Genomic DNA, 110,605 nt, shown 5'->3' on the forward strand with positions numbered 1-110,605 from the left:
CCCCCCACCGGTCTGTTCGTCAGTGCTGCGCGCTGCTCGACTGCCACTCCCGGGGCGACACCCCGTAGGCCGCGCGGAAGACCCGGCTGAAGTGGGACGGGTTCACGAAACCCCAGCGCTGGGCGACCGCCGACACCGCTGGTGCCGACCGCGACGGCCGCGCCAGGTCGCGCCGGCACCGCTCCAGCCGCTCGCGGTGGATCCAGCGTCCCACGGTGGTCCCCTCCGACTCGAAGAGTCTGTGCAGGTACCGGACCGACATGTGGTGCGCCGACGCGATCCGCTCGGGGGAGAGGTCCGGGTCGGCGAGGTTCCGCAGGATGTACTCCTTGACGCGCGCGAGCATGCCGCGGGCCGCCTCCGACGCGTGGGGGTCCAGCCGCCCCTGGTGTTCGCGTACCAGGACCGCCAGCAGATCCACCGCGGTCATGGCGAGTTGCCGGCCGATGTACGGGTCGAAGCCCGATGCCCGTTCGGCAAGGCGTTCCAGGTATCCGGCGACCAGCCCCGACGCGCCGGAACGGCCGCTGAACACGGTTCCGGTGACCGCCCGCAGATCGGCCTCCGCCACGCCGAGTTCGGACTTCGGCACGCGGAAGGCGGTGAAGCGGAAGTCGTCCGGCTGTTCCCTGCGGTACGGCCGCGCGGCGTCGGAACACGTGAAGGTCCCGGGCTCGGACAGCGCGTCGCGTCCGTCCTGCGTCAGCCTCGCGGTACCGCGGTGCTGCAGGGTGACAGTCATGAACTCCTCCCCGCCCCGGGAGATCTGCGGGGCGCGGCGCGTGACCGTCTGGGGGCCCGCCTCGACGAGGGAGATCTGCAGGGGACCGAGCCGGTCACTGGTGATCGTCCCGACGGACGGCTCGCGTTCGTGCAGTGTGACGTCCAGCGGTATGAAGGTCTCGGAGACCAGGCTGTGCCAGTAGTCGGCCCGTTCGACCGGCGAGATGGGCGATGTGGAGAGTACGACGGACATTAATCCAGCGTGCCCGGGGTGCGGTCGCGGACGCATCGGTCGGCTGACTGGTCCCGCGGCCGGTTCAGCGCAGATGGTCGCGCAGGAAGCCGGCGCCCAGCCGCACTGCCGCCAGGGTCGGCGGACTGCTGTGCAGCGCGGTCAGCGACACGAAGTCGTGGACCGTGCCCTGGAATCGGACGGCGGACGCGTCGACGCCGGCACGGCGCAGCCGGTCCGCGTACTCCTCCGCCTCGTCCCTGGTCACATCCGCCTCGGCGGTGACGACCAGCGCCGTTGGCAGCCCAGCCAGTTGGTCCGGGCTCGCGCGCAGCGGGGACGCGGTCGGCTCGTCCCGCTGCCGGGGGTCGGCGACGTAGTGACCCCAGTACGACCGCAAGGCTTCCCGGGTGAGCAGGTATCCCGTGGCGAACTCCCGTTGGGACGGGCTGTCACAGCGGGCGTCGGTGATCGGGTAGTACAGCAGCTGGGCCCGAATCGCCGGCCCGCCGCGCTCCTTCGCCAGCATCGTGACGGCGGTCGCCAGGGTGGCGCCGGCGCAGTCGCCGGCGACCGCGACGCGGTCCGGGTCGATGCCGAGCCCCGCGGACTCCCGGGCCATCCACTCCAGCAGGGCGTAGCACTCCTCGAGTGCACGGGGGTACCGGGCCTCCGGGGCGCGGCTGTATTCGGGGACGACGGCCGCCACGCCCGCCGCGCGCACCAGCTCGCTGACGAGCCGCGCGTGGGTCTGCGCGTCGCCCAGCATCCAGCGCCCCCCGTGGACGTAGAGCACGGTGGGCAGTGGTCCCGTCACGCCGGTCGGCCGGAACAGCCAGAAGCCCACAAGTCCGGCGGGTTCCACCGACGCCACATGGAAGCCGGCGTCCACGTCGAAGTCGTCGATCCGGTCGGCCTGGGACTCGCGCAGGGCCTGCCGGGCGGTGTCGGGGCCGAGCTCGTGCAGGTAGGGCGGAGCCGCCGACGCGTCAACGAGCCGGCGGACCAGCGGATCGAGGACCACCGGGCGCGCCGGCATGGCGTGCCCCTGGTCCTCGTGGTCCGCGTGCATGCGGCTCGCCTCTCCGTCAGGCCCTCTGCGTACCGGTTCGCCGCGCGTCAGGTGTCGCGCAGAAGGTCCCGAAGTTGGTGGCGGCTGCTGATGCCGAGCTTCGGATAGACGTTGTAGAGGTGCGAGCCCACAGTACGCGGTGACAAAAACAGCCGCTCACCGATCTCCCGGTTCGACAGACCGTACGCGGCGAGCCGGGCGATCTGCTGCTGCTGGGCGGTCAGCTCCGCCAGCCGGTCGGGGGCGGGGGAGGCGTCGACCACTCCCGTCGCGCGCAGCTCGCCGCGGGCCGCCTCCTCGAGGGTCCGGGCCCCGAGCCGGGCGGCGGTTTCCAGCACGGCCGTCAGCTGGGTGCGGGCTTCCAGGGAACGCCGGCGGCGGCGCAGCCAGATCGCGTAGTGGAGTCGGACTCCGGCGCGTTCGAGTGGCCAGGCCTCGGCCCCGGGGTTGACCAGGGCCAGGCGGAAGTGGTCCTCGGGGTCGGCCTCCTCGTCGACGAGGGCGGCGGCGTGATGCAGCAGGAGGGTCATCCGGCTCGTCGGCCGATCGCCCTGGGCCGCCCGCACCTGGGCGAGGATGCCGGCCGCTTCCTCCTGACGGCCGCTGCGCTGCGCGGCGACGGCCAGTTCGCTGATGGAGCGCGGCGACAGGAAGGGGGCGAGCGGAGAACCGTCCTCGGCGAAGAGCGCCCGCAGATGGCGGAAGGCGCTGTCCGCGTCCCCGCGCACCAGCGCGGTCAGACCGCAGGCGCGCAGCATTCCGGCCTGGGTGGCGCGGTTCTCCGCCAGGTTGACGGAACGCCAGTACGGGCCGGTGAAGGGGACCTCCGGAATGCCGTCGCCGCGCAGCGCGCGCAGCGTCACCTCCAGCGCTTCGAGGTCCATGTCGATGCGGGGCAGCCGGTGCACGGCCGCCTCGGAGCGGCCTTCCTCGATCAGCGCGTCGGCCTCCGCCCACCGGCCCAACGCGATGAGGGCGTCCACGTGGGCGGGGAGCGCCCATACCCGCGGCCCCCATGCTTCACGCGCCCCGCGCAGGGTGCTCGCCTGCCGGTACAGCTCGGCGCACAGCTCCGACTCGTCGGTGTAGTACGCCACCGAGGCACCGGCCAGCAGCCGGGTGAGCGGCCCCGCACCGGCGACGGGCTCGGAAAGGAGAACGGCGGTGTGTCGGGGCGCGCCGCCGGCACGGGAACCCGGATCGAGGGCCGCTGCCACGAAGGTTTCCAGGGCCGCGAGGACATCCGACTCGGCGAGCCCCGGGATGCCCTCCGGGACGGCCGCACCCCGCTCCTGCTCGTTCCCCGTCGTCGGCGACGGTTCCGCCGCGCGCTTCGCGTGGTCGAGCAGACGCGGCAGCTCCCGGCGATGCTCGGGCAGACCGGACTGGTGGGCGATCCCCGCCGCGAGCGCCGTGAGCGCGAAGGACGTGGTGGCCGTGCGCGGGGGCGACTGCCGCCACACGTCGAGGAGCAGGCCGAAGGCTTCCCGCTGGAACGAGAGCAGCGTCAGCGCGCTTGCCATCGCGCAGGCCGCGACGCACCGCAGTTCGGGGTCGCGGTTGACCTGGGTGAAGTCCGCGTACAGATCGCGGACCCACTCCGGATCCCCCACGTCGCAGGCCGCCGCCATGGCCGCGGCGAGACGGCGGGCCCGGTCCGCCGTGTGCACGCTCAGCCGCGCCGACTGTTCCAACGCCGTCGCCACGTCGAAGCGATGGCCCGCCTGCCGGCTGTGGACGGCGGCCTGCTCCAGCGCCGTGGCCACCGCCTCGTTCGGGCCGATCGCGGCCGCGGCCAGGTGCCAGGCGCGATGGAACGGGAGTCGGCCCTGAGCGTCGGCCAGGTCCCGCCGGGCCCGCTGCCGTGCCTTCGCCGGCTGCCGGTGGAACGCCGCCGTGCGGATCAGCGGGTTGCCGAACGCGAGCCGGCCGTCGGCGATGCCGATCAGTCCGGCCTCCTCCGCCGGGGACCAGACGGCGAGGTCCGCGGTACCCAAAGCGGCCATCACGACGGAGAGTTCCTCGTCGGGCAGGGCGGCCGCGGCGTACAGCAGCGCGCGCTGGGTCTCGTCGGGGAACCTGCTCAGCGGTGCCTCGAACAGGGCCTGGATCCGGGAGGTCCGGCCCGGCGCCCCAGGGACCGGCGTCCAGCCGGCACCCGCGCGTGAGGCCTTGCCCAGCTCGACGACCGCGAGCGGACTGCCCTCCGCCTGCCGGAGCACGTCCAAGCGGGCCCGTCCGGTCGGGGCGTCGGGCTGGGCGTCCAGAAGCCGCGCCGCCGCCGGGGGAGACAACGGGCCGAGCGACAGCACGGGGAGCTCGGCGGCCACCCCGGCGGGGGTACCTCGCCGGCCGCCGTGAAGAGCATGGTCACGGCTTCGTCGGTGAGCTGTCGCTGTACGGAGGAGAGCAGGTCCAGGGAGGCGCGGTCGCAGTCGTGGACGTCGTCGACGGCCAGCAGAACCGGGGCTGCCTGGGCCAGTCGGCCGACCAGCGCCAGGACCTCGGCCGACAGTGCGCGCCGCTCCCGGGAATCGATCTCCGTTCCGCCGTGCAGGGTGGCAAGCAGCAGCTGTCGCTGCGGTGCGGGCAGTACCCCTGGATCGTCGAGCACGGGTCTGAGCAGCCGGTGCAGCGTGCTGAACGACCCCGGCTCCTCGATGCCGCGGCCGTGCACCGACAGGACGCGGGTCCCGCGTGCCGCGGCCGTCTCCTCGGTGAACCGCAGCAGCGTCGACTTGCCGGCGCCGGTCCCGCCGAGCACGAGCAAGGCCTGGGGCCGACCGGAACCTACGTCGAGGGACCGCAGGATCCGGCCGACCTCGGCCTCCCGGCCGATGGGTGCACGTGCGCCCCTCGATGCGAACACCCGCGTGGTCCTCCGATTCCGGTACGAGGCCGTCGTCTCCCGGGCCCCGGGCGATCCTGCCAGGCAACCGACGGGGCCCGCTTCTGTCAGGTGACCAGTCGTACCGGAAAACCGACCTGGCAGAATGGCGCAAACGCGGTGAAGAATCATCAAACGGCCACCTCAGTCCGCACTGTGGACAGCGGTGGCCGTCGTTCTGGCAAGGGAGAGCATGGGCGGCGGCGCCATAGTGGGCCACAAACGGAACATTCAGGGCAGGATCGGTGAAATCGATGCGATCCGCCGGCTGATCGACTCCGTGGACGGCGCCGGCCCGAAGGTGCTCGTACTCTCCGGAGAACCGGGGGCGGGCAAGAGCACGCTGCTGGACCACGCCGTGGCCGAAGCGGCGGCCCGCGGTGGACGGACGCTCCGGGTCCGGGGCTACGAGGGCGAGCAAGGCCTCGGTCTCGCCGGCGTGCACCAACTGCTGCACCCGATCCTCCACGAGGCCGAGCGGCTGCCCGCGCGCCACTGCGGCGCCCTCGACGAAGCCTTCGGCGCGGTCGAGAACGACGCGCGGCGGACCGCGGACCCGCTGGCGATCCGCGCCGGCGTGCTGTCCCTGCTCTCGGAGTCCGCGGCCGAACGACCGCTGCTCATCGTCGTCGACGACGCCCAGTGGCTGGACATCGGATCGCTGGACGTCCTCGCCTTCGTCGCGAGGCGCCTCGAAGGCGAGCGCATCGCCATGCTCGTCGCCGCGCGCGACGAGGCCGTGCCCGCGCGATTCGACCGGGACTTCCCGCACCTGACGACCGGCCCCCTGGACCGGGCGGCGGCAGGCCTCGTCCTGGACGCACAGCCACAGCCGCCGCGCGGCAAGGCCCGCGCCCAGATCCTCGACCAGGCCGCCGGGAACCCGCTGGCCCTGATCGAGCTCGCCCGGGCGCACGCGAAAGACCCCGGCGGCCACCGGACCGGCCCGGTCGAGGCGCTTCCGCTCACCGCCCGCCTGGAACGGCTGTTCGCCGCCGACCTGCCCGGACTGCCGCACGAGACCCGGCGCGCCCTGCTCCTGGCCGCGGCCGCGGGCTCGGACCGGTTGTCCGACGTGCTGCACGCGGCCCCGTGCCTGGCCGACCCCGAGGTCTGGCGGCCCGCCGAACAGGCCGGTCTGGTAAGGGTCGAGAGCGGCGACGTCCACCTGCGGCATCCGCTCGTCCGCGCCGCGATCTACCAGGACGCCTCCTTCGCCGACCGGCGCGAGGCCCACCTCGCGCTCGCGACCGCGCTCGCGCACGAACCCGACCGACGCGCCTGGCACCTCGCCGCGGCCGCACTCGGCCCGGACGAAGAGATCGCCCACGCCCTGGCGGAAAGCGCCGAACGCTCCCGACGCCGCGGCGGATACGCGGCGGCGGCCACCGCGTTGGAACGGGCCGCGGAACTCACCCCGGACACGGAACGCCGCGCCGGCCGCCTGCTGGCCGCCGCCACCTACGCCATGTACGCCGGACACCCCCAGTGGGTCGGCGAGATCGCGGCCCGCGTCGCGACCTTGACCGACGACCCGCGACTGCTCGCCGAGGCGTCCCTCCGCAGCGGCTGGTCGCTGGCCGTGACCCTGCGACACGACGACGCCCTCGGGTTCCTGCTGCCCGCCGCCGAGTCCATGGCCGCCGCCGCCCCCGGCCTCGCCCTGACCGCCCTCGGCACCGCGGCCACTTCGGCGACCAAATCCGGCGACCCCTTCTACCGCGCCGAACTCCGGCGCATCGCCGACGTGATCGCGCCACAGCCGGACCGGACCGAAGAGCTGTGGATCCAGGCGGTGGCCGACCCCTTCACCGGCCGGGACGAGGCGGTGCGGCGCCTGAACGACGCCGTGGGGACGCGGAACAGCTCGTTCTCCTTCTCCGACCTCCTCATGCTCGGCGGCACCGCCTGGATCCTGGACGAGACCGAGCTGGCCGTACGCATACTCGGCCAGGCCGTGGACCACCACCGCTCCACCGCCACGGCCGGCGCGAACTGCACGGTCGCCCAAGCCCTCGGCACCGCGCTGTTCGAGAGCGGGGCGTGGGCGGAGGCGCAGTCGACCACCGAGGCCGCCTTCTGCATGGCCACCGAGGCGGGCGCCGACAACATCTCAACGGCGTCGCTGGTCCTCCAGGCCACACTGCGCGCCGCCCGCGGCGACCACGCGGGCGCGCGGGCCCAGGCCGCGGACGCCCTGGACGGTGTCGACCTGCACAAGTCCCGCAGCCTGTACGTCCGCCGCCGCTACGCGCTCGGCCTGGCAGCACTCGCGGAAGGCGACCACAGGACGGCGTACGGGCACCTGCGCCGCACCTTCACCCAGGGTTCCGAGCCCGCCCCGGTGCACCACCACGCGTCGCTCTACTGCGTCGCCGACATCGCGGCGGCCGCCACCCCCGCCGACCGGGCCGACGACGCACGCGCCGTACTCCGGGCCGCCGAAGCGACGCTGGCCGAACCCCGCTCACCCCGCCTGAACGCGATCATGCACCGCGCCTCGGCACTGCTGAGCGAACCCGACGACGCAGAGCCGCACTTCCGCGCCGCCCTCGCCGACCCGGCCGGAACCCAATGGCCCTTCGAACACGCCCTCACCCAACTGGACTTCGGCGAATGGCTGCGCCGCCACCGCCGCTCGGCGGAGGCGCGCGACGCGCTGCACACCGCTTTGGACATCTTCGAACGACTCCAGGCACGCCCGTGGATCGAGCGCGCCTCCGCCGAACTCCGCGCGGCGGGCGTGGCAGTGGCGGACTCGAAGACCCCGGATGCCGTGGCCGACCTGACTCCGCAGGAGCTGCGGATCGCCCAACTCGCCGCGGAAGGACTGACGAACCGCGAGATCGGCGCCCGCCTGTACCTGTCGCCCCGCACCGCGGGCTACCACCTCCACAAGATCTTCCCCAAACTCGGCATCACCGCCCGAGCCCAACTCCGCGACGTCCTCGGGCCCTGACTCAGGCCTTCCCGCGGTAGTTGGATCGGGATCATGGCCGAAGCACGAGTGATTCCCATCCTGCCCTGCGCCTCGATCGACGAGATCACCGACTTCCACACCGCCCTCGGGTTCGAGGTCACCTACCGGCAGACCCGGCCGAACCCCTACGTCGCCTTGCGGCGCGGCAGTGTCGAACTCCACTACAACGGCATCACCGGCTTCCGCGCCGAGGACTCCTACGGCTCGTGCCTGCTCGCCGTCCCGGACACCGAGCCGCTGTTCGAGGCGTTCGCCGCGGGCCTGCGCACGAAGTACGGCCGGATCCCGCTCACCGGATTCCCCCGGATCACGCGCCCCAGGCGCCGGAAGAACTACGGCGGACTGAGCGGGTTCAGCCTGATCGACCCGTCCGGGAACTGGATCCGCGTGGTCCGCTCCGAGCCCGACGTGGCCCAGGACGCGGAGTCCCACGCGAGCGCCGAAGTGAAGTCCGCACCGGCCACCACCAGCAGGCTCGCCGCCGCCCACGCCAACGCCGTCGTCACCGCAGACTCCCGCGGCGACGTCGCACAGGCGGCGAGGTCGCTCTCCGGCGCGGTCGACCGCCCGGACCCGACCGCGACACCGACAGACCGTGTCGAAGCCCTGGCCTTCCTCGCCGAACTCCACCTACGCCTGGACGATCCCGCACAAGCCCACGCCCGGCTCGACGAACTCGACCGCCTGACGCTCTCCCCCGCCGACCGCAGAAGCGCCGCAACAGCCCTGGCCCAGGCCGCGGAACTCCGCGACATGACCCGCGCCGCCACGGACCACGAGGCCCCAACCGCAACCTGACAGGCACCGTCGCATCACCTGGGACGTACCAGGCGGCTCATGCGTTCTGTCCTTCCGTCAGGTCGTGGAACACGTCTTCGAGGGAGGCCGCTTGTGACGCGATCTCCTCGAGCAGGATGCGTTCGTGGAAGTCGGAAAGCCCCGTTACGACAGGTGGCGGGCGAAGAAGGTTCCCACCCGGCGCCGTACCTCGGCGAGTGTCAGCGCAGGGTCGCCGGTGCCCACGAGCGCGGTTCGCGCCGGCGCTGTCACGAGACCGGACGCCTGGAGTCGAGGTGCGAGCGAGCCGTAGTCGGTGAACGCCCAGTGGTTCGCGTCGGGGAGCAGCTCGCGGCGACCGGGAACGCCCGCCCAGGACGACTCGATCCGGGCGGCGTTGTCGAATCCGTCGGTGCGGAACAGCAGCAGCGGCCGGTCGGGGCCGGCCGGCGTCGGGTACAGGTCGAGATAGCCCTCCAGGTTCGCCACCGCACCGACCCGGCGGTCGTCGAGGGCCGCGTACACCACGGCCGTGCCGCCTGCGGAGTGCCCGTACAACCCGATCCGGCGGGAGTCCATGACCCCGGCGAGCGGCAGGGTGCCGAGCCGGTCCAGGACCAGCCGGAGGTCGGCGATCCGGGTGTCCACCATCGTGCGGAAGGTTGCCGGGTCCGGCGGCCCGAACAGGACGGTCGTCCGCAGCCCGGTCGGCAGTTCCACCTGGGAGGCGTCACCGGGGTGGTCGACGAGCACGACCACACGACCGCGGCTCGCCAGGTCCTCGGCGAGGGTCGTGCCGAGCGTGCGGGAGTCACCGCCGCCGGGGGAGTACACCAACACCGGTCGCCGCCCGGGAAGCGGCGGCGCGCCCACGTGCCCGTGGGTGAGGACCGCGCCCCAGTCCACCGTTCCCGGCTGCGGCAGTCCGGGGTGGATGTGGGGCGCGAGGCCGGCGAACTCCCGTGCCTCGGCGGGAGTCAGCTGCGGGGCCCGGGAGAAGCCGTGCGCCGATCGGGCCGGATACAGGACCGTCAGCATCAACTCCCGCACACCGCCCACCCACGGATCGGTCCGGGACGGGTCCGTCAGATGAACCGTCTGCATGCCTACGGGGTAAGGGCCGGAGGGCGCGGGCAGCCGGAGGACCGGGCCGCCACCGGATGCGGACGCGGCCGTGGGCAGCAGGGCGGCGGCACCCCCGAATAGGGTGCCTTTCAGAAGAGTGCGTCGCGAAGTCATACGAAGATCTTTGGTGCGGGGCCGTCACGACGCGAAGGTTCAGGCCCTGGCCGAAAGGCCGGCCCGGGACGGGGGGTTGTGCCAGTGCTGCGAGTCCACTTCACCGCGGAGGACTTCGCGCGCACCCGGTTCGCGGGCCGCCCGGCACCGCTCCAGGAGCTGCACGCCGCCATGACCACCGCCACGACCCGAAGCGGCGGGCCGCTGTTCGCGCCGTGGCGTGGTCGCGTCCTGCGCTCCCTCCCGGCCGCAAGCAGCCCGCTCGCCGACCTGGTTCCGGCGGGCCGCCCGCCTTCCTTCCTCGACGTCCTCGGCGACACCGTCGACGACGGCTTCGAACACATTCGCGCCACCAGCCCCGTTCTTGTCCGGTCCGAGCTGGAGCGGGTCTACGGGGCGGCGCCCGCCCCGCGCTGGATCCGCGGCCTGCACGCGGGCGACGAGACGGCCTGGCACACCGTGCGCCGCGCCCAGCAGGCCACGTACGAGACGGTCCTCGCGCCGGTCTGGTCCGTCGTGCAGGATCTGCATCGTGAGGAGTTCACCCGCTACGCCCTGACGGTCGCCGAGCACGGCGTGGCCGCCGCCCTGACCGGCCTGGCCCCGGGCAGCCGCGTCCACGAGGGCGTGTGGGAATGGCCCGGCGCAGCGCCGGCCCGCGACGTCCGCCTCGACGGGCGCGGCCTGGTTGTGCTGCCCACCTTCCACCACCCGGCGGGACCACTTGTCCAGGACGTCCCGGGGCATCCTGCGGTCCTGACGTACCCGGCCGGCCCCGGGCTCCCGCCCACCGCGCAGGACCCGGTCGTCGCCGCCGAGGCCCTGGCCGCCGTCCTGGGCCGCACACGGCTGGACGCCCTGCGCCTGCTCGCCGAACCCCACACCACGACATCCCTGGCCCTCGCCCTCCACGTCAGCAACGCGACGGCTTCGTCGCACGCGGCCGCGCTGAGATCGGCAGGCATGGCGACGACGACCCGCGCGGGCCGCTCGGTCACCCACCGGCGCACGGCCCTCGGCACGCTGGTTGCGGGCGCTTGGGCGCGGTAGTTCGCCACAGGGCGGAGCCGACCACGCCACCCAGGTGAAGTAGCTGACCGCGTTTGCCGAGAAGGCTTCACGGGCTTGGCACCGAGAACCTCCACCATCCCGGGCACCTGCGCCGTGGCCGTGGCCTCCGCGCCGGACTGCCGTGGCTGCGGCAGCGGCGGTCAGGCGAGGGCGCCGGGGTCGGCGAAGATGCGGGCGATGGCGGTTCCGGCCGCGCCTCGTACAGCGCTTTCGGTGCCCAGGGACGCGGCGCGGACGGCTGGGGTGCGGCCGCGCAGTCGGCTGCCGCTGCGGGCGACGGCCGCTTCGACGGTGGGGACGAGCCACGGGGCGAGGCGGGCGTGGATACCGCCGAGGACGACGGTGTCGGGGTCGAGGAGGTTCACCGCCCCCGTGAGCGCGATGGCCAGGCCCGCGCCCGCGGCGGCGGCCGCCTGGAGGGCGGCCGGGTCGCCTTCGGCGAGTCGGCGCTCCAGTTCGGCCAGTCCGGCGGCGGCCGTTCCCGAGGCGTCGGGGATGCCCGCGGTGCGCAGGAGCGCGTCGAGCCCGGCGACCTGCTCCAGGCAGCCCGCGCCTCCGCAGCGGCACGGGCGTCCGTCCGGGTCGACGACGACGTGGCCGAGTTCGCCGGCCGCGCCGTGCGCGCCGCGGAAGAGTTTTCCGCCGACGACGATGCCCGCGCCGACGCCGGTCTCGCCGGACAGGTAGAGGTAGCTGCCGGCGCCCTGCCCGGCGCCGTACCAGAGTTCGCCGAGCGCGCCGAAGTTGGCTTCGTTGTCGACGGTCACGCCGAACGGCTGGACCGGGAGCGCGGCGGTGAGCAGGTCCGCGGCGGGCACCGCGTCCCAGCCGAGGTTGGGGGCGTTGACCCGGTCTTCGACGAGGACGCCGGGCAGGGCCACCGCCGTTCCGACGATGTCGAGGCCCGACGCGGCGGCTTCGGCGGCGATGCGGCCGGCCAGGTCGGCCAGGGCCGCGACGGTCGCGTCCGGCCGCCGCCCCCGGTTGTCGCCCGCGACGGTCGCGCGCGCCCGTACCGCGCCGGTCATGTCGAGCACACAGGCGGCCAGGTACTGCCCGTTGACCTCGAGGCCGAGCCCGGCGACGGGGCCGGGAGCGAGCGACACCGGGGCCCCGGGGCGCCCGCGGCCGCCGACCCGGACCGGGTCGGCGCCGACGACCAGCCGGAGCCGCTCCAGCACGGCCACCTGGCCGGTCACCGTCGTCTTCGTCAGTCCCGTCAGCTCGGCGAGCCTGGCGCGCGTGACCGGCTGGTGGTGGGCGACCGCACCGAGGACCGATGCGAGGTTGCGCTCCCGTACCGCATCGAGGTGGGTGGCGCGGGCGTTCTCGGGCATGCGCGTCATCCTCGCATTCGGTGCCGCCGGGCCCCCGCGGTGAGGTCGTCGGCCGGAAGGCGTTGACAGTTCGGGCGTGCGACGGTTTCCTGGACCATATTAGTCCAGTATCTAGACTTATTCATGAGGAGGCACCGTGCCGGACCTGACCCCGCGGCGGGAGGACAAGTTCAGCTTCGGTCTGTGGACGGTGGGCTGGCAGGCGCGCGACCCGTTCGGCGACGCCACGCGGGCACCGCTGGACCCGGCCGAGGCGGTGCACCGGCTCGCGGAACTGGGCGCCTACGGCGTCACCTTCCACGACGACGACCTGATCCCGTTCGGCTCGGACGACACCGAGCGGGCGAAGCGGATCGCGGCGTTCCGGGCGGCGCTGGACGCGACCGGGCTCGTCGTCCCGATGGTCACGACGAACCTCTTCGCCCACCCGGTCTTCAAGGACGGCGCGTTCACCGCGAACGACCGCGGGGTCCGCCGTTTCGCGCTGCGCAAGGTCATGCGGAATCTGGACCTGGCCGCGGAACTCGGCGCGGGCACCTACGTGTTCTGGGGCGGCCGGGAGGGCTCGGAATCCGACGCGGCCACCGACGTGCCCACCGCGCTCGACCGCTACAAGGAAGCGATCGACGTCCTGTGCGGCTACGTCCGCGACCGCGGCTACGACATGCGCTTCGCCCTGGAGCCCAAGCCGAACGAGCCGCGCGGCGACATCTTCCTGCCGACCGTCGGCCACGGCCTGGCGTTCATCGAGCGGCTCGAACACCCCGAGATGGTCGGGCTCAACCCGGAGGTCGGGCACGAGCAGATGGCCGGCCTCAACATGGTCCACGCCGTCGGCCAGGCGCTCTGGGCGGGCAAGCTCTTCCACATCGACCTCAACGGCCAGCACGGCCCCAAGTACGACCAGGACCTGGTCTTCGGCCACGGCGACCTGAAGAGCGCGTTCTTCCTCGTCGACCTCCTCGAACACGCCGGCTACGACGGCCCCCGGCACTTCGACTACAAGCCGCTGCGCACCGAGACCGCCGACGGCGTGTGGGCGTCGGCCGCCGCCAACATGCGCACGTACCTGCTGCTGCGCGAACGCGCCGCGGCCTTCCGCGCGGACCCCGAGGTCCGCGAGGCCGCGGCCGCGGCCGGCCTCGACCAGCTCGCGGTGCCGACGCTGGCGCCGGACGAGACGTACGCCGACCTCGCCGACGACGACTTCGACCCGGGCGAGGCAGCCGAACGAGGCCTCGGCTACGAGCGGTTGGACCAACTCGCCGTCGAGCACATCCTCGGGGCCCGCTGACATGGCGGCCCGCCTGGTCGCGGGGGTCGACTCCTCCACCCAGTCCTGCAAGGTCGTCGTCTGCGACGCCGAGACCGGCGCGGTGGTGCGCCACGGCCGCGCCGCGCATCCGGACGGCACCGAAGTCCACCCCGAGCACTGGTGGCAGGCGCTGCAAGAAGCCGTCGACGACGCGGGCGGGCTCGCCGACGTCGCAGCCCTCGGCGTCGCCGCGCAGCAGCACGGGCTGGTGTGCCTCGACGAGGACGGCCGGGTGGTCCGGGACGCGCTGCTGTGGAACGACACCCGCTCGGCGCGTGCCGCGGCCGACCTGGTCGCCGAGTTCGGCGGACCCGCGGCGTGGGCGGACGAGGTGGGCAGCGTCCCCGTCGCGTCGTTCACCGTCGGCAAGTTGCGCTGGCTGGCCGAACACGAACCGGATGCGGCGGCACGGGTCGCCGCGGTGTGCCTGCCGCACGACTACCTCACCTGGCGGTTGCGAGGCTCCGGCGACATCGCCGACCTCGTCACCGACCGGGGAGACGCCTCCGGGACCGGCTACTGGTCGCCCGCCGACGGGTGCTACCGCGACGACCTGCTGCGCCTCGCCTTCGGCCGCGTGCCGACGGTGCCGCACGTCGCCGAGCCGAACGCGACGGCAGGCACCTGCTTCGACGGTGTCGTGCTCTCCGCGGGCACCGGCGACAACATGGCCGCCGCGCTCGGGCTCGCCCTCACCCGCGAGGACGTCGCCGTCTCGCTGGGCACGTCCGGAACCGCGTACGCCGTCGCGGCGGCCCCGACTGCCGACCCGACCGGCGCCATCGCCGGATTCGCGGACGCCACCGGCGAATACCTGCCCCTGGTGTGCACGCTCAACGCGGCGCGCGTCCTGGACGCCGCAGCCCGCATGCTCGGCGTCGACCACGCCCGGCTCGCCGAACTCGCGCTGTCGGCGCCGCCGGGCGCGGACGGGCTCGCGTTCGTCCCCTACCTGGACGGCGAACGCACACCCAACCTGCCCGACGCCACCGGTTCCGTCCTCGGCCTGACCTCCGACAACGCGACCCCCGCGCACTTCGCCCGGGCAGCCGTCGAAGGCATGCTGTGCGGACTGGCCGACGCCCTGGACGCCTTGGACGCGGCGGGCGTCCACGGCGACCGCGTCGTGCTGACCGGCGGCGCAGCCCGGTCGCCCGCGGTCACCGGCATCGCCCCGGCGCTCTTCGACCGCCCCGTGTTCCTCCCCGTCCCCGCCGAGTACGCCGCCACCGGTGCGGCCCGCCAAGCCGCCTGGGCCGTGTCCGGACAGCACCGGCTTCCGGACTGGCGGACTGAAGGAACCCTGTTCACCCCGAGCCGATCCGACAACGCGGTCCGAACCCGCTACGCCGAAGCCCGCGGCCGCCACCTGGAACGCCCCGGACGCCTCGAAGCCGGACCCGTCGCGCGTCGATAGCGGCGCATCCGCCGGATCCTCGGGCCGCCTGGAACACCAGTGCGAGCGACACGCTCGGGAGTGCGATCACGCCCTCCCGAGGCCGGAAGATTCGCGGCGCACGCCTCCCGCCGTACGATGACAAACATGGCATCCCATCCGAGAACGGGGTAAATCTTCGGTAGCTAGCGGCACGCTCGCCCGTGGCACCGGACGGGAGGCGCGCAGTGGACGATCGGGAGACGCTCTGCACGGAACTCGAGGCCGTGCAGACCGCCGCCATGTACGAGGCGCTCGACATCGCCGACGCGGTGATCGTCCTGCTTTACCTCATCGACGATCGCTCGAACGCCCTGGCCGCGACGATCGTCGCGGGCTGGCCCCCGGCCGCTTTCATCCTTCCGGAGAAGATTTCCCTGGACGGCCCGCACGCCTCGGCTCAGGCGTACTCCACAGGCCGCGTCGTGATCATGGGAGAGGACGCGCCGGACCCCGCGCTCGACCGACTGGTGCCCTTCCCCTGGCCGTACTCGGTGTGCGCGCTGCCCCTGAACTACAGCGGCAAGTCGGACGGCGAGAGCCGCGACGACGGGTGCTGGGGGACCCTGACGGTGATCCGGATCCCGTCGCGCGACGGGCGGATCCGCCAGGACCAGGTGACGCGCCTGGGCGAGGTGAGCCGCCGGCTGGCGGCGGATCTGGCGGACCTCGCCGCCCGCGACGTGCCCATCGGCCCCAGCCCGAGGCCCGCGTTCGTGCCCGTTTCCGGCAAGCCGTCGACGGCCTCGACATGGGGCATCGGCACGATCACCGGCTCTCCGGGCCTCACCATGACCTACCACCTGACCTCGCTGGCGGCGGTCCTGGGCCAGGCGCTCACCACGGCCGATGTGGTGCAGGTGGCCCGGACCCACGTCATGGAGCCCTTCGGCGCGTCCGGCATCCTGCTGCTGAGCGCCGCGGACGAGCGGACGTGGGTGCTCGGCCACTACGGGGTCTCGACGGTCGCCCGGTGGCTGCACGGCGCGTCCGCCCACGACGGCACACCGGCCGCCGACGTCCTGCGGTCGCGGGCCCCGCTGCTGCTCCCGGACCCCGCGGCCCTGCCCCGGCAATATCCCACCGCACCGATCAACGGCGGCGGGTCATGGGCGTGGATGCCGCTGAGCGCCTCCGACCGCCCTGTAGGTGTGTGCGGCCTGATGTTCGAGCGGCGGCACGAGGCCAAGGCCGAGGAACAAGCCTTGATGATGATGATGGCGGGCCTGCTCGCGGAGGCGCTCGACCGGGTCCGGCTGCACGAGCACGAGCACGAGCTGGCCGAGCTGCTGCAGCGCCGTCTGCTGCCGACCGACCTGCGCGACCTGCCATCCGTCACCACGACCTGCCGCTACCTGCCCGCGCCCGCCGGATCAGGCGGGTCCGCCGGGTCCGGCGCCGGCGGCGACTGGTACGACGCCATCGTGCTGCCGGGGGAGGGCCGCATCGCCCTGGTGTGCGGCGACGTCGAGGGCCACGACGTGCGCTCCTCCGTCGTCATGGGCCAGCTCCGCAGCGCGGTGCGCGCCTACGCGGCCGAGGGGCACGACCCCGCCGCCGTGCTCACCTCGGCGTCCGACCTGCTCACGCAGCTGGAGTCCGACCTGCTGGCCACGTGCTGCCTGATCCATCTCCACACCACCTCCGGCACCGCCCGGATCGCGCTCGCCGGTCACCCCGCGCCCCTGCTCCGCTATCCGGACGGCCGCATCGAGACCCTGGACGCGACGATCGGCGTGCCCCTCGGCCTGGCCGTCCCGCAGCCGTACGAGCAGTTCGAGGTCCACGTGCCCCCGGGCGCGCTCCTTGCCCTCTACACCGACGGCCTGGCCGGCGCGCGCGACGACGAGGACGTGGTCGCGAAGGCGCGCCGACTGGTCGAATCCGGCACGCAGGACGGCGTGGACGTCGAGAACCTCGCGGACCACATCGTCGCGCGCGTGCCCGCCCCGCCCGACCGCCGAGACGACGTCGCGCTCCTGCTGGCCCTGTACGAAGGCCAGGGCCGCCGGCGACGCCTCGGACGGCTCACGATCCACCGTCACGACCTGCGCGGCGTGCGCGACACCCGCCGATGGCTCCGCGCCGTGCTCACCGACTGGGGCTGGGCCGACGCCGTCGAGAACGCGGAGCTGATGGTGTCGGAGATCGTCACCAACGCCTTGATCCACGCGGACAGCGCCGTGGCCGTCAGCGTGCGCGAGCGCGAGGACCACATCCACTTCGAGGTCGAGGACTGGGACGTCTCGCCCCCGATCCCGTCCGCCCTGTCGGCCGAGGAAGGCGAAAGCGAAACCCGCGAGACCGGCCGGGGCCTGCTGATCGTGGCGGCCCTCGGCGACTGGGGCGTGTACCGCAGACCGCACGGCAAGGCGGTGTGGATCAACATCTACCCGGAGAGCGCCGACATTGCCGACGCCGAACCGGGGACGCCTGACGCGTGACGCGGTCGGCGGTCGGCGATTCGCTTCAGGTCGCGTCAGACCGCGGTGGGGCGTTGCCGCTGTCTCCGCAGGCGCAGGTGCCGACGGGGACGGTGTCGCCGCGCAGCAGCTCGAACTTCTCGCGCGTCGCGTCGTCGCCCGGCGACAGGACCATCAGGTGCGCGCCTGGCGCCGCGGCGACGTCCAGCGTGGTCGACGCGCACGTCAGCTCACCCAGGCCGCAGTGCCGGAACACCCGCTTCCACGCGATGTGGTCGATCACGGCCTGCTCGGCCCAAAGCTCGCCGAACTCCGGGCTGGCCGCCGCCAGTCGCGACACGAACTCGTCCCACGCCGGCTCGCCGACGTGTCGGCCGTAGCGGGAGCGGAAGCCCGCCACCATCCGGCCCAGTTCCTCACGACGGTTCACGAACGGGCCGCAGCAGCGCGGCAGCATGAACGACTGCCACAGCAGATTCCGCTGGTCGGCGGGGGCGTCGACGACGAACGGGAACAGCAGCGCGAAGGCGCGGTTCCAGGCGAGCACGTCGCTGAGGTCGTTGAGCGCCGCGGCCGGTAACGGGACAAGGGCGTCCAGGATGTCGTGCACCTCCGGCGCCAGCTGCGCACCCCCGGCCAGCGCCTGGACCATTGACACATCGGCGAGCCGATACAGGTGCTCGGTCTCGGTCGCGTCCAGCCGCAGCGTACGCGCGACCGAGGCCAGGACCTGGACGCTGACGTTGATCGGCCTCGCCTGCTCCAGCCACGTGTACCAGGCGACCCCGATCCCGGCGAGCTGGGCGACCTCTTCGCGGCGCAGACCCGGAGTGCGGCGGCGGATGCCCGGCGGCAGGCCCACGTCCCGCGGATCGATGCGCTCACGGCGGCTGCGCAGGAACGAGGCCAGCTCGGACCGGCGTGCCGCGGCGGCGTTCTCGCCGACCCTCCCGACCGGAGCGGACGCGGCGCGTGTGTCGGCGTTCATGGCCACGATCATGCCCACCGCCGCATCCGGGTGCCAGATAGTGGCGGTACCAGGACCAGCAGACTCCTGGCGCCCCTTCACGAGCCGCCCATCATGATGTTCCGTGACCGAGAACCTGATGAGGCGTCAGACACCGCTCCACACCGACGCCACCGAGCCGTGTCCCAGCGGGTGGAACGGTCGAACACCGTTTGCCACGGCGGGCATTCCGCAGGCTGGTCCCGCCACCTAGAACGAACTTTCCACCTGTCTGGTCGTGCTCCATGCCGATTCCGCGTTCGACGGGGATACGGCCTGTCGGTGCGCGCTGTCCGGACCGTGGACATGCACGCCCCGGCGGGTGTCGGGGCGGACGGGGATCTCACCAAGGGGGAAGCCGACCATGTCGGTTCTGGCATCGACGCGCCGCGTCGGCCACAAGCAACGTGTCCGCAGACGGCGAGGCCGCCACACCGCGGTCGCCACGGCACTGTGTCTGGCGTTGCTGACGCTGGGCGTCGCCCCGCCGGGGCTCGCCGGTGCGGGCGGGTCGACCACCGGCACGGGTGCCGCCCCATCGGTGAACACCCCCGAGCATCCCGAAGGAACGTCGTTCAATCCCAACCAGATCAAGGACATCAAGGCCGCCGATCCCGGCAGCGGTGTGAACGTGATCGAGGCGCCGTCGGCGACGAACGCCGGTGACGCGCGGCTGTCGTATCCGCTGGAGCTGCCCAAGGGGCGGGCCGGTGTGCAGCCGACGCTGGCGCTGGCCTACAACTCCCAAGGTTCGGACGGCCTGCTGGGCCTCGGATGGGACCTCAGCCTCCCCTCGATCACCGTGGACACCCGGTGGGGGGTGCCGCGGTACGACCCCGCGTCGGAGACCGAGACCTACCTGCTGAACGGCGAGGAGCTGACTCCGGTCGCGAACCGCGGGGCGCTCCAGCCGCGCACCGCGGAGAAGATCTTCCACACCCGGGTGGAGGGCCGGTTCGACCGGATCGTGCGGCACGGCGACAAGCCCGCGAACTACTGGTGGGAGGTCACCGACAAGCAGGGCATGCGCATGGTGTTCGGCGGTGCACCGGACACCACGCTGGCCGGCGCCGCGGGCAACACGGCCATGTGGGCGGTGCGCGAGGTGCGCGACACGCACGACAACCTCATGCGCTACACCTACGCCCGGGTCAACGACGGCGGCACCGCGAACTCGACGGTGCCGGGCACCAATCTCTACCCGCAGCGCATCACGTACACCGGGCAGGGGAACACCGACGGCCACTACTCGGTGACCTTCATCCGGGACCGGGACCGCCGCGAGGCGCGCCGCGCCGACGTGCAGATCGACGCCCGGTTCGGCTTCAAGCGGGTGACCGCCGACCTGCTGCGCCGGATCGAGGTCAAACTCGACGACCAGCTGATCCGCGCCTACGAACTCAACTACCGCACCGGCGCGTTCACGAAGACGCTCCTTGCGGGGGTGGCGCAGTTCGGCTCGGACAACCGCGTGTTCGACACCCACACGTTCGACTATTACGACGACGTCCGCGACGCGCAGGGCAACTACACCGCGTTCGCCCAGGCGGCAGGCTGGACGGTCCCGGACGACGGCCTCGGCGTGAACGTCCGCGACGGCCAAGCCGGCGCGGTGTCGGCCAACACGTCGGCGAGCGTCGGCGGGCACCTGTACGTCGGCTACAACCCCGTGGCTCCGACCAAGAGCGGGTCGGTCGGCGTCAAGGTCGGCGTCAACGCCGGGCAGACGGACGGGCTTCTGGCGTTGCAGGACGTGAACGGCGACAACCTGCCGGACAAGGTCTTCCGCAAGGACGGCGAGGTGTTCTACCGCGCGAACCTGTCGGGGCCGAACGGGCAGCCGAAGTTCTCCGACACCGCGGTCAAGCTGACCGGCCTGCCGGGCATGTCGCGGGAGCGGACGCTGTCCGGCACCGTCGGCGTCGAGGCCTACCTCGGCGTCAACGGGCAGCTCGACTACGTGTCCACCACGACCACGTCGGACCGATACTTCGCCGACGTCAACGCCGACGGCATCGCCGACCTGGTCAACAACGGCGGCGTCCTGTTCGGCCACTTGGACGCGAACGGCAACCCCGTCTACACCGCGAACAGCGCCGACACCCCCGTACCGGTCGGGTCCGGCCGCACGAACGGCACCATCGTCGGCGACCAGACCGCCGCGTTCGAACGCGCCGTCGACAACTCGCCGCTGATGGACAGCGTGCGCCGCTGGGTCGCGCCCTACGACGGCACCGTGCGGATCGAGGGCCGGGCGCGCCTGGTGCAGGACACCAGCCCGCAGCGGGCCGAGTACGCGAAGGCCGACGGCGTCCGCGTCGCCATCCAGCACGGCGACAGCGAACTGTGGGCGCAGCGCATCGGCCCCGACGACTACATCGAGTTCGCGCCGACCGGGGTGGACTCGGTGCAGGTGCACAAGGGCGAGGCGCTCTACTTCCGCGTGCAGTCCATCCTCGACGGCAAGTACGACACCGTCGCGTGGGACCCGAAGATCACCTACCTCGGGCTGCCCGCGGGCACCGACGTCAACGGGCTGAGCACCACGGTGTTCGACGCGCAGAGCGACTTCACCCTCGCCGGGCGGCCCTCGCTGGTCAACACGCCGCTGGCCGGGACCCTGAAGATCACCGGCGACGTGGCCAAGAGCGCCCCGACGTCGGACGACGTGACGCTGCTGATCACCCAGGAGAAGACCGACTCCGCGGGCAAGCCCGTCACCACCGAGCTGATGCGCAAGGTCCTGCCGGCCGGGTCGACCGGGACGACGCCGGTCGACCTCACCGTCCAGGTCGGCGCCCGTGAACGGTTGTCCTGGAAGCTGCTGGTGGACTCGCCGATCGACGCGAACGCGCTGAAGTGGACGCCGAAGGCGTACTACACGCAGGCGTCCGGCGTGGACGCGGTGGTGGACGCGCAGGGCAACCCGACGATCGTGATCAACCCGCCGTACGAGCTGAGCATGTACCCGGTGGACACGCTGACCGCGCCGCAGGCGTCGTACACCGCGACGGCCACCGGCACGCTCCTCGTCGAGCCGGACTTCCGGATGAAGCCGAACTCCGAGACCGCGCGGGTCTTCCTCACCGCCAAGAAGCGCGACGGCACGCTGGTCGGCAAGCGGGCGATCGACATCGTGTCGGGCGTGGGGCCGTTGAACACGGCGGTCCGGCTCTCGGTGCCGGTCACGCAAGGCGACGAGCTGTTCTTCGACCTGAGCACCACGGACGCGAAGATCCCGGGGCTGCTCACCTCGCAGTCGGTGAAGGTGAGTTGGGACGCCGGGGAGACGTTCACACCGGTCCCCAGCGCACTGCACGCGGCCGCGGAGGACGGGGCGTTCGCGCAGCCGTACCGCGGCTGGGGCGTGATCGGCTACCAGGCCAACCGCGACCGGGCGACCCGGCCGATCGCGGAGAACGAGCTGGTGATCGACCAGAGCTACAAGGACGCGCTGCCGCGCGAGCCCGTCCAGGCCGACGTGGCGGGGTTCACCGCCGACCCGAAGGTCCCCGCGCCGCGGATCGCGGTGTTCGCCCCGCAGCCCGCCCAGGGCCGGTGGGTGGCCTCCGACGACAGTACGTGGGCGGGCCCGGGCACGGCGGCCAGTTCCCGGATGGGTCCGGACACCGTCGACGTCGTCACCGACGCCGACCTCGCGGGCGCGACCGGCCCCATCCGGCGTGGCCGGACCCAGCAGATCTCCACGACGCTGACGCTCGGCCCGTTCGGCGGCAGCGGCGCGGCCGGCACCACCGCGGGCGAGGTCGACTTCCTCGACCTCAACGGCGACGGGTACCCGGACGTCGTCGGCTCGAAGGAGATCCAGTACTCCGACATGAACGGCGGCCTCGGATCCACCCGGGGCGTCCTCGGCAGCAACGTCCGCGAGTCGGACTCGACGTCGGGCGGCGTGTCGCTCAGCGCCGGCAGCCCGACCCGCACCACCACCACTGCGGCCGGCCGCGACGCGCCGACCGGGGAGTCCGGGGCGAACAGCGCGCGCAACGGCAGCGAGATGCCCTCGCTGGGCATCGGCGGCAACCTCGGCGGCGGCGAGTCCGACACCAAGTTCGACCTGGTCGACATCAACGGCGACGGGCTGCCCGACAAGGTGTACGCCAACGGCGACGCCGCACTCGGCCTGGGCTACGCCTTCGCCGCCCGCGAACCGTGGGGCGGCGGCCCGGTCAACGACGCCTCCTCCCGCAGTACGGGCGTCAACCTCGGCTTCAACCTCGACAACTACGGCTTCGCGGGCGGCGCGTCCGCGACGCTGGGTACCTCGTGGACCAAGGGAACCCTCGCCGACGTCAACGGCGACGGGCTCCTGGACCACGTCTTCACCGACGGCGCCAATCCGCTGAAGGTCGCGATCAACACCGGCGGCGGCTTCACCTCGCCGGTGCCGTTCCGCGGCTCCTTCAGCGACATCGCCGTCGACAAGAACGCCGACCTGGGCGCGGGCGTGTACTTCACCTTCGGGTTCTGCCTGACCTTCGGCTGCATCGTCTTCAACCCGGGTGTCGACACGTCCGTCGGCATCGGCCGCTCCGAGGTCGCGCTGCGCGACGTCAACGGCGACGGGCTCGTCGACCACGTCAAGTCCACCCGCGACAACGAACTCCAGGTCGCGGTGAACAAGACCGGCCGCACCAACCTGCTGCGCTCGGTCAACCGGCCGATGGGCGCCCGCATCGACCTGGACTACACCCGGGCGGGCAACACCACGGCCATGCCGCAAAGCCGGTGGGTGCTGTCGCGCGTCGCCGTGTTCGACGGCGTCGCCGGCGACGGCGTCGACACCCGCCTGACGACCTTCCGCTACGAGCAGGGCCGCTACGACCGGCAGGAGCGCGAGTTCTCCGGCTTCGGCCGGGTCGTCACCGAAGAGCGCGACCCCAGCGCCGGCGACGCGGTGGTGCGCACGGTGACGCGGGAGTACCGCAACGACGGATACGCGGGCCGCGGCCTGCTCACCCGCACGCTGACCGCGGACGGCGCCGGGCACCCGTTCACCGAGACGCTCAACACCTACCGCCTGCTCGACATCGCGACCGGCGGCGACGCCGACCCGCGCAGCACGACGGCGACCGTCTTCCCGCAGCTGACCCGGGTCGAGGACAAGCAGTACGAGGGCCAGGCCGCCGCGGGCGCGTCCACGTACACCGACTACTCCTACGACAGTTACGGCAACGTCGTCCGCACCTTTGCCGCGGCCGGCGAAGGCACCGCGGACGATCTGGAAAGCACCTACGAGTACAGCGGCGCCGACCCCGCGTGCCGGGACCGCAACATCGTGGGGACGGCCACCGTGCTGCGGCAAAAGGCCGCCGCGACCGGCGTCCTCCTGCGGCACCACGAGTCCTCGGTCGACTGCGCGACCGGCGAGGTGCGCCAGGTCCGCGAGTACGTCGACGACGGCACCGCGGCGGTCTCCGACATGGTGTTCCAGCCGGACGGCAACCTGAAGTCGGTCACCGGCCCGCCGAACGCCGCCGGGCAGCGGTACAAGCTCGAATACGGCTACGACACCGTCGTCGGGGTCCAGATCCAGTCCATCGTGGACAGCTTCGGGTACCGGTCGACGGCGGCGTACAACCTCAAGTTCGGCGTGCCGGAGCGCACCACCGACCAGAACAACCAGTCCGTGCAGATGGCGTACGACACCGTCGGCCGGCTGAGCACGGTGACGGGCCCCTACGAGATCGGCAGCTTCCGGGCCACCATCGAGTTCGAGTACCACCCCGAAGCCGCGGTCCCGTACGCAACGACCAAGAACATCGACCGCAACGCCGTCGGCCTGCGCAGCGACACCATCGACACGGTCACCTTCACCGACGGACTCAAGCGCGTCCTGCAGACCAAGAAGGACGCCACGGTGCCGTCGACGCCCGGCGGGTTGGCCTCGCAGGTGATGACGATTTCCGGGCGCCTCACGTTCGACGCCCTGGGACGCACCGTCGCGCGGTACTACCCGACGACCAAGGCCAAGTACTCCGGCGACACCGACTTCACGCCCGACTACGACACGGTGGCGCCGACGCGTCAGACATACGACGTGCTGGACCGGCCGCTGAAGGCCGTGCAGCCGGACGGCGTGACGTCCACCATCGCGTACGGGTTCGGCCCGGACCGGGCAGGCGTGACCCGCTCAGAGAAGACCGCCACCGACGGCAACGGCAAGCAGGCGCGCACCTACACCGACGTCCGCGGCCTCACCACAGCCGTGCGCGAGACCAACGGATCGGCGGTGATCTGGACCGACTACGCCTACGACCCGATGAAGCAGGTCACCGCCGTCACCGACGACAAGGGCAACGTCACCCGCACCGCATACGACGGCGCCGGCCGCCGCACGGTGCTCGACAGCCCCGACGCCGGCCGCACCGAAACCCGGTACGACCTGGCCGGGAACCCCGTCGCGAAGACCACCGCGAACCTGCGGGCGGCGGACACGAGCATCGAGTACGACTACGACTACTCGCGGCTGAAGGCCGTCCGCTACCCGACGTTCCCGGCCAACAACGTCACCTACGCCTACGGCGCACCCGGAGCGCCGGACAACGCGGCGTCGCGCATCACCGAGATCCACGACGCGGCGGGCACGGTCACCCGCGGCTACGGGCCGCTGGGCGAGACCGCCAAGGAGACCCGCACGATCACCGCGACCGGCGGCGCCACGCGCACCTTCACCACCCTGTGGCGCTACGACGCGTTCAACCGCGTGCTCCAGCAGACCTACCCCGACGGCGAAGTGCTCACCTACGAGTACGACACGGGCGGCCTGGTCACCAAGGCGACCGGGATGAAGGGCTACACCCAGTACGGCTACCTGGACCGCATCGACTACGACAAGTTCGGCCAGAAGATCTACCAGCAGACCGGCGACGGGGTGCGCACCACCTACACCTACGGCGCCGAGGACCGCCGCCTGGCCACGCTGAAGTCGGCGGCGGCGTCGGGCACGCGCACGTTCCAGAACCTCGCCTACACCTACGACAACGTCGGCAACGTCACCGCGCTGACCAACGACGTCCCGCAGGGCGGGACCATCGGCGGGCCGAGCACCCAGACCTTCGGCTACGACGACCAGTACCAGCTGACCTCGGCGTCCGGCCGGTACACCGACAAGAACAACCATGCCAACACCTACACGCTGAGCCTCGGCTACGACTCGATCCACAACACCACGACCAAGACCCAGCACCACGAAATCGCCGGCGGCACCGCGGCGTTCCCGGCCGGCGCCGGTTCACCCGGCCCGATCGAACCGGTCGACGACGCGTCGAACGCGGCCGACGTCCAGGACAAGACCACGTACGACTACGCCTACACCTACGCGGGCGGCAAACCGCACGCACCCAGCGCCGTCGGCCCGATCACGCAGGCCTACGACGCGAACGGCAACCTCACCGACACCGTCAACACCGCGGCGGGCGGCAAGCGCCGGCAGTACGTGTGGGACGAGGAGAACCGCCTCGTCTGCACCCAGGACACCGCCGCCGCCACCGTCACCCAGAACCCGGCGGGCTGCACGGGCGCCGCCTCGCGCTACACCTACGACGACAAGGGCAACCGCGTCGTCAAGAACGGCGACGGGGTTTCCCTCTACCCGAACAGCACCTACAGCGAGCGCGACGGAGTCGGCTACAAGCACGTCTTCGTCGGCGACACCCGGCTGGTCACCAAGACCGTCGCGGCGTCCGGGACCGAGAACACCCAGTCCTTCTTCCACCAGGACCACCTCGGCTCGTCCGGCTATGTGACGGACAAGCAGGGGAACGTGGTCGAACACTTCGAGTACTTCCCGTACGGCGAGACGTGGGTGGAGGAACGCGCCGGGACGACCGACACGTCGTACCGCTTCACGGGGAAGGAACTCGACTCCGAAACCGGCCTCTATTACCACGGCGCCCGCTACTACAACCCGCGAACGCAGCTGTGGGCGGGGGCGGATCCGGCGCTGCCGCAGTACTTCGGCTCCGACCTGGCCGGGGGGATAGGGAATCCGGTCAACCTGGCGGCGTATACGTATACGCGGAACAACCCGCTGCGGTATACGGATCCAGACGGGCGGGCGCCCACGGACCACACAACGCTTGCCATTCTCGATTACATGGCGCGCCAGATGCGCCAAAACAGCTACGATCCGCGAGTCAGGGAGATCCGTGGCCTCTTGGCTACCAGCCCGATGGAATCCCTCCTTCCGCCCAAGGTGGCATGGGACGACCAAAAGGCGCTGCGCATGTGGTACAACCTCGTCCATACCGGCGCGGAATGGGACCACAAGGACTGGATTCTCCACTTGACCGGGGGCGAATGGTGGACCCCCATCCCCGGCTTTTCGGTCAGCGGCGTTTCGTTCGACATCCGATTCGATGCTTGGTCGAACATCCACTACGGGTTCGTCGGCCGGGTGGCGGGGATCTCGGCCGAGCTGCTGAGGGACGCCGCAGACGCGGCGGACATCAAAGAGCACGGGCACGTTGACCCCACGGACGAAGCCGCCGTGCAGTTCGGCATCGACCTCTTCGACAAGTTGCATTACCGACCCGAGGAAATCAGCCGCGAAACCCTGCTGTTCGAGATCGAGTGCGCGTGGAAGAGGCTGTACGACGCCCAGGTGATCAGACCGCACACAACCTGACGAACAGGGGCGGGGCCAGGCCGGATCGGCCCGCGCAGACGAGGTGAGCGAGAGGGTGCCGGGTGACGGCGCCCTCTCGCCCGCCGGCACGGCGAGCACGGCTGCCAGATAGATGGTGGAGCGGGCCTACGAACCTTCGGAGCGCAGCAGTGCGGCGAGCACCCCTGCGCCCTCGCGCATCCCGCGACCGACTGCCGCCGGGGGAGGCCGTCAGTTGGTGGCGAGAAGGTGCTCCAGCCAGTTGCGGCAGGCCGCGACGGCGGCCTTGCTGATCCGTGCCTCGGGGGCTTTCCGGTCGAAACCGTGGATTCCGCCGGGCCACACGTGCAGCTCGGCTTCGCCGCCGGCCTGCCAGATCCGGTCGGCGTATGCGAGGACCTCGTCGCGCAGGCACTCGGCGGAGCCGACGTCGAGGAACGCGGGCGGCAGGCCGGACAGGTCGGTGGCGCGGGCGGGCGCGGCGTACTGCGGCACGTCCGCTCCGCCCCGGGCGTCGCCGAGCAGCGTGCTCCAGGCGAATTCGTTGCGGCTGCGGTCGTAGAGTTCGACGTCGTCCATCTGCAGGGCCGAGGCGCTGTCGTTGCGGTCGTCGAGCACTGGGGCAAGCAGCAGCTGGCCGAGCAGGCGGGGACCGCCCTTGTCGCGCACGGTCAGAGCGAGCGCGGCGCCGAGGCCGCCGCCGGCGCTGAAGCCCGTGACGACGATGCGCTCCCGGTCGATGCCGAGCTCGTCCGCGTGGTCGGCGACCCACAGCAGACCGGCGTAGGCGTCGTCGATCTGGGCGGGGTAGGGGTGCTCGGGCGCGAGCCGGTAGCCGACCGAGACCAGCGTGGCCCCGAGCCGCTCGGCCGTCTCGAGGATCTGGTCGAGCCCGGTGCGGTGATCGCCACCGTAGAAGCCGCCGCCGTGGATGGAGTAGAGCGCCGGCCGCGATGCGGGCGCGCCGGAGGGCGTACACACCAGCAGCGGGATCTCGGGGGCGCCGTCCAGGCCGGGCACCGAGGGCTGGGAGACGGTGAAGCGCCCGCCGCGGCTGAGGTCCTCGAGCGCCGCCACTTCGGCGTCGATCTCCGCGCGGATCACCGAGAGCTTCTCTATGCTCATCGGCGCCGAGTCCGGTTCCGCCGCCAGGTAGGCGTCATAGGCGACCCGAAGTTCGGCGTCGAGGGGCACGGGAACGGCGGGCACGGTCTTCCCTGGTTCAAGATCCACGCGCGCACGCTAGTGCCCCTGCTCCTTTCGCACCATTTGATTTTCGATGCCTCGCCGATCGCGCAGCAGGGCCGGGCGGATCGGCGGCGCAGGTCCGGTCAGGCCTCGGGGATGACGCGGCCGTCCTCGTCGAGGCGCAGATGCAGCTGCGTCGGGGGCTGGCTGTTCACGTCGGACGGCCGCGGGCCCTCGGGGCCGTCCGGTCCCCAGCGCAGCAGGCGCCGGGCGCGGGCGATCTGATGGACCGTGCCGAGGAACTCCAGGCGCGTGAGCAGCCCGGCGCGCAGTGCCGCCGACGCCTCGGCGTACGGGGCGAGCGCCGGGTCGGGCCGGCCGTCCGTGGTCCGGTACGTCGTGGCGTCGGCGTCCAGCGCGTCCTCGGGGATGAGGCCGTGCAGCCGCGGCAGCATCCAGACGAAGGCGAAGTCGAGGCTCTTGCGGGCGTCGTGCGCCGTGGCGTGGGCGCCGCCGGCCGCCTTCCAGCCGGCGGAAGCCCCACCGGCGGCCTGCTCCACAAGCGTGAACACCGCCGGGAGCGACAGCACGTCCGGGTGGGTGCCCACGGCGACCTCCGAGTCGGCTCGCACCGGGTCGGGGAACCGGGCGCCCGTGTAGTGCAGGTTCCGCAGGGCGAGCTGCTCCAGCGCGGTCGCCGGACTGACGGGTGCGTCCACGTCCAGGACGAGCCCGTCGTCGACGACGGCGCCACGCCCCCGTGCCCAGTCCGGCTTGGGCGGCTGGGGGTCGGTGGGGCGCGGGCCCTCGAGCCCGTCGGGGCCGGCGACCGCGTACTCCTCGGCGCGCACCACCCGGTACCGGGTGCCGGCCACCAGCAGCTCGTCCACTGTCTCGGTCTCCAGCCGCGCGACGGCCGCCAGCAGCTCCCGCCGGACCGCACGGTCGACCGGCGGCCCGGGCCGAGGGCCGGCGCCACCGGTGTACGCCCGGTGCCACAACAAGGAGTTGAGGCTGTCCCGCGCCGACTGCGGACAGCCGCTCGTGATCGGCGAGACCACCCGCCACCGTCCGCCGTCCTCAGCGGACTGCGCCGCCACGCCGAACAGCGGGCCGCGCAGCATCAGCACGCCCTCGCGGCGCAACGCGTCCACGGCATCGGCCTCGGCCGCCGCCTCCACCGGCTCCACCGGAACCCGAACCACCAACCGGCTGCCGGAATGCGCATCCCGCTCGTCCATGGCATCCATGCTGCCGACCGGCGGCGCCCCGTAGCCCCGGAATCGCCGGAACCGTTCCCCGCGACTCTCTGCGCATCGAGGGGGACGCCGTCGCCCCGGAGCCGGCAGGATCCGGGGCGACCACCACCGTGCGCGTCGGTGCCCGATGCGGTCGGCTTCGCGTGACCGTCGCGGACTGTTGATCCGGCTCCGCACCTGTCAAGGAGCAGAACCTCGTCGGCGGAGGCCTCGAATGCCGTCGGTCTCAGGCGGCACTGGACGGGCGGCTAACAGTATTGGGCGGTGTCAGGCACGCTCATGTTCGGAGTCCTGACCTTGATGACGACGCACATGTGGCCGCTGCCGTCCCACGGGCCGTAGTACCAGTTGGGCCCGTCGAATCCGGTGCTACGCCCGGTCGTGGAGGCCTCGCCCGAGTCCGGCCAGGAGTTGTAGTAGAGGCGGCGCGACCAGGTGGCGTCGTACCCGACGTGCTCCACGCGCATCAGGCACGCGACGGAGACGTTGCCGGGCTGCTGCCACATGTGCGGCTGGACCATGTACTGGCTCCACGTCGTCCATGCGTAGCAGCCCTTGCCGTCGGGCCCGATCTGGTCGTCCCAGTTGTATCCCCCGGCACTCGCCGGCGAGGCGGAGGCGAGGAACAGCCCCGTCGCCGACAAGGCCGCGACCGCGGCGGCTTTGACCCTCTTCAAGTGCATGACCGAACCCCCGAGTGTTGTTGTCGACCGCCCCGCACGCACGGCGCGGAGCGTGGCTTCCGGCAGCTGTTCGGCTTGCCTACCGATACCGACGCCGCCGGGCCTGCGGATTGGGCGGTGTCCGCGCGCCCAATTCCCGGCCGTGCCGGCGTCTGCCCGGTCCGGGGCCGACTGCCTCTCCATCAACACCTGAGCCGCGCCGCAAGGTTGCCCGGCCCGCTGGACGATGCCGGGATCCGGTGAATCTTTACGCCGCCCGCGGGGAATCAGACGCCGGCTTTGCGCTGGAACTCCGTAAAGGCTGCTACGGGATCATGCCCCGTCCGCCACCAGGGCTCAGCCGAGACCACACCACCGATCGACTGGAACAGCGCACCCGCCTCGTTCATGCGGCGGGCCGAGACGAGCGCGTACGCCAGCAGGTTCAGGTCCGCTACCGCAGCGGCGTGCGTCAGGAAGCCGGGACGCACCCAACGCCTTGCCGCGGCGTCCAGGAATGCCGAAACCTCCTGCCCTTCCCACATGTGATGGGCTGTGAGCGCGTGGGCCCCGCCTCGCTGCAGTGCGGCGCGATGCGCATCGATGAAGGACACGAGCGGCAAGCCGACCGTGGGGGAGCGGTCCGGAGCAGCCCTGCTTGCGTCCTCGACGAACGACACAGCCTGTCCGGGCCAGTCGCAACCGTCCGAGGTCAGATATTCCAACATCTGAAGGTGCGCCTGGCGATGCCACGGGTCGCGCCGCTGAATCTCCTCCCAGACCGGAACCACTTCAGCGGTGGGACGCTTCGCCAGACTCAGCAGCGCAAGCCTGATCACCCACGGCGTAGGGTCGCTCGGCAGCGCCGCGGCCGCGCGAGCACACGCGTCGAGCGCAGAGGAGAACGCCTCCCTGTCCTCCTGGCTCCCGGCCTCGGCCCGAAGCAGCACCCCGCAGGCGAACAACGTCTGGGCGTGGGCGTCTCGTGGCTCGCGACCGGCCCACCAGCGCTGCACACTGGGTCGCACCGCTTCGGCCAAGACCCAGATGCGGTGCGCCCGGCGATCCCAATCGCCGCCCGTCGCGTCCAGCAACTGGCCGACGACCGCCGAGTCCAGCGTCTGCGCCATGGGAGTGCTCCGCGGAGCAAGACGCTTGCATATCCTGCCGAGATCGGTGTCGTCCAGGTGCGGCGTCAGCCGCGGAGCGGTCGTCCTACGGAGGCTCTTGAAGGGCATGGAAAGGGTCCTAGACCTCGAGACAGTGCGAAGCGTGCCGCCTGTGGTGCTGCTGCGAGCTGACTGCCTGCACCTGCGGCCGTGGCCCCCACACCACGCACCGGCCCCCTGTACATAGGACCCCGAGGCGCGTCAACCACCGGGGGTCCCGGATGCAGGGCAGTCATGCTAGGGGGCGGCCACGGCAGTTGTCATCCGCGGCATCGGATTCCCGTTCCCCCCGCTCTGCGGCACGCGCGAGTTGCGCGTAGGTTGGGAAGCGGGATGTGAACACGATGCGAGCCGTCGATGCCCACGCACCGGCTCCCCCGTTGCATCGGACGTACGCCGTTGTGCGCGTCAGCCATCCCGTGATCCCGAGGAGACATCATGAGTACCTACACCAAGCCTGCCCTGACTCCGAAGCACTTCGCAGAGCTGGTCGACCGACTGAAGGCTGACGAGCACGAGCGCACCAGGGCGATCGAGATCATCCAGACCCGCGGCGTCGTCGCGTTCGCGGACGCGTACTTCGCGCTCACCGACAAACAGCACACCCAACTGGAGGCCGCCACGTCCGACCCCGCCGAGGAGTTCCGGTGGAGGGCGCTGGTGAGCCAGGGACTGGCCACGGGAACGCCCATCTCCATCGTCCCGACGGTCGAGGAGATCGGCGTCAGCATCGGCGTCGAAGTCGGAGCGGACGGCAGCGTCAGCGTATCCGTCAGTTGCGAGCTCTAGCACCGCGACCGAGAAGCAACCACTCGGGGCGGCAAGGGCCGGCCCCCGCGCCTCGAGGTGCGGCTTAGCCCTCCGCGGCGGCGAGTTCCGTCCAGGCGTAGGCGTCGAGGTCGATCTCCTCGTGTACGGTCGCGCACGATTCGCACGTACGCGCGGCCTTGTCGGCGTTGAAGCGTGCGCAGGCGGCGGCGTAGAAGCGCGCGGGGGCGACGGCGTTGTCGTGCTCCCATTCGTAGCGGCGCAGTTCGCCGCCACATGACGCGCAGTACCAGGCGGCGCCTAGGAGTCCGGCCTCCAACGCCATGTAGCGCAGCGTCACACCAGGCTCGCGAGGCACGATCCGGTGCGGCGTCCCGGCCGGGATGTAGACGTGGTCGCCGACGGTCACGCGGAAGCGGTTCACCGAACTGTCGTGCAGGTACACGTCCACCGTGCCCGAGAGCTGGCTGATGACGCTGTCCTTCTCGCACAACAGGTGGAAGGGCTGCGGAAGCCGGTTGTGGGACAGGTACACCTGCGGGTCGGTGTCCTCCGGCAGTACCGCCTCGTCCGCGTACTGGCCGAACTCGTCGGGCGACTTGAGGGCGTTGAGCATGCGGCGGCGGTTCACGGGCGGACGCTCCCTTCGGGTGCGACGGCGGCGGCGACGAGGGCGCGGTGTGCCGCGCTCACCGCACGGGTCTGGCGGACCTGCCGCGCCCAGCCCCAGAGTTCGCCGGGGAAGGACGCGTTGACGTGCCCGCACTCCGTGCAGGTGCGCCCCTCTTCGGAGTTGCGCATCTCGACGAACTCGGCGGAGCCGACCGCGGAGGGGAACTGGATCACGGCGTCGCCGGGGTCGCCGTAGCGGTCGGCGTCGAATCTGGGAAGATCATGCGGAGTTGCGTCGTACTCGTGGCGCACGATCTCGGCCTTGCACTTCGCGCAGCGGGCGGTGATCGCCTCGGACTGCGTGCCCTCCTCGGCCTGACGCTGCGTCACCACCAGGACGGCGTACGCCTCGGGGTTCGTCTGGTCGCGCAGGAACGAGTTGACGCCGTGCAGGTTGCGGGTGGCCATGATCTGGCCGGAGTTCAGCACCGATCCCTCCGAGCCGTACGCCACCACAACCTCGTCGACCGTGTTCCAGTGGAAGAAGTGGCCGTACGCGACGTCCTCGCCGCCGATCAGCACGTTGCCGCACGGCACGATCGCGCCCGCGTGGTCGTACGGGAACAGCGGGGTCAACTGCGCGGCGGCCTGTGCCATGCGCGCGTAGACGTTCGTCTTGAGCGGTTCGCGCTCGGGGTCGGGGGAGGGGATGCGCCGGCTCTCCGCCAGATGTACTGGTGTGGTGATGTCCTCGCTCACGGTGTTCTCCTCGTGGACACGGACTGCCAACTTGTTTGTGGGATACAGTAAATCGTCCATCGCCCGCGCAGTAAGAGAGGACTCCCATGGCTTTGTTCGTCAGCCTCCATCAGGCGCCGGGTCTGTCGCCGGAGGAGATCGCGGGCTACGGCCCCGAGGTGGCGCGCAACGTCCACGCGACGTTCCGGCAGCTGTACGTCAACACCGACACCGGTTTCATCACCAGCGTGTACGAGGCGGACAGCGCCGCCGACGTGGAGAAGGAATTCGAGCGCGTGGGCTTCCCGTTCGACTCCATCAACGAGGTCGACTTCACCCAGAGCGCGGACGAACTCACCGCGATGCTCGCCGGATCCGACTGACCCGAACTGTCGGAACGCTGCCCGTCGCGAGCGCCGCGGCGGCGAGGCCCAGTGCTGCGAGCAGTGCGAACATGTGGGCGTAGCCGCCGAGCGGGCCCGCGAGGGCGGCGCCGGCCCAGGGGGCGAGGGCGGATGCGGCCATGGCCGGTGCGGACAGGATGCCCGACAGCGTCCCGTACGAGGTGGCGCCCCAACGCTCGGTGATGGCAGTGGCGTTGAGCAGCGTCGCCATGCCCCGCCATGTGCCCGCGACGACCGCGATGACCACCAGTAGCCACACCGGGCCGGGTACGAAGGCGAGCAGTGCAGTGCAGGCGGCGGTGGCCGCGAGGACTCCGACGGTGCGGGCCCGCACTCCGCTGGCGCGGGCGAACCTGGAGTAGCCGAAGCGGCCCAGGACCTGGCCGGCGCCGCCGAGTCCGAGGGCCCAGGCGCCGACCGTCGTGCTCGATCCGCGTTCCTCGAGGAGAGGGACGATGTTGATGACCACCGCGTACATCGCGAACGACCCGACTGTCATGGCGACGACCAGGACGACGAACGGGCGGCTGCGGATGATCGCGCGGGTGTCGGTGGGAACGTCCGCGTGTGCGGCGGGCGGTGGCGCGGGCGGCCACGGGCGGCGCAGCACGATCGCGTGCAGGGGGATCGTGACCGCAGCGAGCACGCCGGCAAGCACGACGTACGTCGCGCGCCAGCTCATGTGCGTGGCGAGCAGGTCGGTGAGCGGCGCGAACACCGTGCTCGCCAGGCCCGCGACCAGGGTGACGGTGGTGAGCGCCCCGAGGTGGCCGGGCCCGTACCAGCGCGTCAGTGCGGCGAACGCGGGCTGGTAGAGCACGGCGGACATGGCGACGCCCGCGACCAGCCACGCAGCCGTGAACCAGGCCAGGTTCGGTGCCCACGCGACCATCAGGACCGCGCCGACGCCGACGACCGAGCCGGCCGTCATGAGCAGGTGCGGTCCGCGCCGGTCGAGCAGCCGCCCGACGGGGATACCGACGATCCCCGCGACGACCAGGGCGAGGGAGAACGCGGCGGTGGAGGCGGGGATGGACCACCCGGTGTCGTCCTTGATGGTCGACGCGAGGACCGGGAACGCGTAGTAGAGGATGCCCCAGCTGGTGATCTCGGTGACGCACAGCGCCGTCAGGACAGTCCGCAGCCGCGGCCGATGAAGGTCATCGGCCGCCGGTGCCGCGGCGGGAGCGGGCGGGGCTTCAGTGCCGACGCGCGCCTGCTCCAACGCTTCGGCACGGCCGCGCTCAGACATCGCCGCGTTCGATGGCACCCGCAATCGAGCGGACCTGCTCGTAGCCCGTGACCGTGAGGAAAGTTGGCGTGCGGCCGTAGCTCTTCATCCCGGCAATGTAGAAGTCCCGCTCGGAGTGCGCGAGGTCATACCGGTGGTGCGGCGGCGCGGACGGTGAGGATGATGCCGACGGTGTTGTCCGCGCGGGGGCGCCGGCGATCAATGGCGCCTCGCGGGCGCGTCCCAAGTTGGGACGTGCCACAGGTATCCGACGGGCGCGCCGCGAAACCCGGCCGTACCCGGACGCGACCCGGACGCGACCCGGTCGGCGCACCGGCAGCACCCTTTCGTGCCAACGCGCGCCCCCGCGCGACGCGGCGTCCCCCGCCGCCTCCGGTGGCGCCGTCGGTTCACTGCCCGATTTCAGGCCTTTAGTGCAGAATTTATTTAGATGCTCTTTATGTGCAAAAGCAAACGGATGCGTGCCTGCGATGCCGAAGGCCTGTACCGAGCGAGCGGAGAAGCGTGATGAGTGCACCCGAAGTCCTGCTGGAAGGCGTCGTGTTCGGCGAGTCGCCGCGCTGGCACGACGGGCAACTCTGGTTCTCCGACTGGGGCGCAGGCCAGGTGATCACGCTTGACGCCGACGGCCGCCACGAGGTGGTGGTGACCGTCCCGTCGTTCCCGATGTGCATCGACTTCCTCCCCGACGGGCGGCTGCTCGTCGTGGACTCGGCCCGACGACGGCTGCTGCGCCGTGAACCCGACGGGACACTCGTCCAGCACGCCGACCTTTCGACGGTCTCGCGGAAGCCGTGGAACGACATCGTGGTCGACGACCGGGGCAACGCCTACGTCAACACCATCGGATTCGACTTTCCCGGCGGTGAGTTCGCGCCTGGCTCGATCGTGCTCGTCACGCCGGAAGGCGATGTCACGCACGTTGCCGACGACCTGGCGTTCCCGAACGGAATGGCGATCAGCCGGGACGGTGGCACGCTGATCGTCGCCGAGTCGTACGCGAACCGGCTCACCGCCTACGACATCGGCAGCCACGGCGACCTCGGCAACCGGCGTGTGTGGGCCGAGACGCCTGACGACCACCCGGACGGAATCTGCATGGATGCCGAGGGCGCGGCCTGGTACGCCGACGTCGCCAACCAGCACTGTGTTCGGGTGCGCGAAGGCGGTGAGGTGCTCGCGACAGTCGACCTGGATCGCGGCGCCTTCGCTTGCGTGCTCAGCCGCGGGGACGACCCCCGCCTGTTCGTCGTCGGCCAGACCTGGGGCGGACCGGAGTCGCAGCAACCCAGTGGGCGGGTTGTGGTGTTTCCGGCACCCGCACCGGGTGCCGGGAAACCCTGACCTGGCCCGGCTCGGCGCGCTATGCGGGGTAGCTGCGTTGGGTGGCGGTGCCGGCGTGGGGATGGAGGGCGACGGAGAAGCCGGCCTGCCCGGCCAGTTCGCGTACGAGGTCCAGGGGGAGTGATCCCTGGCGTTGCACGGTGAGGCACGGCCGGGGATCGTCGCGGGAGGGCGTCGTGGTGTGGAACGCGAGCACGGTGGTGGACATGGGGCGGTGTGCCGGGAAGAGGTCGCGGGCGGCTTCCTCGTCGTCGTGTTCGAGGAGCATCCACCCGGGTTCCGCAGTGAACTCGGTTCGCAGGGGAGCGGCTTGCCAGTGGGCGGGCTCCTCCGCGGTTCCGGTGCGGTGGCGTGAGCGGTTGGCGGAGGTGATGGCCAGGAACGCGCAGCCGGTGGCCGCGAGCGCTTGGGCGACGAAGGAGTTCGACGGGCAGGCGTAGCCCGGCGCGATGACCTGGGTGGTGCGCATCCCTTGGTCCGGGTCGGTGAGGTGCTCGGGGACGTGGGCGGCGGCGGGTCCGCGCAGCCCGAACGGGCCTCGCGTGAAGAGCAGGTCCGCAAGCGCCAGGACGCGGTCGCGGGTGACGGCCGTCGGGAGGCGCGACCAGTCGAACACCGATGCGATCCGGGCCGGTGGAACGCTCAGGCTGCCCACCTGATCGGCCGGGCGCCCCTTCAGGGTGTTCATCGCCCGAACGGCCTCGCGTTCGGGCCGGGACGTCATGGCGTAGAAGTTGGCGAAGCCGTGGGCGACCACGCCGCCCGCCGCCAGGAAATCCACGGCCGACGCCACACCGCGCGGGTCGCGGAGGTGCCTGACGTCGCGCGCAGCCGAAAACGCATCCGACACGCTGTGCCTTTCGTCGAGGGAGCGGGCCCCGCAGGGAACGCTTGGACTGACCAACGCCGCGCGGGAGCACTTGTCACGGCCCCACCAGCTGTTGCGTGGGTGGCCCGGCGAGTGCGATCACGTCACGATGGGAGGAGGGGCCGATCCGGTCACCCGGGGCAGTCCGGGCATCCCGGGTAGTCCGGGCATCGGCCCAGTGTGTCGGCCTGCGAGAGGACACCCCATGGACGTCATGGTCCCCTGGGACCTGCTCGTCTCGGGGCCGGCCGACGCCCAGCAGACCGTGCTGCTGCTCCCCGGTGGGCTGATCCCCGCCCGGTCGTACGCCGAGGTGATGGCCGAGCCCGCGCTCGCCGGTACCCGCCTGGTCGCCGCGACCCTGCCGGGACACTGCGGGACGGCGCCGCCGGAGGACTTCACGATCGGCACCCTGGTCCGGCACACCGCCCGGCTGGCCGAGGAGCAGGCGTGCGACGTGGCGGTGGGATTCAGCATGGGGGCCACGGTCGCGCTCGAGATGGTCGCTACCGGCGCGTTCACCGGCCCGACCGTGTTGCTGGGCAGCAGCATGTCGCCCGCGGACGAACCCGCCTTCTTCCGGGCCGTCTGCCGGCTGGGCGACGTCCTCGGCCCGCTTCCCGCCGCCGCGCTGCTGAAGCTCATGGGCCCGGCCTCGAAAGGCATGCGGGTGCCGCCCGAGCGCCGGGCCGAGCTGCTCCGCGACCTGCGGAGCAACGATCCGCACACGGTGCGCCGGATCCTCCGCGGCTACCTGGACCACCTCGTCGGGCATCAGCAGGCGGCCGCGCGCCTGTGTGCGGCCGGAGTGCCGGTGTGGGTCGCGCACGCGGAGAAGGGCGACGGCGCGCTCACCGCGGACGAGCGGCGCACGTTGGAGGCCTGCCCGCACGCGACGGTGGTCACGATCCCCGGCACCAGCTACTTCCTCCCCAACGAGGAGCCGCGACGGGTCGCGGAGCTCGTGGTGGACGCGCTGGCCGCCGCGGGACCGCAGCCTCGCTGAGGGCCCGGCCGCGGTGGCGGCCGGGCCCGTCAGGTCACGCGCGCGTGGAGGGGTCGGACGCCCCGGAAGCCGCTAGCTGCCCTGTGCCTCGGCCGCTGTGGTCGCTGTGTAGTGTGCCGCGATCTCGTCGGTTGTCGTGGTCCACACGCCGGGGTGGTTCACCACGTACTCCAGCGCCTGGTCGAGGTACTTCGTACGGAACGCCTGGCCCGTTACGAAGGGGTGCAGCGCCAGCGACATGACCCGGCCGCTGTGCTCGGAGTCCGCCCACAGCTGGTCGACCTGGTCCTTCACGATCTGCACGAAGTCCGGACCGCTGACCGAGTGCGCGGTGAAGATGCCGAGGTCGTTGAGCTCAAGGGTGTAGGGGACGCTGAGCATGCCCGGCACGTTCAGCCGGAACGGCTGGTCGTCGGCCGTCCAGTCGAGCACGTAGTCCAGGCCGAGCTCCTTGAGCAGTTCCGGGGTGCGGAAGGTCTCGCTGAGCGCCGGGCCCATCCAGCCGCGCGGGCGCTGCCCGGTGGCCTTCTCGATGGTCGTGACGACGTCGGCGAGGTAGGCCTCTTCGTCCGCCTCGACCTCGGCCTGGACGATGGAGTTGTTCTTGCCGTGGGCGAGCCATGCCCAGTTGCGGGCCAGGCCGGCCTCGATGATCTGCGGGTACTGCTCGGCGACGTCGGAGTTGAGCAGCGCGCTCGGGCGAATGCCGTACCGGTCGAAGACCTCGATCATGCGCCAGATTCCGACCCGGGGCCCGTAGTCGCGCCAGCCGTGGTTCAGCGGGTCGGGCGTCAGCCCTGCGGTGCCCTGGTTGATGCTGGTCGACGGCTTGCCGAGTTCGAAGTGCTCGATGTTGAGGCCGACGTAGAAGGCCACGCGGTTGCCCTCGGGCCAGGTGATCGGGGCACGGTCGACGATGGGGCTGTAGTCGTAGAGGCGGTTCTGCACGGTGACGCTCCTTCGGCGGGCAGCCGGGGGATCCGGCCGCGGTGTCGGTGTTCCGGCGGTCTCTCCCGCCGACATCGCCAACAGTGCCGCCGCCCCCTTCCGATCGGCTGATGGTCCGCTGATGGTCAGGACTTGTCCGCGCAGCCCCCCGCCAAGATCGGTGGCAGGGCGGCCCGTTTAGGGTCGGGGCATGACGTCTTCCCTTGTCGGCAGTGCCTTCGACTCTCTCCGTCTCGACGCCGTGCGCGACCTGGAAGGACTGCGTCGGGCCTACGAACTCCCCGGCGCCGCGGCCGTGCGCAAGCAGATGACCGAACTCACGGAGCAGACGCGCCAGTTGATCGCCTGCTCGTCGCTGGTGCTGGTCGCGAGCACGGATGCCGAGGGCAACTGTGACGTGTCACCGCGCGGCGGCCCGGCCGGGTTCGTGGCGGTGTTGGACGCGCGAACGGTGGCGATACCGGACGCGACCGGCAACAAGCGCTTGGACACCCTTCAGAACGTCGTGGCCACCGGGCGGGCCGGGCTGCTGTTCGTCATCCCGGGGCGCACCACGACGCTGCGGGTGAACGGCCGCGCCTGCGTCTCCACCCGTCCGGAGCTGCTGTCGCAGCTGACCGCCGTGGGCAAGCCGCCGGCCAGTGCGCTGGTGGTCGGGATCGAGGAGGTCTACCCGCACTGCCCCAAGTCGCTCCTGCGCAGCGGGGCCTGGAAGCCGGAGCAGTGGCTGCCGGCGGACGCCCAGCCGACCTCGGCCGAAGTGACGCTGGCCCAGCTGCGGATGCCGGACCTGACGATCGCCGACATCGAGCAGGCGGAAGCGGATTCGCTGAAGTACCGGTACGAGTAAAGCGCCGACCGGCGATCGTCGAACCGGCGCCGGAAATCACTCGAAGCGGCGAACCGTCGCGTGACGTCGGCGCGCCGCGAGGCCCCGCGCCTGCCCGCCTCAACAAGCGGCAAAACGGGGCCTAGCCGACTGGAGTCACCGGCCCTACTGGCTCTCAGGGTCCTCCATGGGTGCAAGCAGTCGGTGTTTGATCGATTACTGTCGGCGACATGAGGTGTGGGGCTGCGGCATCGAGCCGGCGTGTGCCGGGTGTGGCGCTGATCGCACTCGCCCTGCTGATCGCCGTGCACGCACTGGCCTGCGCCCACGCAGCGTGGCCGGACTCCACGGCCAACGTGGACGCGACCGCGCAGGGCTTCGCACGGGCCACCCCGTCCTGCGCGACTCCGGTCCGCGCCGTTCCGGACACGAACCCCACCTCAGGCGGGCCGCAGCAGACCGCCGTCGCTGTCGCCGCGGCCGTCCTCGTCGACGAGCCGCGCGCCGCCGCACCGCACGGCGGTGACGACGAGGCCGGATGCGGCCACCCGTGCGCGCAGGCCGGTGACCGTGCCGTGGCCGGCTCGACCGTCTGCGCCGAGGCGCCGGCCTGTCCTGCGGCCGACGTCCCCTGTGCGGCAGCACCCTCCGCGGGACGTGACGCCCCGTCATCATTCGTCGCAGGCACGCTGGTCGGGCCCCGCGCGCTGCTCGGAGTCTGGCGGACCTGACCGGGACCGCCGCCCCGCGCCCGCCTGTTCGCCAGGTGCCGGGCGCGGACGGCCCCGCGTCCACCCTCCGCACTCCTCACGCGGCCCCGCTCACCTGCGGCCGGCCGCAGGAAGACGCTGCCATGCCTTCGTCGCGCAACACCCGCAGTCAGCCCCCCATCACACACGCCCCGCTCACTCACACAGCCGGCGCCCCGTCGCTGCGCCACCCGGCGGACCGCGCCGCCAGGAGCCGCGCGGCCGCGCGGCCCGGCCCGTCTCCCGCGGGTCAGCAGTCCGCGCCCGCCGCGCAGGTGCTGTCCTGCGGCGCCCGCCCCGCGTCGTCGCCCGCGGGTCTGGTCGGGGACACGCCCGTGCTGTGGATCGGGTCCCCGTTCAGCCCGCCGGACCGCGGCTTCTGGGCCAAGCTCGAAGGCCACAACCCCGGCGGCATCAAAGACCGCACCGCCCTCCACATGGTCGAACAGGCGCGGCTGCGCGGTGACTTGGCACCCGGGGCGCGGATCGTGGAGTCGACCTCGGGCACGCTCGGGCTCGGGCTGGCCCTCGCCGGCGTCGTCCACGGGCACCCGGTGAGCGTGGTCACGGATCCCGGCATGGAGCCGCAGATGGCCGGGCTGTTGGCCGCCTACGGCGCGGACCTCCATCTGGTCGAGGCGCCGCACCCGGTCGGCGGCTGGCAGCAGGCGCGCCGCGACCGGGTCGGCGAACTCCTGGCCGCGCACCCGGGATCGTGGTGCCCCGACCAGTACAACAACCCCGACAACACCGCCGCATACCGGCCGCTGGCCCACGAACTGGTCGCCCAGCTCGGCCGGATCGACACCCTGGTGGTCTCGGTCGGAACGGGCGGCCACTCGGCCGGCGTCGGGCACGTGTTGCGTGCCGTGCACCCGCACCTGCGGATCGTCGGTGTGGACTCCTGCGGCTCGACGATCTTCGGACAGCCCGCCACGACCCGGCTGATGCGCGGCCTCGGGTCGAGCATCTTCCCCGGCAACGTCGACTACGCGCTCTTCGACGAAGTGCACTGGGTCGCCGCGCCCGAGGCGGTGTGGGCGGCGCGGTCACTGGCCCGCGACCAGTACGCCACCGGCGGCTGGAGCGTCGGCGCGGTCGCCCTCGTCGCGCGCTGGCTGGCCCGCACCGGCCCGGCCGAGCAGCGGGTCGTCGCGGTCTTCCCCGACGGTCCCCAGCGCTACGTCTCCACGATCTTCGACGACCACTGGTGCCGTGAACGCGACCTGTTGGACCGTCCGCCCGCCGACGACCCGCACGAGATCGGGCATCCCGCCGACGACGTGGTCACCCGTTGGACGCGCTGCACCACCGTTGTCGACCCGCTCGCCCGACGCGCCGCGCCGGACGGCGATGCGGACCCAAACGGCGATGCGGACCCAAACGGCGATGCGGACCCGGACGGCGACGCGGGCCCGGACGGCGACGCGGGCCCGGGCGTCGCCGACCGCGACGAACCGGACCGCCGCGCGACCTGCACGGCCACCGGTGACGTGCGCTTCGTCGGGACGGCACGATGACGAACCTGTGGCGCACCACGCGCTCGTTCCCGCCCGCCGCCCAGGTGCTGATGGTGAATCAGTTCGCCATCAACCTGGCGTTCTACATGCTCATGCCCTATCTCGCCGCCCAACTCGCGGGCCCGCTGGGACTGGCCGCATGGGCGGTCGGGCTGGTCCTGGGCGTGCGGAACCTCTCCCAGCAGGGCATGTTCCTGGTCGGAGGCACCCTCGCCGACCGCTACGGCTACAAGACGCTGATCATGGCCGGCTGCCTGCTCCGCACCGCCGGATTCGCGCTGCTCGGGCTGGCCGAGTCGCTGCCCGCGCTGGTGGTGGCGTCCGCGGCCACCGGGTTCGCCGGGGCGCTGTTCAACCCGGCCGTCCGGGCCTACCTGGCCGCCGAGGCCGGGGAGCGCAGGGTCGAGGCGTTCGCCGCGTTCAACGTCTACTACCAGGCCGGGATGCTCCTCGGGCCACTCGTCGGACTCGCGCTGCTGGCCGCCGACTTCACGGTGGTCTGCGCCGCATCGGCCGCGGTGTTCGCCGGACTGACCCTCCTCCAGGCCCGAGCGCTGCCCTCCGGGCGAGCGGCCGCGGCGGACCGGGAGACCGGGGTGCTCGCCCAATGGCGTGTCGTCGCGGGCAACCGGCCGTTCGTGCTCTTCTCCGTCGCGATGATCGGCTCGTACGTCCTGACGTTCCAGGTCTACCTCACCCTGCCGCTGGCGGCGGGAACGGCGTTCGGGAACAGCGGGAGCACCGTCACCAGCGGCCTGTTCGTGGTCTCGGCAGGTGTCGCGGTCGTCGGCCAGCTGCGACTCACCGGGTGGGCGAAGCGGCGGTGCACGCCGTCGCAGGCCGTCGTGCTGGGTCTGGCCGCGATGGGGGCGGCGTTCGTCCCGCTCGCGTGCACGCCTCCGGACGATCGGAGGCTGGTGGCGGCCGCGCTGTTCGCCACCGTCGCGCTTCTGGCCGTCGGCGGCGCGGTGGTCTACCCGTTCGAGATGGACACGGTGGTGACGCTCGCCCGGGGCCGGCTGGTGGCCAGCCACTACGGGCTGTACAACACCGTCTCCGGCGTGGGCATCACCCTCGGCAACCTGGTCTGCGGTGCGCTGTGGGACTGGGCGGGCGACCACGGTGCGCTCTGGCTGGTGTGGGCGGTCCTCGCGTCCACCGGCGCCGGATGCGCGCTGGCCGTCCGGGTGTTGGCCGCAGGCGGAGGCCTGAGTCCCGCGCCGCGTGCCGCGGCCGAAGAGCCGGCCGGGGTCTGACCGGATGCCCCGGCCGCACAGGGCCGCCTGCCCTGCGCGGCCGGGCCCGGGACACCCCGGGCCTCAGCCCTTGCGCAGTCCGCGGAAGAACTGCCGAAGGTCGCCGACCAGCAGGTCCGGGGCGTCGTGGGCCGCCCAGTGGCTGCCGCGGTCGAACTCGTTCCAGGAGACGACGTTCGCGTGGTCGCGTTCGGCGAACGTGCGGACCGGTCGGAAGTCGTAGGCGAAGCTCGCCAGCGCGGTCGGGGCGGTCGTCGGCTCGGCAGGGTGCTCGGTGTGCCGGTCCTCGTAGTAGAGCTGTGCCGAGGAGCCGCCGGTGTTGGTGAACCAGTAAATCGTGGCGATGGTCAACAGGGTGTCCGGCTCCACGGACGTGCCGAGCAGCTGGCCGATCCACGCGAGTTGGCCGGCCGGGGAGTCGGCGAGCGCGTGCGCGAGGTTCTGCGGCTTGGTCGCCTGGAGTTCGGCGAACGCGGACATCTCGGCGTTGAAGGACTGCAGGAACTGGAGCATCCCGAGCTCCTGCTCGCTCAGCCCGTCGAATTCCCCGGGCGCGCCTACCGGGAAGGAGAAGAGCTGGTTGACGTGGACGCCGATGACGTCGTCCGGGTTCTGCCGGCCCTGCTCGGGGGCGACGTACGCGCCCGCGTCGTTGCCGTGTACGCCGTAGCGCTCGTAGTCGAGCCGTCGCATCAGCTCGGCCCAGGCGGCGGCGATGCGGTGGCGGTTCCAGCCCGCCTCGCGGGTCGGGCCCGAGAAGCCGAATCCGGGCAGGTCGGGGATGACGACGTGGAAGGCGTCGGCGGGGTCGGCCGGATTGGTCAGGGCGTCCACCAGGCCGACGTACTCGACGAACGTGTTGGGCCAGCCGTGGGTGAGGATCAGCGGCGTCGCGTCCTCGTGCGGGGACCGGACGTGCACGAAGTGGATGTTCTGCCCGTCGATCTCGGTGACGAAGTGCGGGTACTCGTTGAGCCTCGCCTCGTGTTCGCGCCAGTCGTACGTGGTGCGCCAGCGCTCGACGAGGTCCTTGACGTAGGACAGCGGGACACCGCGCTCCCAGCCGGGCTGCACCGGACCGGTCGGCGCGGCGTCGGGGTCGCTCGGGAGCTCGTGGGTCCAGCGGGTGCGGGCCAGGCGGTCGCGGAGATCGTCGAGGTCGGCTTGCGGGATGTCGATCTGGAAACGCTTGATCTCGGTCATGCGGCCAGCGTCGCGCAGCCTCTGGCCTGCATCAACGCGGAAATGCACAACGATCGTCCCGTTCCGCGCAACGATCTGTCGGCGGCCGGCCGCCGCGTCACGCCGGGGTCGGCGACGGGTCCCCGAGCCACTCCGCCGGCGCGGCGCGACCCGCGTGGTCCGCGAACGCCTCCGCGAGATGCTCGTGCGGACCCGGCGCCCAGACCGTGCGGATGGGCATCGGCGGCAGCCCGGTCAGCGGGGTGAGCACGACGCCCGGACGGTCGTGCACCTCCAGGAGCGACGCGAACGTCAGGTGCGCCAGCTCGCCGTCGGCGACGAGGCGAAGGACGTCCTCGACATACGGTGCGGGCATCCGCCGCAGGGTCAGCGGCTGACCCGCGGGTGTCGCGCCCGGCGTCCAGGACCCGCCCAACCACGGCGGCAGCTCGGGGTAGATCACCGGATGTCCGCCTGCCGCAAGGTCGTCGATGTCGACCGAGTCCTTGCCCGCGAGCGGATGCCCGGCCCCGAGCAGGACGGCGCGCTGCACACGGTGGACGACCGGGCCGATGTGGAGCGGCGGCGCGAGCGGCACGGACGCGACGGGCATCCAGGTCACGAAGGCGGCGACGGGCCATTCCTTGCCGATCCACCGGAACAGGTCGGGCGTCGGCAGGCTGGAGGCGACGACCCGGCAGTCGGGGTAGCGGCTCTCGAACGTGCTGATCAGCTCGGTCCTCAGCCGCTGCGGCAGCGTGGTGGCGAAGCCGACGCGGAGGACGCCGCCGTGGCCGCCCGCCCGCCGGACGTCGTCCAGGACCCGCTCGATCTGCACATAGGCGGCGCGCAGACCTGCGTACAGTTGCGCCCCCTGCGGCGTCAGCCTGACCACGCGGCTGCTGCGTTCGAACAACTGTGCGCCCGCACGGCGCTCCACGGCGCGCACGAGAACGCTGACACGCGACGTGGACAGCCGCAGCCGCTGGGCCGCACGACCGAAATGCAGCTCCTCCGCGACACTGAGGAACGCCTCGATCTCCCGCATCTCCAACATCCGGCCACGCTACGAGGACGTGCAGATCCAGCCAAGACCCTGTGCGTGATGGTCCACGACCGACCGCGGGCATCCCTGGCGGATCAGGCCGGCGCGCCGAAGTCCTGCGTCCACCACGGGCCACCCGGGCTCGTGTTGATGCCCACGCCGAGCTCCGTGTAGCTGCACCTCAGGATGTTGGCGCGGTGACCGGGGCTGTTCATCCAGGCGTCCATCACGGCGGCGGGGGTCTGCTGACCTCGCGCGATGTTCTCGCCGTAGCTGCTCCAGTTGTACCCGGCCGCGGTGATGCGGTCGCCGGGGTCGTGCCCGTCCGGGTCGGTGTGATCGAAGAAGTTGCGCGCCGCCATGTCGTCGCTGAGGCCCTTCGCGGCCGCGTCCAGCCGGGCGTTGTCGGTCAGCGGCCCGCACCCGGCCTTGGCGCGCTCCACGTTGGTCAGCCGAAGGACCTCGGCCGCGAAGGTGCTCGCCGGTCCCGTGGCCGGAGGATTCGTATGCGGCGCGGCCGTCGTGGGAGTCCGCGTCGTGGCCGACGGACGGGCGCTGGTCGGTTGCGCGGTCGGAGTCGGCGACGCGGCGGGCGTCGCGTCGGCCGTGGACGGGGCGGAAGCCGTCGAGCTTGCGGAAGGGCTCGGTATCGGGTGCTCGGGGGCTTGTTGCGAGGCGGACGTGCCGCCGGGCGCCACGTCGAACTGCCGGGCCGCCAGGGGGTCTGCCGCCGCTCCGGACGCGCCGACCCCTGGGCGCCCGCCGCCGGCTCGGGGAGAGCCGCCGGAGACGATGCCGCCGACCGCGACCGCCGCACCGACGACGGCCAGGACCGCGCCGACGACCCAGACCCGGGACCACCGCCCCCGCCGCGCCCGTCGTCGGTGCCCGCCGTGCGTGCCCTGCCCGTGCCGCCCGCCGCGCGCCCTGCGCCGTCCGGGTGCCGTTCCGTTCCGGTTGCCCACGCTGTTCCAGCCCTTCGCTGAACCGTCGACCCGGAGCAGGCCGACATACAGGAGACCTGCGAGCCGAAGCGGGATAACACAAGATCGCGCACTCACCTGCCGTCGGGCCCGCGTGACGTCGGCTGTGCGCGTGACGTCGGCAGGCCGGGTGGCTCGTGCCCGACGGTGGCAGGCGAGCGTCACGCGCTGGGGAGCACGAGCGTGACGTCCATGCCGTGCTCCCGCGCGGTGCAGGCGAGTTCGCATCCGACGAACCCGCCGCCGACGATCACCACATGGCGGACCCGCGAAGTCGGCCGAGCTCGTCGACCCCTGGCCCGCCCCCGGCCGCGGCGACTAGTAGTCGACGCTGGGGTCTGCCCGGTGCGCCGGACGGACGCCTGGGTCCGCGCCACGGGCCGGTCATGGTCGTGAAATCGCGCGAAATGTCGCAAAGGTCCGCCATGCTGGTCGATCATTGAGGAGTCCCCAGCAGGGAGGGCCTGGCATGGCAGCGACACCGACGGCCGGCATCGGCATCGATGCGCACCCGACGCCCGACGAGCGAGCCGCGCGCGGTCGCGCCGCGCGCAAGGCGGTGCCGCGCTCGAGCCACGCCGAGTACCAGGCGCCGCGTGACCGGTTCGATCCGGTGGACGTGCTCGAGGAGCAGTCGGCGCGGCGCGTCCAGGAGCTCGTGCCGCTCCGGTACGGCCGGATGACCGAGTCGCCGTTCCGGTTCTACCGCGGGGCGGCGGCCATCATGGCGGGCGACCTGTCGCATACCCCGCAATCGGGGATCCGCGCCCAACTGTGCGGCGACGCGCACCTGTTGAACTTCCGGCTGCTGGGATCGCCGGAACGCCACCTGCTGTTCGACATCAACGACTTCGACGAGACGCTGCCGGGGCCGTGGGAGTGGGACGTCAAGCGGCTCAGCGCGAGCCTCGTCATCGCCGGCCGCGCCAACGGCTTCGACGACGGCGAGCGCGGCACGATCGTGCGGTCCACGGTGAAGGCGTACCGCGAGTGGATGGCGCGCTTCGCGGGCATGCCGAACCTGGACGTCTGGTACTCGCAGATCGACCTGGACCGCCTGCAGCAGCTGATGCTGCGCAAACTCGGCAAGCGCGAACGCGAGCGCGTCACCAAGGCCGCCGAGAAGGCCCGACGCCGCGACAACCTCCAGGTGTTCGAGAAGCTCACCGAGGTCGTGGACGGCCGCCGCCGCATCGCCTCCGACCCGCCGCTGCTCGAACCCGTCCGCGAACTGCTCTCCGACCACGACGCCGAGCAGCTCTCGGGCCGCATCACCGAACTGATCGCGCGGTACAGCCAGAGCATTCCGTCCGACCGGCGTGAACTGCTCGGCCAGTTCCGCGTGGTCGACATGGCCCGCAAGGTCGTCGGCGTAGGCAGCGTGGGGACGCGCTGCTGGATCGTCCTGCTCCTCGGCCGAGACGACCAGGACCCACTGTTCCTCCAGGCCAAGGAGGCCGACACCTCGGTCCTGGCGCCCTACTGCGGCGCGAGCCAGTACGACCAGCAGGGCGAACGCGTCGTCGCGGGCCAGCGGATGATGCAGGCCGCGAGCGACATCTTCCTCGGCTTCGAACGCGTGCAGGGCATCGACAACCAGCAACGCGACTTCTACGTACGCCAGTTGCGTGACTGGAAGTGGATCGCCACGCCGGAGACCATGGACCCGGGCGAACTGGCCGAGTTCGGCCAGGCCTGCGGCGCGAACCTCGCCCGCGCACACGCCCGTTCCGGGGACCGCATCGCGATCGCGGCGTACCTCGGCAGCAGCGACTCCTTCGACCGCGCGCTCGCCACGTTCGCGGAGAGCTACGCGGACCAGAACGAACGCGACCACCAGGCGCTCCTGGACGCGATCGCGAGCGGGAGGCTGCCGGCGGAGAAGGGCGTCTGAGAGGGACGATGACGACCGATCAGGAGCTCTCCATCCACGCCAGGTTGACGGCCTGGTCGTAGGCCACCCCCGGTTGGACCGGCCCTTCCGGAGGCAGCGGCGGGTCGCCCAGTGCGGGCCAGGCCTGCCGGACGTCGACGAGCAGCGTCCGGAACCCGCTGCCGTGGGCGGCGGCGTGCAGGGCATCCAACGCGGCCTGCAGCGAGTCGGCTTCGGCGGCGGCGCGCAGCGCCGGCGCCGCCATCGCCTTCCGCAGCACGTTCGGCGTGCCTGTGGGCGAGGTGATCGTGGTGCTGGGAATCCGTTCGTCGTCGAGCACCTGTCGCCACCAGAGCAGCGGATCGCCGAACGCAGCCGGCATCGGCAGCCCCTGGATCGCCTCCGCGCTAGACGCCCTCAGGGGTGAACGGTCCGCCGCGCGTCAGCCGGTCGGGGCAGCCGCCCGGGCCAGGGCGCTGCCCTCGTCCGACAGCTTTCGGATGTGCCGTACGGCGATGAGCGGCACGCTCACCCCGATGAGGTTGCACCACGCCACGGCCGCGTAGAAGCCTTCCGCGCTGCCGGCGGCGTGTGCCGCGGCAGAGCTGACCGCGACGATCAGGCCGAAGTAGACGACGTTGAGCGCGATGGCCCGGAAACCGCCGCCGGTCTCCTCCATGACGGTCAGCGAGGTGAGCACGGGGCCCTGGACGGCGAAGGTGAGCGCCACGGCTCCCAGGTAGCTGCCGGCGGCCGCGGCCACCCCGGCGTCCCCGCTGATCAGCCGCGCCACGGGGTCGTGCACCAACCACACCAGCACCGCGATCGCGACATAGGCCATGACGGTGATCTCGATGCCGCCGCGCATCGACGCACGTATGCGCGGCCAATCGCCCTTGCCCCGCTGCTGGTTGATGATGATGGCGGTGGCTGTGCCCAGGACCGTTCCCGGCAGCAGGACGACGTTCTGCACGGAGGACACGACCGTGAACCCGGCCACGGCGTTCTGCCCGTAGTTCCCGAGAACGCCGATGACCACGAGGTTGTACGCGGAGATCACGAGGAGCGACATGGCGATCGGTACGCCTATGCGGCGCAGGTCGGCAAGGACTTCGCGCCGCCAGACCAGGAGGGCCGGAGGATGCCACAGCTCGGTGCGGCGCATCTGCACCAGGCCCATGGCCAGGCCGGCGAGCCCCGCTGTCGCCTCGGCGACGGGCACCGCAGCCACCCCGATGTCGGTGCCGAGCCCGAGGCCGGCCACGAGTCCGATCCGTACGCTCGCCGTGCACACGGCCAGGAGCGTGGCATGCCGCACGTACCCGAAGCCGCGCAGGCTGGACGCGCAGAGCTCGGCGCCGATGACCAGCAGATTGGCTGCGCTGGTCCACCGCAGGAAGGAGACGAACGTGTCCTGTTGCTCGGCGTCCACATGGATGAGGCCGGTCAGCAGGGGAGCCGCGATCACGAGGAACAGGTAGAGGGCCGCGCCGATGACGAGCCAGACCTTGGCCAGGCTGGCGGCGTTCGCCATGACATCCCGGGGACGCCCGGCCCCCTTGCTGATCGCGGCGGCGACCTGATGGGAGACCGCGAAGCCCATGGTCACCGCGATGACGACGAGGCTGACCGGCTGATACAGGGAGCGAATGTAAATGGCGTCGCCCCCCATACGCCCCAGAACGGCGACGATTCCGAGCTGGACGGCGAAATTGAGGGCCTCAGCCACAAAGAGCGGAACGGCGAGGCCCGATATGGTGCGCCACACGCCCCGTCTTTCTTGCCTGGCCAGGGAAAACACGCGTACCTCCGGGAATTCGGCGCCTGGGCGTGAGCGGGGACAAGGGGTCGCGGGACGCTAGCGACATTCATCGAAGAATGTCCACAGGGGCCTGCCAGAGGGCTTCGGCCCGAACGTCTGCGAACGTGATCCGCAGCGGGCATGCTGTCCGGGTGACCGATCTGGTTGTCCGCGCCGCAGGCGCTGAGGACTTGCTGGCCGTCTTGGGCGTGCATGCCCGTCGTGATCCGGGCGGTGACGTGCCGCGGTCCGCCTCCGCGGTCGAACGGCGGACCTGGGACCGGGTGACCCGGTCCGAGGAACTGACCGTCTATCTCGCCGAGGTCGACGGCGAACCGGTGGGGACGGCGACGCTGATGGTGATGCCGAACGTGACCTATGGCTGTGCGCCGACGGCGTTCGTCGAGGCCGTGGTGGTCGCTGCGGAGCATCGGCGCCAGGGCATCGCCCGCGCGATGCTTCGGCAGCTCCTCGCGGACGCGCGATCCGCCCGTTCACGGGCGCCCGGTGTCCCGGCCGTCGCGACTGTGGTCTGACGGGACGGATCACTCTGGTGGGGACGGGTTCGCGATGAGCAACCCCGTTCCCAGTGCCGTGAGTTCGTGGACGACGCTGCGGCCGTCGCGGTGTGTCGCGATGAGGCCCGCCTCGCGCAGCACCGTGGCGTGGACCGATGCGGCGGGCGCACTGACGCCCAGCCGACGGGCGAGCCCGCTGGTGGACGCGGGGACGGCCAAGGCGCGGAGCGCGCGGGCGCGACCCGCGCCGATCAGGGTCGCGAGCGTGTCGCGGTCGCGCAGGTGTCCGCCGTCCGTGGCCATCGCCGAGTACATGAGGACGGGGGCGCCGTGCTGCGCCGACGTGAGATGGACGCTGTCACGTGCGAACGCGAAGGGCATGAGGGTGAGACCGGTTCCCGGCGCGGTGCCGGGGATCGGGCCGCAGGTGTCCGGGAGCAGGAGTCGGCCGCTTTCCCAACGGACCGAGGGGTGGAGCGTCTCCAGGACCGCACCGGGCCCCGCGCCCATGAAGACGCGCGAGCGGTGCGACAGGTCGAGGTGGAGCCGCCGCCGTATGTCGGGCCAATCGTCGGCCAGGCACGCGCGGAACAGTGCCTGAGCGGCCTGCACGAGACGCGGTATCGAGCGCGTCGTGCCGTCACGCAATTCGCCTATGAGGCCTGGCTCCCGGCCATTCGTGCCCCCGTTCCGCGAGACGTCGGCGGGGCTCGCCGCAGGGGCGCGGTCCGGCACGTCGTACATGGCGAGCGCGGCGGTGATCTCCTCAGCGCTGGCGGCGCGCAGGTAGTCCAGTTCGTCATCGATGGTCGGCTCGAAAACGCCCGGATCGGCGGCGGGCATCGGCAGCAGGAACGGCGGGAGGCGGGTCGGATCCGCGTTGATGAGCTCGACCAGCGGCATCGCCTGCGCCGGGACGTTGCGCCGGGCTGTGCGCCACCAGCGCTGGCGTAGCGGGGACCGTCGGCCGCACGGACTGTTGTGGACCCCGTGCACCAGGTGTCCGAGTGCCGAGGTCGCGAAGCGGGTGCGTGCCAGGTCGTCCGCGCCGAAGGCCAACGTCTGCACCGGATGCTCCCCCGTGATGACGATCGCGGTTGTTCCGACGCGACAGTCTGTGCCGGGCGAGGGCTCAGCGGAAGAGGCGGCACGAGGCCCGTCGGACGGTGGCGGGCACGGCCCGAACCGGTGGCGGCCCGACCCACCCGCCGCTATGTGCCTGCGGCGTTGGCGTAGCGAGCGGCGAGTTGGGCGAAGGCATTGGTCAGTTCCGGTGGGCCGATGACGTGGATGTCGGTGTCGAAGCGGCCGATGGCGGCGGCGAGGCCGGTCCACGACCAGGAGCCGAGGGTGAGGCGGCTGCGGTCGGGGCCGAGGTCTTCGACGATTCCGTCCTGCGCGAAGGGGGCCACTGCCTGGGCGGGGAGGTCGAGGACGACCTCGCCGCGGCAGGGCCAGTCGGCGGTGGAGCCGTCGGTTCCGCGGAATCGGCCGGCGAGGAACGCGCCCAGGTCCCTGCCGGGGAGATCGCGTGGGGTGAAGCGCGGGCCGGTGGGGGTGCGGGGGCGTATGCGGTCCACACGGAAGGTGCGCCAGTCGCCCCGGTCGAGGTCCCAGGCGACCAGGTACCAGTGGCCGCGCCAGGTGACGAGGTGGTGGGGTTGGGTCCGGCGGGGTTGCCCGGCGGGGTCGACGGCGTCGGCGGCGTCGGACCCGTAGGCGAAGCGCAGCTCCTCACGGGCGTGGATGACGCGGCTCAACTCCACGAGGAGCTGCGTGCCGACCGGCGGGGTGCCACCGGTGTCGGGAGGCCGGAGGGCGGTGACCTGCAGCAGGTCGATGCGCCGGCGCAGACGGGACGGCAGGACCTGGCGAATCGTGGACAGGGCCCGTGCGGCGTCCTCACCGATCGTGGTGTCGGTGGCCGCGCTCTGCAGGGCGAGCGCCAAGGCGACGGCTTGGCCGTCGTCGAACAGCAGCGGGGGCAGTTGCGAGCCGGCGTCCAAGCGGTAGCCGCCGGCGGGCCCCTTGAACGCGCGGATCGGGTAGCCCAGTTCCCGAAGACGGTCGATGTCGCGGCGCACCGTACGCGGGGTGACGTCCAGCCGCTCGGCGAGGTCGTCACCGGACCAGTCGCGAGACGTCTGAAGCAGCGAGAGCAGCGCCAACAGGCGCGAGGACGTCTTCTGCATGCTCGCCATTCTGCTCCCAGTACAGGACACAACCTGTCCGCTACCCGTGGAACCGTGGGTCTCACGAACGCCAGAGAGGCCACAGCCCCTGGCCACGAGGTCGCCGCCCGCAGGGCTTTCGTCGCCGTGTCGCGGCGCGCCTCGCCGAACCGCAGCTGAGGAGAACGCCATGTCTGTCACGACGACCACCCACCTGAACTTCCGGGGCGATGCCCGCGCGGCGCTGGACCACTACGGGTCCGTCTTCGGCGGACGCGTCACCGCCGTCACGTACAAGGACATGGGCAACGTGCAGAACGCGAACGAGGCGGACTGGGTGGTGTGGGGTGAGGTGGTCGGCGACAACGGCTTCCACGTCATGGCCTACGACGTGCCCTCCCAGCTGCCCTGGGGGCAGGGCAGCAACCCGTTCTTCGTCTCTGTGCGCGGTGACGACGCCGACGAGATCAGCGCACTGTGGCAGAAGCTCGCCGAGGGGTCGACGGTGGTGCAGCCGCTGGAACCGTCGCAGTGGGCACCGCTGTACGGCATGCTCACCGACCGCTTCGGCGTGACCTGGGTCCTGGACGTGGCAGCCCCGTACAACGGCTGACCCACACCCGTTCAGGAACGCACGCTCGGCCGGGGCCGCCGCGCGGCGGCCCCGGCGGGCGGGCGGCCCGCGCGGTGGCGAGGCCGGCGAGGAGGCCCAGGGGGCCCAAAGGACGACGAAGGGCAGCATGACGCCGTTGGGGTCACCTCGAGTTCCACAAAATGCGGGCGGGGCGGCGGTCGGCGGTCCAGTAGCCCTTGGCGAAGACGTGGTCGGGCCGGACGCCCGCGCCGTGCACGAGTTCGCGGAGCGCCCGCGCCGCGTGGGCCTCGGTGAGGAGGTAGACCTGTTCGAAGCGGCCCTCCCGGAACTCCTCGGCGACCGCGGCGAGAAGCCCCTGCGGGTCGCCGGCCGGGGCGCCGTCGCGCTCGAGCCAGCGCACCCGGCCCGCCGCGATCGGGACCCGGTCGGCGGGAGACTCGGTCTCGACGACGACGGCGGCCTCCTGACCGTCCGGCAGCGCCTCGGTCAGGGCCGCGATCGCCGGCAGGGAGGCTTCGTCGCCGACGAACAGATGGCCGTCGGCCAGCCGGAGCTGCAGCTTCCCCTTGGGGCCGACGAACTCCACGGGGGAACCCGTTTCGGCGCTCGCCGCCCAGGTGGTGCCCGGCCCGCCGGCGGCGTGCAGGACCGCGTCGATGTCCCACTCGCCGACCTTCGGGCGGGCCTGCCGGATGGTGTAGTGCCGCTTGACGCGCCTCCCGCGGGCGTCGGCTAGCAGCACCTCGACGTCCTGGGCCGGCAGGGGAGTGAGGCCTATGAGAGTCGGGCCGCCCAGGGTGAGTCTGACCGTGCGGGGGGTGAGGTGGCGCCGGGCCAGCACCGTACAGCGGTGGGTTGTCTTCATGGGGCTTCCCTCTGGTGTCCGGGGGCGGCGGGGCATGCCTGTGGCGGCCCGCTTCAATTTCGAGGCATCGTGCCTCGGAATGAGGCTAGCAGCATTACGAGGCATCGTGTCTTGATAATCTGGCCGCATGTCACGCACCGCCCACGGACAGCCCGCGCCCGGACGCCCCCGCAGCGAATCGGCGCGGATCGCCGTCCTCCACGCCGTCGACGACATGCTCGTCGAGCAGGGGTACGCGGCGATGACCATGAAAGGCATCGCCGAACGCGCCGGAGTCGGGCGCCAGACCGTCTACCGGTGGTGGTCCACCAAGGCGGAGATCCTGCTGGAGGCGAGCACGTCCGACGCCGCCCACGAGTTGGACGTCGAGCCGCGGGCTCGTCCCGCCGACGACCTCCTGGCCTTCCTCGAAGCGCTGACCACCTTCCTCACCACCTCGCCGGCCGGCCTCGCCTACCGGGCACTGCTGGGCGAAGCGCAGCACGACACCGCGGTACGCGAACTCGTCCGCGCCGCCGACCTCATCGGCACGGCCACCTCGGCCGTCCTCGCGCGCGTACGCCCCCACGCCGCCGCCATGCCCGCTCCGCCACTGGCCGCCGCCCAACTCGCCGGCCCTGTCGTCGCGGTCATCCTGGAAACCGGGGTCCCCCTAACACCGGCCCAACTCGCCGATCACACAAGGCTTCTCCTCGGCGCGTGGACAGCAGGCCCGCAGCGCTGAGCCGCCTCGCGCAACCCGAGACGGTTGGCCACCCACGGAGCAACAGGTGGGGAAATCCAAGGCTGTGGCGATATTTCGTGCCGGTCCGGCGGCTGGGTGCGTGCGACGTTTCGTGGTCGCGCCCCGGCGGTTCAGGCCGCGAGTGTGTCGAGCCAGCCTGTCAGCAGACGGTTGACCTCCTCGGGGCTTTCCTGCTGGACCCAGTGACCGCAGTTCTCCAGGAGGTGCGAGGCGGTCAGGCCGGGGAGGGTGGTGGGGAAGGCGTCTATGGCGTCGGACATCCAGGTGGTGGAGGCGTCGAGGGCGCCGCCGATGAACAGGGACGGCTGCGTGATCGGCGCTCCGCGCAGGGGTGCGAGGTCTTCCCAGTCGCGGTCCATGCTGCGGTAGCGGTTGAGGGCGCCGGTCAGACCCGTGCGCTCGAACTCTCCGGCGTAGACGTCGAGGTCTTCCTCGGTCAGCCAGGCCGGGAGGGTGCCGGCGGGAAATCGGTCACGCAGCCGTCCGCCGCGGGCGACGAAGTGCGGGTCGGGCTCGCCCTCGGCGGGCATGGTGTCGGCGGACAGGGCGGCGTAGAAGCCCGCGAGCCAACCCCGGACGTCGGGCTCGATCTCCGTCTCGGCGCGGCCGGGCTCCTGGAAGTAGGAGACGTAGAACTCCTGCTCGGGTCCGCCGATCCGACCGAAGATGTCGCTGGGGCGGGGGCCGCCGGGTGGCGCATAGGGGACGCTCAGCAGGGCGACGGCCTGGAAGACTTCGGGATGGAGCAGGGCGGAGGTGGCGGCGATGTTGGAGCCCCAGTCATGGCCGACGACCACCGCGCTCTCCTCGCCGAGGGCGTGCACGAGGGCGACGTTGTCCTCCACCAGGTCCAGCATCCCGTAGGCGTCGGTTGCCGCGGGCTTGGATGAGCGGCCGTAGCCGCGCACGTCGAGCGCCACAGCCCGGTAGCCGGCCGCGGCAAGGGCCGGGAGCTGGCGCCGCCAGGAGTACCAGGACTCGGGAAAACCGTGAACGAGCAGGACCAGCGGACCGGAGCCCTGCTCGACCGCGTGCAGGCGCCCGGCGGGGGCGTCGACGATGAGGTGGCGGAGCGGAGCGGACGGCTCGGACTGCATGGGGTCTCCTCGGTCAACCGGCGGACGCGGGCACCCATGGATCATGCGCGGCGGTGACCGGCCGACGCGACCCGCGTTGCCGGAATGGCAAACTTGCAGGACAGAACGCTGGAAGGACACGTCCGGAAGGAGCCGGGGCCGGTGACAGACGACGACATGGCCGACACGCTCGCGGCGATGGGCCCCCGGCTGCGGGCCGCGCGCGAACGCCGCGGCGCCACGCTCACCGCAGTCAGCTGCGCAACCGGCATCTCCCCGAGCACGCTGTCGCGGATCGAGACCGGCCGCCGCAAGCCCACCCTGGAAGCGGTGTTGCAGTTGGCGAAGGAGTACGGCGTCTCCCTGGACGAGCTGGCCGGCGCCGCCCCCGCCTCCGAGCCGAGCACCTCCACGACCCGGCGTGTCGGCGACGGCAAGGCGGTGCTGCCGCTGACCCGGTATGTCGGGGGCCTGCACGCCCACAAACACGTCCTGCCCACCGTCCAGGACCCGCCCGCGCGGCCCCGGCAGGTCGCCCACAACGGCTGGGAATGGCTGTGCGTCCTGTACGGGCGGCTATGGCTCGCACTCGGCGACCAGGACCTCATCCTGAGAGCCGGCGACGTCGCCGAGTTCGACACCCGCAGCCCCCACGGGGTCGCGAACGCCGGCCCCGGCGGCCCCGTCGAGTACCTGATCATGTTCGGGCCACAGGGAGAACGCCTGCGACCGCGCACCCCGCCCGCCCCCGGCCTCGACCCCGTGGCCCAGTAGCAGCAGCACCGCTTTCCTTGCCGGGTCTACCGTTGTCGCTCCGCCGGAAGAGCCCCTACCGGTATTGCGTGGGACCGTGACGTAACCATCAAGTGTCTTATTTCGCCTGCGAGTTCGCAGGCACTCCTGTGAAAACCACCAGTACGGCCGACGAACGGCAGCGTACTGGCTCGCCGCCCGGGTCGACGACGGTCGGGACGCCGAGCTCACGCAGGGCTTCCTGGCCGCGCGCGTTGCCGCGAACGGCGACCTGACCGGGGACGTCCTTCCCGAACTGCCGCCGCAGATCGCAGCGGTCGTCCGGCCGCTGGCTGAGGCGGCCCGCGGCGGCGCCGCACGACCCGAGGACGCGTCCGACGCCGCCGAGCCGAACACCGACGCGCGAGCCGGGCTCCCCGAGATCCTCGTCACCCGGCCCTGGACCCTCAAACGCCCGCGTTCCCGCTCCGCCGCCCTCCCCGACCTCACCGCCGTCGACATCGCGTCACCGTGGCGAATCTCGGCGATGCTGCCACCGTCGCGGTCAGGCCGCCGCAGTGAGGCGAGTGCGGAGGTGGGTGCGACCGGTGGTGATCAGTCGCTCGACGTCGTCTGCCTCGGACCAGGCGGCGTAGGGGTGGGCGGCTGCGGCGAGTTCGGCGTACAGGACCAGTGTTCCGGTCCTACGGGCCAGTTTGTGGCAGGCCCATTTGACGGAGGTTTCCGTGGCGGCGGCGTCGAGCTCGCCCTGGGCGTCGGTGATCTTGTCGGTGATGAAGTCGCGGTTGGGGGCGAGGCCCGGGTCGGACGCGAGGCGGGCGGCCGGCGTGGCGGCGGCTTGTGGGTTTCCGGCCAGGCGCAGGATGCGGGCCTCGAGGGCGTTCATGGCGACGACGGGGGACCAGACGTTGTAGTTCGGCAGGCCGTCGCGGCCGATCGGTGTCGTGACCGCCGACGTCACCGAGCCCAGGACGCCCAGCGCTTCGTCGTCGCGGTCAAGGGCCCACAGGTATAGCGAGAGGTCGAGGGTTTCGTAGAGCTCGGTCATGCGTGTGTGCGACCACCGCTTGGCCAGTGAGGTCTTGAAGCGTGCGAGGTGGCGGTTGGGTTCCCCGTCGGGCTGGGCGTCGGGTGGGACGGGCGCGGTGGGCTTGGGCACGAGCGGGATCCTTGCAGCGGCTGGTATCGGCGGCTGAAAGTACAGCATGGCCGAGATCACCGCTGGGCACGGACGTTGCGCCAGCGGTCAGGGCGTACGGCTGACGAAGTGGCTCCCCGCGACCGCAGTGGCGAGGCCGTGGCTGCGGGCGAAGGTTCGGAGGTCGAAGCCGCCTCGTGGGGCGCCCTCCAGGTTGGTCGCTGCGGGCTCGATGGGGCCGGGTTGGCGGAAGACCACGAGCGCGTAGCGGTGTGGGCCTGTGCCGCTGGGAGGCTGGGCGCCCTGGTAGTTCGTCACTACGTCGCCTGCTGTGACGTCCTCGCCCGGCACGTTGACCACCAGCCAGTGGAGCCAGGAGCGGTAGCTGGGGGAGCGGCGGCTGGGGGCGTCCGGGTCGACCATGCAGACGGTGTAGAGCGCGTCGGCCTGGTGGGGCCAGTGGAGGGAGACGGGCGGGTTCCACACCTGGGCGGGCGTCAACTCGTTGCCGGAGGCGACGTCCAGGCCGCTGCCGTACGACGCGCGCAGCACGTCGCTCGGGGCCGTGTCCAGGACATCGGGCACCAGGCCGCTCGTCTCGAACTCGTTTGCCATGTTCGCTGCCTCCGCTGCACCGATGCTGCCCGCTTGTGCGGGTCGATCTTCGCAACGCGCGCGGTGCATGGGTCGGTGGCGGGGCCGATGTTCACCCGTTCGTCGGTGTGCGGCCGGTCTCAGGCTGCCCGGGGAATTATGGGTTTGTACTCCGTACAGCGTACCGTACGCTGTACGGAGTAACGCGCACCTGTGCAGTGAGGAGCACCCATGTATCAACCGACCGCCGAGGAACTGCAGGCCGTCGAGGCGTGGTTCGTCGCGTACGACGCGGTGGCCGAGCGCGGCGCGATCGAAGAGTTGGCCGATCTGGCGGTGTTCCCGATGAACGTGGCCACCGACGTGCCCGGCGGCCACGCCGCGGTGCGGCAGTGGACTCGGGAGGAGTACATCGAGGCGATGCGTGAGGCCATCGGCGGCGGAACCGCGGGGCTCGACCTCGCGTCGACGCGGACTCCCCGCTTCGTCAGCGCGAACCTCGTCGTCGTGGAGACCGAGGCCACGATGACCTTCGAGGGGCAGCGGCAGAGCATGCACTACGTCGACCTGCTGGTGCGTACCGAGGGCGGCTGGGCGTTCCAGACGATGGTGCAGGGCGGCTGGGGCCACGGCTGGCCGACCGCCAAACGCGGCTGACCGCAAAGGCGTTGGCGTCGGGGACGTCCGGCGTCCTGGTCGCCGTGCGCGGGTCTGTCACCTCCGATACCGCTGGGCCACCGCCGCGAAGGCGACCTTGGGTTCCCAGTCCATGTCGGGGTAGGTCCGCCCGCGGCGTCCCTCGAGAAGTTTGACGATGCCCAGGCCGGCCCGGTCCAAGTCGTCCCTGGGGTCGCCGTCCGGGCGGTGCGGGTAGCCGGGCAGGGCGAACAGGAACACGAACGCGCTGTCCACGCCCTCTGTTTCGAAGATCTCCAGTAGTTCGCTCAGGTACGCGGCCTGGCCGGGCTCGTCGCGCTCGTAGATGTTGTTCAGCCGTACCGGGGCCTTGGTCTTCGGGTCGTACTCGACCACTTCCAGCACCCGCCCGCCGCGGTCTCCCGCGCCGCGGTAGGCCGCGGTGCCGAATCCGGTGATGGCGAGCGGTTTCGGGCCTTGCGCCAGGGTGCGCACGGCGTCGCGGAACCGGTCGGCGACCTCGGCGGAGCGGATCAGCTCGAACGTCACGAAGTCGAAGGGGGTCCAGTCTACCTGCTCGAACTGGATGGCCGCGTAGGTGAGTTCGCCCTGGAAGCGCTCGCGGACCGTGGCCGCGGCGTCGTGGAGGAACGCGTTGATGCGCACGCCGAGTTCGCGCATCGCCTCGGCCCGCCGCTCGGGTCGGCCCATCAGCTGCTCGACCCGTTCCTCGGGACTGTCTCCGGGCAGGAACCCGCGGTTCATCACGCTCAGTTCGACCCCCGCGACGAACACGACCGCGGCTCCCTGTCGCCGGAGCCGCTCCGCCCGCTCGGCGCAGTCGCGGAAAAGCGTGAGGATCTGCTCCGGATCCAGCTCCAGCGGATAGGGCGAGAACCAGACCTCCAGGCCGAGTTCGGCGGCGGCGTCGGCGGCGAGTTCCAGCCGGTCCGGGTCGCCGCCGATGATCTGGACCGCGTTGCAGTGCAGGTCGTCGCGGATGATGGCGAGCTCGCGCCGGACCACCGCGGGGTCGAAGTGCTCGCGGGATATCTGGTCGTGCACGACGAATCCGGTGTCGTAGGTCATTCCTCGCGCTCGCATGCTGACGTCCTCTCTGCCGGTCTCGGTCCGGTCGAGGCTGCCAGGAAAAATGCGTGCGCGCAAGTTTGCGTACACGCAACTTTGCGTGCGCGCAGACCTGTGTGGAACGCTGGCGCCGTGACGACACCAGGGCTGCGGGAACGGAAGAAGCAGGCCACGCGTGAGGCGCTGCGTGAGGCGGCCCTGCGCCTGGCCGTGGAGCGCGGACCCGACCGGGTACGGGTGGAGGACATCGCCGAAGCGGCGGGGGTCTCGCCGCGTACGTACAACAACTACTTCGCCAGCCGCGAGCAGGCGATCGTCTCCGCTGTGACTGCGGACCGGGAGGAGCGGATCGCGGCAGCGGTCGCGGCCCGACCCTCGGGCGTACGCCTGGCCGACGCCGTCACCGATGCAGTGGTCGAGCAGTACACGAACACCGGCGAGCGCGAACACAAGGCGCTGCTGCTGATCACCACCCAGACCGCGCTGCGCGACGCGTTCCTCGACGCTACCGCCGGCATCGAACCCCCTCTCGCCGCGGTGATCGCCGAACGCCTGGGCGATGCCGGAGCGCACACAGCCCGCGTCCTCGCGGCGAGCGTGGCCGCGGCGGTGCGCATCGCGCTGGAAGGCTGGCTCCGGCCGACCGAAGACGCAGATGCCGCCGGGAGTTTCGCCGCTGGAGGACTGGTCGTGCCCTCGGGCTCGCTGGCCGACCAGCTCCGCGCGGCGCTTGCCCCGCTCGCGCCGGCGTTCGACGCCGCCGAGCGACGCACCCAGCCGTGAAGTCGGCCCGACTGGCGCATCTGCTGGGCAAAGACCAGATCAGACGGCGAGTGCGGTACTAGAGGGACGACATGGGACGCCGGTACGCCCGGTGGAGCACTTCCGCGGGCGGCGACGCCCAGCAGCAGTCCGGCCGGGGTGGACACCAGGACGACGAAGGTGGCCATACGGAGCGGGTGTTCGCCCCCGTCGTTCCAGTCGGCGCTGTCGTACGCCGTCATGTACAGGCTCGATGTACGCGCAGCCGTTGCCATGGCCCACCACGGCAAGTCCCGGACCGTACCAACGGTGTTCGCGGTCTCTTCGTCGGCTGCGCGCATGCTTCCCCCTTGAAGCGTCCGGGGGCATGGGCGACGGTGCTCAGTCGATGGCTCCTCGTGCGGAGACGCCGTAGCCGGGACGGCCGGTGGTGCGTGCCCGGTAGGCGCGGCGCAGGCGCTCGTATCCGGCCGGGCCCTGCAGCGCGGCGGCTTCGTCGAGCGACGCCCACCGCCAGTCCACCGATTCGGCGTCGAGCCGGACGGCCGTGTCAGCAGGGATGGTGCCGGCGTCGAAGACGAACTGCAGGACCGGTGCGGCCATCCGGCCGTCCCCGTCGGGGTCCTGCGGCCGCCAGTCGACGTCCAGGAGCGCACCGACGGACAGCCGGAGGCCGGTCTCCTCCTCCAACTCCCGGCTGGCGCAGGTGGCGGGGTCCTCGTCGTGGTCGAGGCAGCCTCCTGGCAGCAGCCACCCCTCGCGGTAGGACGCCTTCAGCAGCAGCACCCGGCCGTCCTCGTCAGTGAGCAGTACGGCCGCGCTGGTGTAGTGCAGCGGCAGTGTGGCCAGCCAGGCCTCGTGCGGGAGCAGCTGCCGGTCACGGCTTCCCGTGGCAGCGACGCCCGCCGGAGTGGCGACCGGGGCGCGGGGCGGCGGGTCGGCCGCTGCGGTGACCGCTTGGCCGCGGTACTGCCGCACGGGCCACAGCTCCCCGAACAGGCCTGCCTCGTCGGGCTCGTCGGCGGCAACGAGTTCGGCGAACGATCCGCGCCGGACGACGCGCGTGCGGTCGTGGTCGTCTGCGTCGGGAGCGGGGGGCTGCATGGGCACGACGGGGCCTCCGATGCGGTGCGGCGGCGGGGCAGGGTGTCCAGCTTCGAGGGCGCGGACCACCTCGCGGCAGAGCGCACGGAGTCAGCAGGCGGGCGCACGAGTCGAACGCGCGCTCGACCAAACGTGCTTCCACGGCGCCCCGTCGCGGGCTGATGCACCGTCCCGCCCCACCTGCTCACCGCCACCTGGTTGGCCCAACCGGGCATACGCGGTCGCCCCGGCATACCCCTGCGCCGGCGTCACCGCCCCGATCACGGACGGTCGCGCCGGGTGGAGAAACCTGACAAAGTGGGCCAATGCTGAATCAGGTGGCTGACGGCGTCTGGGTCCGGCAGAGCGAGTGGGTCTGGAGCAACGCCGTCGTGGTGCGCGGGGAGAGCGGGCTGGTCCTGGTCGATCCCGGCATCGACGGATCCGATCTGAACGAGCTCGCCGATGACGTGGAGCGGCTCGGCATTCGGGTGGTCGCCGGGTTCTCCACGCATCCTCACTGGGACCACCTGCTGTGGCATTCCCGGTTCGGTGACGTGCCGCGCTACGCCACTTCCGCGTGCGCCAACCTCGCCGGCCAAGCCCGAAAGCAGGCGCAGGAGATGGCGGCGGACAGTGCGTCCGGCATCCCTCTCGACCTCATCGCGCTGGTCACCCCGCTGCCCGCTGACGGCGGGCCGGTGCCCGGCGAGATCATCGAGCACCAGGCGCACGCCGTCGGCCACGCGGCGGTCCTGCTCGCGGACCGCGGCGTGCTGCTCGCCGGCGACATGCTCTCCGACGTCCTGATCCCGCTCTTCGACTTCCGCCAAGAGGGTCAGGTAGACACGTACGGAACCGCGCTCGACCGCCTGGGTGAAGCGGCCAGGCACGTCGATGTCGTGGTCCCCGGCCACGGGGCTGTTGCCACAGGCCCCGAGGTGGCGGCCCGCTTTGCCGCCGATCGTGCGTACGTCGACGCGCTGCGGCGCGGGGAGGAACCGGCCGACGTGCGGCTGGCGCAGAACTGGCTCGCCGGGCCCCACGAAGCGAACGTGAAGCAGGCCGGATACTCACCCGGGTGACCTTCGGCGCTGCCCCCGCTCGTGGGCGCTGCGCCGTTCGGTCGGCCTGAGTCCGAGTCTCACGGGGCCTTCCGCCCCCGAGCCCTAGCGTGACCCCATGACGAGGAACATGCGGCGGCGCGCAGCCGTGGTGCTCTGTGTGGCAGCGGCCCTGATGGGACCGGGAAACCCGGCTGGTGCGTTCGCCGGGTCCTCCGCGGCCGGACGGTCGCCGCGGTCCCATGCCCTCGTCTACGTCGCCAACCTGCACTCCGACACGGTTTCGGTCGTGGACGCCGGCACCGGCAGGGTCGTGGACAGCGTTACCGTCGGGGACGGACCGGACAGCGTGGCCGTCAGCCCCGACGGCTCCCGCGTCTACGTCACCAACTCCGCGGCGGACACCGTGTCGGTGATCGACACCCGCACCAGGACGGTCATCGCCACCGTCCCCGTAGGGGGCGAACCGAGCAGAGTGACGGTCTCTCCCGACAACCGGAACGTCTACGTCGCCAACGTCAAGTCGGACGACGTCTCGGTGATCGACGCCCGCACCCGTGCCGTGACCAACGCCATCACGGTGGGCGACGCCCCGCTGGGCGTGGCCGTGACGCCCGACGGATGCACCCTGTACGTCGCCAACGCCGGGTCCAACACCGTCTCCGTGGTCCGCACCGCCACAGGAACGGTCACCGGAACCATCCCCGTCGGCAGCGGACCGACCGCCCTGGTCCTCACCCCCGACGGCCGTCGGCTGTACGTCTCCAACCTGACCTCGGACGACGTTTCGGTGGTGGACGTCCACGACGGCGTCGAGTCGGACCGCATCCCGGTCGGGAACCAGCCCGCGGGAATCGGGGTGCGTCCGGACGGCCGGCAGGTCTTCGTCGCCGACATCGGGTCCGACACCGTGTCCGTGATCAGCACCCGCACCGATGCAGTCACGGCCACGGTCGCCGTGGGACACGGCCCCAACGGCCTCGCCGTCAGCCCGGGCGGATCCCGGGTCTACGTCAGCAACTTCGACTCGGACACTCTGTCGGTCATCGACACCGCGACAGACCGCGCAACGGACACCGTGACCGTAGGCGACGGGCCCACCGGCGTGGCGGCGGCACCTGGCGAGGGGGCCTGACCCGGATCGCCGGCCGAACGTCCCGACGGTCGCGGCTGGGCGCGCGTCCGAGGTCGAACGTGCGGTGCCGAACACCCGGAGCGGTGCGCAAGCCCACCCGCTCGAGCTGTCGTTCGCCGCCCGCGTCCGCAGACCGTGACGCCGGCGCCCTCCGAACCTTGCCTATCGATATTCGATAGATTACCATCGCAATTCGATGGGAGGAGTGGGGCCGTGGGAAAGCTGACAGTGCGCGCGCTGCACGCCGTGCTCGCGGTGGTGCTCACCGGAAGCGTGCTCGTACAGGCCTTGATGGTGTGGGCGCTGGTCAGCGGTAAAGACCAGGAGGACGGTTCGCTCCCGCTGACCGCGCTGCGCGTGATCACGATCGTGGGCATCGCTACGGTCCAGGTCGCCGTCGGCTGCGTCTGGCGGCTGCTGACGATGGTGCGACGCGGAACCGTCTTCTCCCACGCCGCCTTTCGCTACGTGGACGGCATCATCGGGGCCGCCGTCGCGGCCGCGCTCGTGTGGTTCACGGTGACTGCGGTCAACGCGCCCGGCCAGCGCGACGACCCGGGCGTCACCGGGATCATGGCCGGGATCGGCGTGGCCATCCTGGGCGTCGCGCTCATCGTGCTCGTGCTGCGCACCCTGCTCGCCCAGGCCGTCGCCCGCGACGTCGAAGCAGCCCGGATGCAGGCCGAGTTGGATGAGGTCATCTGATGCCGATCGCCGTCGACATCGACGTGATGCTGGCCAAGCGGAAGATGTCCGTGGGCGAACTCGCGGACCGGATAGGGATCACGCCCGCCAACCTGGCCGTCCTCAAGAACGGCCGCGCCAAGGCGGTGCGCTTCACGACGCTCGCCGCACTGTGCGAGGTGCTCGAATGCCAGCCGGGCGACCTCCTCCGTTGGGAGGCCGAGGAGAGCGCGGACGAATGAACCGCCCCTGCCACAGGTCAAGTTCGTGGCCGCCGGGCTCACGCCTGCTCTCACTCGCCTAGGCGAAGACTCAACTGATCACCCAGATGCCGGAATCCGAGGGCCGCCGCCACTCGTCGGGATGCCGCCGGACGAGCCCTCCACTGGGGCAGCAGGTCAGCGTCGAGCGCGTGGCCGACCGCCGCGGAAGCCACCTGCCGTGCGAGACCGCGCCCGCGCTGCTGCGGAGCGGTCAGTACGGACAGGTGCGCGGTCGACGTCGGCCACATTCGGTATCCAGCCGCAGCGAGGAGCTCCGAGCCTTCGCGGACCAGGAACACCGGGGAGTCGATCTCCGCAATGCCGCTCTCGTCCGCGTCTTCCGGCCCGACCGAGTCCACCAACGCCAGAACGTCCCGGTGGCCTGGGGGAAGGCAGGTGATCACGGCGTCACCTCGGGCCGGGCGGAAGTCGTCCCTTGAGAGATACGCCAGGGCCGCCGGCCCCAGCACTTCGGCCACCGGCAGCATCGGCCCGAACTGGTCGGCAGACACCACGGAATGGACCGGCACCTTCTCCAACGCCCGGCGGAGCAGGCGGGCTTGCCCGTCGTCCGGCGCCGTGACGATCGCCCCGTCGCCCACCCTCACAACGCCCGCCCAGGAAGGCGGACACAACAGCGAATCCGGCGAGACGGCAACCGACACGCCGCCGTTCGACGGAAACGACACAGGCGCACCGGCCAATCGCTCCCACAAACCACGCACCCGGGTCACGAGCGAATCGCCAGTCATAAGCAGATCCTGCCATTCGGAGAAGAGAGCACACGACCCCGCGTGCGGGAGGCCGGCCGACCAACCTCCGCGTGGTCAGCTGCCAGGGAGGATCTGGCGGGGGCCCAGGTCACGAGCCGTTTGGACGAAGGCGTGCAAGTGGGCGTTGTCGGCGGTGGAGCGCCAGACGAGGACCCACTCGGTGACAGGCGCGTCGTGGATCGGCACGAACACGATGCCGGGCGGCGTGTAGTACCACCCGACGTGGGCGTTCAGCGGGCAGATCGCACGGCCGTCGGCGACGAGGGACAGCACCTCGTGGAAGGTCTTTGCGACCGGACCGCGCGGAATCGGGCGACCGCCGGCGGTGTGCGCCGGCACCATCGCCTCGGCCCAGTAGTCCGGGATGGCGGTGCCCGCACTCGGCACCCAGCGGTCGGCGAGGTCCTCCAGGGACACCGACTCCCGACCGGCCAGGTCGGAGTCGGCCGCGACCGCCAGGACCCGCCCCTCGGTGTGGACGACCGGACCGACGGCCAGGTCCGGCTCCCGGATCGGCAGCCACATCAGCTGCACATCGACCAGGCCGGCGCGCAGCAGCACGAACGGATCGCTGAAGTGGAACTCGGTGATCTCGACGTCGCAGTCGGGCTGGGCGGTCTTGAAGGCGTCGATCACAGGCCGCAGTTCGTGGCCGTGGGCACCCATCACGCCGAGTCGCAGCGTGCCGCGGACGCCTTTGCCGGCCGCGGTGGCCTGGGCCATCCCGCCGTTGATCAGGTCGTACGCCTGCCGGAGGTCCTCGCGCAGTTGGCGGCCGATCGGCGTCAGCGCCACGGAGCGGCTGGTGCGGTCGAACAACGCGGAGCCGATGCGGCGCTCCTGCTTCTTGATCGACTGGCTGACCCGCGCCGCGGAGATGTGGAGCCGTTCCGCGGTACGCCCGAAGTGCAGCTCTTCGGACAGCACCAGAAATATCTCCATGTCCCGCAGTTCCATCGGCGATCCTCGTGCTCAGGGGTTAACAATGACGCTGCGGTTATCGATAACCGCCCGAAGAGTACCTTGATCGCCGACGGCGGGCGCTGGCCTTTTCGCGATCCGACGTGCGGGCACCGAGCCGGGGCGTCTCAGAACGGACGCCGCGGCCAACCCGGTGGCGCAGCGCGGCCGTGAGCCTTCCTCGGTGACCGACACGTTCGCGGCGCCGCCGTCCTGGCGACTGCGGACCCCGCCGTCTCCGGTGTGGCGGCCCCGCGTCCTGTTCGTCCTCACGACCGCCGCAAAAACCATTCGCGATGGCAGGGGCTTCGAGCCGAGACTGACAGGTCGATCACACCAAACCGGAAGAGTGGCCAGCCCTGACGTACAACCGTGACACCCTGCCCTTCCCCGACAACCGTGTGCCTCCCGTCACCTACGAGAACATTCGGAACTGGGACGAATTCGACCCGGCTCGACACCCGTTCGCCTGGGATGATGCCGAAGACGCTCATCTCCGCTCGCTGGTCCGCGCGTGGGTGCCGCCCGTTCTCTCCGGCATGGCCGGCTGGTGGCAGGGCGAACGTTGGTGTGAGAGCCAGGTGGACGCGGTCCTTCGGGAGCGATATGGCACCTGGGCCTGGGGATGGAGCTGGTGCTACCGCGACGGCGGGCCCATCGGCAACTGGGTCAGCGGGTCGAGCTCGGTGACGACGCCCGACGAGACCGCAGCACGCGTCGTGGCCGCGCTGCTGGAGTGGCGGGAGTGGCTGGAGCGGATGGCCCAGCGCTTCGCTGAGCTGGCGCCGCCGCCTGACGCCTCACCCGAAGATCGCAGCTGGCATCTGGAACGGGCCTGCGTCCGGCTCGTGACCCACACGCTGGACTCGGGCGCGGAGGGCGGCTGGTACGGGCAGGCCTCGATCGTCCTGGGCTGGTTCCTCACCAGCACCGGCATGGACCGGACCCAAGCCGCGCAAGCGGTGGAGAAGGCGATCGGTGGCCGGTTCAAGAGCTGGGTCTACCCGGAGCGCACACTGATCGAATCCGTCGGCGAGGATCTCGCCGTCGGCCTCACCGGCCACGCCCCGTACCAGGACCACCGTGAGAGGGCGGCGCTGGAGGAACTCCATGACCGCTACTGACAGCCTTTCAGTCTGGCTGCGTGTGCGCCGCGAGGTCGATTGGCAACGCGCACCGGCCCTGCAACGGGTCCCGCACGGCCGCCATGGGTTCCGATCCTGGTGCGAGGGAGCGGTGCGTCGGCGCGACCCGATTCGCGCCGAACGTCTGCTCGCCGCACACGCCTTGGCCCGAGAAGATGCCGCACGCCGTGCCCCGCTGGACTTCGCCCTGCTGGCCGGCTGGCAGCGCGAAGTCCTTGCCGCGACAGAGACACCGTTCCGCGTCAGCGACGCCTATGCGAAGGACGGCCGTGAGCGCTACGGCCTGAACCCGCGCACCCGAGCCGATTTCGATTCCTGCCTGCGCGAGACACACGACCCGGACATCCCGCTGGCAGCCCGCGCGGCCCGCGCCTACCTCGATGTGGCGTTCTTTCACCCCTTCACTGACGGCAATGCCCGCGCCGCGCTGTTGACCTTGGTCCATGTTCTGGCCCGCGAGGACATCGTCCTTCCTGAGGTCGGTCCCCTCCAGACCACCCGCTACGCGGACGACCCGGCCGGCGCCGCCGACCTTGCCGCTTTCATCGGGGTGCTCAACCGCCGCCGACAATGAAGCTTCGCCGCGGCCGGCATCGCCTTCGTCGTCCTGTCCCGGCCTCCGCCGCCGCCGCTGGACCCACCAGCGCGTCCAGCAGGACATCACCACCCGCCTCAACGGCCAGGCCCGCGCCTACATCTCCTTCCAGCTCTATCCGGTGGACCCCTCCGCGATCATCGCCATGGCCCAGACACAGGGCTACGCCTACACCGGCTCCACCCGGTACCGCTGGATGCCGCTGATGCCCTTCACCCACCTCCACCCCTAACAGCCGGCATCCGGACTCCAGACTGTCCGGCGCCCAGGTCCGGGCGTCGACGTACTCACCGACGGCCAGCCGCACGAACTCCTCGCTGGCCTGCAGCCCGTGCTTCGCCGCGGCCACGACCAGGACGCCCAGCACCACCTGCTCGCCTCGGCCGCCCTGGCCACCACCGACAACAGCGCCCATCCGCCTGCGGCTGCGCCGCTCGCTGGGCCACCAGATGGCCGAAGCGGCCTATCTACTACCTGACTTCGTGGCGTTCCCGGAGGAACACGGAGAAGGGACAGTGACCGTCGCCGCGGCGGTGGACTGAGTGCAGGCCCGCGAGCCCGAGGCGGTCACCACGGTCAGCCCGAGAAGGATCACCGCCGTTCGCTGGCGTCGCGGCCGGATCTTCCCCTATTCCGATGCAGACGTCGCCGCCATCGTGGCCGCCGCGACGGAGACGATTCCCCAGCCGCTGCAGGAGGCGACCTACCGCACGCTGATCGGCCTGCTGGCCGCGGCGGGGCTGCGGGTCGGTGAGGCGTCGAATTCTGCTGGGAAGAACCGGGACTCCAGATCACGGTTCACGGCACCCTCGACGAGGCGGTGGCCAGCGAGCTGGCCACCGTGATCGCTCGTCAGGTCGGCTCCGACCTTGCGGTCCGGACTCGCCTGCTCGAGCTTTAGGGACAGATCATCGGGCGGCCCACATGTGGATCGCGGCGGTGACCTGTCGACGTACTCGTTGCGAGTGCCAGGTACGTACGGGTGAACGGGGCCAGCCGTCAGGTGGCTTCGTCAGAGACACAGAGGCGCATCGACCCGCAGGGCTGTTGGGGGCGCGGCTAAGCAGGCGTCTCCACGGCACCCTGTGCCGGTAGCGCCGCCACGATGGGATGGTCTCGCCCGACCGGGGCGATCCTGGAACTCCCGCCAGGCGAACCGAGATCGGCGCAGAACTCGGCGTTCACGGCGGTGAACTCCCGCCATTCCTCCGGGACATCGTCCTCGAAGTGGATCGCCTCCACGGGGCACACCGGCTCGCACCCGCCGCAGTCGATGCACTCGTCCGGGTGGATGTAGAGCATGCGCTCGCCCTCGTAGATGCAGTCGACAGGGCACTCGTCGACACAGGCCTTGTCCGTGACGTCCACGCAGGGCAAAGCGATGACATAGGTCATGGGACGGTCGTCCTCTCACGTCGTTTCCGTCGCTCCGACGCAGCCGACCGTATGACCTCAAGTAATCTTGAGGTCAAGGGAGGATCCGCATGACGACCAAGCGACCCAAGGAGACCCGGGCCCGCCCGGACGACTGGCTGACCATCGGCGAAGTGAGCGCCCGCACCGGCACGGCTGTCTCCGCGCTGCGCTTCTACGAGGAACTGGGCCTGATCGCGTCCGAACGCGACGACCGCAACCAACGCCGCTACCCGCGCCACATGCTCCGCCGCGTCGCGCTCGTCTCGGTGGCCAAGCGCATCGGCATCCCCCTCCAGGACCTCCGCGACGCCTTCGCCGACGTCCCCCTCGACCGCCCGCCCAGCCACCAGGAATGGCAGCGCGCCTCCCGTGGCTGGAAACGCCGCCTCGAAGAACGCCGCAAGACCATCGAACGCCTCGAAGCCGAACTCACCGGCTGCATCGGCTGCGGCTGCCTCTCGATGAAGGCCTGCGCCCTCCTCAACCCCGGCGACGAACTCGCCGAAGACGGCACCGGCCCTCGCCGCCTGTGAGCACGCCCCGAGCCGAAACCGCCCAGGCTCGGCGGATGGCCACGGCACGGCGGGCTACGACCGCGTTCGGCTGCTCAGGACGTCGAGGACCAAGGAGCTCCGATGTGCAAGGTGGATTACGAGCGGGCGGCGGCCCACACGGCAAAGGTTTCCATCGGATCGTCGCGCAGCTCGGTGATCCGCGCCCGCGTCGTGGCGTTGTCGGGTGCATGGGCAACGCCCAATACGCGGGCGTTATCCTCGCAGTCCCACAGGGATTCGGTGTAGGCGTACTCCAGCCCGGTCGGGTCGATCGCGGCCAGTGCCTGAAGGTAGGCGGCCCGTTCGTAGGAGTGCGGAGTGCGCCACCAGAACCGGCGCAAATACGGCACGGCGTCAGAGGCCGCCGGGCCGAAGCGGGCCAGGCGCCGTGCGCTCGAGTCGGGTCCGCACCAGGTGCGGGTACGCAGCAGGCGGGCGAGGTCGGCAACCAGGAACGGGACTGCCTCGGGCTGGAGTTGGTCGGCGAGTACGTCCGTGCCGAGCCGGGCCAGCCACGGCGCCGCGTCATGCGCCCAGCCGCGAGCTGCCGGGACGGCTGCAGCGCCGAGGTGTTCGACCGCCCGGCGGATCTCGGGCAGGAGGCTGTCGTCGTCCGGGGTGACGAGGGAGGGGACGAGCGGGATCAGCGCGCCCAGTGAGTCGCGGCGGCGCAGTTCACGCAGGGCGTCGACCCGGGCGCGGTCCTTGGGGCGTGCCGACGCGAGTAGGTCGTACAGCGCGCCGTCCGGGTGCCCGGTCAGGTCGCGGCGCGCAGGACGGGGTTCGGATTGGCGGACGTCGATCCCGAACCGTGTCCACACCGGATTCCGCAAGGGCAGCTCCGGCTCGTCACGGATGCGGGTGCGGGCGACGTCGCCGAGGTCGTCCCACCACGCGTCCGGCCAGCGGTTCGCCATCGACGTCAGGACGCAGATCCAGTGCGCGCCGTCCCGGACGTGGGTACGCAGTACGTCGCGGGCTTCGTCCGATCCATCGACGGCGAGCAGGACAAGCACGTCCGCCGCGCGGGCATTCGCGTCCTCGGACACCGACAACTGCTCCACCACCGGCGTGAGCGGCAGCTCCAGGTCGCGAACCAGCCGGGCCAGGTACACGGCACGCACGTCGGGGAAGTCCCACGTCCAGTCCCGCTGGATCGAGTCGTAGACGAACGGCGTGGCCGCCACCGGGTCTTGCTTGGCCCGCACCGCGCCCAGGCCCCGCCCCCGCTGCAGCAGCCCTTCGAGGGAATCGGGGTATGCGTAGAACAGCTCGCATTCTTCGCTCATCACCCGGCACCCTGCCGGAACGGACGCCTGACCGCCACGCGATATCCGACGCGAACGGTTGGGGCGGTTCAGTACGTCAGGTGCATCACGACCGGGGCGTGGTCGGATCCGGCTGCGCATTGGCGAGCGGTGGGCTGCGTCTGAGTAGAGCCGTCGAGGCGGCGCGCGGAGGCCGTTCTAGGCGTTGGCCGGTGGCTGCGGCGGGTATACGCGGGTGACCCGGATCAGAGCGGTGTCGATGGTGCTCAGGGCGGCATGTGCGGCCGCCACCGCGGTGTCCAGGTGTGGGCGCGGCGGCGGGAGTTCGCGGTGCGGGCGTCCCGGTCGGCGGCCGATCGCCAGTCGTGTGGCGACGATGTTCGCCGACACGGCCTCGGCGCGCTCGGCGAAGCCGTCGTCGGGGCCGCGCGTGGCGATGGCGCGTACCGGCTCGGCGCACGACCGCACGGCGGCGATGGCGTCGGCGGGATGCGCGGCCTGCGGCCTCCACCATCGGACGATGCGGTGGTGCGCGTCGAACGGAGCGGCGATTTCGCCCAGTTGGGCGACACTCCGGTTGAAGCGTGCGTGAGCCTTGGCGACTTCGTCGGCGCGGTTCCGGCGGTCGTGGGCCAGGACGTCCCCCAACGCGGCAAGCGCGTCCGCGATCCGGCGGCGTGCCACGTCGCCGGACCGTACGGGCAACACGAACCAGGACGCGGCGACACCGATCGCCGCACCCACCACGATCTCCTCGAGCCGGGTGCGCAGAAGACCGGTTCCGGTCTGCCCGTAGTAGCCGTACAACAGCGACAGGACGGCCGTCACGCAGCCGGCCCAATAGGCGTAACTGAACGTCCGCAAGCAGGATGCGACAACGAGCACCGCCAGGATCACCGCGACCGACGCGTGGTCCCCTGGCGAGAACGCCCCCGCGCACAGTGTCGCCAGCACCGTGCCGACGGCGGCGCCCGCGACGCGCAGGACGCTCTTGTGGACGACGTCGCCCCGCCCGCGATTGCCGCTGCACACAAGGAACGCGGTCAGTACCGTCCACGTCCAGTGGTCCGGATACGCGAGCCTTCCGACCAGGAACGCGGCGCCGGACGCGGCGGCCATCTGCAGCGCCATGCGGGTACTGGCCGGCAGGCGCGATCGACCGGCCCCGCGTTCCGGACTCGAACGCGGCACCGCCGGCTGCCGGGTGGTCCCGATCCCGACGGCACGAGCCGCGATCCGCCCGAACGCCACACTGGCGAACGCGATCCCCGCCGCGGCGGCCGACCACACCACGCGCCCGACGGGGCCGTCCCCGGGAGGCACGGGACTGACCAGCACGGCCACCAGCGGCAACGTCACCAGCGTGCCGAACTCGGCGGCGCGTGGGCCGAAACGCCGGACCCAGATCGCCCCCGCGACGCCGACGAGCCACAACGTGTCGCCCACGCCGTGGCGTTTCGCCAGCAACCACCCGACCTCCGCCGCGCCCACGGCGGCGAAAGGCAGCAGTGCCAGCCCGAACAGGGCACGCCGCCATGAGGTTTCGCGCTGTGTCCGGGCCAAGGTCACCGTGATCGCGACCGTCAACACGACGATGCTGTCGCCCAGTCCGGCGGCGCGCTTGAGCCACAGCCCCGCCCAGAACGCCAGCGCCAACGATGCGGCCGTCGTGGCTGCCGCGGCCCCCGCCTCACGCAATTTACTATGCATAGTCTTATTAGATTGACTCGACAGCACTGATCGTGTCGACCAAACCACAAGCTATATCTTAGTAATATGCACCAGATGGAGAGAGGCCTCCCGCGCGCCGCCGCCGCTGAGATCCGCCGCGGAGCCACACGTCTCGCGCGCCGCCTGCGCGCCGCGCGCTCCGCGGACGCCCTCAGCGGCGCTGAAGTCAGCGTCCTGGGCCACCTGTACCGCCGCGGGCCGTCCACGCCGACCGAGGTGGCCGCCGCAGACCACAAGCAACTCCAGTCACTGACCCGGGTGTTGGCCCAACTCGAACGCAACGGCCTGGTCACGCGCTCCCGCGACACCGGGGACCGCCGTCAGGTCCGCCTCACCCTGACCTCGGCCGGCGAAGCCGCGCTCCTGGCCGACATGGCGGAACGCGACGCCTGGCTGGCCGCCGCGCTCGGCGACCTGACCGAGACCGAAATCGAAGTCCTCCGCCTGGCCGGCCGCTTGATGGACCGCCTCGCCGACATGTGACGGCCGCCTGGGCGGTTCACGGCGAGAACTTGCGTGTGGACTGCGCCGAGTCGGCCGCGAACCATCGGACTGGCCGCCCTTCCAGACCTACCAAGTCCCGGGTGATCTCCCGCACGTTCCTTGATCGCGAAACCGGTGCGAACGTCGGTGTCGCGAAGCACGCAGCGGCGGGGTTCCGCTCACTCGCCGGTGCTGATACGGCGGCATCGCGATCGCTCTGGAACCGGTTGGATGGCATCTCCGTGTTCGTTGACGTTGATCGCCGTCGGCCGCGCCGCGCTGCCGCTGGCGTGCAGTGACCGACGGGGGTGGTGGCGCGATGGCATGGATGGTGCTGTGCACGCTGATGTACGGCGGTGCCGGGGTGTACGCGCTCGTGGCGCGAAGACGGGGTAAGCCCCGGGTCGTCCCGATGCCTGCGCCGAACACGCTCGGGTTGTACGAACTGGCCTACCTCGCGGGCGGCCCCGCGCGGGTCGCCGACGTGGCCGTGCTCGCGGCCCAGGCGCGCGGCAGCGTGCTCGTCGGGCCGGACGGGCAGGTCGTGGCGGGATGCGGCGACCCGCCCGACGCGTTCGGCGCCGCGGTGGTGGTCGCCGGGCACGCGGGGCCGACCCGGCTTGACGCGGTACGGGTGGCCGTCGCGGATGCCGAGCCCGTCCGGGCGGTGCGGGCACGGCTGTTCGCGTCCGGACTGGTCAATCCGGGCCCCCGCAACCCGACCCTGATGCGGGCTCAGCTTGCGCTGGTGCTTGCGCCGTTCGTCGGCGTGACGGGGCTGTTCTTTGACGACCTGGCCGAGTCCCCGTTGGACGGCACCCTTGTCTGGGTGGCCGACCTGCTGCTGGTGCTGCTCGGCAGCGCGGCCTGCGTGGCCGCGTCGTTCCTGCTGTTCACCAGCACCGACCGGGGGCGGTCGCCGCTGACCAACCAGGGCATCCACTACTTGTGGCAGCAAGTCCGCGACCCGGCGGGCCTGCAGGCGCACGAGACCGCGGTCGCCGGCGGCCACGGCCTCGGGCGGGTGGCGCTGGGCGGCATCGCGGAGATCCGCGACCCCGGTATGCGGGCGGCGTTCGGCCACGCCGCGCTGGATACAAGAGGCCGGGCGCGCGCCGACGGTTGGCCCGAGCAGCAGTGGATCGACAACGCCAACGAGCGCGGGCCGTTGCTCGGGCCCTCGTACGTCGACCTGTACGCGCAGGCGATGGAAGACCAGCAGGCGCAGGGCCCGCTCCCGCAGGGGCGTGTGCAGCCGGGCTCGTCTCCCGCAGCCCCGTCAGCACAAGGCCCGCCTGGCGGACGGCGGTTCGACGCGCGGCGGGTCGGGCCGCCGCCGTGGGAACGGCTGCCCGGCGTACAGGACCCGTACGTGGACCAGTACCCGGAGCGCTACGCGGTCCGCGAGCCCGCCGCGGACCCGGGCGGCAGCGCGGCGGAGCCCCCGAGCGGCCCAGCCGACGGGGCCGCGGGCGGAGCCCCCGCCTGATCGCCAGCCGCCAGCCGCCAGCCGCCAGCGGTCGGTCGTCGGCAGCCGGCGACCCAGGACGACCAAGGGAGTCCCCTGATGGACGAGGACGAAAGCCTGCTCCGCTTCGGTCTCCGCCCTGTAGGCGCCCATCTCGACGAGATCCGCGCACTTCTCCGCGAGCGCACCGAGCGTGAGCGGCGCGCCCAGGGCGACGGCGACACCGTGCTGATGAAGCTGTGCTGCATCCAGCTGTTCAACAGCGGCGAGCTCGACGACACCCTCCTTATCTGGAACGCCAAGCGCGCCAGCTTCGACGCCTCGTGCTCGATCGACATCCACCTTCTCCTCGGCCGCGGACTCGAGGCGACGAAGGCCTACCTCTCGGCCCATCCCTCGTCCGCCGCGGCAGCGGCACTGGACCGCATCCGCGAAGCCGAGCGGCACGGCGAGTTCGAGGGCTTCTCGGCCGAGGAGTACTCAGCCTTCTGGGACACGTACTACGCGTGAGGTCCGCAGCGCCGACGAGGAACGCCCGGCCGCATGCCGTGCGCGGCGGGGCCTATGGGTACGGGACGTCGCCGTCCAGCTGATCGGCGGCCTGCTCGTCCTCGGCATCGCGGCGTCGATCGACTGGGTCCTGACCTGCGGCAACCTCAAGGACTGCAACGCGGTTGCAGTACCGGGCGGCGACCGGTTGCACGGCGGTGACCGCAGCCGCTAACCGCCTCGCAACCTCGCAACCTCACGGTCGGGAGGGTTGTCGGCGGGCGTGCCGCCGATGGGGCAACTGGCCGAGCGGGAGTGCGTGTTGGGCGCGGGGGCGGATCGGGCGCTACATGGGCGCGAACGCCGTGCGCGCCGGACCGCAGTGGTCAGAGGGTCGGGGGTTCCGCGCGTACCAGGCCGTTTTGGTAGGCGATGACGACGAGTTGGGCGCGGTCGCGGGCGCCGAGCTTGGTCATGGCGCGTTGGATGTGGGTGCGCACGGTCAGGACGCTCACGACGAGCTCCTGGGCGATCTGATCGTTCGATTTGCCGTGCGCCGCCAGGACGGTGACTTCCTGTTCGCGCGGTGTGAGGTCGGCCAGGCGTTCGGCCGGGGCGAGGGGCGGGCCGGAGGCGGGCGTGGTGAGGAAGCGGGTGATCAGGGCCTGGGTGGCTCCGGGGGACAGGAGGGCCTCGCCCGCGGCGACGGTGCGGATTCCGTCCAGCAGCGCGTCCGTGGTGACGTACTTGCCGAGGAAGCCGCTGGCGCCGACGCGCAGTGCCTGCGCGACGTATTCCTCGGTCTCGAACATGGTCAGGATGAGGACGCGGGTCCCGGCGAGGTCGGGGTCCTCGCAGATGGCGGCGGTGGCGGCGAGGCCGTCGGTACCGGGCATGCGGATGTCCATGAGGACCACGTCGGGCCGCCGGACGCGGGCGAGTTCCACCGCTTGGCGGCCGTCGGCCGCTTCGCCGACCACCTCCATGTCGTCGCACGAGTCGATGAGCAACTGGAAGGTGCCGCGCAGGAGGGCCTGGTCGTCGGCGAGCAACACGCGGATGGTCAACGGGATTCCTCGGGTCGTGGTCCGGCCGGGGCGTCCGCCGCGGTGCGGGGCCGGAAGGGAAGGGCGGCGGCCACTTCGAAGCCGCCTTCGGGGCGGGGGCCGGCACGCAGGTCGCCCCCGACGGAATGGGCGCGTTCGCGCATGCCCATCAGGCCGTATCCGCCGCCGGGCACCGGGGGGACGGCACCGTCGTTCGCGGAACCACCGTTCGCGGAACCCTCGTTCGTGGTGCCGTCGTTCGCGGTGCCGTCGTTCGTGACGGTGACGAGCAGGCGTGCGGTGTCGTAGTGGAGCCGGACCCGGGCGGCGTGGTCGGGTGCGTGCTTCGTGGCGTTGGTGAGGGCTTCCTGGATGATCCGGTAGGCGGTCAGGTCGACTCCCGGGGACAGGGGCCGGGCCGGTCCTTCTGCGGTGACGGTGACGGTCAGGCCTGCCGATGCGCAGGCCGTCACCAGGTCGGGCAGGCGGTCCAGCCCCGGAGCGGGCTCCAGCGGGTCGGTGTCGGGGCCCGCGGTCCGGCGCAGCACGCCCACGGTGGCGCGGAGTTCCAGGAGTGCGGAGGTGGTGGTGCCGACCAGGTCGGCGAGGATCTTGCGGGTCTGCTCGGGGTGCGTCTCCGCCAAGTGGGCGGCGGTGCCGGCCTGGGCGTGGGCGACGGCCATGTGATGGGCGACGGCGTCGTGGAGTTCGCGGGCGATGCGAAGGCGTTCCTCGGCGACGCGCAGCCGGGCTTCCTCGTCGCGGGTGCGCTCGGCGTGCGCGGCGCGGGCTTGGACGGATTCGAGGTAGGCGCGGCGGAAGCGGTTCTGGCCGCCCAGGGACATCGGCAGCAGCAGCCACAGGACCGTGCCCACGGTCCGGAGGATGAAGTCGTCGCCCAGCGGCGCGCCGGCCAGCGAGGTGGCCGTCAGCACGGTCACGGTCGCCGAGCCGTAGACGCCGGTGGTCCGCGAGTCGGTGAGTGCGGCCAGCCGGTACAGGGCGGTCATGACCGGCGCCAGCAGCAGCGGACTGGGCAGATAGCCCAGGGCGGTCAGCGCGGCGGCCCCGGCGGCGGTGACCGCGAGGGTGGCGCGCGGATGGATGCGGGACGGCAGGACAGCGGCGCTGGAGGCGACGAGGATCCAGGCGGGCCACAGCGCGTGCGGGGGAGCGGACTCGGACGTGCTGATCCGGGCACCGAGGAGCGTGCAGACGCACAACGCGACCACCGTCGCCACGTCCGCGGCCCGGGCGCGGCGTTCCGCGTACCGCTCGTGAATGCTGGTCATCCTGCTCTCCGCAAGGGGGCGTGCCGTGGTCCATGGTCGCCGATGACGGCGGGGACGGGGCGCGCGGACCGCCCGAGACACCGTGCTCGGGCGGTCCGCGTGGGCGGAGTGCGTCACACGCGCGCCTCGACCGGCCCGTCCGGATCCGGATCCGGGTCCCGGCTGCCGGGCCGCGCGTGGCCGAGTGCCGCGCCTTCCACGTCGACGCGCGGCAGGACCCGGCCCAGCCACGCGGGCAGCCACCAGGCCCGCTCGCCGGTCAGCGCCAGCACGGCGGGCACGATCGCCATCCGGACCACGAACGCGTCGAACAGCACCGCGGCCGCCAGCCCGAACCCGAGCATCTTGATCAGCGACCCCTGCTCCCCGACGAACCCGGAGAAGACCGCGATCATGATCAGCGCGGCGGCGGTCACCACGCGGGCACTGTGCCGGAACCCCGAGACGACGGCCTGGTCCGCGGACTCCCCGTGGGTGTACGCCTCGCGCATCCGGGAGACCAGGAACACCTCGTAGTCCATGGCCAGTCCGAAGACGATGCCCATCATGAAGATCGGCATCAGGCTCATCACCGGGCCGGTCTGCTCCACTCCGAACAGGCCCGCGGCATGGCCCTGTTGGAAGACCAACACGAGAACTCCCAGGGCGGCCAGCACCGAGAGGACGAATCCCAAAGCGGCCTTGACCGGCACGAGCACGGACCGGAAGACCAGCATCAGCAACACCACCGCCAAGCCGCCCACCACGGCCAGATACGGCACCAGCGCGGACTGCACCTTCGCCGCGATGTCGATGTTCAGCGCGGTGGTGCCGGTGACTTCGTACGTCGCCGACGCCTGCGCCTCCACCGCCGGCCGCTCGCGGCGGATCCGCTCCACGAGCGCTTTGGTCCTCTCGTCCGTGGGGCTGGTCGACGGGGTGGCCTTGAACACCGCCGTGTCGCCGGCCTCGTTGAAGCGGGCCTGCGAGACCGACACGATGCCGTCCGTACCGCCGATCCGTTCCCCGACGGTGCGCGCCGCGGCGTGCGGATCGGCGGTTCCCCGCGCGTCCACGACGATGGTCAGCGGACCGTTGAAGCCGGGGCCGAAGCCCTCGGCGAGCGCGTCGTACGCCCGCCGCTCGGTGGTCGCGGTGGACTTGGCTTCGTCGCCGGGCATGCCCAGTTGCAGCGACGCCATCGGGACGGCCAGCGCGCCGAGGCCCGCGACCCCGAGGACCAGCACCGCCACCGGGCGCCGCAGCACGAACCGGGCCCAGCGCGTGCCCAGGTTGTCCCGTCCTCCCGCGGCACGGTCGCGGAGCCCGGCGACGCCGTCACGCGCACCGGACGTGCGCGCCCGGCGCGCCTTGCGCGCCAGCACCGCGTCGGGCCAGAACCCGAGCAGGGCGGGGACGACCGTCAACGCGACCAGCACGGCGACCGCGACGGCCCCCGCCGCGGCCAGGCCCATCTTCGTCAGCGTCGGAATGCCGACCACCGACAGGCCCGCCAGCGCGATCACCACGGTGACCCCGGCGAACACGACCGCCGACCCGGCGGTGCCCACCGCCACTCCGGCCGCCTCCGCCGCGGCCCGCCCGCGCGCCCGTTCCTCCCGGTAGCGGGACACCACGAACAGCGCGTAGTCGATGCCGACCGCCAGGCCCAGCATCATCGCAAGCGTGGCCGTGTCCGAGGACAACCCCAACGGGTCGGCCAGCAGCACGATCCCGAACAGGCTGACGGCCACGCCCACGACCGCGGTCAGCAGCGGCAGGCCCGCGGCCGCCAGCGACCCGAACGTGAACAGCAGCACGACCGCCGCCGCCGAAAGCCCGACGATCTCCGCGGTCCCGTCCGGCCCGCCGCCCGCGTCCATCGCCGAACCGCCGGTCTCCACCGTCAGGCCCGCCGCCCGCGCCCGGTCGGCCGCCGCGTCCACGGCGGCACGGTCGGCATCGGTGACTTCGGAGGACTCGACTTTGTAGGTGACGGTCGCGTACGCCGTCGTACCGTTCCCGCTGACGGCTCCCGACGCGAACGGGTCGGCGACGCCCGCCACTTGGGGGCCGCCACCGAGCGAGTGCACGGCGTCCTCGACGGCCTTCCGGGTGTCGCCCGCGGTCACCTTCTGCCCGTTCGGGGCGACGAAGACGACCCGGGCGGTGGCGCCGTCGGCGGCCGTTCCCGGAAAACGGTCCTCCATGAGATCGAACGCCTTCTGCGCCTCGATCCCCGGCATCGAGAACTCGTCGTCAGAGGCCTCCGGCGCCCCCATGGCGCCCACCGCGACCGCGACCAGCACCCCCAGCCACACCAGGAGGACCCGGCCGCGCCGCCGAAAGGCGCCGCGGCCGAGCCGATACAGAAAAGTCGCCACGTCAGGGTCTCCCTATCCACAAGCGATGACCGCTCAAGGCTCGCCGGGGGAGACCCCTCCAGTCGTCATGCCGCTACGGACACTGCGGCCTACTGAAACCACACGACCGCGTACTGAAATCGCAGTAGGCACGCGTCCACAGCGCTGTGCCAGCGCATCGCCGGTCAACGCGTCGGCGGGGAGACCGGGATGGGCTTGTCCGTCGCGCGCGGACTGGTGGCGTGGTGGCGTTCATCGGCGGTTGAGAGCCAGAAGTAGATTGCCGGGAGCACGAGTTCGATGGCCAGAAGGACCAACTGGAACCACTGAGGCCGCCCTTGGACGCCCCAGGACAACAACCTGCTCACGCCGCCGAGAAAGAAGACACCGGCGAGCCAGCGCACCGCCTTCGACGGGATGGGCGACTGCCGGGCCACCCAGATCCAGGCCAGGCCGTAGCCGAGGAAGGTCGCGCTGAAGAACCTGACCAGGCTGTCGACGGTCGGCCCGGCCGAACTCGCACCGGGCACCGAGTCCATGCCTGTCGCCATGTGGGTGGCGCCGATCGCCACGCAGGCGATGCCCATCGTCCATGAGAGCCACTTGAGGAGCCTTGCCATACGTCGGTCACCCCAGCCTTAGTAGGCAGCTGTCTACTAAGGCGAAGGTAAAAGCGTTGGTAGACACGCGTCAAGTAACCTCGGGGCGTGACCACGCGCCGCAGGCTCAGCCCCGACGAGCGCCGCCGCCAGTTGCTCGACGCGGGGGCGGAGTTGTTCGCGGCCGAGCCGTACGACGCCGTCCTGATGGAGAACGTGGCCGAGCGGGCGGGAATCTCAAGGGCGTTGCTGTACCGCTACTTCCCGAACAAGCGTGCGCTGTTCGCCGCGATCTATCAGCAGGCGACGAAGCGGCTGCTCGCCGACACGCCGATCGACCCGGCGAGCCCGGTGTTCGAGCAGCTGTCCGCGGGGCTCGACGTCCACTTCGACTACTTCGCGGCGAACCGGAACACGGTTCTCGCCGCGAACCGCGAGCTCGCGGGCGACCCGGTGATCCAGACGATCGTGAACGACGAGCTGGCCGAGCTGCGGCAGCGGCTGCTGGACGCGAGCGGAGTGGACGGCCGGGCACGGGACATGGCCTCCGCCGCACTGACGGGCTGGCTGCTGTTCGTCCGCGTGCTGTGCGTGGAGTGGCTCGCCGACGGCACGTTCACGCGGCCCGAACTGCACGCCATGTGCGTCGGTGCGTTGCGAGGAGCGCTCGGCACGGTGCCGGGCGCCGAGCGGTTCCTCGCCGAGGCTGACGCCAACCGCTGAGCACTCCGATGCCTGCCGCGCCCTGAGCAGGTTCCGCGCCCAGATGGTCTTGAACGGTCTGGGCCGCCAAGGATTGTGCGGCAGCGTTCTTGAGAATCAGGCGCCGGAGTTGTCGACGAAGCCCACGATGTCGAGATATTCGATTTTGGGCCGGACGCCGTAAACCCCCGTCACCTTGCCGACGAGCTCATCCGTGAAGAAGGAGCGGGCCTTCTCCTCGTCGTCCCACACGTAGAAGTTCCTTGCGTGAACGCCGTCGTCGTCGAGCATGAAGCTCTTGAAACGAAGGCCGGCCATGCCTTCGAACGGTGGGCGGAGCTCGCCGGCAATCTTTGCGACAGTTGCACGGTCGAACTTGTCGGTCTGCGTGAAAGTCACGAGCACGCCGATCATCGGGCCTCCTAGCGATTGGGTGAGCACGGTCGATTGAGTGAAGCTAGCGACGGACCCTAGTACACGGGCCCGGAATTTCTTGTCATTAGGCTGCTAGTCGGCGGTGCGGCTTGCGGTCGCCGTCGGGGGCACGATCGACTGCTTGTGGTGGAAGTGGTTGTTCGGGTCCCAGATGCCCTTCGTCAGTTGCAGCCGCTCGTAATTGTCCTTGTAGTACAGCCGCGGATATTGCGGGGCGGGGTCGGTCGCGATGCCCAGGTCGACGTCCGGGTAGTTGACGTACGCGCCGTCCGTGGTGCGGTCGTGCGTCGCGTCGCTGACCTCGGGCACGCCGCCGGTGTCGGCGTAGACGGCGGTGTAGAAGCCCTTGAGGAAGTCCAGGTGGGCCTGGTCCTGGGCGGGGTTCGTCCAGTAGGTCTGGTACTGGAGCTTCATGCAGGAATCGCGTTGCGGCACCGCGGTGTCGTGCGGCGCGACGGCGTTGACGCGGCAGCCGTACGAGTCGATCTGGGCGATGGTCTGGGTCAGGTCCACATCCGGGACGTCCTTGGTGAGCCAGTCCCACATGGCCGCGACCTGGGTACCGGTGAACGGCTTGCGGTGGTAGGCGGACTTGTACTTTCCGCGCTGGTTCGGCCCTGAGCCGTTGAGCGTCTGGGTCGCCTGCAGCCACGGCATCTGGCGGCGCTTTTCCGGAAGGGGCAGGAACAGGCCGCCCACTTCGGCGATCTGCACCGTCGAAGAGGTGGTGAGTCCCGCCTCCAGGGCCGCGATATAGGCGTCGAGCGGTGCGACGTCCTCGCCGAGCCATTGGCTGGACACGACGATGTTGCCGTTGGTCTTGTGGGTGAGTTTCAGAATGCTGAACAGCTGGTTGTAAACGGTCTCGTCGGGTCCGCTGTGGGCCGCGAAGAAGTTGCCGAAGTTCGCCAGCAGTTTGTCGAAGTCGTCACGGTGTTTGATCAGGTCGGCCCACGGCCAGGCGATGCTGCTCAGCCACATGTGCGGCGGCGGTACGGGCAGATCGGCGAAGTAATAGCGCAGGACGACTCCGAAGTTGCCGCCCCCGCCGCCCGTATGCGACCAGAAAAGGTTTGCCGTGTCGGAGCCCGCCGGGTCGGAGCGATGCGCCTCGGTCACCGTGACGCAGCCGTCCTTGACCGTGACGACGTCGACCTGCACCAGGTAATCGACGGTGAGCCCGTCGCGGCGCGACATGATTCCGTAGCCACCGCCGCAAATGTGGCCGCCGGCGCCGACCGAGTAGCACGACCCGGCCGGAATGGTCACCCCGAACTTGCGGAACAGCTGGGTGTACACGTCCCAGTTGGTGGCGCCGGACTCCACGCAATAGGCGCTACGGCCGTACTTGTCCTTGGTGTGGCAGACGCCTTTCATCGTGCTCACATCGAGGATGGCGCCACCGGTGTTCTCGACGAAGTCTTCGTAGCAGTGGCCTCCGCTGCGCACCGTGGGGCGCAGATTCCGCTCGAGGGCGGTGCGTACCGCTCCGACCGCCTGGTCGTCGCGGGTGAGGAGTTGGATGTATAGCGGATCGCTCGTCCAACGCTGGTTGAACCCCTGGCTGAGGGTCTCGTAGCGGCCGTCCCCGGGCCGGACGATCAAATCGGAGTCGACCGGGGCGGCCACGGCGGATTTCGCGCCGGCGGTCTCGGTGCCGAATGCGCCGAGGGACACTCCGCCGATCACCGCTCCGGCGGCGCCCAGAAGTCCCCGTCGGCTAACGCCGTTGCTCATGCGCCACATCTCCTTCGTCGGCCGGAACCCGCGACGTTCCCGCGAACCTTCTTACCGGATAATGCGATTGATTTCGGTAATACGGGTGTTTCGCAGGAAAATCGGGTCAGAAGCTACCAGTGGTGGTTGACCGGGCTCCGGAGACTCGCCGCCCTCTGCCGGCGCTCCCTCGTTCGGCGGGTGATGCTGTGCGAGAGTCGGCGTATCCGGCATCATCCAGACAAATGGTGTGGCGCGTACGACGCAGCAGGCGGAAGGACTTCCCTCATGCCCATTGCAACGGTCAACCCCGCGACCGGCGAAACCCTCAAGACCTTCGACCCGATGGGACCGGAGGAGATCGAGCGGCGCCTGGCGGCCGCCTATGCGGCCTTCCGGCGCCACCGGTCCACCGACTTCGCCGAACGGGCCCGGCTGCTCGACCGCGCGGCGGACCTGCTGGACGAGGACCGCGACACCATCGCCCGCACCATGACCACCGAGATGGGCAAGCCGCTCGCCGCCGCCCGCGCGGAGGCCGCCAAGTGCGCCAAGGCCATGCACTGGTACGCGGCGAACGCCGAGGCCCTGCTGGCGGACGAGCACCCCTCGCAGGGGGACGTGCGCGACTCCGGGGCCGAGCACGCCCGCGTCCACTATCGGCCTCTCGGCGTGGTCCTGGCCGTCATGCCGTGGAACTTCCCGCTGTGGCAGGTGATCCGCTTCGCGGCCCCCGCCCTGATGGCCGGCAACACGGGCCTGCTCAAGCACGCCTCCAACGTCCCGCAGACCGCGCTCTACCTGGAGGACCTGTTCCGCCGGGCCGGCTACCCCGAAGGGTGCTTCCAGACCCTGCTCATCGGCTCCGGCGCCGTCGAGGCCGTGCTGCGCGACCCCAGGGTGGCCGCGGCGACGCTGACGGGGAGCGAGCCCGCGGGCCGCTCGGTCGCCGCCGTCGCGGGCGACGAGGTCAAGAAGACGGTGCTCGAACTCGGCGGCAGCGACCCGTTCGTGGTGATGCCGTCGGCCGACCTCGAGCGCGCCGCACGCACGGCTGTCACGGCCCGGGTGCAGAACAACGGCCAGTCCTGCATCGCCGCCAAGCGCTTCATCGTGCACACGGACGTCTACGACGCGTTCACGGCACGCTTCACGGAGCTGATGGCCGCACTCACGGTCGGCGACCCGATGGCCGACTCCACGGACGTCGGCCCCCTCGCCACCGAACAGGGCCGGGCCGACGTGGAGACGCTCGTGGACGACGCCCTGCAGCGCGGGGCGGTGGCCCTGTGCGGCGCGAAGCGCCCCGAGTCGCTGTCGAACGGCTGGTACTACGAACCGACGGTCCTGGCCGGCGTGACCCCGCAGATGCGCATCCACCACGAGGAGGCCTTCGGCCCGGTGGCCTCGCTGTACCGCGTCGAGGACCTGGACGAGGCCCTGGACGTCGCCAACGACTCGCCCTTCGGCCTGAGTTCGAACGTCTGGACCCGCGACGAGGACGAACAGCGCCGCTTCGCCCGGGACATGGAGGCCGGCGGCGTCTTCTTCAACGGCATGACGGCCTCCCACCCGGCGTTCCCCTTCGGCGGCGTGAAGCGCTCGGGCTACGGCCGCGAACTGTCGGGGCACGGCATCCGCGAGTTCTGCAACGTCACGACGGTTTGGTACGGGCCCGCTGAGTGAACGGCCCAGCCTCGGGCTTTCGTGAGGTGCCCGGTGCTCCGTGCGGGTGGCAAGACTCCGAGCCATTGATGTGGGTGTCCCTCATTACGCTTCGCGCATGGGCGACGAGCTGGATGGCTGTGAAGCAACATTCGCGTGGCGGGATCTGCTGCAACGCTGGAGTGACGAGTGGCTCGACCCGGTCCTGCACGAGCAGGAGCGGGGCGAACCCTTCACCGATGAGGTCCGGCAAGCCCGTTGGCTGGGAACCACCGGGGCCTCGGTCCGCGACGTCCAAGCACTCGAGGAGCGCTTAGGGTCGGAACTACCCCCGAGCTACCGGCAGTTCCTGTTGGTGAGCGATGGCTGGCTGGACACCACTGAGTCCATCGAGCGGATCCTGCCCACCCGTGAAGTGGGGTGGACGCGGGACCTGGACCCCGAACTCGTGACGGCCTGGACGGACGGTTACGGCGATGCCGGCGCCCGGGTCGGAGACGAGGAGTACTTGGTCTACGGCGAGGCCCAGAGCACGGTCTCGCTGTGGCCCGAATACCTTCGGCACACCCTGAAGATCAGCCACACGCCCGACGCCACCGACGTCTACCTCCTCAACCCTCACGTCATGACACCGGACGGCGAATGGGAGGCGTGGTACCTCGCGCATTGGCTGACCGGTGCCGTGCGCTACCGCTCCTTCTGGGACCTAATGAACGGTGAGTACGTACGCTTTCGCGGCGAATGGTGACCTACCCGCGGAATCGCGCACGGTCTTCGTGGATGCGCAGCGGCATGCCGGTGATCGGTTCGCTGCCCCATCCGGGACGAGCACCATCGCCGTGCGTACGGGACGAAGACGAGGCCCTGCCCCAGGGGCAAGGTTGCGGACCCGAGGATGGCCCCGGAATCGGTTCTGCGGCTATCTGTTGGGCCACACGGTGATCCAAAGGGGGACGACCTAGGCCCGCGCTGAGGCTGCTTCCCAGGCGTTGCGTGTGGAGTGGAGGGTGGCTGCGGCGAAGGTGTCGAGGGGGGCTCGGCGCCACGTGTCGGAGAGGACTTCGACGCTGACGACGCCGTCGTAGCCTTTCCCGACCAGGGCGTCGCAGAATCCGGCGAGGTCGAGCACGCCTTCGCCGGGGAGGACGCGCCGGTGCATCGACTCGGCGTGCAGGTCCGTCGTGATCATCTCCGGCGCGTCGGCGAACTGGACGAATCCGATCCGGTCCAGGGGGAGTGCCTCCAGGTCCCGCCACGTGCTCGGGCCGCGGAAGAAGTGCCAGCTCTCCACGACCAGTCGGAAGGCGTCGTGGTCGGACACTCCGGCCAGTTCCGCCAGGTGCAGCGCCGCATCGATGGAGTCGATGTGGCGCGTCGGGAGGAACTCCAGCGCGAAGCCGAGGCCTGCGTCGGCCAGCGCCTCTACACAGCGCCGGGCGCCGGCGGCGACCTGGTCGGCCGGGCCCGTCGCGACGGCGAGGATCTGGCGGGCGCCCAGGATCGGGGCCAGTCGCAGCACGTTGGCCAGGCTGCGCGTGGTGGCGTCGACGTCCGCGCTGATGGACAGGGAGACCAGTTCGTAGCACGGCAGATCGGCCTCGCCGAGCGACTCGGCCAGCCGTTGCGGCGGGAGCCCCCGGCGTTCGTGCTCCAGGACCGACATGACGTCGAGGCCGATGTGGTCGTACCCGGCGAGCGCGGCAGCGTGGATCTGCTGGGGGAGGGTCGGCGGCAGGTCGTAGTACGTCGAGTGGTTGAACACGTTGAAGCTGTACTTCATCGGTGGTCGGCACCGTCCTGCTCGGTCGCGGGCGCGCTGGTTCGGTGGTCGGTGTGGACGACTCCTCGTCGGTCGACCCGTGCGTGCCGTGGTCTGAACAGCGTCTCTGGTCGCGACGCCGGGCTCGGCAGGATCGTCATCATAGTCATGATGGCTATGAAAGGGGGAGTCGGGTGCGCGAAGCCGTGTCGGCATTGTCGGCTGCCGGCGGGCCGCCGGCGCGCTGGCCTCCAACTCGCCTGCCGGGCGCCGCTTGTCGTGTGTGTCCGTGATGCAACCGACGTGTCTCCATAGGCGTACAGGATCAGTGGGGCGTCACGGGCCGCCGGAGTCGGGTGCACGCACGGCGCTGGACGAGGGGGTGCCGGTCGGGCGTAGGTGGGGGCTGTCGGCTATGAGGGGGAGGTCCGCGATGAGGACGGTGGTACGAGTGCGCGGGGACCGGGGCGCGGTGGGCTTCGGCTGGCCGCGCGGGGTTCGGGGCCGGGTCGGCGTGAGTGCGGTCGCACGGTGACGTTCGACGGCGGTACGGCGGTGTGGCGGCGCGACGCGGCGGCGCGTCCGCTGCTGGTGGCTGCGGTGGCGGCCGCGGTGCTGTTCGCGGCGTTGGCAGTGGTCGTGTCGGCACACGGGCTCGGACCGTTGCCCGGGGACGGGCGTACTCACCGCTTCCTGATGGGGCACCGCCCGGTGTGGGTTGTCGATGTGCTCCGCGTGGTGACGGCGACGGGCACCGGGGTGTTCCCGTACGTTCTCGCGGTTGCGGCAGGGGTGTTGGTTGCGTGGCCGCTGGCCGGTGCGCAGCTGGGGTGGAGGCCTGAGAGGCGCATCGTCTTCGTTGTGGCGGCGTGGCCAGCGTGGCTGGCCATTGGGCAGGGGCTGCGTCATGCGCTGATGGCGGCGGTCGAGCGGCCGAGGCCGCCGGTTGGGGACTGGGTCGGCGCGCATCCGTCGGGGATGTCGTTCCCTTCGGGGCACGCGGGCACGTCGGCGATGGCTGCGGGACTGTTGGTCGTCGCGCTGGTCCTGCGGCGTCCGCGCGGCGCTGCGGGGTGGATCGCCGTCACGCTGGGGTGGGCGGCGGCCGTCGGGGTAACCCGCGTGTGGCTGGGAGTGCACTGGGCGAGTGACGTGGTGGGCGGATGGCTCCTGGCCGCGGCGTGGACGTGCGTCGGGGCGGTGCTCGCGAGGGCGTTCTGGGGCGTGTCCGTCGACCATGGACATTGACATCAGGCCCATGCGTTCGACGCCGACCAAGGCCCGGAACGGCGGCTAGCCGGTGCGGAACGGCCTTGACGGGGCCGCCTCTTCGGCGTTATACCGAGTATTATACTCGGTATAACGCGAGGCCGGTGAGGACGAATGAGCGTACGCCACGCACTACTTGCCCTACTCTGCGAAGGCCCCAAGTACGGGCTCCAGCTCCGCCAGGAGTTCGAGGCGCGCACGGGGGAGGTCTGGCCGCTGAATGCCGGTCAGGTGTACACGACACTGCAGCGCCTGGAGCGCGACGGGCTCGTGGGGGCGGACGGCGACGGGCCCGACGGGCCGCAGAAGATGTACCGGATCACGTCCGAGGGCGACGCCGAACTCGCCGACTGGCTGCGTACCCCGCCGGGGGCGGACGCCCCGCCGCGTGACGAGCTGGTCATCAAGGTGTTGGTCGCGATGCGGCTGCCGGGCGTGGACGTGCGCGCGCTCCTCCAGGCGCACCGCAACCACACCATCGTCCAGATGCGCCAGTACACGCGGCTCAAGGAGGACGCCGACGACGTCGCGCTGCTGTTGGTCGCCGACGCGCAGTTGTTCCGGCTCCAGTCGATCGTGCACTGGCTCGACTCCGCGGACGCCCGCCTCTCGCACCACACCCCTGCGGCGTCGACGCCCACGGCCGAGCGCGCCCAGGCGCGTGTGGACCGGGCGGAGGTGCGGCGGTGAGCGGCGTCCTCGAATGATGGCCGTCATGGGGCCGTCCGGCTCCGGCAAGTCCACCCTGCTCGCCATCGCGGGCAGCCTCGAGGACGCCACGGGCGGCGAGGTGCTCGTCGAAGGCGTCGCGCTCGGCGGGCTCGGAAGCGACGCGCGCGCCCGGTTGAGGCGCCGTCACATCGGCTATGTCTTCCAGGACTTCGATCCGCTCGCCGGACTGACGGCGGTGGAGAACATCACGATGCCGCTCGAACTCGACGGTGTGCGTGGCAAATCCGCACGTCGAACCGGACTTGCCGCCCTCGCCGAACTCGGCCTCGCAGACCGTGCCGAGCGGTTCCCCGACGAGCTGTCCGGCGGTGAACGCCAACGCGTCGCCATCGCGCGTGCCCCGGTCGGCGAACGCCGCCTGCTGCTCGCCGACGAGCCCACCGGCGCGCTCGACACGCACACCGGCGAGGGCGTCATGCGGCTGATCCGCTCCGCGTGCCGTAAAGGTGCGGCCGCGGTGCTCGTGACCCACGAGGCGCAACTGGCCGCCTGGGCCGACCGGGTGGTGTTCGTACGCGACGGCGGCATCGTCGATGCCACCGCACCGCTGCCCGGTCCCGAGTCGCTGCTCGCGCCCGGAACGGAGCCGGGGCGGTGACCGGTGCCGGGTCGGACGCGGCAGCAGCCCCGCGCCGACGCGCGACCCCCGCCGGCCTGCCTCGGCATCCCGCTGCTGGCCGTCGCGGCCGGCTGGACGATCGCGGGCCGCGAACCCGCCTCGATCACCCGACGGTTGCTCGAATAGCGTCGCCTGCTTGCCCCAACTGCGTGGCGTTTTCGTATGGAACATCCGGCAGGCGACGCCATATCCGAGCTCGGGTGCGCGATTAGACCTTTGTGTTTGACCGGTGATGTCGATCTTCCTAGTCTCCGATCGGATTCCGCCCCAAGACTAGGTAAAGGACTGACGGCGCCCATGCCGTGGGACCAGCGAGGAAGATCGATGAGCGGCGAAGAGTCCCGCGGGCGGTGGCAGCCTCCCGCTTGGATGGTGTGGCTCGTCGCCGCGCTGTGTGTAGGGGCGTCGTGGTGGTCCTGGCACGCGGTCGGCAAGCGGGACGACGACCGGACGCGAGTGGAGAACCGGCCGCTGGCCGCGGTGCCTGCGACCGTCTGCGGCGGCCTCGTCCGACCCGATGATGTGGCCGCTCTGCGCGACCTGCGGGCGGACGGGCCGCTCACCGAGGCCCGGCTGAGCCTTCCCACCGCGGCGCAGCCCGGGCTCCGTTGCGACGTGACGGGCAAGTCGACGGTACGCGTCGAAGCCCTCCCGCTCGCCGAGGCCGATCCGACCTGGCTGCAATCCTTCAACGCGGCGACCGTCCCCTCCGGCGTACCCGCCGGGCTCGCGTCCGAGCGCGGCGCGTGGGTCGTCGTGGGCTGCCCGGGCGGCGACGACAGGCGGTTCTTCGCCCGGGCGGTGTACGCGAAGCCCGACGGGAGCCTCGACATGCTACTGCCGCACGAGGTCGACGCCGTCGAGGACACGCGTGCGGAACTCGCCGCGCTGGCCCGCAACACCGCGGCGGCGGTGGCCGAACGCGCCGGATGCGGGGCCGTCCCGCCCGGCCCGCCGCCGCAGGTTCCGTACCCGCCGCTGCGCGTCGACCGCGCCAAACCCGCGGCCGACCCGGCGTGCGACCGGGCGGCTGACGGGCTGCCGACGCACGACACATGGTCGGACGCGTCCGGTCTGCAGAGCCAATGCTCGCTGCACCTGGTGCCGCCGACCGGCAACGGCGGCGGCTGGCTGAACCAGAGCATCTCGGCCTTCCGCGGCCCGCTGTCCGGAGTCGGTACGCGCGCCGCCGCGGACTTGACCGCGTTCCGGTCCACAGACCCCGTGCGGTGGGTGCGCTACCGGACCGAAGCCGTCTGCGGCGATGTGCCCGTCAGCTGGATCGTCCATCAGGAGAGCTACGGCACGGTCGATGCGCCGAACGCCGACGACGCGGGCCGCCGGGCATACCAGCGGTTTCTCGACTACCAGCGCACAACGGCGGGATGCCGTTTGGTCAGCGGCGAGGGGAGTGGACGGTGACATCGTCACGGGAGACCCCGGAGACCCCGGAGACCCCGGAGACCCCGGAGACGCCGGAGACAGCGGCAACTCCGAACGCTTCGGGCACCACGGAAGCACCGCAGGCGCGGGGCACCACAGAAACGCCGGAAACGCCCGAGACATCGGAGGCACCGGAGACACCGGGCGCCGCGGAAACGCCTAACGCACCTCGGCCGTCCGAGCCCGCAGGGGCCTTCGACCCGTCGCAGAGCCCCGACCTGTCGGCGGAGCCGGACCAGCCGCACGAGCCGGACCCACCGGCCGGCCCTGCCAAGCCGTCGTTCCGCTCCCGCCTCGCCGCCCCGCGCGGCATCCTGGTCATCCTCGTCGTGGCGACCCTGGTGTTCAGCGGCACCCTGTGGACGCGCGACCTCGTCGCGGAGGCCGGCCGCCCGGACACCGTCTGCGGGGGCCTGCTCCCCGCGGAGCAGGTACGCGAGGAACTGGGGTTCCCGGACCTGCGCGAGCAGCGCTACCGCGAACCGGCACCCAACGACCCGCAGACCTGGTGCCGGGTGGGGTCCGGCCTCGACCTTCGCGCCTACCCGCTGTCCCGCAACAGCGACGCCCCGGGTCGGTTCGACTTCGGCTTCCGCCAGCACGTGCCGCTCGGTCCCGGCCTGTCCGGCAGCGTGGCGGCCGACAGCGGGTGGCTGCTGCTGCCGTGCCCGTCCGTCGGCGCCGGCACCCCGTACTTCGTGTCCGTCTCCTTCGAAGGAAGCGTCGGCCGGAACATCTCAGGCGACCAAGGCCGCGCGTACCACGCGCGGTACCTGGTCGGCGCCGCACGCCTGATCCGTGACCGGGCGGGTTGTGGCGGCCCTGAACTGCCGGACGCCGCGCCCGTCGCCGCGACCCCGCCGGCCCGCCAGCAAGAGCGTCGCCGTCAAACGGACTTCCAACGGACGTGGAACGCGGACAGCGCCACCCGCGTCGCGCTGGGCCAGGACCCGGTGTGCGGATTCCTCCCGAGCACCGGCCTGCCGAACGGCAACACCGCGGCCGGGTCCAACAAGCCGAACTGGGACTCGTACGCTGTGTCCCCACCAGGCGGCAACGTGTCCTGGTGCGGCCTGTACGGCGGGGGCGACGTCAAAGCCGACGTCACGTTCACCGTCGTCCGCGGCCCCGTCGTCCCCTACCTGCGGACCGCGGGCACGCCCCTGGGCAACGGGAAGTACCCCGGGCACAGCGGTTTCCGCGAAGCGTGGGTGATGGGCGCCTGCGGCAGCGAGCAAGTGATGTTCAAGCTCCGAGACTCCTCTTCTCACGCTGATGCCGAAACCCCAGCGCTGCTGGGCGTGTTCGTTTCCGCCTACGCGGCAAAGGAAGGCTGCACGACCGGTCTCACCTAGGCAGCGCCTCTGTCGGCCCGGTCTCGACGACGCGCCGATTGCGCGGCCTGAGCCGCGCCGGGGCAGTGTCGCGGTCGCATTGTGCTCGATGTCGCGCCAGCGTGTCGGTAGCCAGGCCAGCCGGCGGTAGGGCCACTCCGCGTGGAGGTCCCCAACTCGCGTGCGTACGCCGGATTTCCGTGCGCCGCGTACTCCTTGACGGTGTCCCAGGCCGGATCGCCTCGGTCGTCCAGGAGGTCAACGGTCCGCTCCTGGCGGGGTGCCTGGCGACGGCCGTCACGCGCTGAGGGCGCCGGTGCCGAGGAGGCCGAGGAGCAGGACGCCGATGACGAGGCGGTAGACGACGAAGGCGTTGAACGTGTGCCGGGCGACGTACTTGAGCAGCCAGGCGATGGACGCGTAGGCGACCGCGAACGAGACGAGCGTCCCGGCCACGAGGGGCGCGGCGCCGGCTCCGGAGCCGAGGGCGTCCTTGAGTTCGTACAGTCCGGCGCCGGTGAGGGCGGGGATGCCGAGGAAGAACGACAGGCGGGTGGCGGCAACGCGGTCGAGGTCGCGGAGCAGGCCGGTGGAGATGGTGGCGCCGGAGCGGGAGAAGCCGGGGAAGAGCAGCGCGAGGATCTGGGAGCAGCCGACGAGCATCGTGTCGGTGAGGTCGGTGTCGTCCTCGCCGCGCTTGTGCCGTCCGACGCGGTCGGCCGCATACATCACCGCGCTGCCCGCGATCAGCGAGCCGGCGACGACCCACAGCGAGGCGAGGGGCCCGTCGATGAGCGGCTTGGCGGCCAGGCCCACCAGGACGATCGGGATCGTCGCGTAGACCACCCACCACGCGAACTTGTAGTCGTGGTGGTAGCGCTCCTCCGGGTTCCGCAGGCCGCGGGTCCACGCGGTGACGATGCGGCCGATGTCCTTGGCGAAGTACACGAGCACGGCGGCGATCGCCCCGACCTGGATGACCGCGGTGAAGCCGACGACCGAGGCGTCGTCGACGGGGATGCCCATGATCCCTTCGGTGATCTTCAGGTGGCCGGTGGAGGAGATCGGGAGGAACTCGGTGACCCCTTCGACGATGCCGAGGACGATCGCTTGGCCGAGGCTGATGGCGCTCATGGGTCCTTTGGGTCCTTCCGGGTGGTGAGGGCTGTGCCGGAGGTCCGGTCGGGCCCGGGCCTCGCCGCGGTCAACGATTCGCGGCGCGATGCAGGCACGGTCTCAGGTGGTCGCGGCGGTACGGAGGATGTCCGTGCGTGCGGCGCGTCGGGCGGGAGGGCGGCGGAGGGCGGCGAACGTCGGCGGGCCGGCGCCGCCGCGGCCCGCGCGTACGTGTGGCCCGATCGAGTGATTCGGAGGGTGCGGGGCGTGGCCGATGCTTGAAGCGCGGGTTCGGTGATGTGCTGGCGGTCGAGACGCCTCGCACTCGCCGGCGTGATCCCGCGCCGGGGAGAAGGCTCACTCGAAGGGAGACGGGCGACATGAGCGGCAAGGGGCTGGCCCTCGGCGACCTGGCGACGCGGACCGTCGACGGTCTGACGATCCGCTACGCCGACACCGGCGAACGGCCCGGGCCGACGCGGCGTTGTTCTCGGCCGCGCGTCACCCGGAGTCGGTGGCCTCGCTGATCGTGGGCATCGGCGCGGCGTAGGCCGCCCCTACGGCGAAGGAAGGCAGCATATGGACGACGCCGTACGCGGAGAGAATCCGGCCTGGACGCCGGTCGCGTCGCTTACGGGGGAGCAGCTCACGAAGCTCGCGGGGCTGGGGGAGGAGCGGCACGCCGAGGCGGGCGAAGTGTTGTTCGCGGCGGGCGACGCGTCCTACGACTTCTTCGTGGTGCTCGCGGGCAGTGCGGACATCGTCGAGCGGTTCGGCGAGGCGAACGAGCGTGTGGTTGCCTCCTACGGCCCTGCGGAGTTCCTCGGCGAGATCGGGATGCTGACGGGGGAGCGCGCGCGCTTCGACGGGGTCATGAGGACTGTCGGCCGGGTCCTGCGGGTGCCGGTCGAGCGGATCCAGACGCTGGTGGTGCAGGATGCGGCGCTGAGCGAGTACATCCTCCACACGTTCCTGGAACGCCGCGCGAACCTGCTGAGGAAGGGCGCCGGCCTCACCCTGATCGGCTCGCGGTACGACGAGCGCTGCCGGGCGCTGCTCCAGGCGTTCTCGCTCAACCGTACGTCGGTGACCTGGCTGGACCTGGAAGAGCACGCGGAAGCCGAGGAGCTCCTGCGTGAACTCCAGGTTCCTGTGGCCGACCTGCCCATCGTCCTGGTCCCGGGCGGCCGCTGCTGCGCAATCCGCAACCGGCCGACATCGCGGCCGAGTTCGGGGAGCCGCCGACCGAGGCGGACGAGGATGACGGCGGAGACGTCTGCGACCTGCTGGTCGTCGGCGGTGGTCCCGGCGGGCTGGCGGCGGCGGTGTACGGCGCGTCGGAGGGGCTGCGGACGGTGCTGCTCGACGCGGCTTCCTTTGGTGGCCAGGCCGGCACGTCGTCCCGCATCGAGAACTACCTCGGGTTCCCGGCCGGTCTGTCCGGGGCGGAGCTGGCCACTCGCGGCGCCGTCCAGGCAGAGAAGTTCGGCGTGCGGCTGCACCGGAACGCCCGCGCCGCGGCGTTCGGGACCCGTGCGGGCAGGCACTGCGTCACGCTCGAGGACGGACGGGTGTTCAAGGCGCGCGACGTCATCATCGCCACCGGCGCCGAATACCGGCGCCTGAACGTGCCCGGCATCGGCGCGTGGGAGGGCAACGGCGTCCACTACGCGGCGACCGTGGCCGAGGCCCAGCACGTGGAGGGCCGCCCCGTGGCCGTCGTCGGCGGCGCGAACTCCGCAGGCCAGGCTGCCATGTTCCTGTCGCGGACGTCGGAGCCGGTTCACCTGTTGGTGCGTGGCGACGACCTTGAGCGCTCGATGTCGCGGTATCTGATCGACGCGATCCGGGCCAACCCGAAGATCGATGTCCGGGTGCGGACCGAGGCGGTGGGACTTGTAGCGGACTCCGCCGTCACCGGGATCGAAGTCGTCGACTGGGCGACCGGCGGGCGTTCGCTGCTTGAGGTCGGTGCGGTCTTCGTCTTCATCGGCGCGACGCCGTGCACCAGCTGGCTCCAGGGCCAACTAGCCACCGACCGCGACGGGTTCCTCCTCACCGGGCACGACCTCGACGAACACCGGACGGGCGAGCGGGCGCCGCTGCCGTTCGAGACCAGCGAGCCGGGTGTGTTCTGCGTGGGTGACGTGCGTAGCGGCAGCGTCAAACGCGTCGCCACGGCGGTCGGCGAAGGCTCGGCGGCGGTGCGGCTCGTCTTCGAACGACGGCGGATCGACGGCGCCGAGCTCCTGTGACCGCGGCCGATGAGGCCGCTCGAACGCGAGCCCGCGGACCGCAGCCTGATTTACGGTGCCAAACACAGAGACAGAGACACCGAGAGGCGGCAATGGACCAAGGCACCCGCGGTGAGCTCATCGACCGGTGGGACCTGCGCGTCTTCGTGTCCGTCCCCTTCGAGCAGACGGTAGACCGCGCCAGGGACCGCGGCACAGCGGCGGCCGGATCGGCCGTCGACACCGCCGAGACCGCCGACATCGAACGGTCGTGGCGCGACCGCTACATCCCCGCCCAGCAGCTCTACTTCGCCACAGCCCGCCCGACCGACCACGCCGACATCATCGTGTACAACGATCAACTCGAGCGGCCGACTTGGGAGTTCCGGCCGCATTCATCGATACACAGGATCTGACGATGCCTTCGCCCGCTGGGCGCCGAGCGCGGGTCATCCGATCCGGTAGATGCGCTCTGCGACGGTCAGCAGCAGGGTGTTCCCGACCGCGACGACTTCCGTGTCCCAGGACCAGTCCGCCGCCTTGTCGATGATGAAGGAGCAGCCCCACAGAGCGGCGCCGGTGTCCGGGTTCAGGCGGACGAACGAGGAGTTGACGGTCTCGTCTCCGGCTCTGCCGACAGTTCTGCTCCAGATCAGCGCGTCACCGAGAAAGCGTAGGAACCCTCCTGTCGACTCGGTGACGGGGGTCCGCCAGCGGAGCTCACCGGTGAGCTCCCGGCATTCCTTGTGATGCGTCCTGTTGTGCGTTCTTGGATAGACGTCCATGACGAGGCATCGCGGGGACGGGATCACGTTGATGGCGGAGGTGCCTGCGTCCAGTTCGAAGGAGCGCGCTGTCCGGCCTGTACGGGCGTCGATGAAATCGACGCGGTCACCCTGCTCCAGGAGGATCTGGCCCGCGAGCGTCCGGCCCGACACGTAGCCGTTCCACAGCGGACTGGACCAGACGACGTGCCCGTCTCGCAGACGGCGAGCGGTAGCCGTCTGGGCATCGCTGTAGACGACGTGTTCACCCAGGATGAGTGGGGAGAAGAACGACGACTTCCGGGTCAGAGCAATGCGGCCGAGGGGGACGGACCAGCGGACGTTCCCTGTTTCGGTGTCCCAGACCGTGACCTCGCCGTCGCCGACGGCGGTCACGATGACGCTTGGCGAGGCCGCGTGGTAGATGTGCCTGTCCGGGGCGTACTGCCAGTGCCGATCGGGCGTCGCGTCCGTGTCGGGACCGGGGCGCGGTATCGGGCGGCTCCACAGCGTCCGCCCGGTGAGCGGATCGACGCACCGGATCATCTCGGGGGTCGTCCGCTCCGTGTGAGCGGATTCCGGGATGTAGGCGACCCGGTTCCTGGAGCACACAGTGAGGACTTCGTCGTCCTCGGGTCCGGGTATCGTCCACTCGGCTCGCCAGGCGGACACGTCGACGGCCTGAAGGTGCGCGCCCCCTCCGATGAGCAGGAGGCCGGCCCCGGTGGGCTGGAACGGCTCTGGCCGCCACGATGCGTCCAGGGGGTGGAGCCGCGGAAGGGGCGGCGGGGTACGCAACCCCAGTTCCTGCAGCGCTTCGCTGTTCAGGAGTTGGAGGGTGACGCCGGCCCCCCAGGGAGCGTACGGCGGCCGGTCGGACGAGTCTTCGACGAGGGCGCGGAGTGTGGCGGGGATGGTGCGGGCGGGCGGCCTGGCGGAGGGATCCTTGGCCAGCAGGGCGAGCAGGTAGGTGTCGACGGCTTCGGGGACGGCCGGCCGCAGGCTGCTGGGCGGTGGCGGTTCCTCGTACAAGGCGGCGTACACACCCCCGTTGGGGAACACCACACGGCCGGTGAGCAGTTGGAACAGGGTGGCCCCCAGCGCGTAGACGTCCGCGGCGGCCGTGGCGGGGTTGCCGGTCAGCTGTTCGGGGGCCATGTAGGCGGGTGTGCCGGGGACAGTGCCGTCCAGGGTCAGGCCGGCGGTGGCGTCGTCCAGGCGGGCGATCCCGAAGTCGCAGATCTTGACGGCGCCGCTGTCGTCGAGCATCAGGTTGTGCGGTTTGATGTCGCGGTGGACGACCCCTGCCGTGTGGGCGGCCGCCAGGCCCTCGGCAGCCTGCGCGCCGTACTCCAGCACCGTGTTCATCGGCAACCCCGCCGGGTGCTCCCTGAGGTGCGCGGCCAGATCCGGGCCCGCCAGCAACTCCAGTACCAGGAACGGCGGATCCTGGTGCTCGACGAAATCGTGAACGGCGGCGATACGGGGATGGCTGAAACGGGCGCCGGCCTTCGCCTCCCGGCGGAACCGGGCCAGCGCCCGGTGCCACTGGTCGTCGGCCTTGCCGGCCAGCAGCGTCTTCACCGCGACACGCCGGTCCAGCGTCAGATCCAGTGCCCGCCAGACTTCGCCCATCGCGCCGTTGCCCAGCCGCCGCTGAAGCCGGTACCGTCCGGCCAGTTCGTCACCCGCTTCCCACGCCGTGCCCCGGCCCGGGCTCATTCGGCGGCCTCAGCGGAGACCCGGGCGCCGAGCTCGAGTCCGCCGGCGTGGTTGTCGGTTCCCATGGCGCGGACCGTACCGGAAATCCTCTCCGTACGGACCTTCCGAAACGCTTGCTGTGGAACGACGTTCGGAACGGTACGTGTGTTGACCGACGCGGGACGCGCCGGTCCTCAGACCGGCGATGGTTCAGGCTGGGGCGTCGGTGTCGTAGAAGGCGCGGGCGGCGAGGGCGATCCACTCGGGGCGTTCCCAAGTGGTCCAGCGGGCGCGGGCGTTCTGGTCGATGGTGGTGGCGGTTTCGTCGGCGGTGGCGCCTGCTTCGCGCAGGCGTCGGGCTTCGGTGCGGACGTAGGCGAGGTAGTCGCGGACGTCGTGGATCAGTGAGGCGTCGGTGACCTCGCCGTGGCCGGGGACGACGATCTGCGGTTCGAGTGCGGCGAGTTCGTCGAGGACGCCGATCCAACCGGCGCCGTCCACATCGGTGTCGTGGGGTGGGAAGTACGGCGCGATCGGGAAGATGCGGGTCTCCAGCAGGTCGCCGGCGAACAGCACCCGGTCGTCTACGAGGATGATCTGGTCGGAGCCGGTGTGCGCCGGGCCGACCGCGCGCAGCACCACCGTACGGCCACCCAGGTCGAGTTCGGCCTCGCCTTCGTAGACCAGGTCGGGGTCGACGAGTTCCACGCCTTCGAGTTCGGTGGCGACCTCGGGGCTCAGGCCCTTGAACATGCCCAGGTAGCCGACGCCCTTGTGCCGCAGTTCCGTGCGCTGGCCGGTGTTGTAGACGATCGTGGCCGCGCCCTTGAACACCTGCGCGCCGTAACCGTGTTCGGGGTGGAAGTGGGTGAGGGTCAGGTACAGGCGGCGGTCGCCGGCGAGGTGGCGCGCCTGTTCGAGGACGTAGGCGCCGTTGCGGGGGCCGAGCCCGGTGTCGATGACCAGTGCGGCGGTCTCGCCGAGGACGATGCCGACGTTGGGGACCAGCTCGACGCGGTTGTCGGGGATGACGAAGACGCCCTCGGAGACCTGGACGGGCGCGCCGGACACGACCGGCGGGGGGCTCTGCAGGAGGTCCGGCGCGCCGTCGGCGGCGAGGGGTGCGGGATCGGTGGGGCACATGGCACGACTCCCAGATCTGAACAGTGTTGAGATTGCGGTCCGAGCGTAACACCTGATCTGAACACCGCTAAGATCGAGGAATGGCGAAGGCGCGATACCACCACGGAGACCTGCGCGAGGCCCTGCTCGACGCGGCAGAGGCCCTCGTACGGGAGCGGGGCGCCGACGGCTGGTCGCTGCGTGAGGCCTCGGCCAGGGTCGGGGTCAGCCCCAGCGCCGCGTACCACCACTTCGGGTCACGCGACGAGCTCGTCCGGGCTCTGTCCGAAGTCGTGCTGGCCCGGCTGGGGAGCCACCTTCGCGCGGCCATGGACGCGACGTCGGGGCACGGCGCCGAACGCCTCGTCGCATGCGGCCGCGCCTATGTCACCTGGGCCGTCCTGGACCCGGCCGTCGCCCGGCTGGTCTTCCGCGGCGGCGCCACAGAGCCGCAGTCCGCCGTCTCGCCCCACCCGCACGACGTGCTCACCACGGAACTCGACCGTCTGGCCGACACGGGGCTTTTGCCTCCGCAGGCCCGTCCGGGCGCCGAGTTCGTGGTCTGGGCCGCCATCCACGGCCTGGCCGTCCTGCTCATCGACGACCTCGTCCACATCGACGACCGGCGCGACGTCGAACTCCAGACGGAGCGTCTGGTCTCGGCCACCCTCAACGGCCTGGCACAGGAAACCGCCCCGCCCGCGGATCGGCCCCTGCCCCGGACTGCCCACACGCAGCGGGTCGCCCAGTCCCAGGACGCCGGTCCGTCACCGCGGACGTTCTCACCCTGACGACACAGGGCTCGGTCCCGTCGGACGCGGGCAGGGTGTCGAACGGCACTTCCGGGACGTCCGCGGCGAACAGCCGGATTCATGCCTCCGCGCGGCGATGCCGTCACCGCGCGGAGCCTCGCTTCTCGGCCGTCAGCCCCGGAGGGTGGCGATGGCCTTCTCGATACGGCGTTGGCGGGTGTCGGGCTTCTTCGCGCTCTCGATGGCGCGCACGTGCTCGCGCTTGCGGCTGTCGGTGAGGTTGTCGAACGCGGCGCGCGCGGCGGGGTCGTCGTCCAGAGCCGCGGTGAAGTCCTCGGGCTCGACGACGACGCGCGGCTCGGTGTCGAGCTCCACCTCGACCTCGACCTCCTCGCCGATCTCGACCCCTGCGGCCTGCCGGTTGGCGTTGCTGAGGCCGAGCAGGGCGCGGCCGCGCAGGAGGGCGACGCGGCTCTTCCAGGAGTGCCCGTTGATCGTGATCGTCACCGGCGGACGCGCGCCGCCGTCGAGCGCCGCCACCACCTCGGGCGGAACTTCCAGGCCCCGCATGGGCTCGGGGGGTTCGACGTGGGCGCGAAACTTCATGTTCTTACTCCTGTTGTTCTGTCGGCGCGCCGTGGATGGGCCCGCCCGGCTCCGATGGCCGCTCCCACCTTCTGCAGTGGGGCCATCGCCGTGTCCGGGACGGCTGCGGTACGTGCCGCGCCGTCCCGGGTGGCTGTGGGGCAAGAGGTGTCGCGGCTACTCGGCGTAGGGCTGGTCGTCGCCCTCGGCGCTGTAGCCGAGGCTCCAGACGTAGCCGTCCGGGTCGGCGAAGGTGCCGCCGTAGCCGCCCCACGGCAGGGCGCCGGCGGGCTTGAGGATCGTGGCGCCGGCCTTCTCGGCCTCCGCCATGACCTCGTCGACCCGCGCCTCACTGCGGACGACGTAGGTCAGAACCAGCCCGCTGAAGCCACTGCCCGCCGGGTCCGTGCCCACCAGGCCGGCCAGACCTTCGCGACCGTAGAAGCCGACCGGCGAGGCGCCGTCCGACTCGAAGAACACCGAGATGCCGAAGTCGTTCTTGATCTTCCAGCCGAGGCCGTCGGTGTAGAACCGCTTCGCCCGGTCCATGTCGCTGACACCGAGGAGGATCGAGCTGACGTGCGCCTTCATGTCCTGCTCCTTGCGCTTTAGGTGTGTGGGTGACGGACGTCCGGGCTCGGGCCCGGCCGTCGCGTCGGCGTGTCCGCCGCTGTCGTGACGATCACGCTAGGTGCTGAGCAACAGCCGGGGCTTCTCGATTCCTGATCGGTCGGTCGCGCAGGCCGTCGTCACACCAACCCCGAATTCATCAACAGCATCCGGGGCATCCCGGCCGGGGCTCGATCCGCGCGATATGGACAGTGGCCGCGCAGAAGGCACCTCGGTGGTCCCTCAAGGCTCAGGGGAGCCTCCAGTCCCGGGGCGGAGAAGGGCGTTCGCGGTTGCACGCGTCTCCCGGCGATCGTCCCGACCGCGCTGCATGTCTCCCTGCGTGCCCAGGAGGTTCGATGAAGTTCCGAGGCAAACCCTCTCGACGTGCCCGTATTTCGGCTGCTCTCGGTTGTGCGATGGCCATGGCCGTGTCCGCGGCGCCCGCCGCCGGTGCGGCCCCGTCCCCGGCCGCGCCGAAACCGTCTCCGGTCGAAGCCGCGGCAGTCGCCTCGGGTGTCTGCAACTACCCGTCGATCGAGCTGTGGTACGACTCCGACCAGTACGGCTCGTACCGGAAGGTCTGGTTCAAGAGCACGCCGAGCTGTCCCAGGGGCGTGCTGATCACGCTGAACGCCACGATCTACTGCACTTCGCCGAGAGGGACGCTCGTCTACCGCGAACACGCGACAGGACGAACCCCGCTGGAACTGCCGATGCGCAACCTGCCTGCGAAGGCCCAGTGCAAGACGTTCCACGCCGAGGCCACCCAGGGAATCATCGACAACGCCTTCCTCGACCTGTGGACCTGGAACAACGGGAACTACCCCGCCTGAGCGCGCGGGCCCGCCACCGATCCGGATCCCGCAACGAAAGGAACGCGACGCATGACCCGCACTCTTGGCCGCACCGGAGCCCTCGTGGCCGGTGGCACGCTGCTGGCCGCCTTCGCGGTCGTCGGCCCGTCGTCCGGCACGGCCTCGGCTGAGGACGGCACCGACTGCATCCCGCTCGGCAAGCGCTCGGGCACGATCACCACCGGAACCAACGCGAAGTACAACTGGGTCGACAACCAGTGCCGCAACGTGGGCCTGCCCGACCGCCGCACCCACGTCATCCGAGTCACCCGCGCCGACTGTGCGTTCTCGCTCTCGTCCATCAGCGCCAGGGCCACCGTGGCACTGCCCGGCGGCTTCGACCGCGACGAGCAGATCCGAACCGAAAAGTGCCCCGTGCTGACTGTGATCGTCATGGGAACCATGCGGGCGCAGGTCCAACTGACCGTCCACACCAAGCCGGGCGACCAGTACGGCAGCGCCGTCATCTACCCCGTCTAGCCACGTCGCGCTCGGCAGGCCGGCCCCGACCGGAGCGCTCCAGACGCTGTTGGTACATCGGGGTCGGTGTGACGACGGCCTGCGCGACCTCGGTTGCGCAGGCCGTCGTCGGTTTCGGGGCTCGGGGAATAGCGGGGAGCCGGGTCCGGCGTCTATCAGGGTGAGAGGGGGACGCTTGAAATCCCAAGATGAAGGCGAGTTCCGTGCTTTCGTGGCGACGCATCGTGTGGCGCTCGTCCGTACCGCCTACCTGGTATGCGGCGACCGCGACGAAGCCGAGGACCTGACCCAGACCGCGTTGCTCAAGCTTCATCCGGCATGGAATCGCGCGAAGTCGGCGCGGAATCGGGACGCGTACGTGCGTCGCATTCTGGTCAACACGCATCTGTCGCGGATACGGAGACGCCGGGTCGCCCAGATCCTGACGGACCGTCTTCCGGACAAGGCCGGGCCGGACAGCACCGCGGGGCTCGCCGACCGCAGCGTGCTGATGGCGGCACTCGCCCGATTGCCGGCCAGACGCAGGGCCACCGTCGTCCTGAGGTATTGGGAGGATCTGCCGGAAGCGGAGGTCGCCCACATTCTCGGCTGCTCGGTGGGCGCGGTGCGGAGCCAGGCGTTCAAGGGCTTGGCGGAACTTCGCCGGGACCCCGAGTTGGTGGAACTCTTCAGGGACCGATCGACCCTCTCGGCGCACGCAGTGGAGGCGCGGCTGTGATTGATGACGGCGCTGCTTTGAAAGAGGGATTCATGCGGGAAGTAGAACAGGCCGATCCGACTCCGCCGACGGTGGCGGCCGTGATGGGGCGGATCCAGGCGAAGCGCCGCCGCCGATGGGTGTTCAGCGGTTCCGTGGCGCTGGCGTTGTTCGTCGGGGGAGGGGGCACCGTGATCGCCTCGTCGGTGCTCGACGAGAACGGTGAGTCCTCCTCGATCATCGCGGTCGACGCCGGACACGCGGTGCCGAGCGGCGAGCCGAACGTCGTCCTGACGGAGGGGACCACCAAGGGACAGGTATGGCAGGTCCGGTCGTTCATCGACGGCCGGGGGTTCCTGTGCCACAGGGACGTGGACCCGGTGACCGGGGACGTGGGCGGCGGTGCGTGCAGCGGACCCGCGATCGGTCCCGACGGCAAGGCCAGGGTCGACCGCATCAACTGGTCGGGTTCGTCGAAGCCCAACGGTGACGGGACCTGGACGTACGAAGTCAACGGCAACACCTCCAACGAGGTCGACCACGTCGAGCTGACCTGGGAGGGCGGCACCGGCCCCGTGACCATGACGGCCACGCAACTGTCCGCCGACATCCGGGTCTTCCACGTGAAGATCACGGCGCAGGCCGGCACGCCGAAATTCTCGATCAAGCCGTTCGACGCGGCAGGCAGGCCCTTCGGCAGCATCGACCCGCCGGACGTGAGCTGACGCTGCAGAAAGCCGGTCACGCGTTCGTCCCGAAGCACTCTCGGGACGAACGCGTCCGTCTTGACCTGCGGACATGCAGCGATGACGGGACGCGCCGCCTCCGGAGCCGGTGACTCCGCCCGCCTGGCTAGGCGGACCCGGTGGTCCCGGTCGGCGGGGCCTGCTCGTAGAGCGCCACCAGCACGCCGTGCAGGGGCTCCTCGTCGCCGCCTTCCTCGGTGTCGTCGACGAGGTTGGTGAGGGTCTCGCCGAGTGCTTTCGCCTGTGCGGGGCTGAGGCGCATGTGGCGCATTCGCAGGGTCTCGGCGGGTGAGCGGTCCAGTTCCTGGGCGAACGCGGCGAGCATCGCGGCGGTGCCGGCCGCCTGGGGTTCGGCGACGAGCATGTGGCGGGCGGTGCGTTGGAAGTACTGCTCGGTGCCGCCGCGGACCTGGCGGGTCTCGGCGATGTGGATCAGCCCGGCTTCGCGGAGGACTTTGAGGTGGTGGGCCACGTTGCCCTTCTTCGCGTCGAGCTGCGCCGCGAGCTGGCTGACGGTGGCGGGGCGGTGGCCCAGGGCGAAGAGCAGCCGCTGGCGCAGCGGGTGGGCGAGCGCCGCGAACTGCTCGGGCGCGGCGATCTCCAGGACGTCCTCGGGAGGCGGCTGGTGGGGCGGCTGATCAGGCATGGCGAAAGTGTCTAACCTTCTTGACGCTTTCGCAAGGGCGATGATCTACTTCCCGGCCATGACGACTCTGACGAAGATCACCCCCGCCCCCGTCATCGACGAGACGGTCCGCCTGCTGACCGAGAACTACGTGTTCCCCGAGGTCGCCGAGCAGGTCGCCGGCCTCCTGCAACGACGCCTCGCCGAGGGCGCCTACGACGTCGACGACGCCGAGGAGCTCGCCCGCCTGGTCACCGAGGACCTGCAGTCGGTCAACAACGACCGACACCTGAGGCTGAAGTACCACGCCGACCCGGTCTCCGCGAAGGAGGGCGCGGCCACCCTGGAGTCCATACGCCGGGAGTTCGACACCTCGCTCGGCGGCGCGCCCCGCGTGCAGCTGCTCGACGGCGGGGTCGCGGTGGTGGAGCTGGGACCGATGCTGTTCCCGCTGGACTGGGCCGCCGAACCCCTCGCCGCCGCGCTCACCCTGGCCTCCCGCGCCGAGGCGCTGATCATCGACCTACGCGGCAACCGCGGCGGCGACCCGGACACGGTCGCCTTCGTCTGCAGCTACCTGCTCGACAAGCGCACCCACCTCAACACCATGTCCTGGCGCGGCGGCCAGCACAACGAGCAGTCCTGGAGCCAGCCGCACGTCCCCGGCGCACGCTTCGGCGGCACCAAGCCGCTGTACGTGCTGACCAGCGAGAGCAGCTTCTCCGCCGCCGAGGAGCTGGCGTACGACCTCCAGCAGCTCGGCCGCGCCGTCGTCGTCGGCGAGACCACCCGCGGCGGCGCACACCCGTGCAAGGGCTGGACCGTGCACCCGCACCTGGAGGTCACCGTCCCCTTCGGCCGCGCCGTCAACCCCGTCTCGGGCACGAACTGGGAGGGCGTCGGTGTGCAGCCGGACGTCGCTTGCGCTGCTGCCGAATCCCTCGACCGCGCCCACGAACTGGCCCTCGCCCGCCTGGCCGACTGACTCCGCCGGGCTCGGCGACAGCACTCCGCGGGCGGTGGGTGCCACCGGGGGCGCGCCGACGGCCAACCGACACCTCGGGGGCGGCGGACCATTACTCGGAGCCGGTGGACCCGGATGCGTCCACCGGTTCCGGCCGTACCCGCGCCGAGCACCGGATCCGCGACGTGCCGGGGCTTCGTCGACGCTGCGGCGAGCGACGGCCGGCACGCTCATGTGCGACGCCTCCGTGCCTGGATCTAGCATGAAACAAGAGGCTCGACGCCCCGCACCGCCTGGTGAGGAGGCCCTCATGGCGCAGCAGGACACCGCCGGATTCGGGCTGCTGGACGGTTCGCGGTATCCGCCGATCTCCGAGCACGGGCTGATCGGCGACCTCCGGACCGCCGCGCTCGTCGCCACCGACGGAACCATCGACTGGTACTGCTGCCCGCGCTTCGACGCACCCAGCGTGTTCGCGTCCCTACTCGACGCCGACCGCGGCGGACGCTTCGAGCTGGCCGCGGACGTGCCGGCCCGGACGCGGCAGTTCTACTTTCCCGACACCAACGTGCTGATCACGCGGTTCTTCGCGGCGGACGGGGTCGCGGAGATCCAGGACTTCATGCCCGTCGTCGACGAGTCGCGCGAGGCGGACCGGCACCGGCTGATCCGGCGGGTGGTGTGCGTCCGCGGGGTGCTGCCGTTCCGGGTGAAGGTCGCCCCGCGCTTCGGCTACGGGACCGAGGCGCACACCGTGGAGCTGGGGGAGGGCCTCGCGGTGTTCCGCTCGCCGTCGCTGACCCTCGCGCTGACCGCCTCCGTGCCGATCGAGACCGACGGAACGGACGTGTCGGCGCGCTTCAAGCTGCTGGAGGGCGAGTCGACGGTCTTCGCCCTCGACCAGGTGGGTGCAGGCGTCAGACCGCGGGCGTGCCCGGGCAGCGAGGCGGAGCGGGAGTTCGAGGCCACGGTCCGGTTCTGGCGGCACTGGCTGTCGCGTTCGCGGTACCACGGGCGGTGGCGGGAGATGGTGCACCGGTCGGCGCTGGTGCTGAAGCTCCTCACGTATGCGCCCACGGGCGCGATCGTCGCCGCCCCGACGACCAGCCTGCCCGAGCAGATCGGCGGCGAGCGGAACTGGGACTACCGCTATGTGTGGGTGCGCGACGCGGCGTTCTGCATCTACGCGATGCTCCGCCTGGGATTCACCTCGGAGGCCGAGGCGTTCATGGGCTTCATCTCCGAACGCGGGATCATGCGGGGCACCAAGGACACCGGCCCGCTGCAGATCATGTACGGCATCGACGGGCGCTGCGACCTGCCCGAGTACGAGCTGTCCCACTTCGAGGGCTACCTCGGGTCCGCCCCGGTGCGGGTCGGCAACGCCGCCACCCAGCAGCTGCAACTGGACATCTACGGCGCGCTGCTCGACTCCGTTTATCTGTACGACAAATGGGGGCAGCCGATCAGCAGCGGTCACTGGGACGAGGTCGGCGCTGTCGTGGACTGGCTGTGCACGCACTGGGACCAGCCCGACGAGGGTGTCTGGGAAACCCGGGGCGGGCGGCGGGACTTCGTGTACTCGCGGCTGATGTGCTGGGTCGCGCTGGAACGGGCCGTCCGGATGGCGAACCGGCGCGGGCTCCCCGCCGACCTGCCCCGCTGGCGGCAGTCCCGCGACGCGATCTACCGGCAGATCATGGCCCGTGGCTGGTCGGCCGAACGCGGCGCGTTCGTCCAGGGGTTGGACGACAAGGTGCTGGACGCGTCGTTGCTGATGATGCCGATGGCGAAGTTCATCTCGCCGACCGACCCCAAGTGGCTCTCCACGCTGGACGTTCTCACCTCGGACCTGGTCTCCGACTCGCTGGTCTACCGCTACGACCCCGCGGCCAGCGCGGACGGACTCCGGGGCACCGAGGGCACGTTCTCGATCTGTTCGTTCTGGTACGTGGAGGCGCTGGCGCGTGCGGGGCGGCTGGAGGAGGCCCGGCTGGCGTTCGAGAAGATGCTCACGTACGCAAACCATGTCGGGCTGTTCGCCGAGGAGATCGGGCGGACGGGTGAGCAACTGGGCAACTTCCCACAGGCGTTCACGCATCTGTCGCTGATCAGCGCGGCGTTCAACCTGGACCGCGCGCTGGGCTGACGGTCCAGCGGTTGGTCGGGCGTCACGCGCCTGGGTCGGTGTCCAGGACCATGCTCGACGTGGAGCCGATCAGGCGGCGCAGGACGGTGTCGGCGCGTTCGCTGTCGCGGGCCATGACGGCGTCGAGCAGGTCGCGGTGCTCCTTGTGGCCCGCCGGGTCGGTCGGGCGGCTCGTCTGCGCCGACGCCGGTCGGCTCCATCGCCGGTACAGCTCGGCTTCTTCCCTCAGCGACGCGGCCATGGTGCGCAGGCGGGGGTTGGCGCAGCCGGCGAGGAGGGCGGTGTGGAAGTCGGTGTGGGCGATCAGCCAGTCCTCGCCGGGCTGGTCGTCGTCGCCGAGCGGGGTCTGCTCGAACGTGTGGTGGGCGGCGAGCACTTGGGCCTGCCAGGCGAGGTCGCCCTCGTGGATGGCGCGGGCCAGGGCCAGGGACTCGATCTCGGTGCGGGCGTCGGTGAGGTCGGCCAGTCCGCGGGCGGTGACGTCGGTGACGTGGAAGCCGTGGTGCGCCTCGGAGACGACCAGGTTCTTGGCGACCAGTTTGAGCAGGGCTTCGCGTACGGCGCCTGTGCTGACCCCGTAGCGCTCGCTGAGCTCGGGGAACTTCAGCCGCTGCCCGGGGCGGAGCCGGCCGCCCATGATGTCGGCCCGGATGCGGTCCTGCACCGCCTCGCTGCGGGTCTGTCGCCCTGCTTCTCTCGCCACGAGGCGGATCCTACAACGTTCGACAGATGGCCCAACTTTTAAAAGTGTGGTTCACTATTGAAAGTCAGGGAGGAGGTGCCTCCCGGCTCGAAGGAGATCCCGATGACCGGTCCGTACGACTCCCTGCCCGCCGTGCCCGCGTTCGCCGTCACCAGCGCCGACGTCGCCGACGGGGCCGCCCTGCCGCTGGTGCACTTCGCCGCCATGAGCGGCGTCGCAGGGGCGGAGGACCGCTCGCCGCAGCTGTCGTGGAGCGGATTCCCCGCGGCCACCCGGAGCTTCGTCGTCACGATGTACGACCCGGACGCCCCGACCCCGTCCGGCTTCTGGCACTGGGCGGTCGCCGATATCGCGGCTGACGTGTCCTCGCTCGCCGCCGGGGCCGGAGCGCCAGGCGACGGCGCGCTGCCGGAGGGCGCCTTCCACATCGCCAACGACGTCCGCGCTGCCGCCTACACCGGCGCCGCCCCGCCGCCGGGGACGGGCAAGCACCGCTACTACGTCGCCGTCAACGCGCTCGACATACCGTCCGTGCGCCCGCTCGGCATCACTCCGGAGTCCACCCCCGCCGCCCTCGGGTTCTTCATCGGCGGGCACACACTCGCCCGAGCGGTGCTCGTGCCGTGGGCCGGCGAGTAGGTCCCGAGCGCGTACCGCGAGGCGGGGCCGACGGCACGGGGTACATGCGTACGCCGTGCCGTCGGTGCCGTCGGTGCCGCGATGTCGTCCGGGTCGGCCGGAATTGCGTCGTAGGCCTCGAACCGGTCGCGTCCGACCGGGTTTCTCGGGCTAGGCAGCGTTTTGGGGATCAAGGTCTGAGCCAGAGGCGGATGGCGGCAAGGGTGACCGTGCCGTGGAAGACGTAGGCGCGCTGGTCGTAGCGGGTGGCGACCGCCCGGAAGGCCTTCAGCCG

Annotated in this window: 101 protein-coding genes and 3 pseudogenes; 54 read left to right on the forward strand and 50 right to left on the reverse strand. The window is 71.3% G+C overall.

Going from position 1 to position 110,605, the window contains the following annotated elements:
- Nucleotides 1–19: 19 nt before the first annotated feature.
- The 4 genes and pseudogenes from QI554_RS34520 to QI554_RS34535 all read right to left on the reverse strand — a co-directional run.
- Nucleotides 20–976 carry an AraC-like ligand-binding domain-containing protein gene (locus tag QI554_RS34520; protein WP_281475900.1) on the reverse strand — a complete coding sequence of 319 codons (957 nt, stop codon included), beginning with the start codon at nt 974–976 and terminating at the stop codon, nt 20–22.
- A 64-nt stretch (nt 977–1,040) separates the two neighbouring features.
- Nucleotides 1,041–2,027: an alpha/beta hydrolase gene (locus tag QI554_RS34525; protein WP_281475902.1), complete on the reverse strand. Its 987-nt coding sequence runs from the start codon at nt 2,025–2,027 to the stop codon at nt 1,041–1,043.
- A gap of 47 nt (nt 2,028–2,074) precedes the next feature.
- Nucleotides 2,075–4,357, reverse strand: coding sequence for a helix-turn-helix transcriptional regulator (locus QI554_RS34530; RefSeq protein ID WP_281475904.1), 2,283 nt, complete (start codon nt 4,355–4,357; stop codon nt 2,075–2,077).
- A 110-nt stretch (nt 4,358–4,467) separates the two neighbouring features.
- A pseudogene (locus QI554_RS34535) lies at nt 4,468–5,046 on the reverse strand (ATP-binding protein); the annotation flags it as partial.
- 61 nt (nt 5,047–5,107) lie between these two features.
- On the opposite strand from QI554_RS34535, the gene QI554_RS34540 reads away from it, so the two are divergent.
- Nucleotides 5,108–7,873 (forward strand): helix-turn-helix transcriptional regulator, encoded by a 2,766-nt coding sequence (locus tag QI554_RS34540; RefSeq protein WP_281476073.1) that lies wholly within the window; start codon nt 5,108–5,110, stop codon nt 7,871–7,873.
- A gap of 33 nt (nt 7,874–7,906) precedes the next feature.
- Nucleotides 7,907–8,692, forward strand: coding sequence for a VOC family protein (locus QI554_RS34545; RefSeq protein WP_281475905.1), 786 nt, complete (start codon nt 7,907–7,909; stop codon nt 8,690–8,692).
- Between the two features lie 144 nt (nt 8,693–8,836).
- Here QI554_RS34545 and QI554_RS34550 read toward each other — a convergent pair whose 3' ends face one another.
- A complete protein-coding gene (locus tag QI554_RS34550) occupies nt 8,837–9,910 on the reverse strand; it encodes an alpha/beta hydrolase family protein (protein ID WP_425528108.1) in 1,074 nt (357 codons plus the stop codon).
- 84 nt (nt 9,911–9,994) lie between these two features.
- On the opposite strand from QI554_RS34550, the gene QI554_RS34555 reads away from it, so the two are divergent.
- The gene (locus QI554_RS34555) at nt 9,995–10,960 is read left to right on the forward strand and encodes an ArsR/SmtB family transcription factor (RefSeq protein ID WP_281476075.1); all 966 of its coding nucleotides are present in this window, start codon (nt 9,995–9,997) and stop codon (nt 10,958–10,960) included.
- Nucleotides 10,961–11,121: 161 nt separating this feature from the next.
- Here the strand turns inward: QI554_RS34555 and QI554_RS34560 are convergent, their stop codons facing one another.
- On the reverse strand, nt 11,122–12,318 hold the full coding sequence (locus tag QI554_RS34560) for an ROK family transcriptional regulator (protein WP_281475908.1): 1,197 nt from the start codon (nt 12,316–12,318) through the stop codon (nt 11,122–11,124).
- Nucleotides 12,319–12,454: 136 nt separating this feature from the next.
- On the opposite strand from QI554_RS34560, the gene xylA reads away from it, so the two are divergent.
- The 3 genes from xylA (at nt 12,455) to QI554_RS34575 (ending at nt 17,512) form a co-directional block, all read left to right on the forward strand.
- Nucleotides 12,455–13,612, forward strand: coding sequence for a xylose isomerase (gene xylA / locus QI554_RS34565; protein ID WP_281475910.1), 1,158 nt, complete (start codon nt 12,455–12,457; stop codon nt 13,610–13,612).
- A gap of 1 nt (nt 13,613) precedes the next feature.
- The gene (gene xylB, locus QI554_RS34570; protein WP_281475912.1) at nt 13,614–15,050 is read left to right on the forward strand and encodes a xylulokinase; all 1,437 of its coding nucleotides are present in this window, start codon (nt 13,614–13,616) and stop codon (nt 15,048–15,050) included.
- A 206-nt stretch (nt 15,051–15,256) separates the two neighbouring features.
- Nucleotides 15,257–17,512, forward strand: a complete 2,256-nt coding sequence (locus tag QI554_RS34575) for an ATP-binding SpoIIE family protein phosphatase (RefSeq protein ID WP_281475914.1) — start codon at nt 15,257–15,259, stop codon at nt 17,510–17,512.
- A 25-nt stretch (nt 17,513–17,537) separates the two neighbouring features.
- On the opposite strand, the gene QI554_RS34580 is transcribed toward QI554_RS34575, so the two are convergent.
- Nucleotides 17,538–18,479 carry a helix-turn-helix transcriptional regulator gene (locus QI554_RS34580; RefSeq protein ID WP_281475916.1) on the reverse strand — a complete coding sequence of 314 codons (942 nt, stop codon included), beginning with the start codon at nt 18,477–18,479 and terminating at the stop codon, nt 17,538–17,540.
- A 382-nt stretch (nt 18,480–18,861) separates the two neighbouring features.
- Between QI554_RS34580 and QI554_RS34585 the strand changes: the two genes are divergently transcribed.
- Nucleotides 18,862–27,147: a SpvB/TcaC N-terminal domain-containing protein gene (locus QI554_RS34585; protein WP_281475918.1), complete on the forward strand. Its 8,286-nt coding sequence runs from the start codon at nt 18,862–18,864 to the stop codon at nt 27,145–27,147.
- A 210-nt stretch (nt 27,148–27,357) separates the two neighbouring features.
- On the opposite strand, the gene QI554_RS34590 is transcribed toward QI554_RS34585, so the two are convergent.
- From QI554_RS34590 to QI554_RS34605, 4 genes are all read right to left on the reverse strand, one after another.
- Nucleotides 27,358–28,359, reverse strand: a complete 1,002-nt coding sequence (locus QI554_RS34590; protein WP_281475920.1) for an alpha/beta hydrolase — start codon at nt 28,357–28,359, stop codon at nt 27,358–27,360.
- A gap of 98 nt (nt 28,360–28,457) precedes the next feature.
- Complete coding sequence (locus QI554_RS34595; protein WP_281475923.1) at nt 28,458–29,555, reverse strand: DUF5954 family protein; 1,098 nt, start codon at nt 29,553–29,555, stop codon at nt 28,458–28,460.
- Between the two features lie 266 nt (nt 29,556–29,821).
- Complete coding sequence (locus QI554_RS34600; protein WP_281475925.1) at nt 29,822–30,256, reverse strand: hypothetical protein; 435 nt, start codon at nt 30,254–30,256, stop codon at nt 29,822–29,824.
- A gap of 266 nt (nt 30,257–30,522) precedes the next feature.
- Nucleotides 30,523–31,365, reverse strand: coding sequence for a hypothetical protein (locus QI554_RS34605; protein ID WP_281475927.1), 843 nt, complete (start codon nt 31,363–31,365; stop codon nt 30,523–30,525).
- A gap of 477 nt (nt 31,366–31,842) precedes the next feature.
- On the opposite strand from QI554_RS34605, the gene QI554_RS34610 reads away from it, so the two are divergent.
- Nucleotides 31,843–32,193: a hypothetical protein gene (locus tag QI554_RS34610; protein ID WP_281475929.1), complete on the forward strand. Its 351-nt coding sequence runs from the start codon at nt 31,843–31,845 to the stop codon at nt 32,191–32,193.
- 64 nt (nt 32,194–32,257) lie between these two features.
- On the opposite strand, the gene QI554_RS34615 is transcribed toward QI554_RS34610, so the two are convergent.
- Both QI554_RS34615 and QI554_RS34620 read right to left on the reverse strand, forming a co-directional pair.
- The gene (locus QI554_RS34615) at nt 32,258–32,803 is read right to left on the reverse strand and encodes a cupin domain-containing protein (RefSeq protein ID WP_281475931.1); all 546 of its coding nucleotides are present in this window, start codon (nt 32,801–32,803) and stop codon (nt 32,258–32,260) included.
- Nucleotides 32,800–33,543 (reverse strand): cupin domain-containing protein, encoded by a 744-nt coding sequence (locus QI554_RS34620; protein WP_281475933.1) that lies wholly within the window; start codon nt 33,541–33,543, stop codon nt 32,800–32,802. The genes QI554_RS34615 and QI554_RS34620 overlap by 4 nt, the downstream gene beginning before the upstream one ends.
- A gap of 86 nt (nt 33,544–33,629) precedes the next feature.
- Between QI554_RS34620 and QI554_RS34625 the strand changes: the two genes are divergently transcribed.
- On the forward strand, nt 33,630–33,905 hold the full coding sequence (locus QI554_RS34625) for a nickel-binding protein (protein ID WP_281475935.1): 276 nt from the start codon (nt 33,630–33,632) through the stop codon (nt 33,903–33,905).
- On the opposite strand, the gene QI554_RS34630 is transcribed toward QI554_RS34625, so the two are convergent.
- Nucleotides 33,877–35,178 (reverse strand): MFS transporter, encoded by a 1,302-nt coding sequence (locus QI554_RS34630; RefSeq protein ID WP_281475936.1) that lies wholly within the window; start codon nt 35,176–35,178, stop codon nt 33,877–33,879. The genes QI554_RS34625 and QI554_RS34630 overlap by 29 nt on opposite strands.
- 507 nt (nt 35,179–35,685) lie before the next feature.
- Between QI554_RS34630 and QI554_RS34635 the strand changes: the two genes are divergently transcribed.
- A complete protein-coding gene (locus tag QI554_RS34635) occupies nt 35,686–36,522 on the forward strand; it encodes an SMP-30/gluconolactonase/LRE family protein (RefSeq protein WP_281475938.1) in 837 nt (278 codons plus the stop codon).
- 19 nt (nt 36,523–36,541) lie between these two features.
- Here the strand turns inward: QI554_RS34635 and QI554_RS34640 are convergent, their stop codons facing one another.
- On the reverse strand, nt 36,542–37,303 hold the full coding sequence (locus tag QI554_RS34640) for a hypothetical protein (protein WP_281475940.1): 762 nt from the start codon (nt 37,301–37,303) through the stop codon (nt 36,542–36,544).
- Between the two features lie 292 nt (nt 37,304–37,595).
- On the opposite strand from QI554_RS34640, the gene QI554_RS34645 reads away from it, so the two are divergent.
- On the forward strand, nt 37,596–38,396 hold the full coding sequence (locus tag QI554_RS34645; RefSeq protein ID WP_281475941.1) for an alpha/beta fold hydrolase: 801 nt from the start codon (nt 37,596–37,598) through the stop codon (nt 38,394–38,396).
- A 72-nt stretch (nt 38,397–38,468) separates the two neighbouring features.
- On the opposite strand, the gene QI554_RS34650 is transcribed toward QI554_RS34645, so the two are convergent.
- Entirely contained in the window at nt 38,469–39,344 is an 876-nt protein-coding gene (locus tag QI554_RS34650) for a polysaccharide deacetylase family protein (protein WP_281475943.1), read from the reverse strand.
- A gap of 190 nt (nt 39,345–39,534) precedes the next feature.
- On the opposite strand from QI554_RS34650, the gene QI554_RS34655 reads away from it, so the two are divergent.
- From QI554_RS34655 to QI554_RS34670, 4 genes are all read left to right on the forward strand, one after another.
- Nucleotides 39,535–40,194: an MSMEG_1061 family FMN-dependent PPOX-type flavoprotein gene (locus QI554_RS34655; protein WP_281475945.1), complete on the forward strand. Its 660-nt coding sequence runs from the start codon at nt 39,535–39,537 to the stop codon at nt 40,192–40,194.
- Between the two features lie 251 nt (nt 40,195–40,445).
- Entirely contained in the window at nt 40,446–40,904 is a 459-nt protein-coding gene (locus tag QI554_RS34660) for a hypothetical protein (RefSeq protein ID WP_281475946.1), read from the forward strand.
- 122 nt (nt 40,905–41,026) lie between these two features.
- Nucleotides 41,027–42,442, forward strand: coding sequence for a PLP-dependent cysteine synthase family protein (locus QI554_RS34665; protein WP_281475947.1), 1,416 nt, complete (start codon nt 41,027–41,029; stop codon nt 42,440–42,442).
- Nucleotides 42,439–43,698, forward strand: a complete 1,260-nt coding sequence (locus QI554_RS34670) for an MFS transporter (protein ID WP_281475949.1) — start codon at nt 42,439–42,441, stop codon at nt 43,696–43,698. The genes QI554_RS34665 and QI554_RS34670 overlap by 4 nt, the downstream gene beginning before the upstream one ends.
- 63 nt (nt 43,699–43,761) lie before the next feature.
- Here QI554_RS34670 and QI554_RS34675 read toward each other — a convergent pair whose 3' ends face one another.
- The 4 genes from QI554_RS34675 to QI554_RS34690 all read right to left on the reverse strand — a co-directional run bounded on the left by QI554_RS34675 (nt 43,762) and on the right by QI554_RS34690 (nt 47,348).
- Nucleotides 43,762–44,901 (reverse strand): epoxide hydrolase family protein, encoded by a 1,140-nt coding sequence (locus QI554_RS34675; protein ID WP_281475951.1) that lies wholly within the window; start codon nt 44,899–44,901, stop codon nt 43,762–43,764.
- Between the two features lie 97 nt (nt 44,902–44,998).
- On the reverse strand, nt 44,999–45,937 hold the full coding sequence (locus QI554_RS34680) for a LysR family transcriptional regulator (protein ID WP_281475953.1): 939 nt from the start codon (nt 45,935–45,937) through the stop codon (nt 44,999–45,001).
- A gap of 83 nt (nt 45,938–46,020) precedes the next feature.
- Nucleotides 46,021–46,890 (reverse strand): CAP domain-containing protein, encoded by an 870-nt coding sequence (locus QI554_RS34685; RefSeq protein ID WP_281475955.1) that lies wholly within the window; start codon nt 46,888–46,890, stop codon nt 46,021–46,023.
- A 179-nt stretch (nt 46,891–47,069) separates the two neighbouring features.
- On the reverse strand, nt 47,070–47,348 hold the full coding sequence (locus QI554_RS34690) for an FAD-dependent oxidoreductase (RefSeq protein WP_281475957.1): 279 nt from the start codon (nt 47,346–47,348) through the stop codon (nt 47,070–47,072).
- A gap of 29 nt (nt 47,349–47,377) precedes the next feature.
- On the opposite strand from QI554_RS34690, the gene QI554_RS34695 reads away from it, so the two are divergent.
- Nucleotides 47,378–48,802 carry a DUF2252 domain-containing protein gene (locus QI554_RS34695; RefSeq protein WP_281475959.1) on the forward strand — a complete coding sequence of 475 codons (1,425 nt, stop codon included), beginning with the start codon at nt 47,378–47,380 and terminating at the stop codon, nt 48,800–48,802.
- 19 nt (nt 48,803–48,821) lie between these two features.
- Here QI554_RS34695 and QI554_RS34700 read toward each other — a convergent pair whose 3' ends face one another.
- Complete coding sequence (locus tag QI554_RS34700) at nt 48,822–49,163, reverse strand: hypothetical protein (protein WP_281475961.1); 342 nt, start codon at nt 49,161–49,163, stop codon at nt 48,822–48,824.
- A gap of 60 nt (nt 49,164–49,223) precedes the next feature.
- Nucleotides 49,224–50,549 (reverse strand): MATE family efflux transporter, encoded by a 1,326-nt coding sequence (locus QI554_RS34705; RefSeq protein ID WP_281475963.1) that lies wholly within the window; start codon nt 50,547–50,549, stop codon nt 49,224–49,226.
- A gap of 185 nt (nt 50,550–50,734) precedes the next feature.
- Between QI554_RS34705 and QI554_RS34710 the strand changes: the two genes are divergently transcribed.
- Nucleotides 50,735–51,118 (forward strand): GNAT family N-acetyltransferase, encoded by a 384-nt coding sequence (locus QI554_RS34710; RefSeq protein WP_281475965.1) that lies wholly within the window; start codon nt 50,735–50,737, stop codon nt 51,116–51,118.
- A 9-nt stretch (nt 51,119–51,127) separates the two neighbouring features.
- Here QI554_RS34710 and QI554_RS34715 read toward each other — a convergent pair whose 3' ends face one another.
- Nucleotides 51,128–52,168, reverse strand: a complete 1,041-nt coding sequence (locus QI554_RS34715) for an ArsR/SmtB family transcription factor (RefSeq protein WP_281475967.1) — start codon at nt 52,166–52,168, stop codon at nt 51,128–51,130.
- 143 nt (nt 52,169–52,311) lie between these two features.
- The gene (locus QI554_RS34720) at nt 52,312–53,292 is read right to left on the reverse strand and encodes a helix-turn-helix transcriptional regulator (protein ID WP_281475969.1); all 981 of its coding nucleotides are present in this window, start codon (nt 53,290–53,292) and stop codon (nt 52,312–52,314) included.
- A gap of 169 nt (nt 53,293–53,461) precedes the next feature.
- On the opposite strand from QI554_RS34720, the gene QI554_RS34725 reads away from it, so the two are divergent.
- Nucleotides 53,462–53,884 (forward strand): VOC family protein, encoded by a 423-nt coding sequence (locus QI554_RS34725; protein ID WP_281475970.1) that lies wholly within the window; start codon nt 53,462–53,464, stop codon nt 53,882–53,884.
- A 142-nt stretch (nt 53,885–54,026) separates the two neighbouring features.
- Here QI554_RS34725 and QI554_RS34730 read toward each other — a convergent pair whose 3' ends face one another.
- A complete protein-coding gene (locus QI554_RS34730; protein WP_281475972.1) occupies nt 54,027–54,731 on the reverse strand; it encodes a siderophore-interacting protein in 705 nt (234 codons plus the stop codon).
- 127 nt (nt 54,732–54,858) lie between these two features.
- Here QI554_RS34730 and QI554_RS34735 point away from each other — a divergent pair, with 127 nt between their 5' ends.
- A complete protein-coding gene (locus QI554_RS34735; RefSeq protein WP_281475974.1) occupies nt 54,859–55,455 on the forward strand; it encodes a TetR/AcrR family transcriptional regulator in 597 nt (198 codons plus the stop codon).
- A gap of 131 nt (nt 55,456–55,586) precedes the next feature.
- Here QI554_RS34735 and QI554_RS34740 read toward each other — a convergent pair whose 3' ends face one another.
- The gene (locus QI554_RS34740) at nt 55,587–56,573 is read right to left on the reverse strand and encodes an alpha/beta fold hydrolase (RefSeq protein WP_281475976.1); all 987 of its coding nucleotides are present in this window, start codon (nt 56,571–56,573) and stop codon (nt 55,587–55,589) included.
- 156 nt (nt 56,574–56,729) lie between these two features.
- Between QI554_RS34740 and QI554_RS34745 the strand changes: the two genes are divergently transcribed.
- Nucleotides 56,730–57,326 (forward strand): helix-turn-helix domain-containing protein, encoded by a 597-nt coding sequence (locus QI554_RS34745; RefSeq protein ID WP_425528110.1) that lies wholly within the window; start codon nt 56,730–56,732, stop codon nt 57,324–57,326.
- 523 nt (nt 57,327–57,849) lie between these two features.
- Here the strand turns inward: QI554_RS34745 and QI554_RS34750 are convergent.
- Together QI554_RS34750 and QI554_RS34755 are read right to left on the reverse strand one after the other, a co-directional pair.
- Nucleotides 57,850–58,464, reverse strand: coding sequence for a hypothetical protein (locus tag QI554_RS34750; protein ID WP_281475980.1), 615 nt, complete (start codon nt 58,462–58,464; stop codon nt 57,850–57,852).
- Nucleotides 58,465–58,551: 87 nt separating this feature from the next.
- Nucleotides 58,552–59,058 (reverse strand): YbhB/YbcL family Raf kinase inhibitor-like protein, encoded by a 507-nt coding sequence (locus tag QI554_RS34755; protein WP_281475982.1) that lies wholly within the window; start codon nt 59,056–59,058, stop codon nt 58,552–58,554.
- A 210-nt stretch (nt 59,059–59,268) separates the two neighbouring features.
- Between QI554_RS34755 and QI554_RS34760 the strand changes: the two genes are divergently transcribed.
- Nucleotides 59,269–59,694, forward strand: a complete 426-nt coding sequence (locus tag QI554_RS34760; protein WP_281475984.1) for a nuclear transport factor 2 family protein — start codon at nt 59,269–59,271, stop codon at nt 59,692–59,694.
- A gap of 57 nt (nt 59,695–59,751) precedes the next feature.
- Here the strand turns inward: QI554_RS34760 and QI554_RS34765 are convergent, their stop codons facing one another.
- Nucleotides 59,752–60,762 carry a hypothetical protein gene (locus QI554_RS34765; protein WP_281476076.1) on the reverse strand — a complete coding sequence of 337 codons (1,011 nt, stop codon included), beginning with the start codon at nt 60,760–60,762 and terminating at the stop codon, nt 59,752–59,754.
- A 132-nt stretch (nt 60,763–60,894) separates the two neighbouring features.
- Between QI554_RS34765 and QI554_RS34770 the strand changes: the two genes are divergently transcribed.
- Nucleotides 60,895–61,545 (forward strand): TetR/AcrR family transcriptional regulator, encoded by a 651-nt coding sequence (locus tag QI554_RS34770; RefSeq protein WP_281475985.1) that lies wholly within the window; start codon nt 60,895–60,897, stop codon nt 61,543–61,545.
- A gap of 360 nt (nt 61,546–61,905) precedes the next feature.
- Here QI554_RS34770 and QI554_RS34775 read toward each other — a convergent pair whose 3' ends face one another.
- A complete protein-coding gene (locus tag QI554_RS34775) occupies nt 61,906–62,628 on the reverse strand; it encodes an NUDIX domain-containing protein (protein ID WP_281476077.1) in 723 nt (240 codons plus the stop codon).
- Between the two features lie 305 nt (nt 62,629–62,933).
- Between QI554_RS34775 and QI554_RS34780 the strand changes: the two genes are divergently transcribed.
- From QI554_RS34780 to QI554_RS34795, 4 genes are all read left to right on the forward strand, one after another.
- Nucleotides 62,934–63,692, forward strand: coding sequence for an MBL fold metallo-hydrolase (locus QI554_RS34780; RefSeq protein ID WP_281475987.1), 759 nt, complete (start codon nt 62,934–62,936; stop codon nt 63,690–63,692).
- Between the two features lie 97 nt (nt 63,693–63,789).
- Complete coding sequence (locus tag QI554_RS34785) at nt 63,790–64,806, forward strand: YVTN family beta-propeller repeat protein (protein ID WP_281475989.1); 1,017 nt, start codon at nt 63,790–63,792, stop codon at nt 64,804–64,806.
- Between the two features lie 213 nt (nt 64,807–65,019).
- A complete protein-coding gene (locus QI554_RS34790) occupies nt 65,020–65,511 on the forward strand; it encodes a DUF2975 domain-containing protein (RefSeq protein WP_281475990.1) in 492 nt (163 codons plus the stop codon).
- On the forward strand, nt 65,511–65,732 hold the full coding sequence (locus QI554_RS34795; protein WP_281475991.1) for a helix-turn-helix domain-containing protein: 222 nt from the start codon (nt 65,511–65,513) through the stop codon (nt 65,730–65,732). Before QI554_RS34790 ends, QI554_RS34795 begins: the two co-directional genes overlap by 1 nt.
- 50 nt (nt 65,733–65,782) lie before the next feature.
- Here QI554_RS34795 and QI554_RS34800 read toward each other — a convergent pair whose 3' ends face one another.
- Complete coding sequence (locus QI554_RS34800) at nt 65,783–66,505, reverse strand: GNAT family N-acetyltransferase (protein WP_281475992.1); 723 nt, start codon at nt 66,503–66,505, stop codon at nt 65,783–65,785.
- Nucleotides 66,506–66,580: 75 nt separating this feature from the next.
- Complete coding sequence (locus QI554_RS34805; RefSeq protein ID WP_281475993.1) at nt 66,581–67,483, reverse strand: LysR family transcriptional regulator; 903 nt, start codon at nt 67,481–67,483, stop codon at nt 66,581–66,583.
- Between the two features lie 404 nt (nt 67,484–67,887).
- On the opposite strand from QI554_RS34805, the gene QI554_RS34810 reads away from it, so the two are divergent.
- From QI554_RS34810 to QI554_RS34820, 3 genes are all read left to right on the forward strand, one after another.
- Nucleotides 67,888–68,610 carry a hypothetical protein gene (locus QI554_RS34810; RefSeq protein ID WP_281475994.1) on the forward strand — a complete coding sequence of 241 codons (723 nt, stop codon included), beginning with the start codon at nt 67,888–67,890 and terminating at the stop codon, nt 68,608–68,610.
- Nucleotides 68,597–69,205, forward strand: coding sequence for a Fic family protein (locus tag QI554_RS34815; RefSeq protein WP_281475996.1), 609 nt, complete (start codon nt 68,597–68,599; stop codon nt 69,203–69,205). Before QI554_RS34810 ends, QI554_RS34815 begins: the two co-directional genes overlap by 14 nt.
- A 563-nt stretch (nt 69,206–69,768) precedes the next feature.
- The gene (locus QI554_RS34820) at nt 69,769–70,071 is read left to right on the forward strand and encodes a hypothetical protein (protein WP_281475998.1); all 303 of its coding nucleotides are present in this window, start codon (nt 69,769–69,771) and stop codon (nt 70,069–70,071) included.
- Nucleotides 70,072–70,285: 214 nt separating this feature from the next.
- On the opposite strand, the gene fdxA is transcribed toward QI554_RS34820, so the two are convergent.
- A complete protein-coding gene (fdxA, locus tag QI554_RS34825; RefSeq protein ID WP_281476000.1) occupies nt 70,286–70,621 on the reverse strand; it encodes a ferredoxin in 336 nt (111 codons plus the stop codon).
- 89 nt (nt 70,622–70,710) lie between these two features.
- Here fdxA and soxR point away from each other — a divergent pair, with 89 nt between their 5' ends.
- Complete coding sequence (gene soxR, locus QI554_RS34830) at nt 70,711–71,175, forward strand: redox-sensitive transcriptional activator SoxR (protein WP_281476001.1); 465 nt, start codon at nt 70,711–70,713, stop codon at nt 71,173–71,175.
- Nucleotides 71,176–71,291: 116 nt separating this feature from the next.
- On the opposite strand, the gene QI554_RS34835 is transcribed toward soxR, so the two are convergent.
- A complete protein-coding gene (locus QI554_RS34835; RefSeq protein WP_281476003.1) occupies nt 71,292–72,485 on the reverse strand; it encodes a hypothetical protein in 1,194 nt (397 codons plus the stop codon).
- A gap of 177 nt (nt 72,486–72,662) precedes the next feature.
- On the reverse strand, nt 72,663–74,201 hold the full coding sequence (locus tag QI554_RS34840) for an FUSC family protein (RefSeq protein ID WP_281476004.1): 1,539 nt from the start codon (nt 74,199–74,201) through the stop codon (nt 72,663–72,665).
- A 39-nt stretch (nt 74,202–74,240) separates the two neighbouring features.
- Here QI554_RS34840 and QI554_RS34845 point away from each other — a divergent pair, with 39 nt between their 5' ends.
- The 4 genes from QI554_RS34845 to QI554_RS34860 all read left to right on the forward strand — a co-directional run bounded on the left by QI554_RS34845 (nt 74,241) and on the right by QI554_RS34860 (nt 76,656).
- Nucleotides 74,241–74,678 (forward strand): MarR family winged helix-turn-helix transcriptional regulator, encoded by a 438-nt coding sequence (locus QI554_RS34845; protein ID WP_281476006.1) that lies wholly within the window; start codon nt 74,241–74,243, stop codon nt 74,676–74,678.
- A 101-nt stretch (nt 74,679–74,779) separates the two neighbouring features.
- Complete coding sequence (locus QI554_RS34850; protein WP_281476008.1) at nt 74,780–74,977, forward strand: hypothetical protein; 198 nt, start codon at nt 74,780–74,782, stop codon at nt 74,975–74,977.
- A gap of 20 nt (nt 74,978–74,997) precedes the next feature.
- The gene (locus tag QI554_RS34855) at nt 74,998–76,167 is read left to right on the forward strand and encodes a TIGR04222 domain-containing membrane protein (protein ID WP_281476010.1); all 1,170 of its coding nucleotides are present in this window, start codon (nt 74,998–75,000) and stop codon (nt 76,165–76,167) included.
- A 78-nt stretch (nt 76,168–76,245) separates the two neighbouring features.
- Nucleotides 76,246–76,656 carry a hypothetical protein gene (locus QI554_RS34860; RefSeq protein ID WP_281476013.1) on the forward strand — a complete coding sequence of 137 codons (411 nt, stop codon included), beginning with the start codon at nt 76,246–76,248 and terminating at the stop codon, nt 76,654–76,656.
- Nucleotides 76,657–77,021: 365 nt separating this feature from the next.
- On the opposite strand, the gene QI554_RS34865 is transcribed toward QI554_RS34860, so the two are convergent.
- From QI554_RS34865 to QI554_RS34880, 4 genes are all read right to left on the reverse strand, one after another.
- Nucleotides 77,022–77,702 (reverse strand): response regulator, encoded by a 681-nt coding sequence (locus QI554_RS34865; RefSeq protein WP_281476015.1) that lies wholly within the window; start codon nt 77,700–77,702, stop codon nt 77,022–77,024.
- Complete coding sequence (locus QI554_RS34870; protein ID WP_281476017.1) at nt 77,699–78,973, reverse strand: sensor histidine kinase; 1,275 nt, start codon at nt 78,971–78,973, stop codon at nt 77,699–77,701. Before QI554_RS34870 ends, QI554_RS34865 begins: the two co-directional genes overlap by 4 nt.
- A 113-nt stretch (nt 78,974–79,086) precedes the next feature.
- Nucleotides 79,087–81,336 carry an MMPL family transporter gene (locus tag QI554_RS34875; RefSeq protein WP_281476019.1) on the reverse strand — a complete coding sequence of 750 codons (2,250 nt, stop codon included), beginning with the start codon at nt 81,334–81,336 and terminating at the stop codon, nt 79,087–79,089.
- Nucleotides 81,337–81,500: 164 nt separating this feature from the next.
- Entirely contained in the window at nt 81,501–81,935 is a 435-nt protein-coding gene (locus QI554_RS34880) for a DUF4345 domain-containing protein (RefSeq protein WP_281476020.1), read from the reverse strand.
- A gap of 87 nt (nt 81,936–82,022) precedes the next feature.
- Between QI554_RS34880 and QI554_RS34885 the strand changes: the two genes are divergently transcribed.
- A complete protein-coding gene (locus tag QI554_RS34885) occupies nt 82,023–82,637 on the forward strand; it encodes a TetR/AcrR family transcriptional regulator (protein ID WP_281476021.1) in 615 nt (204 codons plus the stop codon).
- Nucleotides 82,638–82,733: 96 nt separating this feature from the next.
- On the opposite strand, the gene QI554_RS34890 is transcribed toward QI554_RS34885, so the two are convergent.
- Nucleotides 82,734–83,030: a hypothetical protein gene (locus QI554_RS34890; RefSeq protein ID WP_281476023.1), complete on the reverse strand. Its 297-nt coding sequence runs from the start codon at nt 83,028–83,030 to the stop codon at nt 82,734–82,736.
- Nucleotides 83,031–83,123: 93 nt separating this feature from the next.
- A complete protein-coding gene (locus tag QI554_RS34895) occupies nt 83,124–84,788 on the reverse strand; it encodes an FAD-binding oxidoreductase (protein ID WP_281476025.1) in 1,665 nt (554 codons plus the stop codon).
- Between the two features lie 267 nt (nt 84,789–85,055).
- Between QI554_RS34895 and QI554_RS34900 the strand changes: the two genes are divergently transcribed.
- Together QI554_RS34900 and QI554_RS34905 are read left to right on the forward strand one after the other, a co-directional pair.
- Entirely contained in the window at nt 85,056–86,453 is a 1,398-nt protein-coding gene (locus tag QI554_RS34900) for an NADP-dependent succinic semialdehyde dehydrogenase (protein WP_281476027.1), read from the forward strand.
- Nucleotides 86,454–86,550: 97 nt separating this feature from the next.
- On the forward strand, nt 86,551–87,180 hold the full coding sequence (locus QI554_RS34905) for an SMI1/KNR4 family protein (protein WP_281476028.1): 630 nt from the start codon (nt 86,551–86,553) through the stop codon (nt 87,178–87,180).
- Nucleotides 87,181–87,390: 210 nt separating this feature from the next.
- Here the strand turns inward: QI554_RS34905 and QI554_RS34910 are convergent, their stop codons facing one another.
- Nucleotides 87,391–88,212, reverse strand: coding sequence for a sugar phosphate isomerase/epimerase family protein (locus QI554_RS34910; RefSeq protein WP_281476030.1), 822 nt, complete (start codon nt 88,210–88,212; stop codon nt 87,391–87,393).
- 510 nt (nt 88,213–88,722) lie between these two features.
- Between QI554_RS34910 and QI554_RS34915 the strand changes: the two genes are divergently transcribed.
- From QI554_RS34915 to QI554_RS34940, 6 genes are all read left to right on the forward strand, one after another.
- On the forward strand, nt 88,723–89,439 hold the full coding sequence (locus QI554_RS34915) for a phosphatase PAP2 family protein (RefSeq protein ID WP_281476032.1): 717 nt from the start codon (nt 88,723–88,725) through the stop codon (nt 89,437–89,439).
- 135 nt (nt 89,440–89,574) lie between these two features.
- Nucleotides 89,575–90,150, forward strand: coding sequence for a helix-turn-helix transcriptional regulator (locus QI554_RS34920; RefSeq protein WP_281476034.1), 576 nt, complete (start codon nt 89,575–89,577; stop codon nt 90,148–90,150).
- 25 nt (nt 90,151–90,175) lie between these two features.
- Complete coding sequence (locus tag QI554_RS34925; protein ID WP_425528109.1) at nt 90,176–90,790, forward strand: ABC transporter ATP-binding protein; 615 nt, start codon at nt 90,176–90,178, stop codon at nt 90,788–90,790.
- Nucleotides 90,791–90,793: 3 nt separating this feature from the next.
- Entirely contained in the window at nt 90,794–90,937 is a 144-nt protein-coding gene (locus QI554_RS34930; protein WP_281476036.1) for a hypothetical protein, read from the forward strand.
- A gap of 198 nt (nt 90,938–91,135) precedes the next feature.
- On the forward strand, nt 91,136–92,233 hold the full coding sequence (locus QI554_RS34935) for a hypothetical protein (RefSeq protein ID WP_281476037.1): 1,098 nt from the start codon (nt 91,136–91,138) through the stop codon (nt 92,231–92,233).
- Nucleotides 92,230–93,609, forward strand: a complete 1,380-nt coding sequence (locus QI554_RS34940) for a hypothetical protein (RefSeq protein ID WP_281476039.1) — start codon at nt 92,230–92,232, stop codon at nt 93,607–93,609. Before QI554_RS34935 ends, QI554_RS34940 begins: the two co-directional genes overlap by 4 nt.
- A 276-nt stretch (nt 93,610–93,885) precedes the next feature.
- On the opposite strand, the gene QI554_RS34945 is transcribed toward QI554_RS34940, so the two are convergent.
- Entirely contained in the window at nt 93,886–94,722 is an 837-nt protein-coding gene (locus QI554_RS34945; protein WP_281476040.1) for an undecaprenyl-diphosphate phosphatase, read from the reverse strand.
- A gap of 561 nt (nt 94,723–95,283) precedes the next feature.
- On the opposite strand from QI554_RS34945, the pseudogene QI554_RS43640 reads away from it, so the two are divergent.
- The 3 genes and pseudogenes from QI554_RS43640 to QI554_RS34960 all read left to right on the forward strand — a co-directional run.
- Nucleotides 95,284–95,580, forward strand: a pseudogene (locus tag QI554_RS43640) (cyclic nucleotide-binding domain-containing protein); the annotation flags it as partial.
- Nucleotides 95,581–95,990: 410 nt separating this feature from the next.
- Nucleotides 95,991–96,959, forward strand: a complete 969-nt coding sequence (locus tag QI554_RS34955; RefSeq protein ID WP_281476078.1) for an NAD(P)/FAD-dependent oxidoreductase — start codon at nt 95,991–95,993, stop codon at nt 96,957–96,959.
- Between the two features lie 92 nt (nt 96,960–97,051).
- On the forward strand, nt 97,052–97,354 hold the full coding sequence (locus QI554_RS34960) for a nucleoside/nucleotide kinase family protein (protein ID WP_281476043.1): 303 nt from the start codon (nt 97,052–97,054) through the stop codon (nt 97,352–97,354).
- A 33-nt stretch (nt 97,355–97,387) separates the two neighbouring features.
- Here the strand turns inward: QI554_RS34960 and QI554_RS34965 are convergent, their stop codons facing one another.
- Entirely contained in the window at nt 97,388–99,424 is a 2,037-nt protein-coding gene (locus QI554_RS34965) for a protein kinase domain-containing protein (RefSeq protein WP_281476045.1), read from the reverse strand.
- Between the two features lie 189 nt (nt 99,425–99,613).
- Nucleotides 99,614–100,546 (reverse strand): MBL fold metallo-hydrolase, encoded by a 933-nt coding sequence (locus QI554_RS34970; RefSeq protein ID WP_281476047.1) that lies wholly within the window; start codon nt 100,544–100,546, stop codon nt 99,614–99,616.
- Nucleotides 100,547–100,626: 80 nt separating this feature from the next.
- Here QI554_RS34970 and QI554_RS34975 point away from each other — a divergent pair, with 80 nt between their 5' ends.
- Nucleotides 100,627–101,316, forward strand: coding sequence for a TetR/AcrR family transcriptional regulator (locus tag QI554_RS34975; protein ID WP_281476049.1), 690 nt, complete (start codon nt 100,627–100,629; stop codon nt 101,314–101,316).
- Between the two features lie 132 nt (nt 101,317–101,448).
- Here QI554_RS34975 and QI554_RS34980 read toward each other — a convergent pair whose 3' ends face one another.
- Nucleotides 101,449–101,883 (reverse strand): YdeI/OmpD-associated family protein, encoded by a 435-nt coding sequence (locus QI554_RS34980; protein ID WP_281476051.1) that lies wholly within the window; start codon nt 101,881–101,883, stop codon nt 101,449–101,451.
- A 156-nt stretch (nt 101,884–102,039) separates the two neighbouring features.
- Nucleotides 102,040–102,453 (reverse strand): VOC family protein, encoded by a 414-nt coding sequence (locus QI554_RS34985; RefSeq protein ID WP_281476053.1) that lies wholly within the window; start codon nt 102,451–102,453, stop codon nt 102,040–102,042.
- A gap of 437 nt (nt 102,454–102,890) precedes the next feature.
- Here QI554_RS34985 and QI554_RS34990 point away from each other — a divergent pair, with 437 nt between their 5' ends.
- From QI554_RS34990 to QI554_RS35005, 4 genes are all read left to right on the forward strand, one after another.
- Nucleotides 102,891–103,307, forward strand: a complete 417-nt coding sequence (locus tag QI554_RS34990) for a hypothetical protein (protein WP_281476055.1) — start codon at nt 102,891–102,893, stop codon at nt 103,305–103,307.
- Between the two features lie 51 nt (nt 103,308–103,358).
- Complete coding sequence (locus QI554_RS34995; protein ID WP_281476057.1) at nt 103,359–103,808, forward strand: hypothetical protein; 450 nt, start codon at nt 103,359–103,361, stop codon at nt 103,806–103,808.
- Nucleotides 103,809–103,983: 175 nt separating this feature from the next.
- A complete protein-coding gene (locus QI554_RS35000; RefSeq protein WP_281476059.1) occupies nt 103,984–104,526 on the forward strand; it encodes a SigE family RNA polymerase sigma factor in 543 nt (180 codons plus the stop codon).
- A gap of 32 nt (nt 104,527–104,558) precedes the next feature.
- On the forward strand, nt 104,559–105,230 hold the full coding sequence (locus QI554_RS35005) for a hypothetical protein (protein ID WP_281476061.1): 672 nt from the start codon (nt 104,559–104,561) through the stop codon (nt 105,228–105,230).
- A 127-nt stretch (nt 105,231–105,357) separates the two neighbouring features.
- Here the strand turns inward: QI554_RS35005 and QI554_RS35010 are convergent, their stop codons facing one another.
- Complete coding sequence (locus QI554_RS35010) at nt 105,358–105,897, reverse strand: ArsR/SmtB family transcription factor (protein WP_281476063.1); 540 nt, start codon at nt 105,895–105,897, stop codon at nt 105,358–105,360.
- Between the two features lie 58 nt (nt 105,898–105,955).
- On the opposite strand from QI554_RS35010, the gene QI554_RS35015 reads away from it, so the two are divergent.
- Nucleotides 105,956–106,861, forward strand: a complete 906-nt coding sequence (locus QI554_RS35015) for a S41 family peptidase (protein WP_281476065.1) — start codon at nt 105,956–105,958, stop codon at nt 106,859–106,861.
- Nucleotides 106,862–107,150: 289 nt separating this feature from the next.
- Entirely contained in the window at nt 107,151–108,989 is a 1,839-nt protein-coding gene (locus QI554_RS35020; RefSeq protein ID WP_281476067.1) for a glycoside hydrolase family 15 protein, read from the forward strand.
- 22 nt (nt 108,990–109,011) lie between these two features.
- Here QI554_RS35020 and QI554_RS35025 read toward each other — a convergent pair whose 3' ends face one another.
- Nucleotides 109,012–109,692 carry a GntR family transcriptional regulator gene (locus tag QI554_RS35025; protein ID WP_281476069.1) on the reverse strand — a complete coding sequence of 227 codons (681 nt, stop codon included), beginning with the start codon at nt 109,690–109,692 and terminating at the stop codon, nt 109,012–109,014.
- A 96-nt stretch (nt 109,693–109,788) separates the two neighbouring features.
- Here QI554_RS35025 and QI554_RS35030 point away from each other — a divergent pair, with 96 nt between their 5' ends.
- Nucleotides 109,789–110,331, forward strand: coding sequence for a YbhB/YbcL family Raf kinase inhibitor-like protein (locus QI554_RS35030; protein ID WP_425528111.1), 543 nt, complete (start codon nt 109,789–109,791; stop codon nt 110,329–110,331).
- A 169-nt stretch (nt 110,332–110,500) separates the two neighbouring features.
- Here QI554_RS35030 and QI554_RS35035 read toward each other — a convergent pair.
- Nucleotides 110,501–110,605: pseudogene (locus tag QI554_RS35035) on the reverse strand (IS5/IS1182 family transposase); the annotation flags it as partial.

The organism is Yinghuangia seranimata, from assembly GCF_029953285.1.
Classification (GTDB): Bacteria; Actinomycetota; Actinomycetes; order Streptomycetales; family Streptomycetaceae; genus Yinghuangia; species Yinghuangia seranimata.

Bases quoted from the DNA above. Each gene is read 5' to 3' on its own strand.
- QI554_RS34595 (WP_281475923.1), bottom strand. From the start codon at position 29,555: ATGGACGAGCGGGATGCGCATTCCGGCAGCCGGTTGGTGGTTCGGGTT.
- QI554_RS34785 (WP_281475989.1), top strand. From the start codon at position 63,790: ATGACGAGGAACATGCGGCGGCGCGCAGCCGTGGTGCTCTGTGTGGCA.
- QI554_RS34855 (WP_281476010.1), top strand. From the start codon at position 74,998: ATGGCATGGATGGTGCTGTGCACGCTGATGTACGGCGGTGCCGGGGTG.
- QI554_RS34845 (WP_281476006.1), top strand. From the start codon at position 74,241: ATGCACCAGATGGAGAGAGGCCTCCCGCGCGCCGCCGCCGCTGAGATC.
- QI554_RS35005 (WP_281476061.1), top strand. From the start codon at position 104,559: ATGCGGGAAGTAGAACAGGCCGATCCGACTCCGCCGACGGTGGCGGCC.
- QI554_RS34880 (WP_281476020.1), bottom strand. From the start codon at position 81,935: ATGGCAAGGCTCCTCAAGTGGCTCTCATGGACGATGGGCATCGCCTGC.
- QI554_RS34675 (WP_281475951.1), bottom strand. From the start codon at position 44,901: ATGACCGAGATCAAGCGTTTCCAGATCGACATCCCGCAAGCCGACCTC.
- QI554_RS34775 (WP_281476077.1), bottom strand. From the start codon at position 62,628: ATGCAGCCCCCCGCTCCCGACGCAGACGACCACGACCGCACGCGCGTC.
- QI554_RS34800 (WP_281475992.1), bottom strand. From the start codon at position 66,505: ATGACTGGCGATTCGCTCGTGACCCGGGTGCGTGGTTTGTGGGAGCGA.
- soxR (WP_281476001.1), top strand. From the start codon at position 70,711: ATGACGACCAAGCGACCCAAGGAGACCCGGGCCCGCCCGGACGACTGG.
- QI554_RS34665 (WP_281475947.1), top strand. From the start codon at position 41,027: ATGCCTTCGTCGCGCAACACCCGCAGTCAGCCCCCCATCACACACGCC.
- QI554_RS34545 (WP_281475905.1), top strand. From the start codon at position 7,907: ATGGCCGAAGCACGAGTGATTCCCATCCTGCCCTGCGCCTCGATCGAC.
- QI554_RS34815 (WP_281475996.1), top strand. From the start codon at position 68,597: ATGACCGCTACTGACAGCCTTTCAGTCTGGCTGCGTGTGCGCCGCGAG.
- QI554_RS34835 (WP_281476003.1), bottom strand. From the start codon at position 72,485: ATGAGCGAAGAATGCGAGCTGTTCTACGCATACCCCGATTCCCTCGAA.
- QI554_RS34720 (WP_281475969.1), bottom strand. From the start codon at position 53,292: ATGCAGAAGACGTCCTCGCGCCTGTTGGCGCTGCTCTCGCTGCTTCAG.
- QI554_RS34925 (WP_425528109.1), top strand. From the start codon at position 90,176: ATGGGGCCGTCCGGCTCCGGCAAGTCCACCCTGCTCGCCATCGCGGGC.
- QI554_RS34980 (WP_281476051.1), bottom strand. From the start codon at position 101,883: ATGAAGTTTCGCGCCCACGTCGAACCCCCCGAGCCCATGCGGGGCCTG.
- QI554_RS35010 (WP_281476063.1), bottom strand. From the start codon at position 105,897: ATGCCTGATCAGCCGCCCCACCAGCCGCCTCCCGAGGACGTCCTGGAG.
- QI554_RS34795 (WP_281475991.1), top strand. From the start codon at position 65,511: ATGCCGATCGCCGTCGACATCGACGTGATGCTGGCCAAGCGGAAGATG.
- QI554_RS34920 (WP_281476034.1), top strand. From the start codon at position 89,575: ATGAGCGTACGCCACGCACTACTTGCCCTACTCTGCGAAGGCCCCAAG.
- QI554_RS34525 (WP_281475902.1), bottom strand. From the start codon at position 2,027: ATGCACGCGGACCACGAGGACCAGGGGCACGCCATGCCGGCGCGCCCG.
- xylB (WP_281475912.1), top strand. From the start codon at position 13,614: ATGGCGGCCCGCCTGGTCGCGGGGGTCGACTCCTCCACCCAGTCCTGC.
- fdxA (WP_281476000.1), bottom strand. From the start codon at position 70,621: ATGACCTATGTCATCGCTTTGCCCTGCGTGGACGTCACGGACAAGGCC.
- QI554_RS34690 (WP_281475957.1), bottom strand. From the start codon at position 47,348: ATGATCGACCAGCATGGCGGACCTTTGCGACATTTCGCGCGATTTCAC.
- QI554_RS34985 (WP_281476053.1), bottom strand. From the start codon at position 102,453: ATGAAGGCGCACGTCAGCTCGATCCTCCTCGGTGTCAGCGACATGGAC.
- QI554_RS34895 (WP_281476025.1), bottom strand. From the start codon at position 84,788: ATGAGCAACGGCGTTAGCCGACGGGGACTTCTGGGCGCCGCCGGAGCG.
- QI554_RS34700 (WP_281475961.1), bottom strand. From the start codon at position 49,163: ATGCCGGCTGCGTTCGGCGATCCGCTGCTCTGGTGGCGACAGGTGCTC.
- QI554_RS34965 (WP_281476045.1), bottom strand. From the start codon at position 99,424: ATGAGCCCGGGCCGGGGCACGGCGTGGGAAGCGGGTGACGAACTGGCC.
- QI554_RS34870 (WP_281476017.1), bottom strand. From the start codon at position 78,973: ATGACCAGCATTCACGAGCGGTACGCGGAACGCCGCGCCCGGGCCGCG.
- QI554_RS34645 (WP_281475941.1), top strand. From the start codon at position 37,596: ATGGACGTCATGGTCCCCTGGGACCTGCTCGTCTCGGGGCCGGCCGAC.
- QI554_RS34860 (WP_281476013.1), top strand. From the start codon at position 76,246: ATGGACGAGGACGAAAGCCTGCTCCGCTTCGGTCTCCGCCCTGTAGGC.
- QI554_RS34905 (WP_281476028.1), top strand. From the start codon at position 86,551: ATGGGCGACGAGCTGGATGGCTGTGAAGCAACATTCGCGTGGCGGGAT.
- QI554_RS34745 (WP_425528110.1), top strand. From the start codon at position 56,730: ATGGCCGACACGCTCGCGGCGATGGGCCCCCGGCTGCGGGCCGCGCGC.
- QI554_RS34995 (WP_281476057.1), top strand. From the start codon at position 103,359: ATGACCCGCACTCTTGGCCGCACCGGAGCCCTCGTGGCCGGTGGCACG.
- QI554_RS35020 (WP_281476067.1), top strand. From the start codon at position 107,151: ATGGCGCAGCAGGACACCGCCGGATTCGGGCTGCTGGACGGTTCGCGG.
- QI554_RS34990 (WP_281476055.1), top strand. From the start codon at position 102,891: ATGGCCATGGCCGTGTCCGCGGCGCCCGCCGCCGGTGCGGCCCCGTCC.
- QI554_RS34630 (WP_281475936.1), bottom strand. From the start codon at position 35,178: ATGTCTGAGCGCGGCCGTGCCGAAGCGTTGGAGCAGGCGCGCGTCGGC.
- QI554_RS34935 (WP_281476037.1), top strand. From the start codon at position 91,136: ATGAGCGGCGAAGAGTCCCGCGGGCGGTGGCAGCCTCCCGCTTGGATG.
- QI554_RS34625 (WP_281475935.1), top strand. From the start codon at position 33,630: ATGGCTTTGTTCGTCAGCCTCCATCAGGCGCCGGGTCTGTCGCCGGAG.
- QI554_RS34740 (WP_281475976.1), bottom strand. From the start codon at position 56,573: ATGCAGTCCGAGCCGTCCGCTCCGCTCCGCCACCTCATCGTCGACGCC.
- QI554_RS34540 (WP_281476073.1), top strand. From the start codon at position 5,108: ATGGGCGGCGGCGCCATAGTGGGCCACAAACGGAACATTCAGGGCAGG.
- QI554_RS34635 (WP_281475938.1), top strand. From the start codon at position 35,686: ATGAGTGCACCCGAAGTCCTGCTGGAAGGCGTCGTGTTCGGCGAGTCG.
- QI554_RS34735 (WP_281475974.1), top strand. From the start codon at position 54,859: ATGTCACGCACCGCCCACGGACAGCCCGCGCCCGGACGCCCCCGCAGC.
- QI554_RS34975 (WP_281476049.1), top strand. From the start codon at position 100,627: ATGGCGAAGGCGCGATACCACCACGGAGACCTGCGCGAGGCCCTGCTC.
- QI554_RS34580 (WP_281475916.1), bottom strand. From the start codon at position 18,479: ATGAACGCCGACACACGCGCCGCGTCCGCTCCGGTCGGGAGGGTCGGC.
- QI554_RS34605 (WP_281475927.1), bottom strand. From the start codon at position 31,365: ATGGCGCAGACGCTGGACTCGGCGGTCGTCGGCCAGTTGCTGGACGCG.
- QI554_RS34600 (WP_281475925.1), bottom strand. From the start codon at position 30,256: ATGCACTTGAAGAGGGTCAAAGCCGCCGCGGTCGCGGCCTTGTCGGCG.
- QI554_RS34780 (WP_281475987.1), top strand. From the start codon at position 62,934: ATGCTGAATCAGGTGGCTGACGGCGTCTGGGTCCGGCAGAGCGAGTGG.
- QI554_RS34680 (WP_281475953.1), bottom strand. From the start codon at position 45,937: ATGTTGGAGATGCGGGAGATCGAGGCGTTCCTCAGTGTCGCGGAGGAG.
- QI554_RS35015 (WP_281476065.1), top strand. From the start codon at position 105,956: ATGACGACTCTGACGAAGATCACCCCCGCCCCCGTCATCGACGAGACG.
- QI554_RS34765 (WP_281476076.1), bottom strand. From the start codon at position 60,762: ATGACCTACGACACCGGATTCGTCGTGCACGACCAGATATCCCGCGAG.
- QI554_RS34610 (WP_281475929.1), top strand. From the start codon at position 31,843: ATGAGTACCTACACCAAGCCTGCCCTGACTCCGAAGCACTTCGCAGAG.
- QI554_RS34550 (WP_425528108.1), bottom strand. From the start codon at position 9,910: ATGACTTCGCGACGCACTCTTCTGAAAGGCACCCTATTCGGGGGTGCC.
- QI554_RS34730 (WP_281475972.1), bottom strand. From the start codon at position 54,731: ATGAAGACAACCCACCGCTGTACGGTGCTGGCCCGGCGCCACCTCACC.
- QI554_RS34945 (WP_281476040.1), bottom strand. From the start codon at position 94,722: ATGAGCGCCATCAGCCTCGGCCAAGCGATCGTCCTCGGCATCGTCGAA.
- QI554_RS34910 (WP_281476030.1), bottom strand. From the start codon at position 88,212: ATGAAGTACAGCTTCAACGTGTTCAACCACTCGACGTACTACGACCTG.
- QI554_RS34585 (WP_281475918.1), top strand. From the start codon at position 18,862: ATGTCGGTTCTGGCATCGACGCGCCGCGTCGGCCACAAGCAACGTGTC.
- QI554_RS34890 (WP_281476023.1), bottom strand. From the start codon at position 83,030: ATGATCGGCGTGCTCGTGACTTTCACGCAGACCGACAAGTTCGACCGT.
- QI554_RS34755 (WP_281475982.1), bottom strand. From the start codon at position 59,058: ATGGCAAACGAGTTCGAGACGAGCGGCCTGGTGCCCGATGTCCTGGAC.
- QI554_RS34970 (WP_281476047.1), bottom strand. From the start codon at position 100,546: ATGTGCCCCACCGATCCCGCACCCCTCGCCGCCGACGGCGCGCCGGAC.
- QI554_RS34805 (WP_281475993.1), bottom strand. From the start codon at position 67,483: ATGGAACTGCGGGACATGGAGATATTTCTGGTGCTGTCCGAAGAGCTG.
- QI554_RS34695 (WP_281475959.1), top strand. From the start codon at position 47,378: ATGGCAGCGACACCGACGGCCGGCATCGGCATCGATGCGCACCCGACG.
- QI554_RS34560 (WP_281475908.1), bottom strand. From the start codon at position 12,318: ATGCCCGAGAACGCCCGCGCCACCCACCTCGATGCGGTACGGGAGCGC.
- QI554_RS34960 (WP_281476043.1), top strand. From the start codon at position 97,052: ATGGACCAAGGCACCCGCGGTGAGCTCATCGACCGGTGGGACCTGCGC.
- QI554_RS34725 (WP_281475970.1), top strand. From the start codon at position 53,462: ATGTCTGTCACGACGACCACCCACCTGAACTTCCGGGGCGATGCCCGC.
- QI554_RS34670 (WP_281475949.1), top strand. From the start codon at position 42,439: ATGACGAACCTGTGGCGCACCACGCGCTCGTTCCCGCCCGCCGCCCAG.
- QI554_RS34760 (WP_281475984.1), top strand. From the start codon at position 59,269: ATGTATCAACCGACCGCCGAGGAACTGCAGGCCGTCGAGGCGTGGTTC.
- QI554_RS34900 (WP_281476027.1), top strand. From the start codon at position 85,056: ATGCCCATTGCAACGGTCAACCCCGCGACCGGCGAAACCCTCAAGACC.
- QI554_RS34520 (WP_281475900.1), bottom strand. From the start codon at position 976: ATGTCCGTCGTACTCTCCACATCGCCCATCTCGCCGGTCGAACGGGCC.
- QI554_RS34655 (WP_281475945.1), top strand. From the start codon at position 39,535: ATGACGTCTTCCCTTGTCGGCAGTGCCTTCGACTCTCTCCGTCTCGAC.